We start from the raw sequence: 113,530 nt of genomic DNA on the forward strand, positions 1-113,530 counted from the left end.
GAGGATATTTTCGCGCTCGACATGGACGCGATCTTCCGCCAGCACTGGATTCAGGTCGCAGTGGAGCCGGATGTGCCGGAACCGGGCGACTACATCACGGTGGAAATCGGTCACGATTCGATCCTGATCGTGCGCGACGACGACATGCAGGTGAGGGCGTTTCACAACGTCTGCCGCCACCGCGGGTCGCGGCTGTGCAACAGCGAGAAAGGTTCGCTCGGCAATATCGTCTGCCCGTATCACAGCTGGACGTATAGCCTGACCGGCGACCTGATGTACGCCGAGCACATGGGCGATCAGTTCGACCGCTGCAAGCACAGCCTGAAGTCCGTGCACCTCGAAAACCTCGCGGGCCTGATTTTCATTTGCCTCGCGGAACATCCGCCGGCCGACTTCGCCGTGGTGCGCGCCGCGATGGAACCGTATCTGCTGCCGCACGATCTGCCGAGCTGCAAGATCGCGGCGTCGATCGACATCATCGAGGAAGGCAACTGGAAGCTCACGATGGAGAACAACCGCGAGTGCTATCACTGCGTCGCGAACCATCCCGAGTTGACGATTTCGCTCTATGAATACGGCTTCGGCTATCAGCGCACGCCGGCCAACGAGGAAGGCATGGCCGCGTTCGAGGAAACCGTGGCGCGCCGCACCGCGCAGTGGGAGGCGATGAATCTGCCTTCGGCGGAAATCGAACGGCTCGCCGATCTCGTCACGGGTTTCCGCACGCAACGCTTGCCGCTCGATCGCGACGGCGAATCGCAGACACTCGACGCGAAAGTCGCCTCGAAGAAACTGCTCGGCGGTTTCGAGCAAGCCGACCTCGGCGGCCTGTCGTTCTGGACGCAGCCGAATTCATGGCATCACTTCATGAGCGACCATATCGTGAGCTTCTCGGTGATTCCGCTGTCCGCCGGCAAGACGCTCGTGCGCACCAAGTGGCTCGTGCACAAGGACGCGCGCGAGGGCATCGACTACGACGTGAACAACCTCACGGCCGTGTGGCGCGCGACGAACGATCAGGACCGCGCGCTCGTCGAATACTCACAGCGCGGCGCGACGAGCAGCGCCTACGAGCCGGGTCCGTATTCGCCGTTCACCGAGGGCCTGGTCGAGAAGTTCTGCGAGTGGTACATCGGCCGCATTGCCGATTACGACAACGCACCCCAAACCAGCGACGCGGGCAGTACCGCGCCGCTACCGCACGGCGAAAAAGTCGTGTCGTTCAAGCGCTGAGCGCAATACCGCAACCAGGAGCGGGAGAAAACAATGATGCGCGATCAGGCGACGTTTCAGCTCAGGACCGAGCCGGCTCCCAACCGCGTGACGCAACCGCGGTTCTGGGAGACGCTGCCGGCGCGTTGGAACAGCGATACCGACGACACGCTGGTGTGCTGCCAGGTCCGCCAGGAAACGCACGACGTCAAAAGCTTTTTCTTTCGCGCGCCGTCGGAACGCGCGTTCGTGTTCGAGCCGGGGCAGTTCATCACGCTCGAACTGGAGATCGACGGCGAGGCGGTGAATCGCTGCTACACGATTTCGTCGCCGCCAACGCGACCGCATACGATTTCGATCACCGTGAAGCGGGTGCCGGGCGGCAAGGTGTCGAACTGGCTCCACGACAATCTGCATGCGGGTTCGCAGGTGCGCGTGCTTGGACCTTCGGGCGAGTTCACCTGCGCGCGGCATCCGGCGCGCAAGTTTCTGTTTTTGTCGGCGGGCTCGGGTATCACGCCGTTGATGTCGATGAGCCGCGCGCATCACGAACTGGGTCAGGACAGCGACATCGTATTCGTGCACAGCGCGCGCACGCCGGACGACATCATTTTCGCGCGCGAGCTCGATCTGATTGCCTCGAATCAGGCGCATTTCCGCACGGCGTTCGTGTGCGAACGGCTCGGCGCGCGCACGAATTGGCCTGGCGTGACCGGCTTTCTTACGCTGCCGCTGCTCAAGCTGATCGCGCCGGATTTCCTCGAACGCGAGATCTTCACTTGCGGGCCCGCGCCGTATATGCAGGCCGTGCGCAATTTGCTGGACGAGGGCGGATTCGATCGCAGCCATTATCACGAGGAAAGCTTTTCGTTCGAGACGGTGAGCGAGGTCGCCGCCGAATTGACGACCGCGCATGTCGCGGATGCGTTGCAGACAGCCAGTGCCACGGTTCCCGCTACCGCGGAGAGCTTTGCCGAAATGCGCGCAGAGGCGCCGGGTTTTGCGCCCGCGCCGGTCGAGTCGACGGACACGAAATTCAAGGTGAGCTTTGCCAAAAGCCATCGCGAGATCGAATGCGGCAGCGGTCAGCATGTACTGGATGCGGCGAAGAAAGCCGGCGTTCGGCTGCCCGCATCGTGCACGCAGGGCATGTGCGGCACGTGCAAGGTGAAGCTGGTGTCGGGTGAAGTCGCGATGAAACACGCGGGCGGGATTCGTCAGCGTGAGATCGACCAGGGCATGGTGCTGCTGTGCTGCAGCAAGCCGCTCAGTGATCTCGTCGTCGATAAGTAAGACAAGAATCGGACCCGGATTTCGGGCGAGGTCGCATGCGGACAACTGCATGTCGGAAAACAACGTTACCCGGCCTTTCTGGCTGGCGATTCTAAATGCTCAATGGGTTGTTTTTTGGACGGCGAACGGGAGATGGCGATGAGACTGATCAAAAAGATATTGGTGTTGAGTACCTTGAGCGCGGCGCTGGCGGCAAGCAGCGTTAGCGTGTCGGCCGATACGAAGCCGACCATCAAGATCGGTTACGTGGAAGGCTGGGACGACAGCGTGGCGACGTCCAACGTGGCCGCGCGCGTGATCGAAAAACGCCTCGGTTATCAGGTGCAACTCGTGCCGGTCGCGGCCGGCGTGATGTGGCAAGGCGTGGCGCGCGGCGATCTGGACGCGACGCTCTCCGCGTGGCTGCCGGTCACGCACGGTGCGTACTGGAATAACTTCAAGGAGAAGGTGGTCGACCTCGGCCCGAACTTCAACGACGCGAAGATCGGTCTGATCGTGCCGGAGAATGCCGACGTGAAGACCGTGGGCGATCTGGAAGCGAAGAAGGCGGAATTCGGCGCGCGCATTGTCGGTATCGACGCGGGCGCGGGCGTGATGCAGAAAACCAGCGAAGCGATCAAGGCGTATGGGCTGAACTATACGTTGATGCCGAGTTCGGGCAGCGCGATGACCGCCGAACTGGCGCGCTCGGAAGCGGCGAGCAAGCCGATCATCGTGACCGGCTGGAAACCGCACTGGATGTTCGCGAAGTACAAGCTCAAATTCCTCGAAGACCCGAAGAAGGTATTCGGTGAAGCGGAGCACGTGGATAGCGTCGTGAATCCGGAACTCGAAAAGAAAGCGCCGCCGGTCGTCGCGTTCCTGAAGAAGTTTCAATGGAAGCCGGGCGAGATCGACAGCGTGATGCTGGCGACGCAAAACGGCGAGAAGCCGACCGCCGCCGCCGATGCATGGATCAGCGCGCATGGCGATCGCGTGGATAGCTGGGTGAAGTGATCGCCTTGTTCTTGTGAAACGGTTGCCGCTTTAAAAGAGCGGCAACTTCTAAAGAAAACGCCGCTTTTTAGCGGCGTTTTTGCTTATTCTCTGCTTATTGCAGCACGACGGTTCGATCGCCGTTGATAAACACGCGCCGCTCGATAAACGCCTTCACCGCTCGCGCCAGCGTGATGCATTCGACGTCGCGTCCCGTGGCGAGCAGCCGCTCCGGGCCGTAAGCATGATCGACGCGCTCCACCACCTGCTCGATGATCGGGCCTTCGTCGAGATCGTCGGTCACGAAATGCGCGGTTGCGCCGATCAGCTTCACGCCGCGCGCATGCGCCTGGTGATAAGGCTTCGCACCCTTGAAGCCGGGCAGGAACGAATGATGGATATTGATCGCGCGCGCCGCGAGCGCGCGGCTCGTTTCGCCGGAAAGAATCTGCATGTAGCGCGCGAGAATCATCAATTCGGCGCCCGAGGTCTCGAACAGATCGAGCAGGCGCACCTCCTGTTGCGGCTTGGTGTCGGCGGTGATCGGCAGATGATGGAACGGCAGGCCGTGCTGCTGCGCAAGCGGTTCGAGGTCGCGATGATTCGAGCCGATGCCGACGATGTCCATCTTCAACTCGCCCATGCGCCAGCGGAATAGCAGGTCGGCGAGACAGTGTTCGAGTTTCGACACCATGATGAGCACCTTCGGCCGCGTGCCGACATCGTGCATGGCCCATGTCATCTGAAAGCGCTCGGCGATGACGGTGAATTCACGCTTGAGCGCCGCGATGTCCAGGCTCTCCTTGCTCTCGACGCCATGAAACACGCAACGCACGAAGAAGCGCTCGCTGAGGTCGTCGTCGAAAACGGTCAGTTCGTCGATATAGCAATGATGCCGGTCGAGAAAGCCGACAACGGCGGCAACCTGGCCCGCCGCACTCGGACACGCGACGGTGAGAACCAGTTGATCGGGACGGGAATCGGCGGACATGCGCTCTCCACATAGACGATAAGGCGACGCCGCGGGGCGCGGCATGCATCATCGCAGTAGAGCAAATCAACCGGACGCGCGGATAGAAGCTAACCGCCGTCGCGCTGGAACGGGAACGTCAGGCGCTCATTCGGCGTCGAGTCCGCATTCGCCCAGCAGCCATTGGCGAAACGCGCTGATGACCGGCGTGGCCGTGCGCTGCGTGACGAGCAGATAGCCGCGCCCGGTGACGAGCGGCGTATCGAACAGTTCGACCAGTTGCCCGGTAGCGAGGAGTTCATCGACGAGCGGCGCCCAGCCGAGCGCGACGCCCTGGCCCATGATCGCGGCGTGAGCCACCAGGGTATAGCTGTTGAACGTGATGCCGCGATGCGCGGCGGGCGCGTCGAGGCTGTGCGCGGCGAACCAGTCGGCCCATGAAAGCCAGCGCGCCGGCTGAGTGGGTTCGAGATGCAGCAGCGGCAGATTCGTCAAGTCCGCGGGCGTGCGCAACGACGGATGCGCCGCGACAAACGCGGGGCTGCACACGGGCGTCACGCGTTCGGGAAACAGCTTGACCACGCCGCGCGCGGTCCAATCCGCATTCTCGTCGCCGAATGCAATCGCAATGTCGGACTGCTCGTGCGATGGGTCGAACACGTTCTGCGAGGTGATGATCTTCACGTCGACGTCCGGCATCAACGCCTTGAATTGCGACAGGCGCGGCATCAGCCAATACGTGGCGAAGCCGAAATCGGTGGAGAGCGTGAGCGTTTGCGGCGTGCGCCGCGCGCGAATCTCGGCGGTGGCTGCGCGGATCGTGCCGAGCGCGTCGTGCACGGCTTCGAAGAGACGCACGCCGTCCTCCGTCAGTGTGACGCCGCGGTGGCCGCGCTCGAAGAGCGGCGCACCGAGCGCTTCTTCGAGCTGCACGACGCGCTGACTCACCGCCGGCTGCGTCGAACCCAACTCGCGAGCGGCCGCCGTGAAGCTGGCGAGCCGCGCGGCCGATTCGAACATCGTCAACGCCTGCATCGGCGGCAAGCGATCCTGCCTCGACATAACGCCCCCTTATAGGCACATAACGATTTGCCGTCTTCACAGCGGCGAATTGGACGGCAATAGTGGTGTTGCTGCCCGGCCTGATTCATCCGCTTGCAATGCCATTTGCTCCAACATTTGCGATTCTATTCGAGGCACGTTCCAATGCTTGACACCAAAAAGAATATTCTTATTCTCATGGCCGACCAGATGACGCCTTTCGCGCTTGCCGCTTATGGGCATCGTCTGACGAAAACTCCCAATCTCGATCGCCTCGCGAAGCAGGGCGTGGTGTTCGAGTCGGCGTATTGCGCGAGTCCGTTGTGCGCGCCGTCGCGCTTTTCCTTTTTGTCGGGCAAGCTGCCGTCCGCGATCGGCGCTTACGACAACGCAGCGGAATTTCCGTCGCAAACACTGACGTTCGCGCATTATCTTCGGGCGGAAGGATATCGCACGATCCTGTCCGGAAAAATGCATTTCTGCGGCGCCGATCAATTGCACGGTTTCGAGGAACGGCTCACCACCGACATCTATCCCGCCGATTTCGGCTGGACGCCCAACTGGGACGATTTCGAAACGCGCCCGACGTGGTATCACAACATGAGTTCAGTGATCGACGCGGGTCCGTGCGTGCGCACCAATCAACTCGACTTCGACGACGAAGTCACGTTCACGACCCGGCAAAAGCTCTTCGACATCGCGCGCGAGCGTCATGCCGGTAAAGACGCGAGGCCGTTCTGCCTGGTCGCCTCGCTCACGCACCCGCACGACCCATACGCGATTCCGCAAAAGTACTGGGACATGTATCCCGACGAATGCATCGACATGCCCGCGTATCGCGATTCGTTCGACGAAGCCGATCCGCATTCGAAGCGCTTGCGGCACGTCTCTCAAACCGACCGCACGCCGCCGACCGACCAGCAGATCCGCAATGCGCGCCGCGCTTATTACGGCGCGATTTCCTATGTCGACGATCAGTTCGGCGCGATCCTCGATGCACTCGAACAGGCGGGCCTCGCCCAGGACACGATGATCGTCGTGACATCGGACCACGGCGAGATGCTCGGCGAGCGCGGCCTCTGGTACAAGATGACGTTCTTCGAAGGCGGCTGCCGCGTGCCGCTGATCGTGCATGCGCCGCAGCAGTTCGACGCGCATCGCGTGCAGGCGTCGGTATCGCATCTCGATCTGTTGCCGACGCTCGTCGAATTGGCGCGTGGCGAGTTGCCCGCCGTGTGGCCGGATTCGCTCGACGGACAAAGCCTCATGCCGCATCTGCGCGGCGCCGGTGGCGGGCACGACGAGGCGATCGGCGAATATCTGGCCGAAGGCGCGATAGCGCCGATCGTGATGCTGCGGCGCGGGCAGTTCAAGTTCATCCACACGCCGGCCGATCCCGATCAGCTATACGACGTCGCGGCGGACCCGTTCGAGCGCGAGAACCTTGCCGCGCGCGCCGAATACGCGCTGCTAGTGGCGGCGCTGCGCGAGGAGATCGCGCGACGCTGGGATCTCGCCGCGTTGCACGAGGAGGTTCTGAAAAGCCAGCGCCGCCGTCATTTTCATTTCGCGGCCACGACGCAGGGCACGGTTGCGTCGTGGGACTGGCAGCCGCTGGTGGATGCGAGCCAGCGCTACATGCGCAACCACATCGATCTCGATACGCTGGAAGCGATGGCGCGCTTTCCCGCCGTCGCGCACTAGTTGCCGCCCGGTGTTCCGCTCGATATCCCGCTCATGATTCACCCACCTACAGGAAGCCGACATGATGAAAAAGCTCTTGAAACAGGCCGTATCCGGCGCCGCGCTCTTTTGCGCCGCGGCCACTCTTGCTTCGGCCGCGGAGCCGCAGTCGTGCACGCAGGTCAACATGGCGGGGCCGGGCTGGACCGACATCGACGCGACCAATGCGATGACCGGCGTTGTACTGAAGGCGCTCGGCTATACGCAGAAGGTGGCGAACCTGTCGGTGCCGATCACCTATCAGGGCTTGAAGAAAGGGCAGATCGACGTGTTCCTCGGCAACTGGATGCCGGCGCAAGCGCCGGTCGTCAAGCCGTTCGAGGAAGAGAAATCGATCGAGGTCGTGCATCCGAATCTCACCAACGCGAAGTTCACGCTCGCGGTGCCCGATTACGTGGCGGCCGCCGGTGTCCACTCATTCGCGGACCTCGCGAAGAACGCCGACAAGTTCGACAATAAGATCTATGGCATCGAACCGGGCGCGCCGGCCAACCAGAACATCAAGAAGATGGTCGACGACAAGGCGTTCGGCCTCGGCAACTGGAAAGTCGTCGAATCGAGCGAGACCGGCATGCTCACGCAGGTGGAGCGCGCGGTGCGCGAGAAGAAGTGGATCGTGTTCCTCGCCTGGGAGCCGCATCTGATGAACACGAAGTTCAAGCTGACCTATCTCGACGGCGGCGACAAGTACTTCGGGCCGAATTACGGCGGCGCCACGGTCAATACGGTGGTGCGCAGCGGTTATGCCGCGCAATGCCCGAATGTGGGGCGCCTTTTCAAACAGCTTACGTTCAATGTCGATCTGGAAAACGGCGTGATCACCGAAGTACTGGAAAAGAAAACAGGCGTCGACGTCGCGGCCACCGAAGCGCTCAAGCGTCACCCGGAACTGTTGAAGTCGTGGCTCGACGGAGTTAACACGGCTAGCGGCGCGAATGGCTTGCAAGCGGTGCAAACCGCCCTCGGCGTGAAATAAAGCGGCATTCGTGGCGGCAAGGTCGCCAGGCGACAGATTCATGTCGCATGCGGTTGATTCGCCATAAATCTGGACTCGTATTCTTGACCCGTCGAGGCAGGCAAGCCATGCGGATTGACTGCCTCGACGCCAGCTCCACTCCGTTTCAGTCAGTCCCAGCCGGTTTCGAACTGCCCTCATGCGAGAAACGCCGCGCGTCGAATACAACGCCCGGCAAGGATCGCTTCATCCAACGAAATACGCAGGCAAAGAGCAGGGGAGAATCTAGATGAAGAAGAGAAATGCCGCCAGTCTTTCGGGACTCGCTCTCGCGGCCAGCGCCGCATTCGCGCCCACGGCTGTTCATGCGCAAAGCAGCGTCACGCTGTACGGCATTCTGGACGCCGGCATCACTTACGTGAACAACGCAGGCGGCGCCCACCAGTTCAAATTCGATGACGGCATTTCGTACGGCAACCGGATCGGCTTCAAGGGCGTGGAAGATCTCGGCGGCGGCTTGCAAGCCGTGTTCGTGCTCGAATCGGGCTTTCACCTGGGCAACGGCCAGCTTGGATTCGGCGGCGCCGAATTCGGACGCCAGGCTTATGTCGGCCTGAAGAACTCGTGGGGCACGCTGTCGTTCGGCAATCAGCTCGACATGACCGAGGAGTTCGTCTATCTGTACAACATCTCCGCATGGGCGAGCGGCTACGCGATCCACCAGGGCGACTTCGACCGCATGAACGGCGACCGTCTGCCGAATTCGGTCAAGTTCCTGTCGAGCGATTTCTCGGGCTTCAGTTTCGGCGGCATGTATTCGTTCGGCAATACGGCGGGCGACTTCCATCAGAAAAGCGCGTGGAGCGTGGGCGCACGTTACGAGCACGGCGCGTTCAACATCGGCACCGCTTATACGCAGTTGAACAACCCGTACGGCATCTATGCGTTCGATCCGTATGCGATGATCGGCACGCGAAGTTTCCTCGGCCGGCCGACTGTTTCGGTCGATCCGGCAACCGGCGCGGTGACGGATCTGTATAGCTCGTCATCCTTTCCGGTCGATAAGCAAGGCGCGTTCGGCATTGGCGCCGCCTATACGATCGGCAAGCTGATGCTGACCGGCGACTTCACGTACACGACCATCAAGGGCCTGGGTCAGACCTCGCACATGCAGGTTTATGAGGGCGGCGCATCGTACAACTTCACGCCTGCGCTCGCGTTGTACGGCGGTTATCAGCACACGCGCTTTGAAGGCAATCACTGGAATCAGGGATCGCTGGGCCTGCATTACCTGTTGTCCAAACGCACGGACGTATATATTTCCGGCGACTATCTGCGCGCGTCCGATGGCGTGAATGCGGTGATCGGCTATAGCTTCGCGCCGTCCACGTCGAACACGCAGTCCGACGTGCGGATCGGCATGAAGCACGCGTTCTAGGCGATATTCATCGCTTTCGCGCGGGGGCGGCTTCCCTATCGAGGAGGCCGCCCCCGCGCTTTGTCGTCTTCCGATCCTTGCAATTCGCTTTCGCGACTCGCGCGTGGGCTTGCAAAAAATCATCGTCCATTCACCGCCTATTTCTCTGGAATACCCCTTGCTGTATCGCTGGCGAGACAGCAGCGTGCATGCGCCTGCCGCGTGGCTTTGCGGCTAGTCGCGTCATTCATGGCGAAACAGGGGGAGTGGTGGTAAGAAGAAAATTCAGCTTCCGCAAGAATGCCGGGGAGTCGTCGGTGGGAATCGACGTGCCCGTGCAAGCCAGCGATTACCAGATCTACGCGACCTACCGGCGCACGCCGAGTGGTGCGTTCATGGGCGACCTGAAAGTCGTGCGGATGATCGACGACCGCCTCATCTTTCCGTTCGACGGCGCGCCGCCGATCGGTCCATTCGACACCGCCAGCGAAGCGCGCGATAGCGCCAGGGCAAAAGGCGCGGAGATCGTCGCGGCGGATCTTGCGAATCCTGAAGCTTGAATCCCGAAACCTGAATCCCGCGCGCGGCGAGTTCGGGCGCTATGCGGGCCCCTGTTCGTCGTCCAGCATCACGGAGAGCGTGCCGGGTTTGCTTTGCACACCGGCCGCCAGATCGATCTCATCCGGCGTCATCGTCTGGATCGCACTTACAAGCCGAGGTAAAAACGTCGCGCCGAAATGGGCGATGCCGCGCTCGCGTGCCGCGTCGCCGCCATTGGCGAGCGCGCGCAGTTCGTTAAGCGGCAAACCCACAAACAGGTCCAGCGGATAGGGCGGGGCATCGCGGTCGCGAGCGGACCGTGGCGTTTGCGCGGTTTGCGGCGCGCGGATGCGCAAGCCGGGTTGCAGATGCGCTTCCAGTTCGAGCGTCACGTCGTGTCGTCCGCTGGATTTGAGTGCCTCGGCGGCCTCGCTGCGCAGAAACGGCGCGACGGCTTGAAGCCGGGCGATTTCCTCGTCGGTGAGCATCATCGTGGTTGCCTCCGAATTGCTTGATGATCCACAGCGCCGGCATGAGCGAGGATGCACCCATGCGGTGCGCGCCAGCGGACTCGTCCGGCGACGTTGCCCGCCTCGGCTGGCAGCGACGGCACGCCGTTCATGACGCGGCCGGCGTATCTCCTGGATCGAACACAAAGTTGCGGCGTCATTGCGTGGACGCAGCAAGGCGGATACCTGGCGGACGTGGCGATGCGGCTAGGCGCGGGCGTCTCGCGGCGAGGCCGACGCGCACGTTTGCGCAGCCCGAAAGCCGATCGCTCACCTTCCCACAATACGTAGACGCGTGGACGTGGACGATACTTCGGCATAATCACTCCTACGACGAATTAAGGCAGACTGTGCGCCTGGCCGGCGCGCCGTCTCGCGCGCGGCAGCAGCGTCGACACATCCACTAAGGATTCAACGGGGAGCCAATCGTGACAACAGTGCCACTAGATGCCGTAACACCTGGCGATACGGCTGTGTTCGTGGCGCGACAGCCGGTCATGGATCGCTCCGGGCGCGTGGTCGCCTACGAGCTTCTGTTCAGGGACGGACCCACCGCGTCCGTGCGGATCGAGGACGAACTGCGCAGCACGACCGCGGTGGTCGAGCACGCGGTGGGCGCGATCGGTCTCGAACGGCTGGTCGGCAACAAGGCCGCCTTTCTGAACTGTCCGCACGACTTTCTGTTCTCCGACTACCCCGATGTGCTGCCGGCGTCGCGTTTCGTTCTGGAAATCCTCGAGTCGGTCGAACTGACGCCGGCGCTCTCGCGACGCTGCAACGAGTTGCGAGGCGCGGGCTTCCAACTCGCTCTCGACGACGTCACGAGCATGACCGACGATATCCGGCGCTTTCTGCCCTCCGTCGACATCGTCAAGATCGACTGGCCGTTCGTGCAGCGCGACGCGTTGCCGGAACTGATCGGCCAGTTCAAACGTGCGGGCAAGGTCGTGCTGGCGGAGAAGGTGGAGCGCGCGGAGGACGCGGAGCTGGCCCTTCAACTCGGTTGTGATCTGCTGCAAGGCTATTATTTTGCGAAGCCGCAGCTAGTCAGCGGCAAGCGCTCGATGCCGCCGGTGAAGGCCATCCTTCATGTGTTCGAACTGGTCGGCAACGATGCGCCTCTGGGGAGTATCGCGCGCGCCCTGAAGGGCGCTCCGATGCTCATCACGCAGCTATTGCGGCTTGCCAACAGCAGCAAACAGCCGAACGGCAAGAGCGAGCGTATTTCATCGTTGAAGCAGGCATTGTCGATAGCCGGCAGCCGCAGGCTCATGCACTGGTGCGGATTGCTGCTCTATGCCAACGCGGCCGGGCTTCCGGTCGAGGAAGACCCGCTTGCGCTGCTCGCCCAGCGGCGCGCGCGTTTCATGGAAAAGGCGATCGACACGCTGGTGGAGGTTCCGGGTTCGCTGGCGGCCACCGCCTATCTCACCGGCGTGCTGTCGTTACTGCACGTTGCGTGTCGGATGGAATTGCCGGTTTTCGTGAATGAGTTGCCGGTTTCCGATGTCATCCGCAATGCGCTTCTGAACGGAGGCGGCGTGCTGGGCGAGTTGCTGTCGATTGCCGTGCTGCTCGAAGAGGGCGATGCTCAGGCGGCAATCGCCAGGCTCGAACGGCTTGGCGGCTCGGGTGATTCCACGCAATCGCCGGAGCGGATCAAGTCGTTCAGATCTTTGACCGGAAACGACATACGGGACATTCTTGAAATCTATCAGGGCAGATTGTGGTGAGGTGACGTGAGAACGCGATGACTGATTTTCTTCCCTTGTACGACAAGGCGCGTCCAGCGCGTGGCTGTTTAATCGTGGCGCGATCCTTCCTGCGGCGCCGGATGGCTTCGAGCCTGGGTACTCGAGGATGGTAGTGCCCGGCGCGCTCGCCGCGCCCGGTTAAGCCGATGCTCGGCACCGGCATGTGGGCGATATCCGCATACAGTGGCCTCTTTCTGGCTGCCTTCGGCGCGGCAACGTTATTGCCTCTGCAATCGGAGGCGGTGCTGGTTGCGCTGCTCCTGAGCGAGAAGTATCCGGTCTGGGCGCTGCTGCTGGTGGCCACCACTGGAAACGTACTCGGCTCGGTGGTCAACTGGCTGCTCGGTCGATACATCGAGCGGTGGCGTCACAAACGTTGGTTCCCTCTCTCCGACGACAAACTCAGGCGCGCGCAGCGTGCCTACCAGCGCTTTGGGCATTGGTCGTTGCTACTCAGTTGGGCACCGGTCATTGGCGATCCTCTGACGGTGCTTGCCGGCGTGATGCGTGAGCCGTTCCTACGTTTCCTTCTGCTGGTGCTGATCGCGAAAGCGGGCCGGTATATGCTGCTCGCCTCCGTGACGATCCAGTTCATCTAGCCCGCGAGCGGACGTACTTCCCGTTACTCTCGCATCACGTATTAGCTCCCGCTAGGACGATCCTTTCGTTTTCTCCGTCCGCTGTGCGGCAACGCCGGCAACCGCGACGCAGCACCCGCCAAGGTCTTTTTCATCTTCCACGCGCGCTCCATGCACAGGTGCCGAGCACTGCTGTTCCACATCAGGGAAAGACACGCGCAAAACGTGTGCAACAGCATATTGCGCTAATCAGGCGGCCCAAAACAACATATCCACGCATCGACGCGGGGTGTTTCGAAATCATCCGAAAAATGCAGGTGCTGTAATTCATCCGTCGCTTTCATGGAAGTGCATTGAAAGGAACGACGCACCTCATCAAACGGATAGCGCCATCGGTTGCATGGCGTGGATTGCAGACTGGCGTAACGAAGGTCGCCCGGATGGTTCGAGCGTCCTTCACGCCATCCAACAACGAAGAATCTTTAATGAAGCTGGCCGTCTCTACTCTTGCTTTCGTTACTGCATCGATGCTGTGTACCGCGAGTGCAAGCGCCCATCAGATCTGGTTCGAGCAGTCGCCTGACAGGACAATGACGTTCTACTACGGCGAGTTCGACAGGAACATGCTGGAAGTCACGCCCGGAGGCATGGACCGCTTCAAGGCGCTCGCCGGCCAGTCGCTCTCGGACTCCGGCGCGAAGCCGCTGGATATGAAACTGCAACGCGCGAGCTTTTCGGTCGCGCAGAAGCCGGGTAAAGGAGACTCCTTCGTCGCGGTGGACACCAGGTATCCGATCTTCAAGGTTCACGACGACGGCGCGGCGGTCGATAGCTACTGGACCCCGGCTACACGCTGGGTGGGCGATTTCAGCGCGCGCCAGCCGGAACTCGAACTCGATATCGTGCCGACGGGCGTGGTCAAGGGCAATGTCGCCCAGTTCCAGGTCTTCTATCAGAAGGAGCCGCTGACGAACAAGCCAGTCACGCTGTCGTCGTGGGGTGGCTGGGACTATCTCGGCACCACGGACGGGGAAGGCAAGGTGTCTTTCGCGTTGCCGTGGAAAGGCATGTATGTACTCGGCATCGAGTACCGCGACCGTACACCTGGCGAGCGAGTCAACACCGAGGGTGTCACCGAAAAATACGCGGTCCGCGGCTTCAGTTCGTCGTTGTCTTTCTATCAGCCGACCGGCGCCGAGCCGATGAAGCGCGCTCCGTCGACGCTTCCCGCGTCGGAGATCGCACGACTGAACGCGAAGAAATAGCGTTCGGCGCGCAGCCTCCGCATCGCTCGCGGCGCTTTCAGCCGCGCAAACACCGCAACGTCCAATCCAACCGATATCCGACAAGGAGCATCGATGAACTACCTCGCCCGCATCCTGGCCGTCACCACCGCTGCGTTCACGATCAATCAGGCCGTCGCGCACGGCGTTCCTTTGCCGCAGCACGGGGGAATCATGGACGACGCTGGCCTCGTCGCCGTCGAAATGGTCGCGAAAAACCGCACCGTCGAACTGTTCGTCACCGACGATGACGCCCCGGTCGACGCCCGCAACATCAAGGGCGTGCTGACCGTGACATCCGCCAGCGGCGCGAAGAAGGAAACACCGATCGCCGCTGTCTCCGGCAATCAGCTTCGCTCGCAGGATGTCGAGGTGCCGCCTGGGTCGCGCGTCACCGCGCTGCTGACGATGGCCGACGGTACGACCAAGGTAAGCGCGCGGTTCAAGGTGCAGTGAAGCCGGACGCGTTCCGCGGGCGATCGATCGGCGGTCGGCGATGCTCGTCTTTCTTCAACTCCGTTAACAAAGGAACAGCGGATGAATCGCATCTGCAAGCTCTGCCGCGCGTGGTTGGCGCGGCTCGCATACGGCAGCCCGCTCGTGTTGCTGCTGCTTGCCGGCACGACGGCGCTCGCCAACGCACACGGCGTCTCGGACGACGACAAGTCGTTCATCGAGGGAAGTACCGGTATCGATCTGATTCCGTATATCTACCTGGGCGCGAAACATATGGTCACGGGCTACGACCATCTGCTGTTTCTGTTCGGCGTGATTTTCTTTCTGTACCGGCTCAAGGACGTCGGACGCTATGTGACGCTGTTCGCTGTCGGACACAGTACGACCCTACTGTTCGGCGTCATCGCCAACGTGAATGCGAACCCGTATCTGATCGACGCGGTGATCGGGTTGTCGGTGGTCTACAAGGCGCTCGATAACCTCGGCGCATTCAGAAAGATGCTGGGTTTCGAGCCGAATCCGCGTCTCGCCGTGCTGATCTTCGGCTTCTTTCACGGCTTCGGGCTCGCGACGAAACTCCAGGAAATGACCATATCGCGCGACGGCATGGTGCCGAACATCATCGCGTTCAACGTCGGTGTCGAGATCGGTCAGTTGATCGCTCTCAGCATGATCCTGATCGCGATGACGTACTGGCGCCGTTCGCCGGGATTTCAGCGCCACGCGTTGCTCGCCAATGCGGTGCTGATGAGCGCGGGCTTCGTACTCGTCGGCTTTCGGCTCTCCGGCTATTTCTTTCCCACGGTGGCATGACATGAGCACATACGAAGTATCGAATCAGAGCCTGATGAAGGCGACATTCGGCGCCGGGGTCGCGGCGCTCGTGATCCTCGGGCTGTTTGTCCTGCCTGCTGAACGCGGTATCGACATTACCGGGATTGGCGGTGCGCTCGGCTTGACGAAGATGGGCGCGAAAAACCCGCCGGCCGATTCGATGCCGGCACTTGCACCGGCGCAAACAGCAGGCGATCTGCCGGTGCCGAACCGCCAGTCGATTTCGCAGGCGACGGCGTATCGCAGCGACGAAATGGAACTGATCCTGCCGCCAAACGCGGGCGCCGAGATCAAGGCGCAGATGAAGAAAGGCGATCACTACATCTTCCAGTGGGCCGCGATGGGCGGGCCGGTCAACGTCGAGATGCACGGTGAACGGCCGCATGCCGGCAAGGCCTTTACCAGCTACTGGAAAGATGTCGATCAAACTTCGGCGCAAGGCTCGTTCACCGCGCCGTTCGACGGCACGCATAGCTGGTACTGGCGCAATCGCGGAGACCGGACCGTAACGATCAAGGTGAAGACCAGCGGTTTCTACGAAAAGCTCTTTCGCCCCGACGGGCATTGAACGGGTGCCGGGCTGCAAGCGCCCGCCACTTTCCTGAACGCTATGCTCTCTCTGACAAGGGTGATCAAATGACTATCTCTTCGGGTTTATCCAGCCCCGCGGCTACCGCCGCGCGGTCCGTCGCGACGCCGGCAGTGCAGTCACGCACGCGGATGATCGCCATCGACGCACTGCGCGGTTTCGTGATGTTGTGCATGCTCGTCGATCACGTGCGGGAGACATTTTTTCTGCATCGTCAGGTAACTGATCCGATGAATGCATTCACGCTAGCGCCGGAGTTGTTTTTCACGCGGATGGTGAGCGAGATCTGCGCGCCGGTGTTTATCTTTCTGACTGGCCTGTCGGCGTACCTGTATGGGCAGTCGCATACGCCGAAGGAAACCTCCACGTTCCTGTTCAAGCGCGGCATATTCCTCGTGTTTCTCGAACTGACCTTCGTGTGCTTCGCGTGGACCGCGGAATTTCCGCCCAAGACGCTGTGGCTGCAGGTGATCTGGTGTATCGGTCTGTGCATGATCGCGCTGTCGGTTTTGCTGCACCTGCCGCGCAAGTGGCAGATTGCGCTCGGTGTGGTGATCGTCGCGGGGCACAACCTGCTCGACGGAATCACGCTCGGGCCCGATTCGCCGCTGTTCGTGCCGTGGTCGATCCTGCATCAGCGCGTGTTCATCGACCTGGGCGGCATCACGCGGGCACGCACCACGTATCCGATTTTGCCGTGGATCGGCGTAATCCTTCTCGGCTATGCGATCGGACCGTGGTTCGCCAAACAGGTCGACCCGGCCGAACGCATGTCGCGGCTGCTGAAGGTGGGCGCTGGCGTGCTGGTGGCTTTCGTCGTGATCCGCTATCTGAACTTCTACGGCGAAAAGCCGTGGGTGCATGCGGGCGACGGGCTGCGCACGTTCATGAGCTTCATGAGCGCGACGAAGTACCCGCCGTCGTTGATGTTTCTGCTCCCCACGCTGGGACTCGGCCTGATCTTGCTGGCCTGCTTCGAGAAGCTTCAGGACCAGCGTATTGCAAGCATGCTGGCTGTACTCGGTGGCGCACCGATGTTTTTCTATCTGCTTCACCTGTACGTATTGAAGGCGCTCTACCTGATTGCGGTGCATGTGTGGGGGGCGAACCAGGGGCAGTACTACGGCTTCGACAACCTCGCGGGGATCTGGCTATGGTGGGCGATCCTCGCGGTCGCGCTGTATCCGCCAGTGCGCTGGTTTGCGAAACTCAAGCAGCGTCGCAAGGACATCTGGTGGCTGAAATACCTTTGAGCGTCCGTCGGGAATGAAGCGCCGGCTGCGTGTTCAACGCGGCTAGCGTTGCCCCAAACCTCACAGACATCTTCCGCTCGACTCGCCACATCGCGTGGCAGGCCGGTCTGCGCGTCTCGTGCGCAGACCGCATCATCACTTTTCTTCACTGGACGTTCATGATGAACAGAACGCGCGCTGCAAGCACCGCTATCAACGGGGCGTTGATCGTCGCGACCCTCGGGTTTGCCATTCCGGCATCGGCACAAAGTTCGGTGACGTTGTATGGCATCGTCGATAACGGCTTCGTCTATACGCACAACAGCGGCGGCAAGTCGACACAGGTCGGTCTCATCAGCGGCAGTCTGTCGGGGTCCCGCTGGGGGCTCAAGGGCGTCGAGCCGCTCGGCGGCGGACTGTCCGCGATTTTCCAGCTTGAGAACGGGGTCAACCTCAATACCGGCAAGATGAACCAGGGCGGCCGGCTGTTCGGTCGCCAGAGTTATGTCGGCCTGAGGAGCGCGACGGCCGGCACGCTCACGATGGGCCGCATCTACGATCCGCTGACGGACCTCGTTCAGCCGGCGCAGGGCGACAACTATCTCGGACAGACCTTCACGTCGCCGGGCGACGTCGACAACGCCGACAGTAGCGCGCGCTTTAACAACGCGTTGAAGTGGGCAAGCCCCAGGTGGTTCGGTTTGAGCGGCGAAATGATGTACGGATTCGGCGGTGTCGCGGGCAGCGTCGTGTCCGGCCAGACATACAGCGCGGCGCTCAATTACGGGCAGGGCGGCTTTACGCTTGCGGGCGGCTATCTGCACATGGATCGGGGCAATGCGACGTTGTCGACGCGCGGGACCGCGTCATCGGATACGCTGTTCAACAGTTCGGTCAACGCGGCGTACGCCTCCGCGAAGGCAATCGACGTGTGGCGTGTCGCGACGCAATACGCGTTCTCTGCGTTCACGGTGGGCGCGTATTACAGCGACTCGCGTTATTTGGCTGACGGGGCGTCGAAGTTCTCGCGCACCGAGATTTACCGGAATACTTCGGCGTTTGCCGTGTGGAAGGTGACCCCCTCGTGGCTGGCAGAGGCGGCGTATAACTTCCTGAAGTCATCTGGCGATTCGGCGGCGCGCTATCACCAGGTGAGCGTCGGTGCCGATTATCTGCTCAGCAAACGGACCGATATCTATACGATCGTCAGCTACACGCACGCGTCGGGACAAAACGGCGCAGGGGACGCTCAGGCGGTGATCGGCGCAACCGACATCGATGCCGGCAAGGCGTCGCAAACGCGTGTCAACGTGGGCCTCAGACACCGATTCTGACGAGTGGTTGCCGGGGAGGCGTTACCTGGACTCGACACGGCACAAGCCGCCGCTGACTCACACAAGGCATGAGCTGTTCGAATCGATGCGGCGCTGGGCTGTTGCGAGGACGCGCCGGTCTACGCGACGGGAAGCTCGGGACGTCACGACAACCCGTGCACCTCGTGTTTCGGCGAGCCTGGATAGCAGCAGCCGCGTAAGTGCGAAGCAGGCCAACATGATCGGCGCCGTCCACGATTCGATTGTTGAGTGTCGTCGTTGTTTCGATCGCCAAAAAGCACGGCAATGCGGATCTCGCTTGCATCCGGCGCCCTCACTCCGGCGCCTGCTCGGGCATCCCTTCGCTTGCATCGCCGATCAGGCTCAGTACGGCGGCCGGGTCGTCGATCTTGTCGATTGCGAGCATCGCGAAACGCGCGAGGAACAGGGAGGTGTTCGGCTCGCCCAGTTGCGTGAGGGTTTTGCACAGCCTGGTATAAACAATGTCGAGGTCGCTGTCGGTCATGGCGTTCTCCTTTATCGGATTAATCGTTGATCACTTTTGAAGCGCATGGTGGACGGCGGCTGCAATATCCGCAGCCGCTGCCGCATGCCAGCGTCCCAGTACATGACCATCCGGGCGAATCAGATAAACGGTGCCGCGTCTCGCGCCGTACATGGCGAACAGTCGACCCGTATGATCCCAGTAGTGATCGCCTTTCGTCTCCGGGTGCAGATGCGAAGTCAGAGGTATCAGCTTGAAAGGCAGCTTCTCATCTCGAAGTGTTGCTTCGAGTTCGGTGAATTCCGCAGGTACCCGACCGTCTTCGCTGAAATGCAAAGCTGTAAAGCAGGGGGCGATCAGGTCTGTCAAATGAGCTTCCCTCGCGTTGCCGCCGTCGACGATCGTCAGCGGACACTCTCCAGGCACAGCCCCCGGCACCGGACCTGCCGCAAATGCGCCCGGCTCGGCTTCCGGCGTATTGAGCGGCGACGCGGTATAAGTGATGGCCGAAGTCTGCCGCGGGTTGATCAAGGAGCGCACGCGTTCATGCTTGATCGCGAGACTCAACACGGCTTTGCGCATCAACTCGAAGGCAAATGACGGCGGCGCCATGAACTCGGTACTCCTGGTGCCGTAACTGAGATTTTCGTGGGCGGCAAAGACGCGCTCGTCCGAATAGCTGTCGAGCAATGCTTCGGACGCAAGGCCACGAACCACGAAGGCGAGTTTCCACGCCAGATTATCCGCGTCGTCGATGCCTGAGTTTGCGCCGCGCACGCCGAAGATCGGCACCAGATGCGCTGCATCGCCGCCAAACAGCACACGGCCATGACGATAGCTCTCCAGGGTCAAGGCATTGGCCTTGTAAATCGTGATCCAGATGGGTGACCACGCGCCGCGCTCGCCCATCATGTCCAACAAGCTCTGCACCCGCGGCATGACGTTTTCCGGCTTCACTGCCCGTTCGGCGTCTTCGCCGTCACGCAGTTGATAGTCGATACGCCAGACATTGTCAGGCTGCTTGTGGACCAACACGGTGGAACCCGGGTTGGACGACGGGTCGAAGTAGGCAAGACGCTCGGTCGGCCGGTCGCTCTCGAGCTCGATATCGACAATCACATAACGGCCCTCGTAGCTCGTTCCCTTGAGCTGCAGACCTAACGCCTCGCGAATCGTGCTGCGCCCGCCATCGCAGGCGACGACCCAGTCGGTATTGAGCGAATAGTCGCCTTCGGCCGTTGCAAGCTTGAGCGTGGCGCCGTCCGCGCGCGCATCGATGGCGGTCACCCTTGTCTGCCAGCGTATATCGATCAGATCCGACTTCCGTTGCGCGGCGTCCAGAAGAAACTGCTCGATGTGATATTGCGCAAGGTTCACCATCGGCGGCAGTTTCTGGTTGTCGTCTTGCGGCATGTTGAAGTGCAGTACTTCGGCGTCGCGGTAGAAGCTGCGCCCACCCGTCCACGGCAGCCCGGTCTTCAGAAACGCGTCTACAGCGCCTAGGCGCTCGATGATTTCGAGGCTCCGACGCGAGATGCAGATGGCCCGGCTCCCATGGCAAACGGAGTCGTCGGCTTCGATCAATACGGAAGGAACGCCATGGTTGGCCAGGCCGAGGGCCACCGTCAGACCAACTGGACCCCCGCCAACGATCGTCACGGCATGTCGCTTTGTCTCGATGCCGTTGTCCAGTTTTGGCACCGTGGCGGCATATTTTTTTGCACTAAAGGGATAAGTTTTGAATTCCATCGCTTGCTCCTTAACGAATTTCTGGAATCAGTGGGCTGGAGACCATGCATGGGTCGCCCTTCGTGGCTGGCATCCCACCGTCGCCTGATCGCGCAATCAGGGCGACAAGCACTAGCTAGCGTTGCTTGATAATCTTGCGCGGCGCGGGCGCTCGGACTGAATCGGCAACACCGCGACGACAATGGCGCCAATCACGAGCAATGCCGCTGCATAGAGCAATCCGGCCGAGAAACCATGCGTCAGGTCTTTCAGCCAGCCCACCACCAGCGGATTCAAGGCCGAGCCGATGTTGCCGGTCGCGTTGATTACGGCAATGCCAACGGCACGGGCCCGGAAGCTCAGCGAGTGATCAGGGGTCGTCCAGAAGATCGACATGGCAGTGTACGATCCTGCCGACGCCAGACAGATGCCCATCATTTGCACAGCGGGATGTGTCGAGTAAGCCGTGCAGAGCCAGCCAGCGGCGGCGAAGAGCATCGGCAGCATCAGATGCCATCTGCGTTCCTGCTTGCGATCGGAGCGCCTTCCCCACCAGATCATTGCGGCGATCGTGCAGATTTGCGGGATCGCAGCCAGGAGACCAACGGTGCGATTGCTCGCGTCGGCGCTGAAGCTCTTCACGATCAGCGGCGTCCAGACCGCAACCATGGCGAGCGTGTTGACGAGACAGAAATAAGCGAGCGCGAACTTAAGGACGGTGGGGGAGACGAGTTCGCTGACAAGGCTTCTTTCTTCAGTTGCCGACGTGCGCGGCACGGGATCGGCTTTGTGCTCGGCCGCGAGCGTCTGCGAGAGCGTACGCTTCTCATCCGCGCTGAGCCAGGTTGCCTTTGCGGGAACGTCGCGCAGATAAGCGAATACGACCAGGCCCAGCATCGCCGAAGGCAAGCCTTCCAGAAAAAACAGCCATTGCCACCCTTTGAGCCCGAGGGTCCCATCCAATGCCAGGATATAACCCGAAAGCGCGGAGCCGACCGCGGCCGTCACCGGCATGGCGATCATGAACATGGCATTCGCTCTCGCGCGATATGCACCTGGAAACCAGTAGGTCATGTAAAGCAGGATGCCCGGCAAAAAACCGGCCTCCGTCACACCGACCAAAATGCGCAACAGGTAGAGCGTGCCCGGACTCGAAGCAAACAGGGTCGCCGTGGATGCCAGGCCCCAGGCGATCATGATGGTCCCGATCCATTTCCGCGCACCGATGCGCGGCAGAACGATGTTGCTCGGAATGCCAAACGCGATGTACGCGATATAGAACAACGTCGTGGCTAAGCCGAACTGGACGCCGGAAAGGCCGAGGTCCTTCATCATGGTAAGTCCGGCAAATCCGATATTGATCCGGTCCAGGAACGAGAAGAAGAACAGGGTGAAGAGAAACCAGAGCAGGTGTCGAGATACCTTGGCGATGACATGCTGCTCTTGCAGTGAGGCATCCGGTCCAGCACCGTTCGCCGGCCCGCCGGGAAGTGGGCCGCGGTCGGCCAACGGGGTCGTTTCCATGTAGGTCGTCTCCAGAATCAGGTCTATGTCGAGCGCCGAGGCACTCGGTGCAATCGCATCAGGCTAGTCAGGGCGACGAGGTAGGGCGATGAATGGAGTATGGAGCGCCGCCAGCGCGCGCTGTCCCCAAAATGGGTACGACTTGAAGGCCGAGATGGGCTAGGGGAAACCCTTGCGCAACATGACCGCACGAGCGGCCGACGTCGGATTGATGGGGCAGGGCGGGATCAGTTGCTACTGGGAGCCAGGCACAAGGCGAACAACTGACGCTGGCTCGAAATGCCGAGGCGGCGGTAAGCGCGTTTCTGATAGGTCACGACGCTGGAGGCCTTGACGCCCATCAGTTCGCCGATTTCCTGCGCGGTGCGACCCTCCAGAACACCACAGAGAACATCGAGTTCCCGTTTCGATAAGTCCGGGCAGATTCCACGGACGCGCGCCAGCATCAGTTGCGGAATGCCAGCCTGAATCTGGCCGCACAGTGCGTAATGATGCTTGGCGGATTGAGCGATGAGCGGGGCAAAGGCTTCGATCAGCGCGATTTCGCTCGGATGAAAATTTCCGCGCCTGCGGTCGCGGTAGAGATTGACTGCGAGCCAGATGTCGCGCGACGGCTGCAGTAAAACGGAGAGTCGGCCCGACACGTCAGGCTGGTGATAACACGCGGCCCGATAGCCCTCATGCGAGATGTCTTCGATGCCTTGCTGGTGGAGCAGGACAGCCGGGTCGAGTTTCCCGGGACGGGCCGCCGAGACAATCGTCTGGTTCCCGTCCAGCGTGTAGAAGGTCCTGGCATAGGCATCCGCCACATTGCGCAGGTATCGGCCGCCGCGATGGTCCGCCACGGAGACCGTTCGAGGGCGATTGTCGAACTCGTACGCAAACACGGTGCACTGCGAGATGCCCGCGGCGTCGCCTAACAACTTCAGGACTTCCGCGGCAAATGCATTGGCATCATCGGACCCAATGGCCGATACCAGGCTCGTCGCCCGGGAAAGATCCAGGTGTCCTGAGAGGTTGGGACGATCGAGCCGCCATGAGCGCATGATTGGCTTCGGAGAGTGTCGAATAAGGCAATTTTAAGCGACACCCGCCCGGACGATCGTTCGCTTTCGTTCCTATCGAATGTTGCGGGGAAACGAGTGGGCAACGCGGTCCAACGCCAGGCATCATCCTCGATGGCCGCGACCGTCATGCCGGGATCGGGGACGAGGCTGTGCCAGCCCCGGGGAACGGCTGGGAAGGCATTGAACGGGTGCGTCCGATCTGCCGTTCGCGTGGATTACGCCTTGCCCTGGGCGGTCGAGGCTTGCGTGAAAAGGTTGGCGAACATCGCACTGGCGTTGTCATTGAAGGCGACCGCCATGGCGCCCAGCGCCAGCACCACGATGCCGGCCAGAACGGCGTATTCCATGGCGCTCACGCCACGTTCGTCACGAACGAATGCTTTCACGAGGGTTTGCATTTTCCTGGTTCCCGTAACAAAGGGCGAAATTCCCGGGCAATGGATGCCCCGACCTGGATATTCGCCCGAGTGGAAAGACTGGAATGTCGGATGGCGAAATCTGGACCCCGCGACACCCGCTGGCCGCTTGTGGCAACAGGCGCGACACCTGTTGCACCAACGCTCGTTCGCAACTACGCAGTCGAACCCATGCTGGCACCTCATATAGTATGACAATTTGGGATAGGCCAGTGAGAAAGTACACCAAGCTTTCTCGCTCTTTGTCGGGGTCCATCAGTCAACTCGGCCCTTGTACACGACTCCAGCGACGTTCGGGGCAACTCACTGAGTGTGAGGCCGGATAACGGTCTCGTTCGGATGCGAGAGGCCCGTCGACGAATCCTCGATGGACGACAGGGCCTCGAGGCTCGTGTCAGAACGGTTGAGCATCGCACGGGCTTGATTCATGTCGAGCGCACCCTCCCAACGAGCAACCACAATGGTTGCCACCCCGTTGCCGATAAGATTGGTCACCGCACGCGCCTCATTGAGAAAACGGTCCACGCCCAGCAGCAGCACCAGCCCGGACACAGGAATTTTGTGCATCGTCGCGAGCGTGGCTGCCAGTGCCACGAATCCCGCTCCGGCCACGCCAGCCGATCCTTTCGAGGTCAGCAGCAACACGCCAAGCAATAGCAACTGATCCCAGATCGTTAGATGGATATTCATCGCTTGTGCGATGAACATCGAAGCCATCGTCAGATAGATTGCCGTGCCATCAGCGTTAAACGTGTAGCCCGTTGGCAACACCATGCCGACGACGGGGCGTGAGCAGCCAAGCTTCTCCATCTTGATGAGCATCTGCGGGAGAACCGCTTCAGTCGAAGCCGTACCGAGCGTAATGAAAATCTCATCCTTGATGTAGCGGAGATACTTCCACAACGACAGGCCACTCAGGCGCATGACGAGGCCGAGCACGACGACCACGAAGAAGATCGAGGTCAGGTAAAGACACAGCATCAACTGACCAAACGATGCCAGCGTGCCGATCCCGTACTTGGCAATGGTGAATGCCATGCCGCCAAACGCACCGATAGGCGCGACGTACATCACGATTCGCACGACCCCGAACATGCCCTGAAGAAACATGTCGAGCATGTCGACGAACGGCGCGGTGCGGGGACCGAGCTTCGCGAGGGATATCGCGAGCAGCAGCGAGAAGAAGATAATCGGCAGGATCTCTCCATTCGCGAACGCCCCAACGATACTGTTGGGAACGATGTTCATGAAGAATTCAAGCATGCTGTGTTGCTGTGCCGCGTGACTGTAGTTGGCGATGGCGGAACTGTCGATATGAGCCGGGTCGATGTTCATACCGCTGCCTGGCTTGATGACGTTCACGACGATGAGGCCGACAACAAGCGCAATCGTCGAGGCAATTTCGAAGTACACGACTGCCTTGACGCCAACCCGCCCGGCCTCGTGAAGATCGTTCATGCGGGCAATACCGACCACGACGGAGGCGAAAATAATCGGAGCGAGCAGCATCCGGATCAGTTTGATGAACAGATCGCCGAGTGGTTTAAGTTGAGAACCGATGTCAGGGTAGAAGTGGCCGACGAGCACGCCAGCGACAATGCCAATCAGAACCTGTACATAGAGCCTGGAAAGGGACTTTCCGATCTTTGAAACCCGCATGACTGTCTCCTATCTATGCGTGGCATCTTTTGATGAAGTCAGGTCGAGCAGCGCAACGAGATCTACCGCTGCGGCAGGCACGACCCTATTTCGCCTGCGTTCCGTTGATGTATTTTTTTGAACGCTCCGCCGACGCTTTTGCCGGCGTTCGCCGCTTGACGGCTTATGCGGACAGCTTTTGCATCTCAGCGTAAAGATCTGCCTTGCCTTCAAAACCGATGCCGGGCAGATCGGGCATCGTGATGTAGCCGCCGTCCACTTTCACGCCATCGGGGAAGCCGCCATACGGCTGGAACAGGTCGGGATACGATTCATTGCCGCCCAGACCAAGGCCCGCCGCGATGTTCAGCGACATCTGGTGACCACCGTGTGGAATGCATCGGCTCGGCGACCAGCCGTGCTGATGCAGCATGTCGAGCGTGCGCAGGTACTCGACGAGACCATAGCTCAGCGCGCAATCGAACTGCAGCCAGTCACGGTCGGGACGCATGCCGCCATAACGGATCAGATTGCGCGCGTCCTGCATCGAGAACAGATCCTCGCCGGTTGCCATCGGCTTGTCGTAGTAGTTACGCAGCGTCGCCTGCAGTTCGAAGTCGAGCGGATCGCCCGGTTCTTCGTACCAGAACAGGTCGTACTGCGATAACGCCTTCGCGTACTGAATCGCGGTGTCGAGGTCGAAGCGCCCGTTGGCGTCGACGGCGAGTTTCTGGCCGTCCTGCAGCACGCTCAGAATCGAATCGATGCGGCGCAGGTCTTCATCGAGCGAAGCGCCACCAATCTTCTTCTTCACGACCGTATAGCCCCGGTCGATGTAGCTGCGCATTTCGTCCTTGAGCTTTTCGTGGTCCTGGCCCGGATAGTAGTAACCGCCGGCCGCGTACACGAAGATCTTGCGATTGGGCCGACCATTGCCATAACGGTCGGCCAGCAGTTGGAACAGCGGTTTGCCTTCGATCTTCGCTACCGCGTCCCAGATCGCCATGTCGATCGTGCCGATCGCCACCGAGCGCTCGCCGTGGCCGCCGGGCTTTTCGTTGGTGAACATCGTTGCCCAGATCTTGTGGGGATCGAGGTTGTCACCTGCGTCATTGACGAGGCTGGCGGAATCGGCTTCCAGAATGCGCGGAATGAAGCGCTCGCGCATGAGCTTGCCCTGGCCATAGCGGCCGTTGGAATTGAAGCCGTAACCCACCACCGGCTTTCCGTCCCGGATGACATCCGTCACCACGGCGACGAGACTCAGCGTCATCTTGCTGAAGTCAATGTAGGCATTCCGGATCGGAGAGCTGATCGGAACGGTCTTTTCGCGGATTTCAACGATTCTCATGGCGGTGTCTCCTGAGTTCTGAATACGTATTGCGTTGCATGGGGCTGCAATGAAACGTAGCTTATCCGCGAAAGCCGGCGCTATACTTTGCCTAAATTCATTTCATTTTTTACCGTGGGTGAATAACGGAAATGGCAACCGACATCGCTTCCGACTTCGATTTTTTTATTCTCCTAGCGAGGCTCAAGAGCCTGTCCGGTGCGGCCCGCGCGCTCGATCTCACGCCGCCGGCGGCGACCAAGCGCCTGGGGTTGATCGAGCAGCGACTAGGGGTCAGGCTGGTCAACAGGACAACCCGGAATGTCAGCCTGACGCCCGAAGGCGAGACTTACCTGCGCTACGCAACGCACATCGTCGAACAGGTCCGGCAGATGGAGGAGGAGATATCAGGGACTCGTACCGATCCTCACGGTCTTCTGCGTATCAATGCGACGCTCGGATTCGGACGCACGACCATCGCGCCGCTGGTGTCTGATTTCGCGAAGCGATTTCCCAAGGTCGAGATCCAGTTTGAAGTGACCGACCGCCCCATCGATCTGGTTGCCGATGGGTTCGATATGGCGATCCGTTTTGGCGAACTCCCCGATAGCCGCCTAAGCGCGCGGCGCATCATGAGCAACCGGCGTTTTCTTTGCGCCTCTTCCAGGTACCTCGAGCGTTTTGGGACGCCGGAGCGCGTCGAAGATCTGGTTGACCACCGGTGCATCATTCATCGTCAGAATGACGATGCTTACGGCGTTTGGAGATACATAAAGGATGACCACCTCGAAGCGCTCAAAGTCAAAGGAGCGCTCTCGAGCAATGACGGCGACATCGTATTGCGTTGGGCACTCGACGGTCACGGAATCCTGATTCGATCCGAATGGGACCTGGCGAAGTACGTCCAGAGCGGCCGGTTGAGACTGGTGTTGCCGGATACCCCACTGCCTTCAGCCGATTTGTTCGTGTACTACCCGAGTCAGCGAAATCAGACCGCGCGCGCCAGAGCGTTCATTGATTTTCTGATCGATCATTTTCAGGCGCCCTTCGTGCCGGTTGAGACAGGAGCGCTGATTTACGCCCGGAAACAGCGGGCAGGGCGGAAGGGGTGAGGGGTTGCAAGGCACACGAGCCACGTGCCCGACGACCTACGAACGTCGTGGCTGTCGCGCTGGCTAACAAGGTTGCGCGAACGATCTGGGCGTTACTTGCGCACGGTCGAACGTATCAGCCTCCGAGGTCGACGCCTGCATGGTTCGCCCAAAAACGTCACAGCACACTTTTTTGATCTAGCGTATGATATGCATCATGCGAAATACGAAACCCACTGCCAGAACGGCAGCCAAGGAAGCCTCACACGAGCGCATCGTGTCCGTCGCTGCGCGGGCGATCCGTCGCAGCGGCTACGACGGAACCGGAGTCGCCGACATCATGAAGGAGGCCGGCTTGACCCATGGCGCCTTCTACGCCCACTTCGCGTCGCGCGAGGCCATGCTGGCGGAAGCAGCGGGGCGGGCCTGTGCGGAGTCGGCGGCCGCGGCGGCAGAAGGGGTTGCCAGCGTGCCCCCGGAACAGGCTTTGACCTACATGTTCCACGCCTATCTCTCGCGAGAAAACCTCGAGCAGGTGGAGCAGGGCTGCCCCCTTGCCGCGCTGGGCTCGGAAACCGTGCGCCAAGCGCCCGAAGTCCGGCGCGTGACCACCCGGTACATCAAGGAAATGGTCGATCTTGTTGCCCGCCAGTCGCCGGATTGGGGGCAGCCCGATGTCCACGAACGCGCCCTCGTGACCGTCGCCACCCTGGTTGGCACCTTGCTGTTGGCGCGCGTCGCCGACGAGCCTGCGCTGTCCGACAGCCTGCGTGCGGCTGCCTTGAAGCACCTGCCCATCGTCTGACGCCACTTGAACCCATCGATTTTTCGCTCGCACAATAATATGACGAACATCATGCGAATATCAAGCTCTGAAGGAGAAACAGCATGAACATGAAGAAATTGGCCCTCGTAACAGGGGCCTCGTCGGGCATAGGCGAAGCCACTGCGCAGCGGCTGTCAAAGGCCGGTTACAAGGTATACGGCACCAGCCGGCGCGGCGGCCAGGCGGGCCAGCGAGCGTTCGAGATGCTGCCACTCGATGTGACCCAAGACGCGTCGGTCGATGCTTTGGTCCAGCAACTTATCCAGCTGGAGGGCCGCATCGACCTGCTGGTCAACAACGCCGGCTTCGGAGTCGCACCAGCGGGCGCGGAAGAGAGTTCGATTGCGCAGGCGCAGGCTATCTTCGACACCAACTTCTTCGGCATGGTACGGATGGTCCGGTCCGTCGTACCGCATATGCGTCGCCAGGCGAGTGGTCGCATCATCAACATCGGCTCCGTGGTGGGGTTCCTGCCCGCACCTTATATGGCGCTGTACTCCGCCACGAAGCACGCGGTCGCCGGCTATTCGGAATCGCTAGACCATGAATTGCGCACGCAGGGCATTCGCGTCTCGGTGGTGGAGCCGCCCTATATCAACACGCCGTTCGAAGCGAATCTGATGCAGCCCGATACGCCGCTGGACATGTACCGCGAAATTCGCGCGGGCATGGAGCAGCGGCTCAAAGAAGGAATCGCCGGCGCAGACGGCCCCGAGGTGGTGGCCGACATCGTGTTGAAGGCGGCCGCCACCGCGCTGCCCAAAACCCACTACGCCCCCGGCATGGCCAGCCGCCTGCGCCTGCTGCGCAGGTTCGCGCCCGCCAGCGTACTGGACGCCGGCTTGCGCAAAGACCTTCGGCTCGACGCATAGGCGGCTAGCCGTTTCGCACCCCGTTCTAAATAACACTCCATTTGAGAGAAGACGATGACATTCCAAGCACTGCTCGCCAGCAAGACAGGTGACAAGATCACCACCAGCGTGGTTTCGCTGAGTGAACCGGACCTCATGCCCGGAGACGTCGTGGTCGACGTCGATTACTCCACCGTGAACTACAAGGACGCGATAGCCATCACCGGCCGCGCAGAGGTAATTCGTCAGTTCCCTTTGATTCCCGGCATCGACTTCGCCGGCACGGTCAAGACTTCCTCCTACCCCGGCATCGCTGCTGGCGACCGCGTCGTCGCCAATGGCTGGAGCTTGAGCCAAACCCACCACGGCGGCTATGCGCAGCAGGCGCGCGTGAAAGGTGAGTGGCTGGTCAAGCTCCCAGCAGCCCTGTCCACCAAAGACGCGATGGCCATCGGAACGGCGGGGTACACGGCGATGCTGTCTGTGCTCGCGCTTGAGCATGGCGGGCTCACGCCCTCGCATGGCGACGTTCTCGTGACGGGCGCCAATGGTGGCGTCGGTTCCATCGCCATCGCCCTCCTGTCGGGTCTCGGATACCGGGTCGTCGCATCCACAGGGCGGCTTGATGAAAGCGACTATCTGCGCAGCCTGGGGGCTGCCGACATCATCGATCGCCGTACGCTGTCGGAGCCGGGGGCGCCGATAGCCAAGGAAAGGTGGGCCGGCGCCGTCGACTCGGTCGGCAGCCACACGCTGGCCAACGTGCTGGCACAGACAAAGTATCGCGGCGTGGTCACCGCTTGCGGCCTGGCCCAGGGCATGGATCTTCCGGCCTCGGTGCTGCCTTTCATCTTGCGCAATGTGACGCTGGCCGGCATCGATTCGGTCAATGCACCCCAACAGGTGCGCATCGAGGCCTGGTCACGGCTGGCGCGGGACCTGGATCTGGACAAGCTCGCGCGAACGACACATGTGGTTGGCTTGGCCGAAGTGCCCGCGGTCATTGAGCGATTGTTCGACGGAAAAGTCCAGGGCCGTACCGTCGTTGACGTCAACGCATGAGTATGCCGAGGCCTCTTCCTGTGAACATGAGCTTTCGCAATGTGGCGATCTTGACCGCATTCATTTTCCTGGCCCTGGCGCTCACCTGGATGTTCGCGCCCGGTGCGCTGCTATCCCGTTGGGGCGTTGATCCTTCAGGCTCCACTGACTTGTTGGGCCGCCGGGCGGCGGCTCTGTATGCGGGCATCGGTGTCATGTTCCTCCAGGCCAGGAATGCAGCGCCATCGCCAGCCCGCTCGGCCTTACTCAGCGGGGCTATCGTCGCTTGCCTACTGCTCGCGGTTCTCGGCATCGTTGAGCTCATCCACGGCCATGCCGGACCCGGCATGCTGGTGCCTGTTGCAATCGAGGTCGTGCTGGTTATGGCTTTCCTGTATGCCGCGCGCTCCCGACAATCCAGCCGTTGAGAAAAGCCTGCACCTACCGGCGCGCCATGCCACGCCGTTCACAGACCTGGCTACGTCAGGAACAGGGAAAACCATGAAAGCACTCACCTTCAAACGCTATGGCAAGTCGCCTGACATCGGGTTTGCCGAAGTTCCCCGCCCGACGCTGAAGCCGGACGAACTGCTGGTTCAAGTCCACGCTGCGGGCGTGAACCCGATCGACAACGTAGTCCCCACCGGCATCTTCAAACCCGTCCTTCGGTTCCAGCTTCCGGCTACGCTGGGCAGCGATCTGGCCGGTGTGGTGACGGAGGTCGGCAGCCGCGTGACTCGCTTCAGACCCGGCGATGCCGTCTTCGCCAGCATCTTCGACCTGGGTACGGGCTCGATCGCCGAGTTCGCGGTGGTACCGGAGAGCGCTGCCGCGATGAAGCCGGCCAACCTGGACTTCGTGCAGGCGGCGTCGATCCCGATGGTCGGGCTCACCTCGTGGCAAGCGCTGAAGGAACGCGCCAATCTTCGGGCCGCTCAAAAAGTGTTCATCCCGGCAGGCTCCGGCGGTATTGGCACGTTTGCGATTCAGCTGGCAAAGCACCTTGGCGCCAAAGTGGGAACGACCACCAGCACGGGCAACGTCGAACTGGTGCGCAGCCTCGGCGCGGACGAGGTGGTCGACTACAGGAAGCAGGAGTTCGAGAACGTGCTACACGGCTACGACGCGGTGCTTGGCACGGTCAGGGGTGACGCGTTGGAGAAAGCCATCCCTATCCTCAAGCCGCGGGGCACGGTGGTCTCTCTGGTCGGGCCACTGGACGTGGCATTCGCTCGCGCTCGACGGGCGAACTTCTTCCTGACGTTCGTGTTCGGCTTGATGAGCCGCAAGATCATGCGCGTGGCGAAAAAGCGGGAAGTCACTTACTCGTTTTTGTTCGTGCGTCCCGATGGCGATCAACTCGCCCAGATCGGCAAACTCCTCGAGGCAGAGCGCATCCGGCCGGTTATCGACAAGGTGTTTCCATTCGAGCAGGCAAAGGAAGCCCTTGAATACCTTGCCCAGGGGCGTTCCAGGGGCAAGGTCGTCGTCGAGATGAGATAGAGCCGATCAGCAACCGCAAGGTCCCGGATAACTTGGCTAGCGTCATTTTTCACACGACAAGGAGAACGATTTGAGTACTACATATACAGCGGTCAACATCGGCAAGCGCGCGCTCGTGACCGGCGCATCTAGCGGCATTGGCGCGGCAATCGCGCGTGAGCTCGCGGCGCTCGGCATCGATCTCGTGCTGACGGCGCGGCGCCGCGACGCACTCGAGGCGGTCGCCGCGACCTGCAAGGGCGTGAAGGTCGAGATCGTTACCGCTGATCTCGGCAAGCCCGACGCCGCGCACGCGCTGTGGGCTTCTGCCACCGCGGCCGGCCCGATCGACATCCTGATCAACAACGCCGGGTTCGGCTACTTCCGCCGGTTCGACGAGGTCGACTGGGCGCGCGACGCCGAGCTCGTCCAACTGAACGTGACCTCGCTCGTCGCACTCGCGCGGTGCTTCGTTGACGCACACAAGGCAAACACCGGACCCGCGTACATGGTGAACATCGCGTCTACCGGCGCGTATCAGTCAGTGCCGAACATGGCGCTGTACGCCGCGTCGAAGGCGTTCGTCCGTAACTTCAGCGAGGGCCTCCACGACGAGCACCGCGGCACGCCGCTGTCGGTGACCTGCATCTGCCCTGGCGGCACCGAGACCGCGTTCCACGCTTCGTCCGGCGGAGGCGACTACTCGTGGATCGCGAATGCGTCGACGAAAAGCGCGGAGTTCGTCGCGCACGCCGCGATCCGCGCGATGCTGCGCGGCAAGCGGACGGTGGTGCCCGGCCTGTTCAACAAGCTGTCGTGCTTTGGCGTGCGCTTCCTGACGCGGCGGTCCGCGTCGCGGGTTGCGACCGTAGTGCTAGGCACGCCGCGGTTAGCGCTACCAGCGCGAAGAGCGACTTGAGAGCACTCCGCGGTCTTTGGCTAACACTTTGCTTTCGAGAAGATCTGCAACGGCTTGGTGACGTATTGGGAAGAGCGAACGCTGGCGGCACTCGCGCTGAAACCTTCCTCTGTTGCCCTGTAATTCGTCTGCTACACTGAATCGGGAGGCGATCTATTCAGTACCCGGTCGACCCGAAGGCGGCTGACTCGCGAATCAACGCCGCTCCACCCGATGCCTTTTACTCCCGCGCATTCATTACCGCATTCAGCTTAACAAAGAGGAGCTTCTCGACCACTGTGATGCTCGCATTGGCTATCGAATGCAACTTTCCCTCTTTGCCCAACGATCCGAAGTCGCGCCCTTCCGATGAAGCGGGTGCGTCACATTCCGTCAAGCAACGCGACTCAACGTACGCAGCTCACGTGTTTGATGTTTCTTCTGTTAATGAACCTGGCGCCGCAATCGCTTTGCCGAGCGTTGTTCCTTCGTCGCCGGGCACACGAAATAGTGCGGAGGTGTTGCCATGATTGAGTCATCCGATTTTCGAAGCAGCACGATAGCGCTTGGTCACGGGGGCGGCCGTATGCCCGCACTCGGATTCGGCACGCTGATTGCCGATCCCGCGACCACGATCAGTGCGACCAGAGACGCGCTGGAAGTCGGATATCGGCACTTCGACTGTGCCGAGCGCTATCGGAACGAACGTGAGGTGGGCGAGGCTCTGCAGGCAGGGCTCGCTGCGGGGGCCATTGCGCGCGAGGAGATTTTCGTGACCACGAAGTTGTGGAACACCAATCACCGGCCCGAGCGCGTTGAAGCGGCTTTCGATGCGAGTCTTGCCAGGCTTGGACTCGACTATCTGGATCTCTATCTGATTCACACTCCGTTCGCGTTTCGGCCGGGGGATGAGCAGGACCCCCGCGATGAAAACGGCGCTGTCATCTACGATCGAGGCGTGACCTTGCTCGATACGTGGCGGGCAATGGAAAATCTCGTCGACCGTGGTAACTGCCGCGCCATTGGACTGTCCGACATCGGCCTGGACGAATTGCGGCCGCTCTACGAATCGGCACGGATCAAGCCGGCGGTGGTACAGGTCGAGGCACACCCGTATCTTCCGGAAACAGAACTTCTGGAATTCTGCCAGGAGAAGGGCATGGTGTTCTTGGCTTTTGCGCCATTGGGTCACGGAATAAAGCCTGGGCCGCTCGACGACCTGGTCATCGCCGCGATTGCCGCGCGAACCGGAAAAACGCCGGCGCAGGTACTGCTTGCGTGGGCGCTGCAACGTGGCGGGGCTTTGCTTACCACGCCAAAGACCGGGGCCCGCGCAAGAGAGAACTTCGACATCTCCGCGCTTCCGGCCGACGCATTCGACGAAGTCAACAGCATTCAGACTAGGCAAAGATTCAACGAAGTCGTGAAGACCGGCAGCCCGGGCTTCATTCCGCAAAGCAAACGGCAGTGAAACCGGAGTCGACGGCGCGACAAGGGAGTTCATCGTGGATCTGACGGGGTATGAGTTGGAGCCGCTGCGCGCCGACGGCGACTTCGCGCTATATCGCGCCCGCGGAGCCAGCCATCCCGTCTCGGTGCTTGCGCTGTTCGCGACGCGCGCCGCATCCCAAAGCATCACACGTCTCGAACACGAATACGGATTAGCCCCGCTGCTCGACGCCAGTTGGGCGGCGCAGCCTCTCGCGCTCGATCAGCGCCGCGTACCGCCGATGCTCGTGCTGGCCGACAACGGCGGCGAGCCGCTGGATTGCATGCTCGGCGGGCCGTTGGAAATGGGGCGTTTTTTGAGTATCGCGGTCAATCTCGCGAGAGCGATCGGCCAGGTTCATCGTTGCGGCCTCGTTCACAAGGACATCAAGCCGGCGAACGTTCTCGTCGACACGGAGGGCAACGTGCGGCTCACCGGCTTCGGTATCGCGTCGCAGTTGCCGCAGGAACGTCAGCCGCCCGCGCCACCGGAGATCGTGGCGGGCACCTTCGCATACATGGCGCCCGAGCAGACAGGCCGTATGAACCGTTCGATCGACGCACGCAGCGATCTCTACTCGCTTGGCGTCACGCTGTACGAAATGCTCACCGGGTCGCTGCCGTTCGCGGCATCGGATGCGATGGAATGGATTCATTGTCACATCACACGCAGACCGACACCGCCCGGCGAGCGCGTCGACGGTATTCCGCAAGCGGTCGGAGGCATCGTTCTGAAACTGCTCGCCAAGGCCGCTGAGAACCGTTATCAGACCGCCATGGGTGTCGAAGCCGACCTTCGGGCGTGCCTTGCTGCATGGCAGGCGCACCGCGAGATCACTCCGTTTCCGCTCGGCGCGCACGACGTGTCGAGCCGGCTACTGATCCCGGAGAAACTGTACGGGCGTGAGGTTCAGATCGAAGCCCTTATCGCGGCATTCGATCGGATCGTGGCCGGCGCCGCGCCTGAACTGGTGCTGATCGCCGGCTACGCGGGCATCGGCAAGTCGTCGGTCGTCAACGAACTGCACACGGTGCTAGTGCCGCCGCGCGGCCTGTTCGCCGCCGGCAAGTTCGATCAGTACAAACGCGACATTCCCTATGTTCCGTTTGCGCAGGCGTTCCAGTCTCTGGTGCGCAACCTGCTGAGCAAAAGCGACGCCGACGTCGAGCCGTGGCGGCGCGCACTTGTGGAAGCGCTCGGCCCGAACGGCCAGGTGATCGTAAATCTGATTCCGGAGCTTGCGCTCATCGTCGGCGAGCAGCCGCCCGTGCCGAGCCTGCCGCCGCAGGACGCGCAGAACCGCTTCCAGATCGTATTCCGCCGTTTCCTCGGCGTGTTCGCGCGGCCGGAGCATCCGCTCGCACTGTTCATCGACGATCTGCAATGGCTCGACAGGGCGACACTCGATCTGCTCGAACATCTCGTCACGCATCCGGAGGTCAGGCACGTTCTGCTGGTCGGCGCGTATCGGGACAACGAAGTGGATAGCTCGCACCCGCTTACGCATATGCTCGGCGCTATCGGCACCGCCGGAGGGAAGGTGCGGCAGATAGTGCTCGCGCCTCTCAAACCCGACAGCGTCGCGCAGCTCGTCGCCGATTCGATTCACTGCGACAGCGCGATAGCCAGGCCGCTCGCGCAACTCGTACACGAGAAGACCGGCGGTAATCCGTTCTTCGCGATCCAGTTTCTGACGGCGCTGAACGACGAGAGACTGCTTACCTTCGAGCACCGCACGGCGACATGGACCTGGGATCTGCCGCGCATTCGTGCCAAGGGCTTCACCGAGAACGTAGCGGATCTGATGGCCGCGAAGCTGAGCCGCCTGCCTGTCACGACGCGCGACGCACTGGGTCAACTCGCGTGCCTCGGCAACGTCGCCGAGATCGCCTCGCTGACCCTCGTTCAGAACGAGCCGGCGCAGACGCTACACGCGAAGCTGTGGGAAGCCGTGCGCGCCGGTCTTGTCTTTCGTGCGGAGGGCGCTTATGCATTCGCGCATGATCGCGTGCAGGAGGCCGCCTATGCGCTCATCCCCGCGGAAGATCTTGCCGCGGCGCATCTGCGGATCGGCCGGGCACTCGCGTTACGGAGCGCGCCGGAAGCGCTCGAAGAGACGATCTTCGACATCGTCAACCACCTCAATCGCGGCGCGGCGCTGATCACCGACCATGCAGAGCGTGAGCGGACCGTCGCGCTGAATCTCATCGCGGGCAGGCGCGCGATGAATTCGACCGCGTATATTTCGGCCCGCACGTATCTGGCGCAAGCTGTCGCGCTGCTGCCGATCGACGCCTGGGCACGATGCTATGAAAACACCTTCGATCTCTATCTTGCGTTTTCGGAATGCCAATATCTGGCTGGCGATTTTGCCGAGGCCGACGCGCTGTTCGACATGATGCTGGGCAGCGCGCGCTCCAATCTTGACCGCGCAAAAGTTTTCAGCCTGCGCATGGAGTTGTACCAGGTCGCTGGCAAATATGACGAGAGCTTCGCCGTCGCGCGGAATGCGCTGCGCGATTTCGACATCGTTCTCCCGGAGTCCGCCGAAGACATCCCGGCGGCGGTCGATGCGGCGTTTCGGGAAATTCCGCTCAATCTGGCGGGGCGCCCAATCGGCGAACTGGTCGAGGCGCCGGTGGCGGCCGACCCTGCCACAGGGGCGATCATCGATCTTCTGGTCGGAGCAATGCCCTGTGCCTTCGCGGCGCGGCCCGAGTACTACCCGCTCATTACCCTGAAGGCGGTCAACCTCTCCTTGCGGCACGGCAATACCGACAACTCAAGCTTCGCTTACGGCAATTACGCGTTGATGCTGCTCTCCATCGTCGGCGACATATCCGGCGCGGTGCAATTTTCGGAGATGTCGCTGCGGTTGAATGAAAAGTTCGGCAACCGGCGCCTCCATGGAAAGCTGCTTCATCTGCATGGCAGCCACATCAATTTCTGGCGGCGCCATATTGCGAGCAATTTGCCGATTCTGGAACAGGCGATCGTTGCCTGCATGGAAGTAGGCGATTTCGTCTTTGCGGGCAACCTCGCATTCACGACGCTCTGGCAGGCGATCGAGAAAGGCGCGATCCTCGAAGAGGTGCAGTCGCAATCGGAAAGATTCGCCGCATTCGCTATTCAGAGCCATAACGGGCCCGTTCACGAGACCATCCGGATCGAGCAGCAATTCGTCGCCAGCCTGCGGGGCAAGTCGGCCGAAACGCTAAAGCTGAACGGCGGTGCATTCGACGAAGCCGCATGTTTCGGGGCGATCACCCAGGCGAACTTCGGCTGCGGTATCGCCTTCTATCACATCATCAAGACGATGCTCGCTTTTCTCGATGGCCGGTACACCGACGCACTGAACGCCGCGCACGAGGCGGAGGCGATGCTCCGCGCCGCGATGGCGCTGCCGATCGAAGCGACGTTTCACTTCTTCCATGCGCTAGCGTTGACGGCGCTCTTTCCGGAAGCATCGGCCCAACAGCAACTGGCCTACCGGCGCATTCTCGCCGCGAAACTCCAGAAATTTGCGCTGTGGGCCGAGCACTGTCCAGAGAACTATCAGAACCGCCACGCGCTTGTCTGCGCGGAGCTGGCGCGCCTCGAGCACCGCGATCTCGACGCCATGCGTCTCTACGAACAGGCGACCGATTCGGCTCGCGAAAACGGCTTTCTTCACCATGAAGGCATCGCCAGCGAGCTTGCCGGTCGCTTTTATCTGGGCTGTGGTCTCAGAACGAGCGCCGATGCGTATTTGCGCAATGCGCGTCACTGCTTTGCTCTTTGGGGCGCCGACGGCAAAGTCGCGCAACTCGACAGGCAATATTCCCACCTCGCCGATCAGAGAGGGCACAAGTTAGCGCCGACCCTGGGCGATGATTGGCGGCTTCTCGATGCAGCAACGCTGCTCAAGGCGTCTCAAGCCCTTTCCAGCGAGATCGAATTGACCGGCCTGATCGAGCGCTTGATGACGATAGCATTACAGACCGCCGGCGCCGATCGGGGCGTGTTGATCGTGCCGCAGCGGCAGGGCGGCTACCGCATTGAAGCGGAAGCGCGCATCAACGGCGAGCGGATCGAGTTGAACCGCGAGGCGGTTGCCGATTCCGCCGTTCCCGCGGCGCTCGTGCGCTATGTGATCCATACACAAAAGAGCGTCATCATCGACGATGCGCTGACACCCAATTCGTTCTCCGAAGACGACTACGTGTCGCACGGAGCGACACGGTCGATGTTTTGTTTGCCTCTTGTCAGGCAGGGCAAGCTGGGCGGCTTGCTCTATCTCGAGAATACGGCCACATCGCATGTATTCACGCCGCGCCGCTCCGCGCTACTCGATTTGCTGGCGTCACAGGCGGCCATTTCGCTCGAAAACACGCGTCTTTATGCCGATCTTCAGGAGCGCGAGTCGAAGGTCCGGCGGCTGGTCGAGTCCAACATCATCGGCATTTTCATCTGGGACTTCAAAGGCCAGGTCATCGACGCCAACGATGCTTTTCTGCGCATGGTGGACTACAGCCAGCACGATCTCCTCTCCGGTCTTATCAGGTGGCCCGATCTGACTCCGCCTGAGTGGCATGGCCGCGATGAACTGGCGATAGCCGAACTGAAAACCACCGGAAGCGCCAGACCCTTCGAGAAAGAATACTTCCGGAAAGACGGGCGACGAGTGCCGGTTCTGGTCGGCGCTGCGGCGTTTGGCGAGCGCGAGGACCAAGGCGGCGTGGCTTTCATCGTGGACTTGACCGAACAAAGGCGGGCGCAACAGGAAATACGCGACAGCGAGCGAAGATACCTTGAACTCCAGATGGTGCTGGCGCATTCAAACCGCGTGGCAACAATGGGCCAGCTATCGGCTTCCATCGCACACGAAGTAAAGCAGCCAATCACCGCGACAGCCGCCTATGCGAGCGCGGCCCTGCGCTGGCTCGCGGCGCGACCGCCCAACCTCGTCGAAGTTCGTCAGGCGCTCAATCGGATTGTCGCGGATAGCAGCCGCGCCAATGACATAGTCGACCGAACCCGCGCCTTCTTTAAAAAAGAGCCGCAGCGAAAAGATGGTCTCGACATCAATGAAACGATTCTCGAGCTGATCGCGTTCATGGGAGGTGAGGCTGACAAGTGCGGCGTCAAACTGGCTGTGCAACTGGTTGACGGACTGCCGCAAATACACGGCGATCGGGTGCAACTTCAGCAGGTGATGCTCAATCTGATGATCAACGCGATCGAAGCGATGAGCGCCGCGAACACGGCCACGCGAACGCTTTTGATCCGAACCAGCAGGCTCGAGGTCAACGAACTCTGCGTGAGCGTGCAAGACTCGGGGCCGGGCCTTGCCGCCGAACGTCTTGAATGCGTCTTCGACGCGTTCTTCACGACCAAACCGAACGGCCTGGGGCTGGGTTTGCCGATCTGCCGCTCGATCGTCGAAAGTCATGGAGGAAAATTGTGGGTGGCGTCGAACTCGCCGAGCGGCACCACCTTTCAGTTCACGGTGCCCATGCAAGCTGACGCAGTGCATCCGGGTAAGGCCAGGCGATCGCGACGTGCGCCAGCCAAACCGTCATGACGTCACCGCATAGTCTTCGCGACGATTCGTTGCCTGTGAAACCGTCTTCGCGTCGCGGACAGTGGGTGGGGCCGGCGCTCTGAAGAAGTCGGCACAGAAATCGACGAACGTCCTGAGCCGCGCCGGAAGCAACTCGCGGTGCGAGTAGAAGAGGCATAGTTCTATGTTGCCATCGGATGCCGTGCACTCCGGCAAGATGTGCACGAGATGTCCCATGTCGATATCTTCGCGAACCATGGTTTCAGGTAATGTGGCAATGCCGATTCCCGTTAGCGCCGCTGCCCGCAACAATACTTCGTTGCCGTTCATCGACGACATGGGAGACACGCTCACCCGTCGATCTCCCTCGAGCAGATCGATGGAATTCACGCTCGTCTTCCTCGACTCGCGGTCCACCAGCAAAAAATGACCGGCGAGATGCGCGGCCATTCCGGGCGTGCCGTGATGCTCCAGATAAGCGGGTGAAGCAACAAGAATGCGCGGCGTTCTGGACAGCGTTCGGCGAATCACGGCGGACTGCTCCACGAGATGCGGCGGCAGAATGGCGATATCGAAACGTCCGTCATACAGATTCACGGCGTCGTCCTGGACAGCAACGACGAGACTTACATTGGGAGCAATGACGCGATAGTCCCGCACCAGTCGGGAGAATGTCTCACTCACGAGCATCGGATGCACGACGAGCCGCAGCCTTCCGCCTTCGACCTCGCGCTCCCGCGAAATGCGGCGGTTTGCTTCGTCGAGTTCTTCGAGCAAACGGCAGCAAATCAGATAGTACGGCTGCGCCGCTTCGGTCAGGGAAACGGACCTCGTTGTTCTAAGCAAGACCCTCGTCTGAATACACGCTTCGAGCTTGGCGATCGCTTTCGATATCGATCCGGTGGTGACATCCAACGAATCGGCAGCCCTGCTGAAACTTTGATACCGCGCGGCTGCCACGAATGCCCGCAACATGTAAAGCTGATCCATTTCGCACCTCACTGGTAGGTTCACATCGAGCCGCGAAGAATTGTCGAAGATGCCGGAAACGCTGGCGATCGTCTGCGCGTGCACCGACTAAAGGCTAAGCGCGAATGCCGTGCGATTCCATCGTCCGATGTGCTGCTATGCGTTGTGCAGTCGCATGTTTGGGTAATACGTTCGGATACCTTCTGGCAGGTTTTTGCCTGATCGTGTCCTTCGTCCGCGGTAACGATCAAACTGAGGAGCGAGTCTTCGGCTGCTTCCCGATTATCCTGTCTATCAACGCGAGCAGTCGCGTGTCGTCCAGTGGCTTTGAAAAGAAGCCTGTCGCTCCCGCGGTGTTGGACCTGTCGCGAAGCTCTTGCGTGACGTATGCGGTAATGAAGATGACGGGAACTGGCTGCATCCACGAACCGATCGCTTCAAGCAATCCAAATCCGTCCATGCCTGGCATGTGAATATCCGTGACGACGAGGCCGAGTTCGGACCGACGCGTATCGCTCAGAAGATGATTGGCCGACGGATACGCGATAACCCGCCAGTTTGCCGAACGCAGCAGACTGGCCGTCGCTAACCGGACCGATTCGTCGTCTTCCACCACCCCGATGAGCGCGGAAGAGTGCTTTGATCTCATGTCGAGCCCCAAGGCGATCCAATGGATGCAAAAAAGGCTTAATCCTTTAGACAAATTACAAGCCCAAGGCCAAAGCGGCAATAAGACCTTCGAATGGTTTTAGCGACAGTTCGTATGAGCCGGTACAGCCGAATGACGGATTGGCGTGAATGCGCTATCTGGCGTCTTCACGAGCGGGGCGAACCTGCTGCAATTTTCTAACGACATCGGGCACCGAACGTGCATCGAGCTTGTGCATTGCTTGAGCCCGATGAATCTTGACCGTTACCTCGCTAAGACACAGGCGGTCGGCGATCTGCTTGTTCAACAGCCCCTCTGCCACCAGCCCGATGACTTCCCGCTCGCGAGCGGTCAGCGAGTCGTATGTCTGGAGGATGCCCGCAACGATCTTGTCCTGGCGCCTGGACTCGCGATTCATTTTCAGGGCCGCTGCAATGGTGTCGATCAGATCCTGATCCCTGAACGGCTTGGTCATGAAATCGAATGCGCCCGCTTTCATGGCCTTGACGGACATTTCAATGTCGCCGTATGCGGTCAGAAATATGACCGGCAATCGAACGCTTTCCTTGAATGGCTCCTGTTGCAGGATCAAGCCGCTCGCCCCTCGCAGGCGAACGTCGAGAACCAGGCAACTCGGCACGTCCGGCATCTGCGCGGCTAGAAAATCATCAGCCGATGCGAACGCCCGCACAGGAATTCCCACCGACGTGAGTAAGGATGTCAGCGCCCCGCGAATAGATTCATCGTCGTCAACCACATAAACGAGCGCGTCGGGCAACGTTTCACTTCCCGTTCCAGGGATCTCGCTTTTCATTGCTTTGCCTTCGAGAAGTTCCGTTGCGGGAATCCGCCGCCGGTACTTCTCCATACTAGGCAATGCGCGAATTCATGGCTACCAATGAGCACCGTTTTCCGCGTTGCCCGATGCGCTTTAAGGTACACCCTTACATGCCAACGGGATACTACATGCAGGAACGGGACCGCCGTCTCCATGAATCGCGAGATCACTGATGCGTCCCGGCCGGCTCGACAGCGTCTATCGTCGATGCAAGAATCATGGCCTCCGCGTTGACCGGTGCAGGTTTCGATCTTCGCGGATGAAAGATTCGATCGCCTCTTTTTATCCGTGCCCCGCTTATCGCGCAGACGCCGGAAAGCCTTGCCTTTGCCGCGCTCCAAACCTGGGCGCCGTAAAAGCAGCTCGTCGCGTCTCGCCAGGCAATCGTGACGCTGGTGGTGCTTGTCCGCTCGATCAGGCTGATCGTCAGATGCAATGAGGGGCCGTTACGCAGCGCCGCGTCCTGGTTAAAAAGTGGAAAGGGCCTTGCCACGAAAGGCATTCGATCGCTGAGCCCCGATGCTTGTGACCCGGATGACAGAAGTCGTATGGTCTGAACCCACGGATCGGTTTCGCTGGCAAGCATTGTCCTGCTCCTCACGAAAAGTGACGCCGCGCTTTCGCTGCGCCAACTCATGGCGGGCGCAAACATCCTGGGGCCCGCATCGGTGGATGCACCGTTGCTTGTGCGATCGCGGCTGGCTCTCGCGGTGCTATGCATAACATATACAAACCCGCGGTTCCTCACTAGTCGTTCGAGTGGATGGCCGATTCATTTCATGGTTCGCTTTGGTCATACCTTGGGATAGGCGCTGCGGGAAAGAAGCGCTGATCGACGGGATAGTGATGCAACGTGATTCATGGCTGATCGGGAAGGGCGGTTGGCTGATTCCGGCTAATTCGTTCAGGTTTCCGTGACCGGCGATGAAATGCATGCGTCGCCGCCGAGTTGGACAGAGAAACCATTTCCAGAGCTCGTCATTACGACACCCCGGCCAGCAATCGATGAATCTGCGCCACCACAGCCGCGCCTTCGCCGACCGCCGACGCGACACGCTTGGTCGATCCCGAACGCACGTCACCGATTGCGAAAATCCCCCGGACGCTTGTCTGCAACGGCAGCGAGCGCGCACTCGCGCCGGGAATGTCAGTGCCCGTCAACACAAACTCCTTGTTGTCGAGCGACACGTCGCATGTCTTGAGCCAGCCGGTATTCGGCTCGGCGCCGACGAATACGAACAGATGATGTGCGGTCATGCTTCCTTCAATGCCGCCCGCGCCGCGGTAGTGCACGCGTTCAAGTCGTGCACCTCCCTCGAGCGCGGTCAGTTCGATACGCGTGTGGAGGGTTACGTTCGGTAGCGATGCAACGCGTTCGATCAGGTAACGTGACATACCGAGCTCGAGATTCGCGCCTCGAATGAACATATGCACATGTTCGGCATGTGCTGCCAGAAACACCACCGCTTGCCCCGCCGAATTGCCGCCGCCCACCAGCAGAACCGGCTCCTTGCGGCACAGCCGGGCCTCGATTGGCGTTGCCCAGTAATAGACCCCGCAGCGCTCGAAGCGCGCGAGGTTCTGGACCTCTGGACGCCGATACTCCGCGCCGCTCGCGATAACGACGGCGCGCGCGGTAATGCGGCGGCCGTTGGCGAGTTCCACGACAGGTGGTTGTCTGTCGCAATACAACGCCTTGACCTCGCACGGAATGGCGATATGCGCGCCGAACTTCTGCGCCTGAACAAACGCGCGGCCCGCGAGAGCCTGGCCTGTGATGCCGGTAGGGAAACCCAGATAGTTTTCGATGCGCGCGCTCGTACCCGCCTGGCCGCCGGGTGCGCGGCAGTCGAGAACTGCAACCGACATTCCTTCCGACGCCGCGTAGACGGCCGCCGCAAGTCCCGCGGGCCCCGCGCCGATTATCACTACATCGTAGACGTGCGTCGGGTCGAATTCGGGAATCAGCCCGAGACAGGACGCCAGTTGCCCCTGATCGGGATTTCGCAGCACGGTGCCGTTTGGACAAACGACGAGCGGGAAGTCGTTGGGCTGCGGCGTCAGGCGTTCGAGTAGCGCGATGGCTTCGGCATCCTGTTCGGCGTCGAGCGTCATATTGGGAAAAGCGTTGCGGCGCAGGAAATCCTGCAACGCAACGAGTTGCCCGTCACTGGAGGAGCCCACCAGAACGACGCCCTGTCCGCGCTCGATCACGAGGACTCGCCTGAGAATCAGCGCACGCATGATCTTTTCGCCAAGATCCGCTTCGCTGATCATCACGGCGCTGAGTTCATCGGGCCGCACCAACAGTACTTCGACATCTTCGATGACATGCGCATCCACTACCGCGGGCTTGCTCGACAGTTGAGTGACGTCGGAGGTGAATTCGCCGCGCTGCGCATACGTATGAATGACCCGTTCATGGCCGAGGCCGTCGCGACCGACTATCCGCACTTTGCCCGAGAGAAGGACGAAGACGCCGGGGCAGAGACTTCCCGCGCGATAGAGCGATTCACCCTTGGCGTAGTGACACAGGCTGCCGAAGCGACGCACCCTGTCGATTTCCGCCGCCGTGAGAACCGGAAACATCTGCTGGTATCGGGGATGATCACGTACGCTCACGTCTTCGGTTACGTCGTGGTGATCGGCGGGCGATCCGTCTCGCGGCGTTGACTCGTTGCTCATCGCGGTTCTCCTGCGCGGCTACCCGGCGCAGCCAGCGATTCATAGCGTGAGCGAACCGCGCCGCTCTTCTTTCGTGGCTGCGAAGTCGGCTCGCGCGGCCGCGATAGCCCGGTAAATAATTGCCGGCATTCAGGCGAGAAGTCCCAACAGATGTTTGGCGCCGGCCGTTGAAGAAGCAGGGTTCTGACCTGTAACGAGAAGGCCGTCGGTGATCGCGAAGCTTTGCCAATCGGCCGCTTTCTCGAACTTGCCGCCCAATCGCTTCAGTTCGTCTTCTACGAGAAACGGAACCACTTCGGTCAGTTGGACAGCTTCTTCTTCTGTGTTCGTAAAGCCCGTGACGCGCCGGCCTTTCACGATCGGTTCACCGTCGATCACGACGTGGCGGAAAACGCATGGAGCGTGGCAGACCGCGGCCACGGGTTTGTCGGAACGATAGAAGGCTTCGATCAAGGCAATCGAGTCGTTGTCCTCGGCCAGATCCCACAGGGGGCCGTGACCGCCTGGGTAAAAGACCGCGTCATAGTCGCTAGCCGCCATGTCCGAGAGTTTGACTGTGTTGGCGAGGACTTTTTGAGCGAGGGGATCCGCCTTGAATCGTCTCGTCATGTCCGTCTCGCCTTCGGGGGTGTCGCTCTTGGGGTCGAGCGGGGGTTGTCCGCCCTTGGGGGAGGCGACCGTAACAGCGGCTCCCGCATCGAGAAACGTGTAATAGGGAGCGGCGAACTCCTCCAGCCAGAAGCCTGTTTTCTTGCCAGTGTTTCCCAACTGATCATGCGAGGTCATCACCATCAGGATTTTCATTGTCTGCTCCTCGAAAGTCGCCGAATTTTCGGCAAAGGCAAAGCTTGGGTAATCGGTCAACCTCTGCCAGGATTTTCAGCATAGGTCGATCTGGAGGCGAGGGACGGGGTTTTTGGGTGAGCCGCTGCGGATCTTCCCTGTGTTATTCCACGCCTTCGACGATTCTGAAATCTCGCTCCGCAGCCGTGCCGAGAATCTTCAAGGCGGCCTGATAGCCAACGCTCTCGAAGGTGGAAACGGCTTGCTGGAGACTGTCGAATTCCGTTAGCACGGTGCGTTCAATCAGGCCCGCTTCATGCGCGAACGCCGCCGCGCCGCGAGCCAGAATGCGTCCACCGCCATTGGCGATTGCCGGCGCGGCCAATTTCGAGTACTCGGCAACGCGCTGCGGGTCCGTCACCTTGCGATACGACACCATCCAATAAGCTTTTGCCATCATTGTTCTCGTGGGAAGAAATCGAAGCGCCCATATCGCACCCATATCGCAACTCGTCGAACAGGCGACGCTCATTGCCTGAATGCAGCACGGCAAGAAATAGTGGGCGCTGCCCCTGCGGCGGGTACGCGGGGGCGCATCGTCGCCATGCATACAACGTGCCGTCAATTTCCTTTGTAGATATCGCAGGACAACCCGACGATGCACAGGCTGCCATTCCTGCCGCGCCCGCTGTCGTGCGTCCCGTACATGGATGCGCCGCCTACCGACTGGTCAACCGTTTGCGGCGCAGTGTTCACGATGGGCTGCTGTGCAGAAGACGGGGTTGGCGGGGCGACGGCCTGAGTCGGCTGGGAATGCGCAATGCCGGTCATGCTACAGAGCAGCACGGCGCCGCTCGCTACAAGATGTTTGGCTTTCATGGGAATACCTTTATTTCGTGAACAGGTTCTGAACGGGCTTGGCAGAGAACGCGGGTTACGCGTTGTCTAACAGAAAATTATTTATAGGCTTGCCTCGAGCGGAATACCAGAGATATGTGAACGTCCAGGAGGCAACAGAGCTTGCCGATAGTTGAGTACTCGTTCACGGCTATCTGGCATACGTCGACTCCCATCCGCCGCCGAGTGCCTTGCATAGCGCGATGAGGTTAGCCGCGGCGTGAGCCTTGCTTTGCTCAAGATTGCTCTGTGCGTCGAGCAACTGTTTCTGCACGTTGAGCACGTCGAGAAAATCGACCGCGCCCGCCTTGTATCGCTGCCGCGCAATCGAGAGCGCGCGCTGGTTCAAGCCAACGACCGCTTTCAGCCGATCGCGCCGCCGCTGTTCAGCGTCATAGACGACGAGCGCATCGTCCACCTCTCGCCATGCCTGAAGTACGGTCCGCCTGTAGACGATCGCAGCTTCCTGCTGTTGCGCCTCGCGCAAATGGAGTGTTCCCTTGAGGCGTCCCCCTTCGAAGATCGGCAGCGTGATCGACGGTCCCACGACGAACTGACCGGACGCCCAACTGGCGAGATTCGAGAGCTGAAGGCTTTGGAACCCCGCGCTGCCATTCAGCGATATGCGTGGATAGAAGTCGGCCTTCGCCATTCCGATCGCCGCCGTGGCCGCGTGTAATTGCGCCTCTGCTCTCCTGATGTCGGGTCTGCGCTGCACCAGTTCCGAGCGGATACCGATGGGCACCTGTTCAGGGAGTGCGGGAACATCATGCGGTTCGCCGAGCGTCTCGCGCAGCGCGCCCGGCTCCTCGGCCAGCAACACGCCGATTGCATTGATCGTGGTCTCGGAACGCGATTCGAGCGTCGGAATGAGGCTTTCGATCAACTCTGCCTGCGCGGAAGCGTTGGCCACGTCCAGGTCGGTAGTGACGCCTTCGCGTACCCGCGTTTGCGTGAGCCTGGTGGCGTCGCGGGCGATGACGAGGTTCTGTCTCGCGATCTGAAGCAGCGCCTGTGCGTCGCGCAACTGAACGTAGTCTCGCGCGAGTTCCGCGCGCGCAGACAATAGGATCGCGTTGCGATCCTCGTATGAGGCATCCGTCAGCGCTGTCGCGGCCTCGACACCACGTCGCGCCCGGCCCCAGATGTCGAGCTCCCACGATGCATCGACGCCGGCCTGGTAAAGGTCGTAGGCCGGCGAGCCCGAGGGGCCCGGCAGTGCCGCGACGCCGGCCGGCGCGCTGCCCGACGCCGATTGCGGCTGACTTCCCGCTGGGCTAACGCCAAGCAATGACAGGATGCCGTTCGGACTTCCGCGCTCGCGGTTATACGAGGCGGCACTGCTCAACCGCGGGTATTCTTCGGCGCCGGCAATGCGTTGCCCGGCCCGGCTTTGCCGCAGGCGCGCCGAGGCCGCCGCCACGTCGAGGTTGGCATCGGAGAGCTGTTTTTCCAGCGAGTCCAGGATGGGATCGTTGAACAGCATCCACCACTGCGCGCTGAATTCGGACTCGATTGCCCTACTGGATGCCTGCGCGGACTGGGTGCGGTCGAACACGGCAGGCGTGGTTGTTTGCGGACGTTCGAAGTCAGGGCCAACGGCACAGCCCACGAGCGCGAAGCACAGCAACGCCGCCAGCGCCGGCGTGCGGATCGAAAATTCACTGGCAGTCATTGCTTGTCTGCCTCCGCACCCGGCGCATCCGCGCGCCTGCTCACGGCGACATCCGCTTCGACCGACAGCCCCACGCTCAATGCCGACGCGGCCTGCTGTCCGCGGTCGATCGTGATCTTGACCGGCACGCGCTGGACGACCTTGGTGAAGTTGCCCGTTGCGTTGTCGGGCGCGATCGGCGCGAAGCTCACGCCCGTGGCGGGAGCGAGGCTATCGACATGCCCTCGAATCACGACGTCCGGGAACGTATCCACCTTGATACGCACGGCATTGCCGGGTCGCATATGGGTTAGCTGGTTTTCCTGAAAGTTGGCGACGATATAGGCGTCCGACAGCGGAACGATCGCGAGCAATGGCGCGCCCGTTGTGACGAATGCGCCGACTCGCGCCGACCGTCGTCCAACCTTGCCGTCGACGGGCGCGTGAATCTGCGTATAGGAAAAGTTGAGTTTCGCCTGCTCGAGAGCCGCTTGGGCGTGAGCCAATGCGCCGGCCGCCTTATCGCGCTGGCTGCGCAGAACGTCGAGGTTCTGCTCGGTGGCGACGAGCGCGGCGCGGTTGCGCGCCTGCTGCGCGAGTTCCTCGGCCAGTGCGCTCGAGGCATGCTGCTGCTCCTGCGTCGTTCCCGCGCCGGCGTCCGAGAGATTCAGGTAGCGCGCGGCGTTTGCCCGCGCGAACTCGAGTGTCGCATCGTCTGCGCGGAGCGTGGCGCGTGCCTGGTCGACAAGCGCGGGATGCCGCGCGATCTCGGCGTCATAGTTCGCAACCGCTGCCTTTGCCGCGGCCACGTCAGCTTGCGCACTCATCAGAGCCGCGCGGAAATCGCGGTCGTCGATACGCGCCAGTAGCTGCCCGGCTTTCACCTGCTGGTTGTCCTCTACGAGCACCTCTGAAAGTTGGCCGGCGACGCGCGGCGCGACCAGTGTGAAGTCGGCGGTCACGTAGGCATCGTTGGTGGTCTCGCTATTCGAGTCGGCGAACAGCCTTATGCAAGCCCAGATTGCAACACCGAGTATGACCACATACGCGGGGAGATAAATTGCCTTAGGCGGAAATCGGGTGATGGATGACATAGGTATCGTCGCTTAGCGGGAAGAGGGCGGCGTCGTGCTCCATGGCGGATAAACACGCACGGGTAACACCGGAATAACGAAAAGAAATGCGAGGGCGACACCTGCCATCAGGCGATAGAGATCCGCTGACGTCAGCACGACGGCTTGCTCGTGGATCCGATGCGCAAGTTCGCCGAGCCCGTGAGCCGCGTCGATGCCTTGTCCCGTGACCAGGGTGTTGTTGCCCAGCCGATCGACGAGCATGCTCGAATGAAAATGCTCGCGCGCGGTTCCCACACCCTCGATGAGACCGGTTGCGGCGGCGCCGGTAAACGCTTTGAGCGTGTTGAACATGGCCGAAGCAAACGGGCCTTCCGTTGGGGGCAGGCCGGTCGTGACGCCCATCAGGATTCCCATGATCACCATGGGCTGTGCGGCAATTTCCAACGACTGAAGCCAATAGAAGTTCTCGCGAACCCACGCGGAGGTCATGAAACTCCCCAGGAAGCACGTGGTGGCTATCAGGCACAGTCCGATGGCCATGACCCAGCGATGGTCGACCTGGCGTAGATTCAGCACGGCGGCGGTGACGGGAAGCGCAATCAGCAGGGGAATTGCAAGCAGCAACGACAGTGGCGCGGTTTGCAGCGGCCGGTAACCGTGGACTTGCGCGAGATATTGGCCGGGTATGACCGCAACGCCAACCAGCAGCACAACGGCGCCAACCAGTGTGAGAAGTCCGTGCGCGAGGTTCCTGCGGGCAAGCAGTTGGAGTTTGAAGAATGGCAGCGGATGAAACCACTCGTTGACGAGGAACGCCGCGAACAACAGCGCGCCGCAATAGAACATCGTGCTGATGAACGTTGAATTCAGCCAGTCGAGACGATCGCCTTGCAGCAGACCAATGACGAGCATGGCTATCGCGGGGAATCCCAGTACGAATCCGCTCCAGTTAAATGAACGGAAGCGTTCGAGCCTGAGGGGATCCGACGGCAGCCCCTGGTGGATGGCCACGCAGCTCACGATGCCGAGCGGCACGATCTGCCAGAAGGCCATTCGCCAGCTGACATACTCCGTCCATAACGCGGCGAGAGGCGTGCCGAGCGCCGGTCCGAAGGTCGCGGTGAGTGCGTATCCAGCGAGTCCGTATAACTTGATTTTCGGCGGGAGATAACGCAGCGCCACGATGATCAGCATCGGGGGCAGACATCCGCTCGCCACGCCTTGCAGCGCACGCAATACATAGAGCGTAGGCAGATTCGGCGCGAAGGGACAAAGGAATCCGACGAACATCACGGCCAGCACGGCGCCGATCGTGAATCGCTTCAGCGTGAGCGTCACCCCGAACCAGGGAGCGAATATCATCGTGGCGACGTTCGTCGCTTCGAAGAGAGCGGTCAGCCATGTTCCATCGTCGCGTCCAATCGAGAACGCGCCGCGGATATCGGCCAGCGCCACCGCGGTGACCTGTTCGTTCAATATCGCCAGTAACGACGCCAGCAGCATTCCAATCAAACCGATGGCGAGGCGAAGCGGCAGCTCGGCTTCCTTGGGCGCCTGCTGTACGGGAGGAGCCGCGGCTTCCGACGCATGAACCGGCGCCGACGATTGTGCGAGCTCGGGTTCTGCCGTTCCAGATGTCCTTGGGTTGGCGGTGTTCATATGGGTCCGCTAGGCTGGTGCTGTTGGGGGCATTACATCGGGAGATTGCGCTCTCACGCCCGATGTTCGAAGGAACCCGGATGCTCGGCGAACAAGACATTAGGTCTTTGCTCGCGGTAACTTCAATCAGTTCGGCGGGTGCGTCGCAGCCGCGCAATGGGTCGAATCATTCTAGGAGACGGCTTGGCTTTCTTGAAGTCAACAGAGCTTGCCTATCAGGCCATTCCGTTCGCAAATCGGGCCAATGCCGTCGCGGCTATGGCGATAACGCGGCAGGCTGGAAAGGGTGTTTTTCCATTCGGTCAACGCCTGGCCCGAGAGAATGCAATGAAGAGCGTCGACGTCGACGCGATGGTCAACGTCGTCATCATTCATCGACGGGAAGACGGGGCAGCGGTGATTTTCGTGCCGCGTGCGTTTCAAGCCTTGCGCTGCACTTCTGCAAAGTACTGTGGCGCTTCGCGGCGATCGAACATTCCGTATTCCCGGACCACGCGGATGTGCCGCAGGCGAACGCCCTCCGGCAATGTCGCGGTGCGCTCGAACGTTTGGGCGGCGGCGAGATCGCTCCACGTCGCGACCGCTATAACGTCGCCGGGCGTCATCAGTGCGTCGAACGCGTCCCATGCGACGAGGCCGGACGCCTCCATGTCGAGGCCAAGCGACTTCGCGACTGCGTGCGCACTCGCCTGCTTGACCCAGTCCGGCGCGCACCTTGTGTCGAGCAGAGTGACGGCCTTGCCGACGCCTGTCTCCGTCGCATCGAGGCGTTGCTCCATCAGTTCTTGCCCGGCGGGTACGTGCGTATCGGCGACGGTCTGCCCGATGCGCAAGCGGTAATCGGCAAACACACGATCACGCGCCGCCTGCTGCACCTTGTGGTGATTCGTCGTGACACGCCAGCGCACCAGCGACTTCTCATCGCGCCAGCTCGATAGCGAGAGGAGCCACCCTTGGCGCGTGAGGCTCGCGTAGCGTGTGTTGTCGACGAAGCCTTCGATCTGTTCGAGCTCCGGGCGCAGCATCTTCGCCATGCCGAGGTAGGCATCGAACTGGTCGTGGATCGGGTTGACTTCGAGCATTGCAGAGAACATGGATTCCTTCGTCTGGTTGAGATTGCCGGTAACGCGGCAACGGCAGAGGATCGCGGCAAGCGTGATCGTCCGATCTGGATCAACCGGATCGTTGCGATGTCGCCGTCGCGCGATGCGTCAGCTTATTGTGGAAGAAGGACCGAGGTTCTTGAAGTACAGGTAGGCAGCCTATTAGGCCATTCCGTACCGGAATTTTGCCAGGCTCACCGCGATTGGTATGTTGCAGGCAAGCGGGATCGGAGCGGGCTAGTCTTCGGTCGTCGAAACCACATCAGTCGACGCCACCGCAAGACGAAGTTCGCGGTATGCAATCACTAATGCATCGAGGCTGAATGTCCGGTTCAGTCCGCTGGGATTGGGCAAGACCCATGCGCGGGCGCCGCCGAATGCGAGGGGTTGCGGACCCCACTCGATGTCGCGCACGCCGGACATTGCGGAGATGGCCATTTTCCCAAGGAACGCAACGCATTGCGGTGCGTACCGTTCAATCTTCCGCTCGAAACCGGATGCGGCGGCAATGAACTCCCATGACGTTAGTTCGTCCGCTCGTGCGGTCGGACGCGAAACGACAGTTGTCAGCCCGCAGCCATACCGCAGCAGAGTGCGGTCGTCTTCAGGACGGATCTGTTCAGGGGTAAAGCCGGCGAGATGAATGGCCCGCCAGAACCGGTTGCCTCTGCCCGAAAAGTGGCGGCCGCTCGATGCTGCCAGGGCTCCCGGATTTATTCCGCAAAATATGACTGACAGACCCATTTCGGCGATGTCCGGAAGAGATTCGAGCGAATCCGAGCGGATCGTGGATGGGGCAGGTCTTTCTATGGGGTTCATTCGAGCCGCTGTGTGCGATTGACGAGCCACCACTTTGGGCTGCCCCATGAACAGGGACAAGCGGAAAGAGCGCCGATTTCAGGTCAGATGTAGCGTGATTCCGGCCACCACTAAAAGACGCCATCCGTTTTCGATGCGAGGGCGGCGAGGGATGGCGAACCGTGCCGGTTCTGACGAGGCGCGACTACCTTACGCTTTCGATCCCTGCTGACGCGACTTGCCCGCTGCCACCGCTATACGACACCTGCTGTGTGCCTGTCACGCCGCGAAACCGTTGGCGATATTGTTTGGGCGTGACATTGAGCCGCCGCGAGAAAGTCGTTCGCATATGCGTGGCGCTGTGAAAGCCGCATTTGTACGCCACCGTCTTGAGAGGCGCATCGGTTTCTTCGAGCAGCCTCCTTGCCGTGTCGACGCGAACCTGTTCGACAAACGCGGACGGTGTCGCCTTCGCATACTTCGCGAACAGCCGGGAGAAGGTGCGCCGGCTGACCGAAACTGCGCTGGCAAGCTGCTCGATCGACAGCGTATCGGTGATGTGCTCGGTCACATACTGGAGCACCTTGCCGACGATCGGATCCTGGTCCTTGCGTATTCCGAGGTAAGGACTGTACTGAGATTGACCGCCTTCCCGCTGAATGTAGACCACCAGACGCTTCGCAACCCGCACGGCGAGTTCGTGTCCCCAGTCTTCTGCCACGAGCGATAGACACAGGTCGATACCCGCCGTCACGCCGGCGGAAGTAAACAGGCGCCCATCACGGATGAAAATGCTGTCGGGCTGCACGCACGCCTGCGGAAATTCGTCGGCCAGGCGCCCGGCATCTGCCCAGTGAGTCGTCACATCCTTGCCATCGAGGAGCCCAGCGTGCGCGAGCAGGAATGCTCCGTTGCAAACCGAGCCGAACCGTGCGGCGCCGCGCGACTGGTCTCGCAACCACTGCAGGAATTCGCTTCGCGGTTGCGTATTGGGCAACTGCGGTCCTCCCGCGATCAGCAGCAGATCGAACGGCGTGTCGAAGTCCGCGAAGCCAAAGGGAACCGAAAGCTGCATGCCGTTCGAGCAGGACACCGTGCCGGCGTCGCATGCCACGACAGAGACCTGATACCTCTGATGTTCAGACAGATACGTGTTTGCTTCTGCGAATACGTCCAGGGGACCTGCAACATCCAACGCCTGTACACCATCGAATACGACAATGGCGACTTTCATGCTGTGACCTTCTTTGATTGTGAGCGCTTGCGGGTGCCGCCAGGCGACCCTTCGCCAAGACGAGCGGAGTAAGCGCGATGACAGCAATTTGAAGGGCAGAATATCAGCTTACCGCGATGGCCGTATGCCGGCTATGCCGTATCGGGCAAATGTCCGCCGGATTGTTGCCCCGCAGACCGGCGCTTAGGCGGCCCGCGACCCGGAGATCGTCATGGCTCGAATGTGGTGCATCTTGGCCCATATACAGCCTTCGTGGACGCACATGCTGTTTCAATCGTTGTCAGAATGGCCAGAACCATTCCTCACGATTCTTCCAGAAGCACATCAAAAAAGTGCTGGATGGACGCTGCCTTGTACGGAGAACCCGTCTGAGCAATCGTCCGTAAGCTGGTAAAGAACATACGCTGTTCTCGAGTTGGAAGGGAAACCGCCTTTTGATTTTGGCCGCTGACATTCGTCGGCGCCCGTTTCCATGCGAGCCAGCCATGACCCGAAATCCGAACCCTGCCTTGGAAGTCTTGCCGCCACCACCCGTTGCCGGCGAATTGATGTCGGGAGCCGATATCATCCTGCGGGTACTCAGCGAACAGGGCGTCGATACCGTATTCGGCTATAGCGGCGGTGCGATTTTGCCGACTTACGACGCTGTCTTTCGATTCAACGAGATGCACCACGAGAGCCCTGAGCGCCAGATCAATCTCGTTGTGCCCGCCAATGAACAGGCGGCCGGCTTCATGGCCGCCGGGTATGCGCGCGCGAGCGGAAGAGTCGGCGTGTTCATGGTGACCTCAGGTCCGGGGGCGACCAACGCGGTGACCCCGATCGCCGACTGCAACGGCGATTCGGTCCCCGTGGTTCTCATATGCGGACAGGTACCGCGTGCGATGATCGGCACGGATGCTTTTCAGGAGGCGCCCGTCTTCAACATCATGTCGGCATGCGCAAAGCAGGTGTTTCTGGTGACCGACCCGGCAAAGCTGGAACGGACACTGCGGACCGCATTCGAAGTCGCTCGCAGCGGCCGTCCCGGCCCGGTTGTCGTGGACGTGCCGAAGGACATCCAGAACTGGACCGGAATCTATCACGGGCAAGGTACGTTGGAGTTTCGAGGCTACTCGGACCGCCTTCGAATGGTGGCGAAAGGCGCTCGTCTGGAAGAACACAAGCGCACTGAGTTCTTCGACTTGCTGGCGCAAAGCGAACGACCGTTGCTGTATGCCGGCGGCGGCGTCATCGCGGCTGGCGCGACGGCTGAGTTGCGGCAGTTTTCGGAGCGCTATGGGATTCCCGTGGTGACCACGCTGATGGGCCTCGGCGCAATGTCCGCGAAAGACGAACTGTATCTCGGCATGCTCGGCATGCACGGCATGGCCCACGCGAACTACGCGGTGGAAGACTGCGACTTCCTGATCGCCGTGGGTGCCCGGTTCGATGATCGTGTCGCCGGTGGCCGCCCCGATGCATTTGCGCCACGAGCGCGGTATGTCGCGCATATCGACATCGATGAGGCGGAAATCAACAAGGTCAAACGGGCGCATTGGACACACGTAGGCGACGCAAGGAACACATTGCTGTCGTTGATGAAACAGGAGCCGCCAGCGCAACCGCCCTCGGTTTGGCTCGACCATATCAAGGCACTGAAGAGAACCTACGGGATGAACTACGACCGGAACAATCCGGCGATTCAGCCGCAGTTCGTCGTTGAAAAACTCAGTGAAATTACAGGCGGGCGAGCGATCATCTGCACGGGCGTCGGCCAGCATCAGATGTGGGCCGCGCAGTTTTTCGACTTTGTCGAGCCTCGAAGCTTTCTGACTTCGGGCAGCATGGGAACGATGGGTTTCGGGCTGCCCGCCGCTATTGGTGCCCAACTGGCGCGACCGGATGCCCTTGTGATCGACATCGACGGTGACGGCAGCATCCGCATGAATGTCGGCGAACTGGAGACGGCGAGCACTTATGGAGTGCCCGTCAAAGTACTGCTGCTCAACAATCTCGGTGACGGAATGATCCGGCAGTGGCAGCGTCTCTTTTATGACGGCCGGTTGTGCGTGAGCGACAAGTCGCTCCATCGCAAGAATTTTGTCATGGCAGCTCGGGCCGATGGGTTCGAGTTTGCCCGTCGCGTTGATGCAATGAGCGAACTCGATAAGCAACTCAAGGCCTTCGTGGCATTCGACGGACCGGCTTTCCTCGAGATCATGGTCGACGAGAACGCGGATGTGTTTCCGATGGTGGGGCCTGGGCAAAGCTACTCGAATATGATTACCGGGCCGTTCATTCCGTCGCGCTCTGAGCGAGAAACCCAAGGGAAGGGCGCCGGGCGCCAAGCGGCTGCGGATATGTTTTAGTCATGGCAGTGACGATGTGCGTTGCGACGATTCTGCTCAACTGCTCGTACGCTTGCTTTTCGTAGTAGGAGAGGCCATGCGGCGGCGGCTCATCGGCCGTCCCGCTTGGAAGCGCGTTATTACTTGTCCGGCTCATTGAGCTTGCCGGTGTAGCGATCCAGATGAATTTCCACATCTGCCTTTCCCTGGGCGGGCGGTCTAGACAAGTAAGTGCAACCGGAAGGCTGCTCCGCATCGGACATCTGCCGCTGTACACTCGGCGGTATAACCGTCGGGTTCCGGTCGGCTGCTGCCGATGCCACTAATCGCGCGGTTCACATTGCGCATGCCGATTGCGTTCGATAGTGGGCGGCCAGAAGCAAACTTTCAAATGTCCGCCCAAACATGACCGGGACCCTTACTGCGGCTTCGTCAGATCCTGCCCAATTGCGACGACAACCGCCTGCTCGCAATCCTTGAGACCTGCGACCGACTGATCGAACTGGTCGATCAAGGTGCCGAAACTGCCATAGTGATATTTTGCGTCCGCTTCGACGTGGACAGAGTTGGCCTTGATATCCCAGCCACAGGCGAATGTCTTGAAGTACATGTCTTGCTTGGACTTCGAGTCGAGCAGACGAGCGCGGACGACGACCCACGGAATGAAATCGCTCGATTCCGGCGGGGATACGTAACCAAACGAGGTGATCCATACGCTCAGGATCGCGTCGGCGTTGGTCTTGACATCGGAAAAGTCGTCGGACTTGCCGTCGCTTGAGAGCTTGGCGTGCTGGTCGTGCAACGGAACAATTTCATAGCCATTACTGGACAGTCGCGTTGTCAGGCCATCGTTAACGACGGGAGCGAAGGCAATCTTTTCGCTTGCCACGCGCTGCGTGTATGTACTCGTATGATTGGCGTTGATCCCGCCTTGCACCAGTCCACCAATCAATCCAAATGCTCCGGCAGCACCACCGAAGTTGACAACGCTCTCTCCGCGCGGTTCCGTGACATCCAGCAGAGCGATCGAATGGAGCTTTTCACGATTGCTGGCGGCGAGATCGGTTTTCGGAAGTGAAGCACAGCCCGTGAGTAGTGTTGTTGCAACGATAAAACCCGCGACTGCAGAAGTTGAAAGCGTTTTGTTATCCATGACCTTTTATTTGTGGATTGAGAGTGCGACGCCATTGGCCAGTGTCTTCGAATGGAGGTCACCCTCACGGCAAATTCAGACACAGGCAAGCTATTTATCGGCGCTGTTTGCATGAACTTTAAATTTCTAACTGAGATGTATCACTCTCGATAAAAGACCATGGTCATCCATGTCTGGCCCCGTGCAGTGCAGGCGGCACTGTACCGCCGCCGGACGCAGCAGCGGGGCGCCAGGCGCCCGTTCGTTGCGCTGCGCCGGCCGCACTCAGGCGAACAAAGAATATTGCGGTCACGTATGCCGACTGCATCGGAGCACGCGGCCACAAGCAGTCATCTGGCCATCGGATACTGCTGCCATTCGAACGTCGGCAATAGCTCAGAAGCCGACGGACAAACTGCCTAGCCGAGCCTGGACTCCGCCATCGCTTGAATCAGCTCGTCGGGATGCGGCAAGAACTGGGACTTGGCCGAGACAACGAGTTTGAATCAGACGTAGAGAGCCAGCATTTTGCGTGGTTGTCAGTGTTCGCTTTGAAGATCGCGACCAGGCGCGTTGCGAGGCCTATGAAGAGCATTTCGTCGAGCAGTCGGCGGTGGAATTTAAAGTAGCAAGACGGCCGCTAACCTGTGGTTGCAGCCGTCGGGAGACTCTTCGCTATCCTGCCTGGTCTTCGAAGTGGCGGATCGTCGCGTCGTATGCGCGCATAGCCATTTCTTCCAACGGGAGCTTGCGCTCGACTTCCGAGAGAATCTCGACGCCCCACGGACCATCGAAGCCCGTTGCCTGAACTGCTTTGATAAACCCGTTTACGTCGAGGACACCTTCGCCCGGCAGGCGACGCTTATGACAGGTGTCCATCCACAGCGGCTCGATTGCGTAACGGTCTGCGTCGTCCAGTTCTATGCCCTTGATGAACTCGGGCTTGATCGTGGCGATTTCCTTGAAATCGACATTGCCGCGGCTCAGATGCCATATGTCGAGCAGCAGACCGGCGTTCGCCTTGTTCGCGCCTTCGACAATGGCCTTGCCGGTTTCAATCGTGCGGACGTTGCTGAAAGGCATGATTTCGAGCATGACTTGCGTTCCGCGCTTCTCAGCGTCCTCCGCCAGTTTGCCAAACTCTTCGACCATGAGCGGGACGTCTGCGGTGTCCTCGCCGATACCTGGGCCGACCTTCACGACGCGCGCGCGCAGCTCTTCGGCAGCCTTGAGGTAGTAGTACCGCATGCTGTCGGAGGTGCGGCGACGCTCGCCGGTTTGATACCAATCGACCAGAAATTCGAACTCAACGTGCTTGATGCCGTTGGCTTCGAGGATGCGGCGCATTTCCGGGAAGCCAATCTTGTCGGCGGTGGCGTAGATGTCCGAGTGAATCAGGCCGATGCCGTCCCAACCAGCCTTCGCTGCCGCTTCCACTCGGTCCTTGAAGCTGAAAGGGCTGATTTCGGTCGGACCGAAGGGATAGACATCGCCCGAGAGCGTGAAATAAGCGGCGACAAGTTCGACTTTGGACCTGGACATGTGAGACCTCTTGAAAGTGACGACGAGCGATGCGGCGCGTCGCGGGGGAATCGATGCCCTGGACTATCACGGAGAAGTCACAGCAGATAAAGAGCCCTCGGATCGTCTTTCCGTAGAATAAAAGTACACAATCGGGCGAAGTCGAGCGTTGCTTGCCGCTGCGGGGACCGCCGCATCTGGCTTATCGCCCGATTCTTGAACTGTTCGGTGACAATCTCTCCGAAGCTGTCGTCATTTTTCCAGTGAGAGGAAATAACTTTTCGTTCTGTCGCATTTTTCTTTCCGATACCAGGCCTTACTGTGCCTCCACCAGAACATCAAAACCCGGCTCTTCCACGACATGGGCCTATTGGAGACACAGCATGAACTTCCGCAAATCCATCGTTTCTTGTTTTGCTCTCGCGGCCGTCGCAAGCGCATTTGATACGAGCGCCCGCGCGGCCGACCAGCCTCGCGTTGCGCTGCTCATGCCGACGCAGAGTGTTGAATACTGGGCGCTCTATGTGAAGGGCTTCGTGAAGGAAGCCGCCGCCCAGGGCCTCAAGCTCGATGTGAAGGTAAGCAACTACGATCCGAACGAACAAGCCACTCTGGTCGACCAGACACTTGCCCAGAAGCCCGATGTCATCGTCCTTGTCCCGGTGGACTCGAGCGCGATGGTCCCGTCGATTCGCAAGATTGACCAGGCCAAAATTCCGCTAGTCATCTCGAATTCGATGCCCGACCAGAAGTATTCCCGTTACTGGAAGGTCTTTACGGGCCCGAACGACATCAGCAATGGCGAAGTAGCCGCGAAGACGATGATTCAGGGCTTCAAGGAAAAGGGCTATGGCGATAAAGGCAAGGTCATCGTCATTAACGGGCCGATGGGCACGCCGCCGCAGGTTCAGCGCTATCAAGGCTTTGTGGAGGGTCTCAAGAAGAACGCACCTGGAATCGAAGTCGTCGGTTCCCAACCGGCAGACTGGGACGCTGTGAAGGCAGAAGCGGCCGCGTCGGCGCTCTTCACTCAATTCAAGGACGTGAAAGGCGTCTACACGGAGAACGACTCGCAACTTCGCGGTGTCGTGACTGCTGCACAGCGCCTCGGACTCGACCCGTCGAAGCTCGTCATCATTGGCCACGGCTGCGACTCTGGTGCGGTCGAAGCCATTTCCGCCGGAAAGGCATACGCCACGGTCGAGCAGTCCCCGTTTGACGACGGTGCGTACGCTGCACGGGCCGCCAAAGATCTCGCGTCGGGCAAGGCGCCGCAAGCCATTCAGTATCTACCGAATCCTGCTGCAACGAAGACGACGCTGAACGTCTGCTACTCGCAGAAGAAGTAACGCCGTTCTGCACGGTTGACCGTCGCGCAGGCGGCGGAACGTTTTTCGCGACCCTTCGGGGTCGCTTTCGTTTTACGAACGGAGACAACCATGAGACGAGAGATTGGCGTAGCTGTGATTGGCACTGGCTTCATGGGAAAGACGCACGCACTGGCGTATCGTGCCCTCCCAAACGCCTTTCCGAATTTGCCGAGGCCGCGGATGGTGGCAGTGGCCGATGTGAGCGAGACGGATATTTCCTTCCACCGGAAATATCATTTCGCCGCAGCGCATTTTTCTTTTCCAGGCGAACTAATAACCTGTTACTCAACAATACCGAAGCCGCTGACGCGAGTTTCTGCTGGAGACGACATGCGTTCCTGCGCACGCAGCGATTCCCTGCGAATTTCTCTCCTCAAAGACCACCAACAGCAGCGTCGCTGATGCCGCAGCGCCTCCTGGCTCGTTCGGAGCCGTGGACAGCGAAATGCCAGCATCGACGCAGGACATCGGTAATCGAGATGTATGCCGTCACCCACACACGACCAGCTACGCGCAGGAGGTGGGCCACTGTGACAGGCATCAGCCCTTGACAGCGGATGACCGAAGAGTCTCCGCGTTTGGAGGAAGACAATGCTGCAAGACGCGAATCCCGGCGCCGAGCCGGTAGCTGCCCAGAGTCTGCTCTGTGCTCGCAATCTCACAAAACATTATGGTGGCGTCAAAGCGCTTACAGGCGTCAGCCTCGAACTGGCGCCGGGCGAGATTCATGCGCTGTGCGGAGAGAACGGCGCGGGCAAGAGCACGTTCATCAAAATTCTCGGTGGCCTCGTTCAGCCTGACGACGGAGAAATCACCGTCGACGGCCACCATCTGAAGCTTGGGAATCGCACTGACCCCCGACTGATCTCCATCGTTCACCAGGAGCTTGCAATCGTTCCGACGCTGTCGGTACTCGACAACATTCTTCTCGGTGGGGCCGACCAGAGCCAAATCTACCGACGCAGTCAGTATCGCGACTCTGTCCGCGAGCATCTCGATTCGGTGGGGTTGCCACACGTCAAGCTGGATGCGCCGGCGTCCCGGCTCAGCCTTGCCGAATGCCAACTCGTGGAAATCGCGCGGGGCATGTCGCGGCAGGCGAAGGTGCTGCTCCTCGACGAGCCGACTGCGACCTTGTCGGATGCGGAGATCGTGCGAGTCTTCGACGTCGCGCGCAGGCTGCGTGACCAGGGCACCGCAATGATTTTCGTGAGTCACCGGCTCGATGAGGTCTTTGCGCTGACGGACCGGGTAACGGTTTTCCGCAACGGCCAGCTCGTTCTGACGCAACGTACCTCCGACATGACGACTGCTGAAGTGGTCAAGGCAATGATCGGGCGTGAACTTGTGCATAGCAGGGCCAAGCCACCCGAGAGGCGCGCTGATCTCGCGCCTCGACTGTCGGTTTCCAACCTGACGGTTGCAGATAAGGTCGAAGACCTGTCGGTCGATGTGGCGGCAGGCGAGATTCTCGCGGTTGTCGGTCAGCTTGGTTCGGGAGCCGAAGTCCTTGTCGAGGCGCTCGCCGGACTTCGCGGCGACATCTCCAACTCAGTCAAGGTCGACGGACAGGCAATCAAGCTTGACAGCATCCGCAGCTCCCTGAAGGCCGGGATCGCATACGTCGCCGAGGACCGTGCGGATAAGGGCGTGTTTCTGGATGCGCCGATAGCAATCAATATCACGGCCTCTGTAATGGCGAAGTTCAGCAAGGCTGGCATTATGCGGCGCGCCGGCGAGCAGGAAGAGGCCCGACGCCTCGCATCGATGTTCGCTATCGACCCGAAGCGCCTTCCTCATGAAGTGTCGACGCTCAGCGGTGGCAATCAGCAAAAGGTGTCGCTCGCTAAAGCCGTCGCGCTCGCGCCTCGGCTGTTGCTGTTGAACGAGCCTACCCGAGGCGTTGACATTGGCGCTCGCGCGGAGATCTATTCGACCCTTCGCAAAATGGCGGATGACGGGGTGGCGATTGTCTTCTACTCGACAGACCTCGAAGAAATTCTCGAACTCGCGGACACCGTTCTCACTGTTTTCCGTGGGCGGATGGTCCGCCATAAACCTCGATTCGAAATCGATGGTGACACGCTGCTCCACGACATCGTCGCGGGCGACAGCGACGCATCTCACGGCCACGTCTCTTTCCGAAATCAACCTGCGGAGGTGGGTAATGCATAAGACCGCTCTGGAACCCATTGCACAGGTGTCGCCAACGGCGTTGCGACGGTGGGCATCTGCATTTTTTGGAACGACGAGCATTCATGCGGCGTCGATCCGAATCGCTACGCTTGTCCTCATCGTCGTCGCAGCAGCCATCGTGCCGCACTTCACGGAGTTCGGGAACGTTCAGTCGCTAATGTACTCGGTTGCAGCAGTCGGCATTGGCGCTATCGGTATGGCGCTCGTCACCCTCAGCGGGAATCTGTTCATGCTTTCGATGGGTGCGACGGCCGCGGTCTCCACCGTCATGTTTGCAGCGCTCATTCATTTGGGTTTGGGTACGACGCTGCTGCTCGTCGTATTGAGCGGCCTGCTGATGGGCATTGTGCAGGGCGGAATCATCGCTCTGGGGAAGGCGAACCCCATCATCACGACGATTGCCACCTCGTCAATCATCATCGGTGCAGGCGTCATCTACACCGGCGGACTGACGGTTATCGGCAAGGGCGATGCCACGTGGCTCGGTCAGGGCAAGCTGTTCGGCTGGCTGCCGACTCAAATCCTGGTGCTGGCCATTTTTGCTGCAATTGCGAATTTCATCCTCCAGAAGTCGCGCATTGGACGCGAAATCCGATTGCTCGGAATGCGGGCTGAGGTTGCGCGTATTGCCGGACTCCGGACGATGGCCGCGACACTCGTCTGCTACGCGTTCGCTGGCGCAGCAGCGGCACTGGCCGGCTCTCTGATCGCCTCATCGTCGGCCCAAGGCAATCTGACGTACGGCATCGACCTCGACTTCAACGCGATCGCAGCCGTGCTGGTCGGTGGCATTTCGATTCGCGGCGGGCGTGGCCATATTTCGGATGCGGTCACCGGTGCCATCTTCCTCGCGGTCATCGGCAACATCCTCCTGGTCAGCGGCGTGAGCTACGAGTACCAGCTGGTCGCGAAAGGCATCGTGGTTCTCGCAGCGGTGGTATTCGGCGCGTTGCTCGCCCGGCTCGGTCCGGGACGGAAATAACAGGAGACTCGGAAATGCATCAATCTCAACGACTTCTCAATCTGGCGATTCGGATCGTCCTGCTTGTTGGCATGCCGGTTATCTTCGGCCTCAGCGTCAATCACTACTTTTCGCAGGCCAACCTCTACGCGATTTTCCAGGCGTTTGCGTTCCTTGGAATCATCGCACTCGGGCTTTCGGTCACGATGGTTGCTGGCGAATTCGACCTGAGCGTAGCGGCAATCTCGACGGTGGCCGGGCTCATCACTGTGAAATTCGGCGGCGATAGTGCTTTGCTCGGCATTCTGTACGCGGTTGTCTTCGGGGTGGTGGTGGGCGTTGCAAACGCAGCCTTGTTGCCACGGCTCGGCGTTTCCTCGCTGGTGACCACCGTTGGGTCGATGATGTTTCTGACCGGCGTAGGGTACTGGCTCGCAGGGGGGCGCGTCCTGAGCTACGGCAATCTGGACGTCAGCGACTTTCTCGACCATAACGTGGCAGGCATTTTCTCGCCTCGAAGCTTCATTACAATCGCCTGTTTCGTCGTGATCTCGTTGTTCCTGCGCTTCACTACGCTCGGTCGCGACATCTACGCTTCAGGTGGCCATCGAAAGGCGGCGATTCAGAGTGGTGCACGGGTCGGCAAAGCACTGACGGTTGGTTTTGTCATCTCCGGTGGGTTGTCGGCGCTGGGTGGGGGTCTGCTCTCGCTGAGCCTCGCGACCGCCTCCGCGACGATGGGCAGCAACATCCTGCTCCAGGCGGCCTCAGCGGCCATCGTCGGCGGTATTGCGCTGGGCGGCGGTATCGGTTCACCACTCGGTGTCGCGATGGGCGTTCTCATTCTCACCATCCTGAATAACGGCCTGGGTTTGTTGAGTGCCACGTCCACACAGATTCTTCTCGTGAATGGGCTGTTGCTGCTCATCGTGGTTTTGCTTGACGGGCGTCTGGGTGCGGTATTGGCCTCGCCGCTAGAACGGTTCGCTCGCAGAAAGGCATCCGCGCCCGTCTGACTTTTGCTCGCATTGGCGCAATCCGACGTGCTCCTGAAGAGCGCGTCAGTATTTCGTCATCTTGAGCCCGGATAGACCATGGCCGCACTGACTGTTGCCTGAAGGAAGAACGTCCCACCTGCGAGTCCCGATGGCATACCGTAATCCACAGCGCGGATGAAGCTAGGTTGCAAAGGTCATCCAGCGCTCCTCAAGTTTGAGGCTCTTCACGCGCTCAATCAGGAACTCGGTGAACACTCGAATTTTCGCGGGCTGATATCGCCGGCTTTGGTAAGCCAGGTTGATGGTCAGCCGTGGCAACTGCCAGTCCCCAAGCACTGGGATAAGACGCCCGGACACGATGTCATCGTGAATGATGTAGAGAGGCTGAACGACGATGCCCAAACCTGCTCGCCCTGCGGCGACGATGACCTGACCTTCGTTTGAGTCCAGAGCGCTCTCAATCGGGATATTGCGTTCTTCCTTTCCTCGACGCAGGTGAAGCAGATAGGGGTCGACGGCGAGATTGTAGACAAGCATGTTGTGCTGCTGGAGCTCCTCTGGATTCTCAGGACGTCCGTGGGCCGCGAGATAGGCTGGCGATGCTGCCATCACTCGTCTCGTCTCGGCCAGACGTCGAATCGTGATGCCCGAATCTCCTTCATGCTCTTTCGTACGTATGGCGATATCTATCCCAGCCTCGATGAAGTTCTGGTATTGATTCGCCGCGACAATCTGAACCGAGAGATTGGGGTAGCACGTGACAAACTCGGGAAGCGCCGGCGCAATGTGCATCATCGCGAAAGAAACAGAACTGGTCACCCGGAGCACGCCTCTTGGACTGAGCGCCTCCTCAGAAGCAATCGAGTCAGCTTCGGCCAACTCGGAAATCACAGCCGTGCATCGGCGGTGGTACTCGCGGCCGGCGTCAGTAAGCCACATGCGCCGCGTAGTTCGTTCTATGAGCCTCGCACCGAGACGCTCTTCGAGAGAGCTGAGCGTTCGACTTGCTGCGGCATTTGACATGTCCAGTTGTTCGGCGGCCTTCGACAGGCTACCCAAGTCAGCGGTCAGCACAAATAGCTGCAGTTGCGTCCAGCGGTCCATCGTCACCCTCTTCGAGTTCTACTGGAAGAATCAGGTGCGATTCTTCCAATTCGGCGAGGCCAAATATGCCGGAGGCGAGGCGATTGATAAACCGACCGGAAGTCCTCGATTTGTAGAGGAAAATTCTACAATTCGACGCAAAACGGGAGGGCCTGGTGTTCGGTAGTTCGCGCTCTCCCACGCATGCGAACGTATTTTTCCTTCAGGAGGAAATGTCATTTCACTTCTGGGCATTTTATTTACCCAAGCGACCCTTTACCTTTCGTTCTGAGACGCCTGAGCGCACAACGGAGACACGCACGATGCGCAACATCAACGAAGACACCATCACACAAGCCGTCATTGCCTCATTCGCGAACTGCGGGAACCCGAGACTGAGGACGGTGATGACGAGCCTGGTTCAGCATCTCCACGCCTTTGCCCGCGATGTCCACCTTACCGAGGACGAGTGGTTCAAGGCAGTCAAGTTTCTGACGGAAGTCGGTCATATCACTGACGACAAGCGACAGGAGTTCATCCTTCTGTCCGATACGCTGGGGCTCTCGATGCTGGTCACGTCCCAGAACAATCGCAAACCCGCGAACTGCACGGAAGCGACGGTTTTCGGGCCTTTCTACGTCGAGGGCGCTCCGTTCTACAGTAACGGCGACGACATCTCGAACGGAGCCAAAGGCGCGCCTTGCTATGTAAGCGGCCAGGTGCGTGGTGCAGGCGGCGAAGCCGTCGGAAACGCGCAGCTCGATGTTTGGCAATCGGACGAAGACGGCTTCTATGACGTGCAGAACCAGGATGAAGCTGGCAACGTGGTCCATAGCGCGCGAGGCCGATTGAGAACGGACGCCGAAGGATTCTTCAACTTCCGCTCTATTCTGGCTGAGGCGTATCCCATTCCCCATGATGGGCCCGTGGGTCGCATGCTCTCGGCGGTCGGCCGTCATCCGTGGCGTCCCGCGCATCTGCATTTCATGATTGAAGCGCCCGGTTACCAGACACTCATCACTCACGTGTTCCGGGACGGCGACCAGTACCTCGATTCGGACGTTGTATTCGGTGTGCGCTCGTCGCTCATCTCGGAGTGGAAGCGACACGAACCAGGCGTCGCACCCGATGGCCGAGACATCTCTGTCCCGTGGTACTCGCTTGAATATGACTTCGTGCTCAACCCGTCGGAGGTACATGCATGATTCGGCATATCGTCATGTGGCGTGTTCGGGGCGACACGCCGGCCGAGCGTCTGGCCGCTTCCAACCGCGTGAAAACGGGCTTCGAAGGATTGCGGGGCCGGATTCCGGGAATGAGTCACCTTGAAGTCGGACTCGACCATAGCCGGGTCGACTACGCATGCGACGCGGTTCTTGTCACCGAATTCGACTCGCAGGAAGCCTTGGAGGCGTACGCGTCGCATCCGGAACACCTGCGCGTGCGCAACGAGCTCGGGGATCTGCGCACCGCGCGATTCCAGGTTGATTACCTGGCAGACGCTGGTGTGAGCGCCGAGCCTAAAGCGGAGTTTCTTCATGCAAAAGCGTGAGTTTGTATATCAGGCGCGGGCCGGGCGAGTCGTGTTTGGCCCCGGTAGCCTGCAGCACCTTGAGCGGGAAATGCTCGAGTTGAAGTCGGAGCGGGCTCTCATTCTGTGCAGCCCCGAACAGAAGGAAACGGGCGAAGCCGTGGCGACCCGCCTCGGTGCACGTGCCGCAGGAGTATTCGACCGGGCGGTCATGCATGTGCCGCTCGAGTTGGCGAAGGAAGCTCGTGCGCTGGCTCGCGAACTGGACGCAGACTGTGCGATTGCTGTTGGTGGCGGCTCGACGATTGGCCTGGGCAAGGCCATCGCGCTGGCGTCGGGCCTTCCGATTATTGCCGTGCCGACAACGTACGCCGGCAGTGAGATGACACCCATCTACGGCATCACCGACGCCGGCTTGAAGAAGACCGGTACAGACCCGCGGGTTCTACCGAAGATCGTGATTTACGATGCCGACCTGACCATGTCACTCCCGATCGCGCTATCGGTCACCAGTGGGATCAACGCGATCGCCCATGCGGCGGAAGCGTTGTATTCGCGCGATGCAAACCCCGTGACCAGTCTGATGGCGGAAGAAGGCATCGCCGCTTTCGCGCGTGCCTTGCCCGCGATCGTCGCCGACCCGCACGACGTTGAGGCTCGTGCCGACGCTCAATATGGCGCCTGGCTCTGCGGAACGGTGTTAGGCAGCGTTGGCATGGCCCTTCATCACAAGTTGTGTCACACGCTCGGCGGAAGCTTTAATCTTCCTCACGCGCAGACGCACACTATCGTCCTGCCACACGCGCTCGCCTACAACCGGCATGCTGCACCGGAAGCGATGGAACGGATTGCACGTGCGCTGGGTTCGGAGGACGCCGCCATCGGTGTCTATGAACTCGCGAAGCGCTGCGGTGCACCGCTGGCGCTCAAAGACATCGGCATGTCGCCTGAGGATGTATCGAAGGCCGCGGACATTGCCAGCTCAAACCCCTATTGGAATCCGCGTCCGATTCAGCACGACGCGCTTCTCAAGCTTTTGCAGAATGCTTTTGACGGCGTCGCACCCCGTGCGGCCTCGGCCTGACCCACGCACCGAAGCAGGGAGACAACAATGCATTTCACCGTCTATTGCCTCGACCATTCGAACATGGTCGAGCGTCGCCTTGAAATCTATGACGCCCACAAAGCGTACCTGCAGACCGCGCCGGTGAAGACACTGATTTCCGGTCCGCTGACGAAATCGGACGGGCAAACGATGATTGGAAGTTTCTTTCTCTACGAAGCCGATGGCATCGAAGAGATCCGGAAGTTTGTCGATACGGACCCGTTCAACAAGGCAGGAATCTGGGCGTCGGTCGATATCAGGCCATTCATCAAGCGGGTAGACAACCGCTAACACGATTGCTTTATTTTGGGTCAAGGCGCTCCTCGCGGTATGCCAGGAGCGGGAAGCGTTCGTCCTCGAAGAGGGCAAACCGGATGGCGAAGCTCTCAATTTCTGGAGTTCGCACCGAACATAACATCTGAGTGGAGACATCATGCGGACAGGACTGGACGGGAAGATCGTGCTCATCACGGGCGGTGCGCAAGGCATCGGACGGGCCACAGCACTGGGTTTTGCACGCGAAGGCGCGCGGCTTTGCCTCATCGACATCGACATTAACGCGTTGAACGAAGCCGAGTTGGAACTCAGAGCGCTCGGCGTGAAAGTGTCGATTGCACAGGCGGACCTGTCCACGGCCGAAGGGGTGAAAAGCGGTGTCGATGCAGCCCTGAAGTCATACAACGGCCAGGTCGACGTGCTGGTGAACAACGTCGGCGCCGGTAAGGTCCGCACGTTCGACGAGCTCTCGGACGAGGACTGGGATTTCACGATGAATCTCAACTTCATGAGTTACGTGCGGACATGTCGCTACCTGCTGCCCGTGCTCCGAAACCGTGAGAAGGCGGTCATCATCAACAACGCGTCGGACCTGGCGCGGCAGCCTGAGCCTGTCCCGATTGACTATTCCGCATCGAAGGCCGCGGTGCTTGCCTTAACGAAAGGCCTTGCCCGGGCCGAGGCGCCAAAGATCCGCGTGAACGCCGTTGCACCGGGACCGGTCTGGACGCCGTTCTGGACGAAAGAAGGCGGCTTCGCTGACACGATGGGAAAGTTCCATGGTATGGCGCCCAAGGACGCTGTCGAGCACGAACTGTCATTGCGCCACCTGCCGCTCAACCGACTGGGGCAGCCTGATGAAGTAGCCAATGTGATCGTATTCATGGCTTCAGACCTCGCGTCGTTCGTCACGTCGGCGGTGTGGGGTGTCGATGGTGGCAGTATCCGCAGCCTCATTTGAGCGGGCCGGGTCGCGAACGGATTTCACAGAGACATTGTCCAGAGGACCAGCGCATGTCGGCTTATGACCGCTTCCTCGCTTCTAACGTGTCGCCAAGAGAGCGAGCGTTTCTCGTCGAAGCACTGGAATTGTTGATGCGCGAGCGCTTGAATGGATTACGCATTGCGATAGCTGTGGCCGCAGCGCGCGGCGACCGGCTTCCCGACGTCCAGGACTTTGGCCTCGATGACATCCTGCGTCTTAGCCGACAGCTCTCCGACGGTGCTGGGGCTGGCCCGAACGATCGTTGGTTTGAGGCACAGGCGCCGGTGGAGACAAGAGTGAGTACAGGCCGACGACGGACGTCCTAGGCTTCTGTAAGCAACATTGAACAGTCGGCGCACCTCGATGCGTCGACGAATGACTGGAGACTCAAATGCTACGAATTGCCGTTCTCGGCGCTGGCCGCATCGGAAAAATCCACGCTGCTAATGTCGCAGCAGACCGCCGGGTGAAGCTCGTCGTCGTTGCAGACCCGTACAAAGAGGCCGTCGAGGCGCTCGCCGCTGACCTCGGCTGCGATGCGTCGCTCGATTGCAAGTCAGTGGTTGACCGCGAGGACGTCGATGCCATTATTGTCGGAACACCGACCGACACCCACATTGACCTGACATTGCAAGCGGTCCGGCTGGGTAAGCCCGTGCTCTGCGAGAAGCCCATCGACCTCGATATTGACCGCGCTCTGGCGGCTGTCGAGGAAATCGAGCGCCTCAATGGCCGCGTGATGCTGGCATTCAATCGTCGATTTGACCCCGACGCGATGCGCCTGAAGCAGGCTATCGATGAAGGTGAAGTCGGTGACGTCCGCCAGGTCATCATCACCAGCCGCGATCCAGGGCTTGCACCGCGCGAATATCTTCGGCACAGCGGCGGCATTTTCCGTGACATGACCATCCACGATTTCGACACGGCTCGCTGGCTGCTCGGCGAGGACCCGGTCGAGGTGATGGCGATGGGCAATCGACTGGTCGACCCCGGCCTGGAAGAGCTCCCGGACTATGACAGCGTGATGGTGTTACTTCGTACGGGGTCGGGCAAGCAGTGTCATATAAACGGTTCGCGTCAGGCTGTGTACGGCTTCGACCAACGTCTTGAAGTCTTCGGTTCAAAGGGAATGGTTTTGAATGAAAACCATCGCCCATCCAGCCTGCGCCGTTGGACGAGCGAAAGGACGGAGGCCCGCGAGCCGCTCCTCAATTTCTTCCTTGAGCGACATGCGGACTCTTACAGGGTCGAACTCGACCATTTCCTGATGGCTCTCGGACAGAACGGTCCGATGCCGGCAACGCCCAGGGACGGTATCCGCGCGCTGCGCATCGCGAACGCTGCCATCGAGGCAGCGAATTCGGGCTGCGCGGTGAGAATCTGAACAATCCCCGCCGCATTGCGCGGTCTATGGGTCATGCCGGGTTGACAATGGAAAGCTCACCGCCCTATATGAAGAGTCAAACTCTTCAATAGGGGTGGATATGGCGCAGGTCGACAGCTTTAGTGGCATTGTTATCTTCGTCACGGCGGCACGGTCACGCAGTTTCACGGACGCCGCCGAGCAGCTCGGTCTGACAAAGTCCGCTGTTGGAAAGGCGATTGCGAAGCTGGAGGAGCGCCTGGGCGCTCAACTCTTCCATCGCACTACCCGGAGCATTTCCCTCACAGCCGATGGCGAAGCCTACTTCGCCGCGTGCGCCTCCGCCCTCGACGAAATTTCCACGGCAGAAACCGCGCTCGGGCCGGAACTCCATCGTCCGGTCGGTCGGCTTCGCATCGACATGCCAGCAGCGTTTGGGCGCCGCATACTCGTTCCAATCTTGCTGGACATCGCGCGGAAGCATCCCGACCTGCAGCTCACGATGACGTTTTCGGACCATCTCATCGATCCAATTGAGGAAGGCGTCGACCTTGTAGTCCGCTTCGGAGAACTTCAAAGCTCAAGCGGCCTCGTCGCACGTCGCCTTACCAGGCAAAGGATGGCGATTGCGGCGTCGCCCGAATATCTCGAGCAGCGAGGCACACCTGGCCAGCTTGAAGACGTCGATAGACATTCGTGTATCGTCGGCTATAGACGTGGACAGCCTTTGTCGTGGCGAGTACGCATCGGCGGTGAAGCGAAGCGCTTCTCACCTCCAGGAACTCATCAGATAAGTGATGGCGACTCCATCGTCGAGGCGGCTCTTGCTGGCTTAGGGCTCTGCCAAATGCCGATGTCATTGTTGAGGCCGCACCTGGAGACAGGGGCGCTTCGCTCCGTGCTCGATGACATCTCAAACGAACTCATCGACGTGCATGCTGTCTGGCCGAAGGTGGCGCATTTGCGACCAAAAGTACGGCACGTCGTTGATACGCTCGTGGAGCTTGGTGAGCAAGGCCGATTAGCCTGAGCGTGCTTACCCGCTGCATACGCAAGTGATTTGCAGCGTCTTGGCGAAGCCGGTTGCCGTCTTTCCTGCGCGCAGCAGCTATTTCATTCTCGCCGCTCATTTGCCGCACTGCCCAAGCGGGCCGTCTGCGTGACGCGCGGAGGCGCGAGCCCGAACGCCGAAGGCTCGGCGACGACCGCATACGCAATGGCGACCGCAGCGAGACCGATCAGCCAGTGCATAGCAGCGACGAGTTCGCGCATCTTCGTCATCTCGACTTTCGCTGCAATGTACGAGCCGGCTGCCCATCATACGCATCCTTACCATACAAGCCTGACAATAATCGAAACTGGGATTCCTCTCTGTAAAAGCTGTTTGTGCAAGGGGTTTTGAGCTTGTCCGCCGTTGTCTCGACGTAAGGACTTTCCCGAATTCGAGAACAACCGCGAGAGGACTTTTCGTGAGATCAGCCGCAGTTTTTCGATCTGACGCCGGTCGGCAACCCTAAGCGCCATGCGGAGTGCGGGGCGGTAGGGCGGCTGCAACTTCTGTGACTGACAGAGGGACGCCGTCGAACGACCCCGTACGCAGGCCACACAAAACCCTTGCCGCGATTCACCATTCTGGTATGGTAGCTCGAACGGGTGACCGGACGCGGTGCGCCATTTGTGCGGAGATCCCGTTGGACCGCTCCCGCGGACGTCTAGCGTCGTTGCGCGCCTACCTACGTTCGAATGCAAGTTGCACCGAGCAACACTGGAGACAAGCAATATGAGCCGCATTCCTTTGGCGGAGATGCAGAAGGTGATCACGTCAGCGTTTCTGAACGCCGGTATGAATGAGCAGGACGCACAGACGTGTGCTCGCATCCATACCGAGTCGACCTGTGATGGAGTCAACTCTCATGGCGTCAATCGTGTCGCTCGATTTGTGGACTACGTGAACAAGGGGTGGATCAATCTCGAAGGGAAGCCCTCGCTGGTTAAAAGTCTGAGCGCGATTGAGGTCTACGATGGCAACCGTGGGCCTGGGGTTCTGAACGCACTTTTTGCCACCGACCGTGCGATGGAGATTGCGGAGCAGCAGGGGGTGGGAATCGTCGCGCTGCGGAACACGACGCATTGGATGCGGGGTGGCGCCTACGGTTGGCGAGCGGCGGATCGCGGCTACATCGCGATTAGCTGGACGAACACCGAGTCTTGCATGCCCGCCTGGGGAGGCAAGGATACGCGGGTTGGGAATAACCCCTTCGTGATGGCCGTGCCGCGAGCTAAGGGAAATATTGTCCTCGACATGGCAATGTCCCAGTACTCCTACGGCAAGCTCCAAGTCACCCGACTCAAGGGAAAAGACATGTCTTTCCCGGCGGGTTTCGACAGCCATGGCAACCTCACGGTCAAACCCGGTCCGATCGAGGCTTCGATGCGAATCCTGCCGATGGGGTATTGGAAGGGCTCCGGCTTCGCGATCATCCTCGATGTGCTTGCTGCGGTCCTCTCCGAGGGTTTGGCAACAAACGAAATCGACAAGATTCAAGAGGGTAGCTGCACAGGCTGCTCGCAGATTTTCATTCTGATCGATCCGCGAAAGCTTGGAGGCGAAGCTTTTACGAACCAGGTCGCAGATAGCGTTGCGGACTACGTCAATAGCTCGGAACTGGCTGAGGATAGCCGAGAGGTGCTCTACCCGGGACAAAGCGCCCTCAGGACGCGAAACGAGCAACGCGAAAACGGAATCGTCGTGGATGACACCGTTTGGTCTGAGGTGTTGGCTCTGGCGGCGGCAAAGGTAGGAACGTCCACGGACTCGTGAATACCGATGGCCCGTGGCCCGCACAAATATACTGCGGTGATTCTTTGGTCGTACGCCGCGGTCATTTCTCCTGACGCCCATACCAGTTGATTAATTCGACCACTGCCGCGCCGCTATATCCGTTGTTTTCATCGGAGGAGACAACCATGAAAGCAGATCTCACCCTCGACATGAGTTCGAGCATAAGTATTGAAGAGGAGGATGCCCTTTATAAGAAGGTCATCCTCCGGATTGTACCGTTGTTTTTTATCGGATTTATTCTGTCGTACCTCGATAGAGTAAATATCAGTTTTGCCAAACTTCAGATGGCGGCTGATTTTGGTTTGACCAATGCGTCTTTTGCTGTCGGCGCCAGCGTTTTCTTCTGGGGGTACATGCTGTTCGAAATCCCCAGCAACCTCGTTTTGCAAAAGGTCGGCGCGCGAGCGTGGATCGCACGGATCATGATCACGTGGGGAATCGTGTCCATGTTGATGATATTTTCCAGGAGTGAACCGGTCTTTTATTCGCTTCGCTTCTTGTTGGGCGTCTGCGAGGCTGGATTTGTTCCCGGTGTGATGTATTACACGAATACGTGGCTGCCTTCGAAGCGTCAAAGCGGGATGTATTCACTGTTCCTGATGGCGTTGCCGATCGCAGTTGTGCTTGGTGCACCGATCTCAGGGGCGATTCTTGAATCCATGAACGGCGTGGTGGGAATCAAGGGATGGCAGTGGCTGTTTATCCTTGAAGGTCTGCCTTCGGTTGTTCTCGGCGTGGTCATTCTACTGCTGCTCAGGAATAAACCGAGCGAAGTCAAGTGGCTCACCGACAGTGAAAAGAGAATCATCGAGACCAACGTTGCCCGCGAGGCCGCGCACAAGTCGCATCGCGTTGCGGATGCGTTTAAATCCGGCAAAGTCTATGCGCTGATTGTAGTCATGGTTTTATTCAACACCGGATTTTACGGCTTGACTTTCTGGATGCCGACACTTTTCAGGAACTCCGGCATCGATAACAGCTTTCACGTTGGGCTCTACACCGCCATTCCTTTCGGCGCCGCTGCATTCTGCATGTTTTTCAACGCCAAGAAAGCTGAAAGGTCTGGTCGGATGCGCGTGCATGGAATGGTTCCTGTTTTACTGGCTTCCACCGGTCTTTTTCTGGCAACCCTCTTTCATGATCAGTTCTGGTTCTCACTTGCGATGCTGACGATGGCCGCATCTGGGATTCTTTCCTTGATGCCGATCTACTGGACGTTGCCCGGTCGAGTCCTGTCTGGTTCGGCGGCCGCAGCGGGGCTTGCGCTGATCAATTCCTGTGGTAGTTTGTCCGGCGTATTGGGGTCATTGATCATCGGTTATTCTGGCATTCAGGTGGGTATGTATATCCTTTCAGCCTTCCTATTGCTGTGTGGGATGCTCTTTTATCTGGTTTGTCCGGCTAAGACAGCGTGACCACGCGGCGATAGAGAGTATCTGCCCGTCTCTATCGCCTACTTGAACAATGCGACGTTCGGCCGTTCATTCTCTTTGGTCTCGGATGGCCGGTGTGGGCTGATATCGTCCACCCTGGCCAATTCTTCCGAGCAGAAGTGCGTCGAATGGACTTGCCGCTAGAAAAGTGACGTCGTTGGCGCGCTCGTATACCACGCTCCCAATTTATGCGTCGATGTGCTCCGCTACGCGGATTGCACCGCGGTTGACGCTTTAGAGAGAAATAACGTTTGACGGCGGATTCGCACCGATCTACTTTCCTTTCTGGCAGAAACAACGGAATCATCCGCAGAGGGAAGAGGCCATGAAAACCACTTCGTTGACGTTGTATATCGACGGAAAGTGCCCGCTATGCGTTGTGCGTTTAGATCCCCTTCATGGCGCGGTCCCTGCCTGATGCACCAATTTAATGTCATGACCGACATGCGAAACGCGCCATACATCAAAAGCCGGTTGCTGATCGTCGCGGCGCTCGCGTTGCCCGCGTTCGTTTTCACCATCGGCTGTAAGTCGACGGCGACGCCGTCCGCGACCGCGCCGCGGGAGATCGCCACTGACGACGCTGCGCTTGCCATCAGGGTGCACCGGGCGCTCGTCGCGGAACCGGGGTTGAGAGCGTTGCCGATGAGCGTCGCGACGTATCGGGGCGTTGTGCAGTTGTCGGGATACGTGGATTCGGAGGTACAGATCCAGAAAGCGCTTGCCGTGACGCGCGGCGTGCCGGGGGTGCGATCCGTGAGCAACGATCTGCACCTCAGGCCGCAATGACGCGCCTTCGCCGAAAACAGATGACGAACCAAGTAACGCAGGAGAGGGCGCCAAAACGAGGGCTGTCTCACAAGCGACAGGATCCTGGCGCGAGACAGCAATGCGTGTGCTGCGCGAGGGCGGTTCCGCCAATGGCATAGTGCATCTGCGTTTTGATGACCATTCCCCTGCGCTCCATGACGGTCACCGGTTTCCGGGCCGACCGTGAACGACCCGTAACGGTCCCTCGATATTCCCGAAAGCGGCCATTCCGCTCGGGCGCCCAAGTACCTTGCGTTATCGTTACGATGAGATCCCGTCGTTCGTCGCGTGACGCCGATTCATGCAAACCAAAGCACTTATCCATCTGGCTACAAGTAAGCGTCAATCTGAGGCCGTCTTGACGATCAGAACTTGACCTCTGAGAGCCGCTGATTCGCGAGCACGAGATCGAAGGCGGCGGGATCGAAGCTGCCGCCACACCACTCGAGGAAGTGGTCGTGCTCCTCGTGCGTCGGATCGGTGATCGCTTCGAGGAAGTCGGCATATCCTGGCACTCCACCGACGTCTTCCGGCGGACACGCATTCTGCCCGTCTAGGCATAGCGGCCGGCTCATGTCTGGATCAGGCACCAGCGCCTTCTCGACCTTGATCCGATGCTGCCAGTTGTCACCGTAGTCGTAGATATAGGTGAATGATTTCAGCCCGCCCAGCGCCTTCGCCAGCGTGACCCGTGCTTCATTGAGCATCGGTGGATTGCTCTGGAATCCGAAGTCATCAGGTTCACCATAGTTGGTTTCGCCGAAGACGAACTCGTGCAGGTGCCCGCCTTCCCAGCCCATGGCCAGTTGCAGCACGACATGCAGCTTGTCCAGCCGGATCGAGCCGGGAACGATGATTCGTCGCCAGATCGCCGGCTTAATGTACTTCAGCTCAGCGCGCAGTACGTAATCGGGCACTGGCGCCTTGACCAGGCGCACGGCAGGTTTGCGGGGTTGGACCATCGGCTTGATTGTCAGGCGGCTTGCTGCTCGATGTGTGCAGCCGGCATCAGGCGCCACGGCAGCAACTCGTCGATGCGGTTGATGGGATGATCGGCGATGCGCTCAAACACCGTGCGCAGGTAGGCAAACGGCTCGATGCTGTTCAGGCGCGCCGTACCGATCAGGCTATAGATCACCGCCGCGCTTTGGCCACCGCCGTCGGAGCCTGCGAACAGATAATTGCGCCTGCCGAGAACCAGCGGCCTGATCGCGCGCTCCGCCGTATTGTTGTCCACCTCGACGCGCCCGTCTTCACAATAGCGTATGAGTGCATGCCAGTGTCCCAGCGAGTATCTGATCGCCTTCGCCAGCCCCGATTTCGTCGATACCTGTGACAGCGTGTGTTCGAACCAGGCCTTCAGTTCAGCGAGCAATGGGGCCGAGCGCAGCTGACGCGCAGACAGGCGCACGTCCGGCGTCTGGCCGCGAACCTCGCGTTCAACGGCATACAGCGCCCCAATGCGGCGCAGTGCTTCCTCGGCAATTGGTGAGCTGTCCAGCTTGTACAGGTCGTAGAACTTGCGCCGCGCATGCGCCCAGCACCCGGCCTCGATGACCGTGCCGTCACGATATAGCGCGTCATACCCGCTGAAGGCATCTGCCTGCAGGATTCCCGTGTAGCCCGCCAGATGTTCCCGAGGTCGTTCACCTTTGCGGTCGGGTGAGTACCTGTACCAGACCGCTGGCGGCGCGCGGCTCCCTGCCGGGCGGTCATCGCGCACATAGGTCCACAGGCGCGCCGTGCGTGTCTTGCCACGCCCCGGCTCCAGCACCGGCACGGGCGTGTCGTCGGTATGGATCTTGTCTGCGGCGCGCACGTAACCACCGAGCGCATCGGACAGCGGTTGCAGCAGCGCAGCCGCTTCACGAATCCACGATGCCAGTGTTGCCCGGTCCAGTTCGATGCCCGCGCGGCGATAGATGCCGGCCTGCCGGTACAGCGGCATATGGTCAGCGTACTTCGCGACGACGACCTGCGCGAGCAGCCCGGCACCCGCCATCGAGCGCGCTATCGGTCGCGAAGGTGCAGGCTCCTGCACCACTGCAGCACAGCGCGGGCAGCTCAGCTTCGGACGTACGTGACGCAGTACCTTGAAGTAGCCGGGCACATAGTCGAGCACCTCCGAGACGTCTTCGCCGAGCGCACGCATCTGTTTGCCGCATTCCGGGCATCCGCAGTTTGACGGCGCATGAACAACCGTATCGCGAGGTAAATGGGCAGGGAAGTGCCGCGGTTTGCGGCGCAGTGGAATAAGGTTCGTGGTGGCCGACGTATCCGCAGTCGCGTCGGCATCAGGCGCCTTCGCCGGTGCTGCCATATCTGGTTCAGGAACAGGCAGCTCACCGAGCGCGAGCTGCAACTGGTCCATCAGTTCTGTCATGCGCTCCGATGAGCGGCCATACTGCCATCGCTTCAGTCGCGAGATCTCGGCCAGCAACTGCGCGATGGTCTCGTCGCGCGAGGCGACGATGCGCTTGAGAGCGGCGATGTCATCGGGCAGATGATTGGCTGGCATGCATGCCAGTGTAAATGAAGCCCACGCGCTTGTGCGTTCCCGCACCCGGCGTTACGCGGCGTGCGTCGGCTGCCACGTCCGCTCTGGATGCCGCCAGTCAATCCCCTCGAGCAGCATCGACAGTTGGGCGGCTGACAGATGGACTGTTCCCGAGTCCGCCTGCGGCCACACGAAACGTCCACGCTCGAGTCGCTTCGCGTACAGGTTCATGCCGTCACCGCTCCACCATAAAATCTTGATGAGGTCACCGAGCCACACGACATTCAACATACCGTTCGCAGGTTGCGGTCATCGCATATCCATGGCACCCCGCGCACGGTCAGCAATTCCGGGTGACGCGACGCAGCGGGCGCCGGGGCAACCAGCTCGTTCATCTTGACGTGCCGGGCGGGCTCTCTCGCGAACTGCCGGCGTGGATGCTGGATGCGTCGATATGCTCGACGATGTCCCTTGGTTCACCGCAGCTGAGCCTGTCGGCACTCAACGAACTTCGCGCCAATCTGTCCGCTCGCCAACATCGATTGGCAATCGGCGGATCATCGAGTTTCCTCATGAAGGAGGGCAATTGCGATGAAACGTGCGAACAGAAGACCGGGCGTTCAGCTGCCATTGATACTCGAGAGCGATCCGGTGTGGTGCGAGAGCCTCCTCGGCGCTCGCCGCGACGAGTTGATAGCGGCTCTGGCGGACCTCCTGCTGGAGGCGCTGGGCAAGGAGAGAAACGAACAGGCGCAACACGATCAGGGAGGCCCAAATGAGCCAGAAGATCACGTCTGACCACCTTGGTCGCGGCGCCATCGTGTATGTCCGTCAGTCGACGATGACTCAGGTCGTGGAGCATACCGAAAGCCAGCGCCGCCAATATGCGCTCGCTGATTCTGCCCGTGCGTTGGGATTTGCATCGGTTGTAACCATCGATGATGATCTCGGCCGTTCCGGTTCCGGCGCTGTCGAACGCCCCGGCTTCCAGAAACTCGTCGCGGCCGTCTGTGGCGGATCCGTCGGCGCGGTGTTCTGTCTTGAAGCATCCAGGCTTGCTCGAAACGGCAGAGACTGGCACCACCTTGTGGATCTATGTGCACTGGTCGGCACGCTCGTTATCGATCACGATGGCACCTATGATCCACGACTTGTCAACGACCGGCTTCTGCTTGGCCTGAAAGGCACAATGTCGGAATACGAGCTGAGCCTGCTGCGGCAGCGCGGACTGGCCGCACGGGATTCGAAGGCCAGTCGCGGCGAATTGCGTTTCGCGTTACCGCCGGGTTATTGCTGGAACGAACTCGGGCAGATCGAGATGGATCCCGACGAGCGGGTCACCGAAGCGATCAGGCTCGTGTTCGCCAAATTCATGGAATTCGGCAGTGCTCGCCAGGTCCTGTTATGGGCCATACAATCGCAGACGTGTCTGCCTGTCATGCGCAGTGGCGTTGCTGGTACACGGGTTGAGTGGAAGCTGCCGGCGTACCATACTGTGATCCAGCTACTGCAGCACCCGATGTACGCAGGCGCCTATGTGTTTGGCCGCAGGGCGCAGCGTACCTCGGTCGTAGACGGACGTGCCCGAAAGACCTTCGGCCATTCGAAGGCGATGAAGGACTGGAATGTTCTTCTGCGGGACCACCATCCCGGCTATATCACCTGGGACCAGTTCGAAGAACATCAACGCATGATCTCCGAGAACGCACACATGAAGAAACGGGCATCACGCAAATCCGCGAGAGGTGGGCGAGCGTTGCTGACTGGCCTCGTGCGGTGTGGCCGATGCGGTCGCATGATGCGGGTGACGTACGGCATGCGAGCCGGGCATGCTCACCGCTACCATTGCCGAGGCGACCAGGAGCGCGCAGCGAGTTGGATTTGCATCGGCATTGGCGGCGTCCGCATTGATCAGGCTGTCGCTGCCTTGATTGTGGAAGCCGTTTCGCCTCATGCGGTGGAGGCTGCAATGCTAGCCGCACGTCGTGCTAACGCGGCGGGAGATGACGTAAAACGGGCGTTGCAGCTCGAACTCGATGACGCACGCTACGAGGCCTCACTGGCCGCGCGCCGCTACGAGGCTGTAGACCCCGCAAAAAGGCTCGTTGCGCGTGAACTCGAGGCGCGCTGGAACGCCGCATTGGAGCGGGTCGCACAGGTTGAAGAGCGCCTGGCACAGCTTGACGCCGAAGCTGCATCGCGCCCGAAGATTGATGAAGCGGGTCTCATGGCGCTCGCAACCGACTTGCAGGCGGCATGGAATGCGCCTGGAACGGACGCTCGTACGAAGCAACGTTTGACGCGCATCATCATTCAGGAGGTGGTAATCGATCTCGACGACAGCACGAACGAAGCAATCGTTACGGTCCACTGGACGGGAGGCCGACACACTGAGGTTCGCGTCGCCCGCACGAGCGTCGGTCGATATCCCGAAGACCGGCGCCCGGGCCCTGTAGAAGTCCTACGCAAACTCGGCGGTCATTGGCCGGATGTCGATCTGGCTGTCACCATGAATCGGATGCGATGCAAGGCTGCTGATGGGCAATCATGGACGAGCGTCAGAGTCGCCGAGTTGCGCAAGCGCCTGGGGATCAAACCGTTCGATCCAACTGTACCGCGGGTCGAAACCATCAGCGTGGAAGAAACCTCTCGGCGCCTGAACATCTACACGAGTTCGGTTCACCGGCTAATTCGCGAAGGAATTCTTCCTGCAACCCAACTCATGCCTTCCGCCCCATGGCAGATTCCGGTCGCAGCCCTCGACTCTGAGGCCGTCAGGCAAGGCGTGCGCGATATCATGGAACGACGGCCAGCTCACTTCAAGGCCCGGCAGGACGCCGAGAAGTCGCTCAAGTTACCTGGATTCTAACCGGAGGATGCACTATGTCACACGACTCCCGCGACGCCCACGAAACAGGAAGATGTGCCCCGAGAAGGGATCACGTCCGAGTGCTGACTGCACCAGCGCGGCAAGTCCATCCATGCCACGGCGCATATCGGTAACGCCCGCTGCCAGCCATACGCGGGTACCGCCTGGCGGCGTAATCATGCTGGCATCAGGCAGCGCAGCACGAGGCGCAGCTGCACGGGGTCGACCATGCCCGTGACGCGTACACGGGCACCGTTCAGTTCGATCTCGATGCCCGACGCTGCCGGTACGCTCTCGCGATGTGGCTCGACAGGCTGTAGAGCGAGCGACGCCGGGTCTGCGGCATCGCCGGTCGGTGCATCAGGTAGCGCTACGGGCAGCAACACCGCTGCGCTGTGCGCCACCCCTTCAAACAGGCCCGCCCGCAGTTGCCGGCGCCACTTGAACACCATATTCGGATTCAGTCCGTGCGCCTGCGCGAGCTTGGCCACCGAAATACCCGGCTCGCACGCCGCGACGGCAACTTGCCGCCGGTACTCTGGTGTGTAGTTCGGTCGGCCCTTGCGGTTCGATGATCGCGCATTCCGTGTGTCCAAAGTAGTCCCCATCACTTGAAGTAACGGACATCACTTTGGACACCGGCTTCAGCTCTGTCCATGCGGCCACGAAATGACGCTTACGGCTACAATGCTGCACCTATCGATCGTCTTGATCGCGCCATGCTCGATTTCAGGGATGCGTGGGCGTTCAGCAGCGAACACATAAGCCGTCTACGGGCTGCAAACGTGGCCATTCGCGACATGCACGCCGGCGATCTTTTTGCTCGCCGTGTTTCCGCGGCCCTTCGCCAATATTGTGCTCTATGACAACTAGCCCGCTCAGGACGCCTGTTTGCCTACAACGATGTTGGTTGCACGGTTTGCAGCGACAATATCGGCGTGGGTGGGACTGGGGCCGAGGCTGGCGAAAACCTCCGGCAACCGGTCGCGTATCCTGGGCGCAATCCCAGGAGCCGCCGCAGCCAGCGCCTTGCGCGTGGCATCCGCATCGTAGTCGCAGCAATACGCGGGGGTTGATGGCTGCTGGCGCCAGGATTCCGCGAGCAAGCCGGCATCGACCGGATCGAAGCCCATCTGATTCACAAGCTCCATCACGATTACCTTGGAGCGCAGGTCATCCCCCGCCACAGCGACGGCGAGGCGGCCAGGCGTCTCCTCCGGCTGGCCCAACTCTGCGAGCGTGTAGGCCAGCACGTTGTTGAATGCCTTGATGACAGGGCGCCCGATCTGTCTGGATACCCAGACGCTTTCGGGCATTCCTTCGTCGATTTCTGGAATGTGCGGGTCGCGCATGTCCGGATAGTAGTTGCCAGTGTCGACGACGATCGCGTCAGCCGCTACAGAACCAAACAAATCTGCAGGAAGCGCCTGTATGGCGGGCAGCGGAATCGAAAGGATGATGACTTCCGCGCCATCGACCGCGCCGCGAACATCCACGGCTTGCGCGCCGATCTCGTCGGCGAACTCTCGAACACCATCCACGCCACGAGAGTTCGCGACGCGGACTTCATGGCCTGCCGCGCTTAACTTCCGGGCCAGGGAAGCGCCAATGTTTCCTGTTCCGACGATCCCGATTTTCATAGCTGTATCCTCAATGTCGCATCCAGCACCCACTTTAGCTGGCTTATGTGGTAATGGTAAGTACCGACTAAAAAGTAAGTAGCATACCGAGGTGTTTGTGTCTCAAGAGCGTGAATGGAACTGCGAAGATCCCAAAAAGCGGCTTGAATGGGCCGAGGCGACGACAGAGGCCCTCCGGGTTCTGGAGGGCAAGTGGAAGATCGTCATCATTTGCCAGCTGTTTGCCGCAAAAGGCCCGCTGCGATTCTCCGATCTGGAGAAGCTGATTGACGGCATCAACCAGAAAATGCTGATTCAGCAGCTCAAGCAGCTGGAGAAAGACGGCATCCTGCGGCGAACGGTGTATCCACAAGTGCCGCCGAAGGTAGAGTATGAACTTTGCGATATGGGATATGCGCTCGGGCCGTCGATGCAAGCGTTAATCGAGTGGGCCGAGATGAGGCGCAAACGTTCCGCAGGTAACGGCTACTGAGAAACAGGCCGTGTCGGCGCGCCCGCGCGTAGTCCCGCCATCACGAAGTCTATGAGCCAGGCAAGTCGCGGCTGCCACTCGTCATTGAAATCGATCTGCCAGATGCCAGCACTTGCCAGGAAGAAGTCGTCAGTGGTGACGCCAGCCCGGATGGTTCCAGCTTTCTCATTTGCATCTAGCAGCAATTGGGCGGCAGCGACTACAGGGGCATAGCCCGCCTTTCCCGAACAGTCCCGCATGAACGACACCTCTCGCATTGCGTTGGCCAGGCCAGCCTTGGTCATCGCATATTCGGCAAGGCGCTTCATCCACTCCCGCAATGCCTGGTCAGGCGGGCGCGTCTGGAGCAGGTGCTCTGCGAAGTTTGCGACCTGCCACATCTCGTAGCGATAAACCTCCATCACCAATGTCTCCCGCGTCGGGAAATGACGATAAAAAGTCCCTTGCCCGACGCCCGCCTTCCTGGCGATCGTGCTCAGTGGCACATGTGCGGAAACGGTCAATTCCGCCAGTGCAACCGCCAGGATGCGCTCGCGATTTTGTAGCGCGTCAGCGCGTGCAGGGCGATCCGTCTTTTGTGGCTGTGCCATTTGTCCCCCCGAAGTATTTTGCCAAACGGACAATTGTCCGGTACCCTACGCCTTAGCGGACACCTGTCCGTTTGACATTGTATCGATTTATCACTCTGGAGAAACACATGAAGGCTTCGGGCAATACAATCCTCATCACAGGATCGACTTCGGGCATAGGGCTCGGTCTGGCGGTGCGTTTTCATGAGGCGGGCAACAAGGTTATCGTCGCAGGCCGACGCAAGGCGCTGCTTGAGCAGATCACCACCGATCACCCGGGTATCGAGGCCATCGAACTCGACGTGGCCGACGCCAAGTCCATCGTCCAGGCGAGCGAACTGGCAGCCGCGCGTTACCCCGACTTGAATGTCGTCATCAACAATGCCGGCATCATGTTGAGCGAAAATGTTCTGGAGCCGGACTCGCTGAGGCGTGCGGAAGAGTCGATCGCGATCAATCTTCTGGGCACCATTCGCATGACCTATGCGTTCTTGCCGCAACTTGTCCGGAAAAACGATGGCGTCATCATTAATGTCAGTTCGTCATTGGCGTTTGTTCCGTTCCCTATCGCCATGACCTACAGCGCCACCAAGGCGGCCGTTCATGCGTTTACCGAAGGCTTGCGCGTCCAACTCGCCAGCACTCCCGTGCGCGTGATCGAGTTGGCGCCTCCTGGCGTGCGCACCACGTTGTTCGGTCAGGAAAGTGACGAACAGGCCATGCCCCTGGAAGACTTCCTTGACGAGACGCTCGCCCTTTTGCATGCAGAGCCCACGCCGAAGGAAATCATCGTAGAACGCGCCAAATTTTTCCGCACTGCCCAGGCTACCGGCAACTACGACAACTCCCTTGAGATGCTTTCCGCATGGAAGGCCTCGGATTGAGAGCGTCGTCAATGTCGATCGAATGCATTGTCGGCGTTTCTCTCACATGATGCTCTTCGCGTCGACTACCCAATGCGCCGACAAAGACGAGAAGAAGGCCCCTGATCGCGGGCCTTCCATGTTTGCGCAACTGTTCTTGCTAGTTATCCTTATTGAAGCGTTAAGTCATGTGCAAGTGTAGTTAGTCGTGGAAGTTATATCGCCGCTGCCATTGTAATGCGGTGCCTTGGGATAAAGGCAGACAGGCAGACTGCGTGAAGCAGTTGCGCTCGTTCGGAAAGTGTAAGTCAGTTGCGTGGGCGCCTCGCCCTGTTCTACCCACTTGATAATTGCACCCGGCCAATCGATCTGCGTGACGTCTTGCCCTGCGCCATGCGTGTTCGAAGGTACCAGGAAAAGCCTGGTATTAGTCGTCGGATCGGACAATCCCATCGTTCGAGCGATTGCAGTCGTCCTCGCGTCATTTCTCGCGTGCTCGTTTGGCGACAGCAGGTTATCGCCAATGTCGTGCCATGAGATCAGCTTCTTCCCGGAAGCAACGAACTGTGCGATCGATTGCACGTCGTTGTCGATGCCGATTTGCTTCAGGCCCAGGCCGATAATGCCGTAATCGGTGTCGGGGTTAAAGGTTGCCTGCCTCGCGGGTGTGAGCCACGACTGATCGCCTGTCGCCAGGAACGCATAGACACCACCAAGCGACCCGAAGGCCCCTCCAAACGCTGAGTAGTCTGACCAGTTGAATCCGCTATAGATGACGGTACCGTCGGAGAGCGCCATTGGCGACGAATACTTCTGCAACGTGGTCACCTGTGTCGAAGACAGGCAGAGGGCGGGATTCGGGTTGGCAGTAGACAACCCACATTGCAGTAGCGCCGGACTGAAGTGGCAAGCTGCTGCATTCGTCAGATAGCCGTCGGCAAGCCCGTCTGAAGAGTCGCATGCTGCTACCGCAGCCTGATAGGAAGCTGTGTATTGGGCGTTTGTCAGCGCCGCAGCGGTACCAGCCGTCCCACCGATCTGAAGCCATTTCGCTGTTTGTCCGGCCATGTCTTCGGTTTCGCATCCCGCCACGATACCGTCAAATTGATCCGGCCACCGTTGCGCCGCAATATAGCCTTCGCGGCCACCGTTTGAGCACCCGTTAAAGTACGACTTCGTTGGCGCTTTTCCGTAGAACGCGTTAATCACGGCTTTCGCGAACGATGTTGTTGTCCCGATCGACAGATATGCGTAGTCGGTGATCGAGGCCTGAGCCTGTGTTGTTCCAGTCAGCCAAACGGCCGGTGCGGCCTCGGCCGCCACTGCAGCCCGATTTCCACCATTCGAAGCAGCGTAGACGGCACCGTACTTTGTGATGGTTGGATTAATCGCGGTAATGGTATTGGACGTGTCAAACGTGTACGCGGTGTAGATCGTTCCGTCGAAACCGCCACCGCCATTCTGAAAATACCTCCCCGACCAGTTGTCGGGCACGTCAACCTCAATGTCGAGGAATGGCGCTCTCGTACCAGAAACCTTGCAAATCCCTGCAGTGCTAACGCCTGAGATCGGCCCCACCCGACTGGTTGCAGTCACCGTTACGCCGGCAATCATTTGTCCTCTCAGAGACTCGCACTTAGTGGTCAATTCGGCAACGGTGGCTCCGCCCGATCCAGCAGGTGGCGGCGTTGTCGCTTGTATGGAGCTGCCGCTACCGCCGCAGCCGCTCAAGTGAAATAGAACGATGGTGGTTCCGATCGCAAGGGCAATGCCCTTCAGCTGGTTACCTATCGTTTGCGGTCGCATATCTGTCTCCGTCTAGTTGTGATTCGAAGCATGGCTGCGCTGTCGTTCGCTATTACCATAGCCACCTAGTTAGGCGTCCTATCTATAAACCAGCTGTTTATTCCTTCTTTAGGTGAACATTATTCAGATCCGCAGTTCGACGACTCACGCCAACACCGATGAACAATAGAAGGGGGTGGTGCGACCTTTCGAGAAAGGCGGCCAGACGACGGTGCTGGACCGGCGAGCCTCCACGCAATTCGCGTTGGGAAGTCCATGGTCGCTGCGCTGCGAGAAATTGTCAATAGCAAATGAGTTCGCTATTGACTAACTCAGGGTTAACTCCGTCGATTGAGGAAGATGGGTCGACGGGATGCCGTCGGAGTTGGAGCGTTAGGAAGGGATGGTTAAGTAGGCGGTGACCGGCACTCAAGATTGGATTGGGCCAGCCGCACGATCAGGAAAAAGTAGCGGGCTCTGATTGTCGAGGTGGGTAGCAGACCAGGTCGCTGGCCTCAGGGCGACCTTTCCCCTGAAAAGGGAACACGAACCATTGGCATTCGGTAATTCGACCAACGAGCGCGGGTAAAACTTTGCGAAGCGCTGGTTGAGGGGCGGGACGCGTCATGGCCGACCTGTGCTCGACGGGCGGCACCGTTCACTCGTCCGACGCTGACGCTCGGGCGGGTGGCGCGCAACGTCCCCCGAACTGACACAATTGTTCACGTCCTTATAACCCTTGCCTCACAAGCAGCGGTGACGTTGGATCCCGGCGGGACTGCTAGTTGACGATGTTATTGTCGACACGCAACAGTTTCATGCTCTATGTCGCTGCCCGCACCGGGACAGCGGATTGTCGCCGATTCAGCACGAACGTCGACCGTCCGGAATTGGCCGGTTGTTGCCTGACGCGGAACAGGCCGCAAGCGGACATTCATCCGCAATCCAGGTAACAACGAACGTCGGCAAATGCCGAACTTCAGCCGTCTGGCCTACTAGTTAATGCGGTGCTTTTCATCGGTTTCACGATGACGACAATCGCCGTCCACGTGAAGATACTGACCGGTGGTCGTGAGCGACGCATGGCCGAGATTGTCACGCACGAGCCGCAAGTCGATCTGTTGGCCCGCGATATGCGACCCTACGCTGGCCTCAGCTAATGCGCTGACGCCTGCTCCAGTTGATCGGCTCGTGGCGCATGCGTTTCGCCACGGGCACGCAGTGCGTCGGCTGTGCCGCCGAAAACCTGCTTGACGATGCGGTGCAGTGCGGCGCGCGTCAACGGTTTGAGCGACTGCCCGATCGGCAGTAACAGGGGCGTGTCTTCGTCCTGAGATGGAAGTGCCGGTAGTCTCCGTTCGCGACGGTATGTCGAGAGGTCCGCCATCATCTCCAAGGTGGCTGGCACCAGCGGCTCCCTTGCCGCCTTTGCCCAGCACCTCCAGCCAACCAGAGATCTTCGCGGTTTACGACTCGGCGGCGGAAGAATCGGCCCATCGTGTTTTCACCCACTTCAGTGATCCGTAAGCCACCCAGATAGAGCAGGGCGAATAGCCAACACGTGCGCGAGTAATGCTCGCGCTCGCGGTCCGTTTCTTTCGGCACCGCCTGAATCCAGGTTTTGACCTCAAGCCACCGCTCGGGCGACAGATAGCGTGTGATACGCGGCTTTTCCTGCCTCGAAGCTCTCCCGCACCATGCCAGTTTCTCGTCCATCGACCAGCGCCGCTGACGCTGCGGCCCCCTCAATACTTCCATCACTTCTTGCTTGTTGTTAGTCATGTACACAGTCTTATGCCTACGGCCGTAGATCGATGTCCGCCACGGGAGGCAGCACCCGAGCCCAAGCAAGGATGGCGTCTGACGACTTCCATTCCGCGAGTAACGCGCTTTCTGATTTGGCCGGCACCACGCCACTATTGGCCTCAGTCGCATCCGCCTATTTGGTCTTTGCGGGTGATTTGGAGCTCTCGGGCGTGTCGACCTTTTCCAACATCGCCAGATCCGCGCAGTGCTCCTTCGAATCTGTCACCGCAACAGTAGCAATCTGATCGAACAGACTAGATAGAAACCGCTCAGCGAACATCAACTTCGCCAGCACCGGCAGCTTGATTCCTTCGCCAAAACCTGGTCCGATGCCGCTGACGCCCTTCGGCTTCCTCGGATGCCAGTTGACGGGCGACAACAGTCCGGACGCTGTCACGTCGTCACCGGTGAGGTCTGCCCGGCATGGCGCCGGGCGAGATGGGCAGAAAGGACGAACCGGCTATACCTGTCAGCTTGTTGACGCGAGGCAAAGCATCGCGGCGCACGAACAGATCGACTTGCGCCGCGCCGGCTTCGAGCGCGGTCGCGGCATTGTCGAACGCCGATGCGCTTGCGCTCACCACGCCGACTCGCTTGCCAGCTGGAACACATTGTCGCGCCGCGTCCAGATCATGATCGATGCATACATGATGTCGCCGACGGAGCCTATATTCTCCTGCGATTGCAATTCCTTATCGAAGAGCATGGCCCGTTCGCTGGAAACGCCTTTTCGGACCGAAGCCCCGCGGCTGTTCTTCCGTCAGAGACATATCTCGGCGCCACCTCCTCCGACAATAGCGTTTCATAAGCGTTTCCTATTGCGCAAGAACGAACCCGTCTTGGCGCGATTTGCAGGAACGATATACCGTTATAGCCGTGTTGCAGCGGTGTCGTGCCTACTCGTTCCTGATCTGCATGAGCCGCTCCCCTTACATCCGGAAGCGAAGATCGACCATGTACAAAGCCATCAGGAAGAACCCGTCGGCGGCTCAGGCTGCCGAAGCGATCCTTAGCGCATTGCGAGACATCCCCGTGTCTGCGCTCAGCGACAACATGCATCGCAACGTCGGCAGCGTGGGCCTGCACCCGTACCAACGGCCTGGCAAGAAGACGATGGCCGGCACCGCGGTCACGGTGCGCTCGCGTGGCGGGGATAACCTCACTTACCTGCGCGCGCTGGAGTTTTGCCGTGCAGGTGATGTCCTGGTCGTGGACGCGGGCGGCGATCTCAACAACGCCGTGGTTGGCGGCATCCTGTCGTTCTACGCAGCAAACATCGGCGTTGTCGGTTTGGTCATCGATGGCGCGATCCGTGATGTCGCGGAAATCCGCGACCGGGATTTCCCGGTTTACGCCCGTGCGGTCACACACCGGGGGCCGTATAAAGACGGTCCGGGTGAAATCAATGTGCCGGTATCGGTCGGCGGAATGGTGGTCAATCCGGGCGATATCGTCGTCGGCGATCAGGATGGCTTGCTAGCCATTCCACAGGACGCCGCCGAGCTTGTCATCGAAAAAGCGCTGGCCGTTCTGGAAGCCGAGGCTGAGACGATGCGGGCGATGAAGGAAGGCCGCTGGAACCGCGCGTTTATCGATGCGCTTGAAGCGCGATGTAATAACTGAGCCCCGCGTGGGGAAAAGGAAAGAGCCGACGTCTGCATCGCAACGTCGGCTTTTTTATGGGCGCTTTCTTTTATGTATGGCGACGAACGCGGCTTGCCGCGCCATCGTCGCTACACGTGTGCGATCAATCGAAGCTCACCAGCACCTTCATCGATTTTGAGCGATCGGCCGCTGTCTGGAACGCCTTGACCGAATCCTGATACGGGAAAATGCCCGAGATCAAGGGCTTCACGTCGATCAATCCCTTGTTCAGCAGTTCGACGGCAATGGCGAATTCTTCGTGGAAGCGGAATGCGCCGCGCAGATCGAATTCCTTGGCAACAATCACGTTGATCGGCAACGAGATGTCGCCACCCAGGCCGACCTGGACGATCACGCCGCGCGGTTTGAGCACGTCGAACGCACCGCGCAATGCTGCTGCGTTGCCGCTCGCTTCGCACAGAACGTCGAAGCTGCCCTTGTCGATGGCGAATTGCTGAAGCGCGTCCGGCGTCTCCGCGATGTTAAACGCGAGGTCGGCGCCCACCTTTTTCGCGCTGTCGAGCGGCAGCGCATTCACATCAGTTGCCACGATCATCGCCGCACCGGCTCTGCGCGCGGCCGCCACGATCAACGCGCCGATCGGCCCACATCCTGTGACGAGCACCCGCTTGCCGAGCAGCGGACCCGCGCGCCGAACGGCGTGAAGCGCGACCGAGAGCGGCTCGGCCATTGCAGCTTCGGCATCGCTCAACGAGTCCGCCACGACATGCGCCTGTGAACGGTCGATTACGATCTCCTGCCGGAATGCGCCCTGCACGTGCGGCGTACGCATTGCGCTGCCGTAGTAGCGCATATCCAGGCAGTGGTTCTGCAGCCCTTGCTGACAGTATTGACACAGGCCACACGGCCGGCTCGGGCTGATGGAAATCCGTGTACCGACCGGCATATCCGTCACGTCGGATCCAACGCGCGCAACGGCGCCCGAGACTTCATGGCCCAGCACCATGGGCTCCTTGATGCGAATCGTGCCGAAACCGCCATGGTTGAAGTAGTGAAGATCCGAACCGCAGATACCGCCGGCCCGAACCCGTACGAGCAACTGGTTGGCTTTCGGTTCAGGCGTGGGAACGTCCTCGATGCGCAGATCGAGTGGGGCGTGAATGACAAGTGCATGCATGGTGAGGGCCTATAACGGTGAATGCGGGATCAGCACGCTATACGGTAGCGTCTCAGGGCCTAGCCGACAAAGATCAAAGTTGTCTGGGCCGATAGTCGACGCTTATGGATGCTCATTCGAGCGCCTTGGTCATATTCTCGATGACCTTCTTCGCATCCGAGAACACCATCATCGTTTTGTCAATATAGAACAGATCATTGTCGAGACCGGCGTAACCGGACGCCATCGACCGTTCGTTGACGATCACGGTGCGCGCCTTATAGGCTTCCAGAATCGGCATGCCGGCCATCTGGCCGAATTCCGCGTTGATGTCGTCCATTTCGTAAACCTGGTCGTACGGCACTTCCGCTTCGGCGAGCAGCACGTTCATATGTCCCGGCATCCGGCCGGCCACTGGATGAATCGCATAACGCACCTCGATGCCCTTGTTTGTAAGCTTATCGGTCAATTCCTTCGGCGCATGCTGTGCGCGCGACCGCGAGGCCGTAGCCAGGAACGATCACCACGCGCGGGATAGACGACGGGTGCGCCCTGAAACAGGTGGAACTTATACTTGCCGGACAGCTTGCCGAACGCGATCACGGATCCAGAGAACGTAATCGCGCCGATGAAGGTGCCGATGAACAACTCGACGCGATTGCCATAAGGCAGTTCGCTGCCGGTTGTCGCCAGTCCGAAAGCGGACGGCTCGGAGACTACCGCATAGGCAATACAACTGGCGGCAAGACCGGTCAACGAGTGCATGGCTGCAATGAGGTCGGGCATCTTGGTCATCTCGACGCGGACTTCGGCTAATTCGACCAATGTCCCGCCGGCCTGTGCGTAGCCGCTATCGGGGAAATGGGCACGCTCGCCTGCAGTGCTTTGCACCTGAACGGTATGCTCCTGCGCGGTGAGTTTTTTGACTGTTTTCCGGTGTGCCGGCGACACGCGTCTCGCCGGCGCGGCTTTCGGCAGGGATGCCGATTCTCATGAGTGTTCCTCCAGGAATCGATAGACGGAATTGGCGGATCGAGGCCCGCCTTTTGATGCCGGGACCGTGCATGGACGATCGGGACAGGATTGGGCGTTTCGATGCTGTTTGGCTTTCGGCGCGTTCTGTTGGGCGTCGGGCGACGCCCAACAGACCGTCAATACCGCAAATTAGAACTTGTGACGCAGACCGATCGTGGCTTCGAACAGCGAGTTGAAGCCATAGAACGGCTGGTTCGAGCCGGAGGCGGCGGCGAGGGTCGTCCATGCGCCGGTGAGGTGGTTGTAGTCCACGCCGACATAGACGTCGGTGCGCTTGCTGAGGAAATAGTCGAACGTCGGACCGGTCGTGATACGCGTGCCGCTCCGGCCGGCGTGATGGACGAAGTCGATGTAGAACGGCAGGTCGAGCACGAGTGACGGCGTGATGAAGTACTGGACCGCCGTGGAGAAGGAGTCGTTGCGATAGTCGGCCGGGTAGACGTGGCTGTAGATATACGAGCCGAACACCTTCGCCGCGCCGAACTTATACGTTGCGCCCGCGGTGAAGATCTTTTGCGAGCTGTCCGGGATCGTCACGCCGAAGTACGTGCTGCCATAGGTGCTGGTCGCAGGCGTCAGGCCGCCGATGTCGTTGACGATCTGATAGGCCGCGCCAACGCTCAAGGGGCCGTGGTCGTAAGAAAGGCTGACGGCCGGCGACGAGTTCTGGTGAGTATTCCCCGCTGCCCCGCCAAAGGTATACGAGCCCTTGAGGGTGAAACCGGCAAGCGCCGGCGAGGTATATCGCACGGAATTGTCCAGACGGCCGCCGCCAGTCAGACCGGCGCCCTGAAAGCCGACCGTGCCGGTGTAATTGGCGAACGCATAGATATCGTGCGTCCAGCCCATTTCATGCACCAGCGTGTATTGCCGGCCCATCGTCAACGTGCCGTAGTCGGTACTGCGTAGCCCCACCATCGCGGTGCGGCCGAACAGGCGGGCGGTGCCGGACGGCGTAGATTGCTGTGTCACGCCGGTATTCGGTGTAAAGCCGCCTTCGAGCTGGAAGATGGCGGCCAACCCGCCACCGAGATCCTCGGTTCCCTGCAGACCCCAGCGGCTACCCTGAATCTCGCCGCCGCTACCCATCGTGAAAAGCTTCCCGCCGGATTTGTTCTGGTGGGTGTCGTAGCGCACCGCTTCGTCGATGATGCCGTACAGGGTGACGCTCGACTGCGCGTGTGCGATCCCAGAAATTGCCAGTCCAAGTCCAGTTAGTGTGCCTAATGCATGTTTTTTCACGAGTAGATCCCCTTGCAGATTGACGAAAAATGGAAAACTCCAAACCGACTGCCACGTCCTCTCAGCGCGGCATGTCTTTTTTATAAAGCGACGACGCGACATATTCGCTTCATCGCCGTACTCTCAGTTCAGTGCGGCGACCGCGGCGGCAATCTTCCTGCAGCCCTCATCGATATTGTCGATGCTTGTCGCGATCGACATCCGGAAGAAAGGTGAGACGCCATAGGCCGATCCGGCAACCAGTGCGACGCCGGCGTGTTCGAGCAGGTACAGAACGACATCTACGTCGCCCTCGATGCGCTTGCCTTGCGGCGTGGTGCGGCCGATCATGCCGCCGCAATTGACGTACAGATAGAAAGCGCCGCCCGGTGTTTTGCAACTGATGCCGGGAATCGCGTTAAGCGCTTCGAGTGCGTGGTCGCGGCGCTCCTTATAGGTCCGCACCGATTGCCGCACGAATGTCTGGTCGCCGTTCAGCGCCGCGAGCGCTGCGGCCTGGCTGATCGAACTGGCGTTGCTGGTGGATTGGGACTGGAGCGTGTCCATGGCCGCGATCAGGTCGGCGGGGCCGGCGGCGTAGCCGATGCGCCAGCCGGTCATCGCGTAGGTCTTGGACACGCCGTTGACGACCAGGGTACGTGAGCTGAGTTCGGGTTCAATCGACAAGAGGTGCTGTGATGCCTCGCCGTCGAACCGGATGTGTTCGTAGATGTCGTCCATCATCACCAGCATCTGCGGGTGACGCAACAGCACATCCGCCAATGCGCGCAGTTCGGCGGCGCTATAGGTTGCGCCGGTGGGATTGGTCGGCGAATTGATGATCAGCCAGCGCGTGCGGGGCGTGATCGCCGCTTCGAGGGTGGCGGGCGTGAGCTTGAAACTGTCTTCCTCGGTGCAGGGCACGACGACCGGCACGCCGTCACAGGCGAGCACCATGTCCGGGTAGGACACCCAGTAGGGCGCGGGAATCAGGACTTCATCGCGTGCTTCAACGGTGATGGCGAGCGCGTTGAAAATCGCGTGTTTGGCGCCGCACGTCACGATGATGTGTTTGGGATCGTACGAAAGACCGTTCTCGCGTTGCAGTTTTGCCGCGATGGCGGCGCGCAGCGCCGGCGTGCCCGCGGTTTGCGTATAGCGTGTTTCGCCGCGCTCCATCGCGTCGAAAGCGGCCTGGCGAATATGCGCGGGCGTGTCGAAGTCGGGTTCGCCGACCACGAGGTTGACGATGGTTTTCCCCTGCCGCCGCAGTTCCGCGGCCCGGTCCGCGGCGGCACTGCTCGGCGAAGGCTTGATTCGCTGGACGCGGGCGGCAATTCGCGATGCACTCACACTTGACTCCTCAACGGCATTTGATGACGCTTCACCTTAAGCGCGCGAAAAACTTCAAGCCAAGACGTCTTTCCGCTGGCGCAATAACATCCACTTATGACAGGGCGGTACGCGTGCGCGTCCGGCATTTGCCGATCGGGGGCCATGCGGGAATACGCTGACAGGCCACGCTTTTAGCGTTGCAGGAGCGGGAGCGAAGTTTTTTTAGGCACTGTGCGCGGCGCGGCGCTTGCCCTATCATTGTCGCCATCACTGAACGTTGAGACGCGACTACCGTGAACCTGCGGCGTTTGAAGTATTTCGTGAAGATCGTCGATATCGGCAGCCTGACGCAGGCCGCCGAAGTGCTTCATATCGCCCAGCCGGCGCTGAGCCAGCAGTTGATCACGCTCGAAGACGAGTTCCAGCAACAGCTGCTCGTGCGCACCAAGCGGGGCGTCACGGCCACTGAGGCGGGCGCCACGCTGTATCGCCACGCCCAGTTGATCCTGCGCCAGTACGAACAGGCTCAGGCCGACGTGAAGAGCGCCGGCCAGACGCTGTCAGGCCAGGTTTCTGTGGGGCTCGCGCCCGGCACGGGCGCGTCGGCGCTCTCGCTGCCGCTGTTGCGGACCGTGCGCGCCAGGCATCCGGACATTCTTCTCTACATCAACGAGAACTTCGGCACGACGTTGAGCGAGCTGATCATGAACGGGCGTATGGACATGGCCGTGCTGTATGGCGACAAGCCCGTCCACGGCCTGTCGTTCCAGCTTCTGATGAACGAGGAACTGTTCCTCGTGGCGCCGCGCAGCATGGGGATCACGCTGGAGCAGATCGCCGTGACGGAGTTGCGCGACGTGCCTTTGCTCCTGCCGCGTCCGTACAACTATCTGCGCAAGTACGTCGACGAGGGTTTCACACGCGTGCAGATGATCCCCAAGGTCGTGGCCGAAATCGAATCGGCGTCGACCTTGTCAGCCGCGGTGAGCGCCGGGATCGGTGCGACCATCCTGCCAGATTCCACCGCACGGGTCGTGGCCGCGGCGGGCGACGTCGTGCAATGCCGGATCGTTTCACCCGTCATCAAGATCCCGCTTTCGGTGTGTCTGTCCGACCACTTGCCGCTTTCCGAGCCCGCCGCGGCCGTCAAGGACATCCTGTTGGAACTGGCCGGCGACCTTGCGCTCGACGTGCGCTTCGAGTCCGGTGCCGATAGCGCCGATACATAAGCGCGCCTTATCGCTACAAAGCCAAACCGTCTTGGCGCATTTTTTATGCGCCGGATACATTGAGTCCATCGTCGATCGCCCCGGTTCGCAGTGAGCCGGCGCGACGAGGCTAGCCGTCACGCGGGCGAGGCAACGGGAGATTGAATCTGGTTGCCGTACAGCCCCAGCGGTGCTTCGCGCACGCCAATCGACCGGCGCGCGTCCAACCGGCTACGGACTCAAAGATGGATCTCCAGAAGATTAAGGCGCTTATCGACCTGTTGGCGGATTCTCCGCTGGCCAAGCTCGAAGTCATAGAGGGCGAGGAACGGGTCAAACTTGTGAAGGCGAAACGGCGCGGCAAGCGGGCTGACGCGCCTTCGGGCGATGAACGTGTACCCGTGAGATCCCCCCCGGGCACCCAGGGAAGCCAAGGGGCTCAATCACCGCACGCCGGGCCTTCGCAATCCATCGACACTCCCAAGGCAGCCCCCACAACCGCCAGTGTGGCGCAACTCGTTCGTGCGCCCATGTTCGGCGTCGTTCATCTGACGCCGGCGCCGGGCGAGGCGCCCTTCGTGAATCCCGGCGACAAGATCAAGGAAGGGCAGGTGCTCTGCACGATCGAGGCAATGAAGATGTTCAACGCGATCGAGTCCGAACTCAGCGGCGCCGTTCTGGAGATTCTTGTGGCTCCCGGCAGCGAAGTGGAGTCCGGGCAGCCGCTGTTCCGAATCGGTTGATCGACCATGTTCAACAAAGTACTGATTGCCAACCGCGGCGAGATCGCGCTTCGAGTCCAGCGCGCCTGCCGTGAACTCGGTCTGAAAACCGTCGCCGTCCATTCCGAGGCCGACGCCGATGCACGGTATGTGAGGCTCGCCGACGAGGCGCTGTGCATCGGTCCTGCCGCGCCGGGGCAGAGTTATCTGAACCGGGCCGCGATCCTGTTCGCGGCGCATGTGAGCGGCGCGCAGGCGATTCATCCCGGCTATGGCTTCCTGTCGGAAAACGCGGATTTTGCGGCGCAGGTCGAAGCCGCCGGCATGGCCTTCATCGGCCCCGAGCCCGACTCCATCCGCACGATGGGCGACAAGGTCGCCGCCAAACGGGCCATGCGTGCGGCCGGCGTGCCCTGCGTGCCGGGCCCGGACGGCGGTCTGCCGGACGACCCCACGGAAATTCTGCGAGTCGCGCAGGAGATCGGCTATCCGGTGATCGTCAAGGCGGCGGGTGGTGGTGGCGGACGAGGCATGCGCGTCGCGCCGGGCCCGGAGCAGTTGCTCGAAGCCGTGTCGGTGACGCGTGAGGAAGCACGCCGCGCCTTCGGCAAGCCCGAGCTCTATGTCGAGAAGTTTCTCGAGCATCCGCGTCACGTCGAAATTCAGGTCTTGTGCGATACGTACGGCAATGCCGTGTGGCTCGGTTCGCGCGACTGTTCGCTGCAACGGCGTCATCAGAAGGTCCTGGAAGAGGCGCCCGCACCCGGCATCGACCCGGAACTGATCCGGCAAGTTGGCGAGCGCTGCGCCGAAGCCTGCCGGCAGACGAATTACCGTGGCGCGGGTACCTTCGAATTTCTGTTCGAGAACGGCCAGTTCTACTTCATCGAAATGAATACGCGGCTGCAGGTCGAGCATCCGGTGACGGAAATGACCTCGGGCATCGACATCGTGCGGGAACAGATCCGGATCGCCCAAGGACACGCGTTGACGATCCGTCAGTCGGACATTTGCACGCTTGGTCATTCGCTGGAATGCCGGATCAACGCCGAGGACCCGTTCACCTTCGCTCCGTGTCCGGGGAAGATTTCCGTTTGGGAACTGCCGGGCGGCAACGGCGTGCGGGTGGACTCGCATATGAGCAGCGGTGCGGTCGTGCCGCCGTATTACGACTCGCTGATCGCCAAGGTGATCACCCATGGTGCAACCCGTCAAGAGGCGCTGGTGCGTATGCGCATCGCGCTCTCGGAGATGCGCATCGAAGGCCTTCGCACCAACGTGCCATTGCATCAGGCCATGCTCGAGGACGAAGGGTTCGGTGAGGGCGGCGTCGATATTCATCATCTGGAGCGTTGGCTCGCAAAGAGGAAACAGACATGACGCCGACTGTTGAGCATGCGTCGATTGCGCACGGGGATGTAGTCGAACGGCTGCGTCCGGATTCACAGAGGACTGTCCTTGCAATGAAACAGGATGAATCGGAGCAGGCGCTTTGCATCAGCATGCTGGGTACCACGGCCATGCTGTTCGAAGCGCCGGGCGCGCTCGATCTGCATGCCCAGCGCCGCATCTGGACGCTCGCCCGCGAGGTCGAATCATGGCCGGGCGTGCGTGAGGCGGTGCCGGGCGTGACCAATCTGATGGTGACATTTTCTACGCCGCCCGCGGATCCGGACTCGCTCGGCGCCGCGTTGCGCGACGCTTGGGCGGCGGCGGGCGAGTTGCAGATCGAAGGGAGGGTGGTGGACTTGCCGGTGGAATATGGCGGCGAGTTCGGGCCACATCTGCAGGACGTGGTGAATCACACTGGCTTGTCCATCGACGAAGTCGTTCAATTGCACTGCGCGCCGCTCTACACGGTCTATGCGCTCGGCAGCCATCCAGGGTACTGCTATCTGGGCGGTATGGACCCGCGTATCGCCACGCCGCGGCGCAAGGTGCCGGTTCTGGGCTTGCCTGGCGGCGCGGTGTCGATCGGCGGGGTGCAGACCGGCGTGTCGGCATCGACGGGACCGAGCGGCTGGAACACGATCGGTCATACATCGATGTCGTTCTTCGACCCCACGCGCGATAACCCGGCCACGCTCGCACCTGGCGACATGATCCGTTTTCGGGTCGAGAGGATTGTTCCATGATCGAGATCTTGTCGTCGTCCGCGCTCGCGACGGTGCAGGACCAGGGGCGTGAAGGCTATCTGCGTTACGGCGTCGGAACGGCCGGCGCGATGGACCGCTTGGCGCTTGCGGTCGGCAATCTGTTGCTCGGCAATCCGGACGACGCGGCCGGCATCGAAATTCCGATGTTTCCGTTCCGCATCCGCTTCCTTGAAGATCTTTCGTTCGCCATCACCGGTGCCGATTGTTCGGCGCGCTTAGGCGACCGGCCGGTGCTGCCGTGGTGGACCGTGCAGGCGAAACAGGGCGACGTGCTGACGATCGGCGTGCCGACCCGCGGCACGCGCTGCTACCTGTCGCTCGCGGGCGGCGTGGACGTACCGGTTGTGCTCGGTTCGCGCAGTACGCAATTGCGCGGCCAGTTCGGCGGCTACAACGGTCGTCAGTTGCAGAAGGGGGATGTGGTAAAGGCAGTGGGTCTCGCCGGGCGCATCGTGCAGCAAGATGCGGTGCTCGCCGCGGGTTTCGGCACGGTGCCGCCTGAGTATTCGTTGCCGGCACCGTTATCCCTGCCCGCAGCCGACGCGGGCGAAACCGTGGTGCGCGTGCTGCCCGCCGCGGAATACGATTGCTATAAGCCGGAGTCGCTCGAAGCGTTCTGGCGCGACGGGTGGAAAGTGACGCCGCAGAGCGATCGCTACGGATATCGTCTCGCCGGTCCGACCCTGGTCGCGACGCATTCGATTGAAAAACGCTCGCATGGCATCGTGCCGGGCGTGATCCAGGTGCCGCATAGCGGACAGCCGATCATTCAGCTTCGGGATGCGCAGCCGTCGGGTGGCTATCCGAAGATCGGCACCGTGATCGAAGCCGATTTATGGCGGCTCGCGCAGGCGCGCATTGGTACGAAGATTCGCTTTGTTCATACCACGTACGCGGAAGCCGTTACGGCGCTGGAAGAACTGGACAGTTATCTCGTCAGGGTGCGCAATCTCGTTGCACTGTTTTGCCCTTCCCGACACTGACACATGACACAAAAAATCGAAGTGGATATCGGCGAGCTTCGGCAGATCACGTCGTGGCTTGCAGAAGTCGATATCGAGTTCATCGAAATCAGCAAGCCCGGGGCGACGGTTCGGTTGACGATGGAGCAGGCGCCTGGCTCTGCCGGTGCGGATGCGCCGGCGCAGGCGGTTTCGGCTGTGGTTCCCGGCGGACTCGCGCGCGCAGCGGAAACTACGCAGACGCACGCCGCCAGCATCACCGCGAAGTCGGCCGGCATCTTTCTGTCGACGCATCCGGCGCGTTCCACGCCATTGGTCAGCGCGGGCGATCACGTCAAACCGGGCGACATCGTCGGCTTGCTGCAGATCGCGCAATTGTGCGTGCCCGTGGTCGCGTCGGCGGATGGCGTGGTCATGCGGTTGTGCGTCACGCATGGCACAACGGTCGGTTACGGAACGCCCTTGCTCGAACTCTCGCCGTCGGCGTAGACGCATATCGATAGATAGACACTGAGCCGGTGTGGTCCGCTGCGGATAGCCCGGCACAGACCGCTTAAAGAATGGAGAGTGGAGAGTGGAAATCGACCTGAACGCTGACCTGGGCGAAGGCTTTGGACCCTATCAAATGGGCGAAGACGAAGCGATGCTCGATATTGTCTCGTCCGCCAACGTCGCATGCGGCTATCACGCGGGCGACCCCGTCATCATGGACAAGACGGTGCGGATGGCGCTGGCGCGCCAGATCGACGTTGGCGCGCATGTGGGCTTTCCCGACCTGATGGGCTTCGGCCGGCGGCAGATTCAGGCGGACCCGCTTGAACTGGCGAATTACGTGGTGTATCAGATGGGCGCGCTTGCGGGCATCGCGAAGCGGGCCGGACATCGCGTCACGCACATGAGCTTTCACGGCGCGTTGGGCAACATGGCCGCGGCATCGTATGAGCTGGCCGAGCCGCTGGTGCGGGCGCTCGCCGAATTCGATCGCGACCTGATCATCAGCGTTTCGACGAACACGGAAATCGAGCGCGCTGCGGATCACATCGGGATGCGCACGGCCAACACGTTTCTCGCCGATCGTGCCTACGACGATCAGGGCGCGCTCGTGTCGCGCAAGCTGGAAGATGCGGTCATCAAGGATCGCGCGGCCGTCCTGGCACGCGTCAAGGAGTTGCTCGAAGACGGCACGATCACGACGATCACGGGCAACAAGCTCAAAGTCGCGGTCCAATCGATTCTGCTGCACGGCGATACGCCTGGCGCCGTCGAACTCGCGCGCACGGTGCGCGGCGTGATCGAATCCGCGGGCGGGCGCGTCGTGCCGGTGTCGAAGCTCGTACGCTAGGCGCGCGTCGGTCAACCTGCATCGACCAAGCTGCATCGGCCAACCATAAGCCGGCCTTATAGCCACAAAGCCAATCCGTCTTTGCCCCACGTTTTCACGACGTATACATTGCTAAACAGGCTTATCGCACGCCTCAAAGAGCGACAGTCCAGAACTACAAATGGAGGTCATTCATGCCGTTTTCAGACTACAAGATCGCGCTGGTGACGGGCGCTTCGACCGGAATGGGCGCTGCGATTGTCGAGCGCTTCTGCCGTGAAGGACTCGAAGTGCATGCGCTAGCTCGCAACGCGGAACGTCTGAACGAGCTGGCGGAGCGAACTGGTTGCATCCCGCACGCGATCGACGTGTGCGATTTGCCGGCCGTCACGAAGCTGACGCAGGACGTGCAGTTCGATATCGTCGTGAACAACGCCGGCGTATCGACCAAAGGCTCGATTCTGGACGCCGCTGCCGCGGACATCGACCTTCAGGTGGAAGTCAACCTGCAGGCCGTTCTGCATATCGTGCGGCTCACCATGCCGGGTATGGTTGCCCGCGATCGCGGTCACATCGTCAACATCAGCTCGATCGCGGGGATCTACAACTTCAACGGCAACTCCATATACTCCGCGACGAAGGCCGGCATCCATGCGTTGTCGCGTCAGTTGCGAGTGGATGCGACCGGCAGGCGCGTACGTGTGACGGAGATCTGTCCGGGCCGCGTCGCCACCGATATTTTTGGCCACGTGCATGGCGACATCGAGGCGGCGCGCAAGCAGTTCATCGACGGTTTCGAGCTGCCGTTGCCGTCCGATATTGCCGACGCCATCGCCTTTGCGATCGCCGCGCCGCTCGCGGTCAACATCAGCAGCATGGAAATTCTGCCTACGCTGCAGGTGCCGGGCGGGTTGACGACGATCAAACGCGATTCCGCCGACCAGAACGAGTAAGTGCAATTCAGAGTTCAACAAGGAGGTTTTCCATGCGTGCATCGGTACTGGTTACCCGTGCGTCATTTCCGGATATCGTCGACCGCCTGCGCGCGAACTTCGACGTGACCGACAACCCGGACGACACGATCTGGACGCAACCAGAGCTGATTGCCAGGCTGCAGGGCAAGGTGGGGGCCATGACGGCCGGCAGCGACCGGATCGACGCAACCTTGCTCGACGCTTGCCCGCAGTTGAAGGCGATATGCAACATCGGCGTGGGCTACAACAACGTCGACGTGGAAGCCTGTACCGCGCGTGGCGTGCTGGTGACGAATACGCCGGACGTCCTGACGGATACCACCGCCGACTTCGGCTTCGCGCTGATGATGGCAACGGCGCGGCGCATCACCGAGTCGGAACACTTCCTGCGCGCCGGCGAATGGACCAAAACCGGACGCTACGACATGTTCGTCGGCAACGATGTGCATGGGGCGACGCTCGGCATTCTCGGTATGGGACGTATCGGGCAGGCCATTGCGCGACGTGGTGCATTCGGTTTCGGCATGCGCGTGATCTATCACAATCGCTCGCAACTGGCGCCGGATGTCGAGGAGAACTGCCGGGCGCGCTATGTCGACAAGGAAACGCTGTTGCGCGAGTCGGATCACCTGATCGTCGTGGTGCCTTACTCGGCTAGCTCGCACCACGCGATCGGTGCGGCGGAGTTCAAGCAGATGAAATCGTCGGCCACGCTGACCAACATCGCACGCGGCGGCGTGGTGGACGATACCGCTTTGGCGGTAGCGCTGAACGAAGGCAGCATCGCGGCGGCCGGTCTGGATGTGTTCGAAGGCGAACCGGTTATCTGCCCGGCGCTTCTTGCGCAAAAGAATGTGGTGCTCACCCCGCATATCGGCAGCGCGTCTGTCAGCACGCGGCGCGCGATGGCCGCGCTTTGCGCAGACAATTTGATTGCCGCTCTAGGGCACGGCGCAGCGGCCGGCAAGCCGCCGACACCGGTGAACCCACAGGTACTGACACGCCCGACAGCCGCAGTCTGAACGATGACCAGCGCAGCATGCTGCGCCGGCGTAATTCCGCCGCCGTCGTTTCTCAAGCGCGAGCGCTCCGATAAAGGAGCGCGCCGACCGATGAGGCACCCGCAGAGGCGCCACATGCTGGAGACAAACACCATGCAGAACCACGCCTGTCGCACTGCCGGACGCCGTTCCGATTCATCATTCCCGAAACTTATTGCACCAGAAGAAAGGCCTCTGAAACGGTCTTTTTTCGCGGGCTAGTATCAATTCAACACGGGAGTCAATGACGGCTTCCGGGGGGATGACGATGGTGCCGTGGGTCGAGTCAGACCGGCATCGTCGCTTCGATCCGAATCATGGGACGTGTGCAACATGAAACTTCACTTTGACCTGGCGACGGTGCTGCGAGGCGACTATGGGGCGCTGTTTCTCCATGGGATCGAGCTCACCCTCGCGATGGCCGCGCTGGCGTGGCTACTCTCGCTGGTGGTGGGCATTCTTCTCACGCTGATCCGCCTGACCAACAATCGCCTCGCGAAGGCGTTTGTCGCGTCATTCGTGGCCTACCATCGCAATGTGCCGATGCTGGTCCAGATCCTGTTCTGGTACTTCGGCATTTCGAACATTCTGCCGGAATCGTTGCAGACTGTGCTGAACCACTACAACGGCCAGTTCATTTTTGCGGTCGTGGCGATTGGCTTGTGCAGCGCGGCCTATCTCTCCGAAGATATCCGCAGCGGATTGCGCGCAATTCCTTATGGTCAGTACGAAGCCTCGCGTGCACTGGGTCTGAACTTCCTGAACGGCATGCGTTTCGTCGTGCTTCCGCAAGCGCTGCGCAATGCAATTCCGCCGATGGTCAATCACGCAGTCCTGCTGTTCAAGAACACCAGTCTCGCGATGGCGGTCGGTGCGGCGGAGCTGACCTATGTCACCCGGCAGATCGAGAACGAAACCTTCCTCTCGTTCGAGTCGTATTTCATCGCCACGGCGGTGTATCTCGGGCTCTCGCTCGTCATCATGCTGTGCGGCGCCAGGATCGCGATGCACTACCGCATTCCGGGAGTGAAGTGACATGCTCGATATCCTGCGCGACAACTGGACACTGCTGCTCATCGGGCAGTATCCGCATGGCCCGCTCGGCGGCATCGTACTGACGATCCTGCTGTCGCTTTCAGCACTCGTCATCGCATTTCCCCTGGGTATCCTGGTCGCCTTGGCACGCATCAGTCCTTTCCGGGTTCTGCGGGCGCCGGCCACAGGTCTCGTCTACATGGTGCGGGGCATCCCACTCCTGATGGTGATTTTCTGGGTGTACTTTCTCGTGCCTGTGCTGACCGGCTATCCGGTTACAGGGTTTGTCACGATGCTGTGCGCACTCGTCATCTATGACTCGGCCTATCTCGGGGAAATCATCCGTGCGGGCATCGAGGGGCTGCCGAAAGGACAGACGGAAGCTTCGAGAGCGCTCGGCATGAGTTACATGAAGACCATGCGCGCAGTCATCCTGCCGCAGGCGCTTTACAACGTCGTGCCGAGCATGGTCACGCAGTTCGTATCGACGATCAAGGAAACCTCGCTGGGCTACATCATCAACGTCCAGGAAATCTCCTTCGCAGCGGACCAGATCAACAACCGGCTGCTGACGAAGCCCTTTTCCGTGTACCTGATTCTCGCCTTGAGTTACTTCGCGCTGTGCTATGCGCTCACACAGCTTGCGCAGTATCTGGAGCGGCGCGTAACGCGCAAGCGGGCCGGTGTCGCATCGAGGACCCGGAAGGCGGCCAACGTTGCGCTGACCGATCCGCTACCCACCGAGAACTAGGCGCTCAATCACTTCGAGGTATTTCGCATGATCAAGTTTTCCGGCGTCAACAAATGGTACGGCGAATATCACGCTCTCGTGGACGTGAACGCCGAAGTTCGCAAAGGCGAAGTCGTGGTGGTCTGCGGACCGTCCGGATCGGGTAAGTCGACACTGATTCGCACCGTCAACCGGCTCGAGGAGATCAACCGTGGGCAGATCTTCTTCGACAGTCAAAATATTTACGACAAGAAGCTGGGTCTGAATGCTTACCGCAGCCGTGTCGGCTTCGTGTTTCAGCAATTCAACCTGTTTCCGCACTTGTCGGTGCTGGACAACATCACGCTTTCGCCAATGCGAGTGCACGGCCTCAAGCGCGCGGATGCGGAACGTAAAGCGGCGGATTTACTCGCGCGCGTCGGTCTGTCGAACAAGGCCAGTGCGTTTCCGCCGCAATTGTCCGGTGGTCAGCAGCAGCGCGTCGCTATTGCGAGAGCACTGGCGATGGATCCGCCGGCAATGTTGTTCGACGAGCCCACCAGTGCGCTCGACCCGGAGATGGTCGGCGAAGTGTTGAACGTGATGAAGCGCCTCGCGCAGGAAGGCATGACGATGATGTGCGTCACGCATGAGATGGGGTTTGCACGCGAGGTTGCCGATCGCGTCTGGTTTATGGATGCAGGGAAGATTCTCGAAACGGCGGAGCCGGCAGAATTCTTCTTGCGCCCGAAACACGAGCGGGCACAGCGATTCCTGTCCGATCTTCGCTCACATTGAGGCAAGCAGGGCGGTATGGCTTTCTCGGCGCAGATACAGATTCAGATTCGGTTTGACCACCGTTGATCAGCAGTCGATTGCTTTACACATAAACTTCAGGAGCGTCACGATGCAGGTAAAGAAGATTTTCGCGGGGATGCTGGTCGTTGGCGGTGCGGTTGCGTCGATTGCCCCGGCACATGCTGATCAATTGGCCGATATCAAGGGCCGCGGCGAGTTGCGCTGCGGTGTGTATTCGAACGTTGAGCCGTTCTCGTATCCGAACGCGCAGACGCGTCAGCTCGAAGGCATGGACGTGGACCTGTGCAACGCGGTGGCGAAACAGTTGGGCGTGAAGGCGAAGCTCGAACCGTTGGCTGTCGAGGCGCGGATTCCGCAACTGAAGCTGGGGCGTGTCGACATTGTAGTCGCCAACCTGGCCTACACCAAAACCCGCGCTACGCAGATCGCCTTTAGCGACTCGTACTACTCCACCAAGGAAGTCCTTGTTGTGAAGAAGGCCGATGCCGCCAAGAAACTGATCGATTTCGCGGGCCAGAAAATCAGCGCTGCCGACGGCTCGACATCCGCTCAGTCGATTCCAATTTCGATCAAGGATGGCCAGGCGGTGACGTTTCACGATACTAGCTCGGCGTTTCTCGCACTCGAGCAGAACAAGGTCAAAGGCTTCGTGACCAATCAGATGACGGCCACGAAGATCGCGAAGCAGGTGGACGGCACGGACGACGCGGTGGCGATTGCGTCGGAGCCGATGCTGATCGAGCCGATCGCGGTGGGCTTGCGCCAGAACGAGCCGGCCATGCTGAGCGCGGTCAACAAGGCCCTGGCTTTGATGGAGCAGAGCGGCGAGATGAGCGGTATTTTCGACAAGTGGCTAGGACCGAAGACGCCTTATGGCCTGACCCGGACCGACAAGGTCACGCCGATCGATCAGCTCAAGTTCACGCCGGTATCCTGAGGCAGAAAGTGTGTGATGCAGCGGTGCGCAAAGCCGCGACAAGATGTGTCGCGGGGTCGCGTTGTGCGATAGTGACCGCGAGCCGTGGCTGAACCGCCTCGCCGATCGGGTGGATGATATGCATGGGACGGCCGCGCTGTCCTGTTCCGCGTTGAGACGTTGCTATCGGGAGCGCATGCGGCGGATCAATTCGCAACGCTGGAGTCACCGGTTGGTGAAGATGGTGTGCTCCACCTTTCCGCTTCGCTGCACAGCGCGCGCAGTCGGGCAGAGGTCATGCAATGGCTGGACGCGCCAAACGGTACTGGATGGAAGTCGGACGAATCATAGAGTCGAAGAGGAGTCGAGTTGAACAACAATCTGAAGATGTTCGATCTGTCGGGGCGTCGTGCTCTGGTTACCGGGTCGAGTACGGGTATCGGTTATGCGCTGGCCAAAGGATTGGCAGGTGCCGGCGCCGAAGTGATTCTGAATGGTCGCAATGCGGCCAGGCTGGCTGAGGCTGTCAGCCGGTTGCGCGATGAGGGGGCGACCGTTCACGCCGCGAGTTTCGATGTGACGTCGGCCACTGACGTCGACGCGGCGATCGCCGATATCGAGCGCGAAATCGGTGCGATCGACATTCTCTTCAACAACGCCGGCATGCAACGCCGTGCGCCGCTCGAACAGTTTTCCCATGCCCAATGGGAAGAGCTGATGAAGACCAATGTCGACAGCGTGTTCCTGGTTGGCCAGGCGGTCGCGCGGCACATGATTGCTCGCAAGCGCGGGAAAATCGTCAACATCTGTTCGGTACAAAGCGAACTGGGCCGTCCCAACATCGCGGCCTACACCGCGAGTAAAGGCGCGGTGAAGATGCTGACGAAAGGCATGGCCATCGACTGGGGGCAACATGGCATCCAGGTCAATGGCCTTGGGCCAGGCTACTTCAAGACGGAGCTAACGGAAGCGCTCGTCAAGGATGAAACGTTCAGCAACTGGCTGATTGGACGCACGCCATCGCGACGCTGGGGCGATGTGGAAGATCTCGTCGGCGCTGCTGTGTTTCTGGCGAGCGACGCTTCGAACTTTGTGAACGGCCACATTCTTTACGTAGATGGCGGAGTAACTGCCACGTTGTAACCCCTTGATCGCGCCTCCATTGGAATCCACGGCAGCGAGCCGCTGCTGCAGCGTTGCATTCGACAGGAAACCGCCTGAGTCGAGGCGCACCACATTCGCATTCGCTCGCCTTGGCTGGGTGCGCAGTTCACCGACATACTGTACAAGCGGCGCGCCGTATACATCGAGTACGCGATCTTACGCTGCGACCCACGCAATCGTTCGCGTTTGCGATACGAAAATTCGTTTCCGGCCCCGAACCGTCTGTCATTGGCATGCTAACGTGCCCGAGTCCATCGACATCGTCCGATCAAAGACCAAAGAAACGCCCATGACATTTTCCTTTGAAGACGCACTTTCCAGTGCACAACAAACAAAACTGAATCGGCGCGCACTGGTCGCGCTAATCGACCGGGCAGATACCCGCTGGTGGGGCGGGCATGTCGACAACTGGAAGCCGGACGAAGCGCTGTTTTCCTCCAGTGCGGCATTGAAAGGTTATCGGAAACTGGTGCACCGATTCAAGGAGGGCGAGACCGCCAAGGCGCACGTGCTGATGATGCACAACGACGGCACGTTTGGAGCCGTGATGCTTGGCATAGAGTCAGCCGAGGAGGCACGACAGCTTCTAGATGAAACGTTGGAAGAAATCCGGATCAGGACGCTGCATTGACCAGGTTTTTTGTCGCGGAAGCTCGCGACAGTGCTGGAGATTTTTAACGTGTGGCATCGCCGTCCTCGCCTGCCCGTCGAAGTTTCGTCGCAATCGCCGTCGATTCGCTTTCCTGCGCAGCGCGGCCGGTGCGTTGGCCCCTAAGCTGATCGGCAACGCAATACTCGCCGGAAATCCACCGTCCGGCGTTTTGGAGAAAGTAGATGTCGAACAAGGGAGTCGGAAGAATCTCGTCCGGCGGAAATGTTCCGCCCACACCCGCAACCCCCTCATCGAGCGACTCGCGGGAGCCGTCCGCCGGCGCCGCACGTAGCGGCACACGCAGATCGCCGGGAATTTCCGGCATGCCGCAGCGCGCAGTCAGTCGGACCGCGGCGAGTGCCGCCGCCCGTCCGCAGCCCCGCGCAGGCGTGCTGCCCCGCGCATCGCAAATCGGTGCCACGGCTTCGCCCTCCATGACCCGGCAACAGCTCGAGCAACTGCAGGCACTATCGAAGCGGCTCGCAATTTCCTTTGATCTCGCCGAAGCAAGCGTGGACGATGAACAGAAATGCCGCCTCTACAGGGTCGCATTCAACGATGCCAAAAAAGCGCAGGCGCTTTGCACCGACCCCATGCTGGGCAGCCAAAGAACGACGCTGGAAGGAATCGGCGTACGCGCCGCTTCAGGGCTTCACGCGGTGGTGGCCAGGCTTATGCAGGGGACATCGTTCGAAGGGGGACCGATCTTGCCCCGAACCGGCGGCACCGCCGGCGACCAGGCGGCACGGCTAGCCCTTCGGCATCGCATGGACTTGCAACTCAAGCAGTATGCCGACTCGATCGCGGAGTTCGCCGATCACGAGCAGTTTGCCAAAGCCACGCTGCATGACCTTGACTGCGGGCTCGCCCACAACCCGGAACACGACGAGGTGACGCGAGACAATTGCGGGCGCATCGAGATCGCCTTGCGGTACATGCGCGGCGCCTTTGCCGCGTTTGCCGCCGCGGCCCACGGCGCGCGGCTGCGAACCTACGAGTGGCCGGATGAAGTCGTGCAATCGCTTGATGCAATGGATCCGATCTTCAGCAACATCCATTTGCTGTCGGCTGCGGTAACGAGCATGAGCAAGGATCCCAGCACAGCCGAGGCCAGAACGAAGCTGTTACAGGATATGCGGTTTGGGCTCGGCAGACTCGAGCGCGCCGCGGATCAATTCGCGCAGCAAGCCGCCGAGCATTGGTCGCCGGACGGCGAAGGGCCACAGCGATGGCAGGGCGCACTCAACTACATGGACGCGCTCGCCGCTTTCGCGTCGCCGTTCCTTGCGGCGATACGCGACGAGGCTGGCACGGTGGCATCGTCGTCCTCCGCCGAGCCCGCGGTTCCGGACAAGTCTGAGCCGACGCGCGCCAAAGCGGCATCGTCAGGCATGGAAAAAAGCTCGAAGCGATCGCAGCGCCGTGCGCGCGCGAAAGGCCTCTCAGCGACGCCTGACGTCACCACCTCTTTCGAGGCTGCGGTGCGGGCCGAGGTGCTCAAGCTCGCGGATGCGCAATTCAACAAGGAAAAACGGTTGACTCTGGATGCGGTGGACGAGGTGCATGCCGACCCGCTCGCGCTCGCGCGCAAATTTGGAAAAGACACGAGCGTCATTGATGCGATGACCGGGAACGGTGAGGATCCGGGAAGCATCGCGCACATCATTCGCAATTCGGCGCAGTCGTGGTTCGGCAGCGTCGATGCATTGCATAATATGTGCCGCAAAATCGAATCCTTGCCGCAGGATGGAGAAACGGGCGAGCGCCTCGCTCGCCTGAACGAACGGATAGTCGTGCTCCAACCGATAGAGGCCCGCATGAACGCGGACGAATCGGATTCGCTCAAGCGCAACGCCTATCCGAAAGCGAAGCACATCGATCGTCTGATCGACATGCACGAGATCGCTGCCGTGAGGGCGCCGGTCATGCTGCCGTCCGAAGGCGATGACGGCACGCAGGGCAGGCTGTTCGAGTTGCGTGTCGAGCCGCGACCGCTCTCGGACGGTAGCATGGCCGAACCCTTGTTTGTCCATGTTCATACCAGGCAGCCCGTGAGCGAGAGAGCGAGCCTGTCGCTGCCCTTTGAAGCATATGGCGCGATCCACGTGAAGACCGACCGGCAAAGGACGATGGGCCCGCGCTGGGAGGAAATTCAGCGGAAACTCGGCAATCTGGACGCCAGTGTCCATCGTGGAAAGCTTAACGAGTCGTTGTGGGCCCGATTGAAGAGCATGGCCGGAAGGCACCTGCAACGACCGGGGTCGGGGTCGTGAGTATGGCAGCGTTGAATCGTCGCCTCGTTGAAGGGCCAGCACGCGAGCGGCTGAGTGCCGGGGCACCGCGCTCGTATCACGCACCGGCACCCGTGGATATCGCCGCACTGATCGCGACGATCAGGATGACGTCGGAACTAGTACTGACAGCTCTCGCACTCCCGACACCGACTGCGTATTCTGTGCGTTGAGCATGAACGACAGGGCGGCCGTGCGCTGGGCGGCGAGCGCCTCCAGTACATACAGCGTCGATCGCCGCCAAATGCTGTCGTCGCCGAACGTCTGGGTGATCTCGGCGTCGATCTTTGCCAACTCGGCCGTGCGTGCCGGCGACGCGGGCTGCGTCTCATGGTGGCCGCGCAACGTGCAGAGGAAGTCGAGCCGAGTGCCCGCGTTGTCGCCCATATAGCGGCGCTCACCGGTTATCACGTTGCCGGCGTGGCCGCGTCCGACGAGAGATAACGTCAAGGCCGGTGTAGGGCGGTTGATGGCCGGTGACATCAGGCGGCGAGTTTCTGCTGAACCGGTTGATCGCCTTGCAGCGGTTCGCCGTCCCCTGAAGGCAATGCCCTCCAGTAACACCTTGATCTGTTCGGGGGCCGTTGATGCAGGCCCAGGTTTTCTCGGTTTCCTCGATCAGTTTGAATGCCAGACCCAGGAAGGTTGGTCGCGACACGCAGTTGTGCGTGCGCGTAGTGCGGTGGCGCACGGTCGCGAACGTCGACTCAATCGCATTCGTCGTCCGCAAATGCTGCCAGTGCTCGGCCGGAAGTCGTAGAAGGCCAGCAGGCTCTCCCGGTCCTTTTTCAACGCGAACTTCTCGCAACGATGAGCCGGATCGAGAGGTGTCCGAGATCAAGCCATGTTAAGGATTCGGTCAGGAATCGCGGACGATTCCCGACCGGCGCACCATGCGCGGCCGGATGGCGCGCCGATGCACTTAGCCGACGATGTCCTTCGCGGCCTTCAGGCCCATCGTCGCAATCTTCGCGAGCGTGTTGGCCTTATTGATTTCGTTCTCTTCAGCCATCGCCTGGTAGATTTCGGCGGTTGAACTGTTAGTGGCTGCTGCGCTGGAAACAGGTGCACTCATGGTTAATTTCCTTGAAAAAGACAATTGGTACAACATTTAAACGTTCCGCCCCATGCGGAACGTCGGGGAAAAAGTGCGTGCCCGTCGGGTTGAACACGACTGCTCGCGTGCAGCGCACCACTCGTAAAAGGGCGCGCCGCGCTACATGCGCACTGCTACATCAAGGTGCCGCGTAATTGCGCCACGGCGCGAAGTCCCTCCACGCCGGCCCGGAGCTTCAGTGCTGCCGGTAACGGTCGAGCGCGACGCCGCGGCGTTGGCCGCCGTATCAAGTGCGTCCGCCAGTTCGCGAATGCCGCCCGGACTGGGGAGGCTGCGCCACGGCTTGCGGCACATCGGCAGGCACGTCGCTCAGTTTGTTGGTCACGCTTCGTACGTTTTGGTCATCCTCACTCGGAGGTAGTGTTGCCGAGCAGGTCGGCGAGTTTTTTGCCGCCGTCGCTTGTTCGCTCGTTCGACGTCGTCTCCTCTCCCTTCGTGATGAGCCGTCAGCATCGACTCGATCAGTTGCAGATCGGACGGACAGCGTGCTCCGCTCGTTGCCAACTGAATATTTAGTCGCTCCATCGCTGATCAACAGGCCCAGTGCCAATAAAATTGTTGCTGTACGCAACTCTATCTGAGAGCCGGCACGGAATCGGTCAGTACGCGAATTGCTTTGGACATAAACGAACCTTTTCTGGTCGTGATACAGAACGGTTCTGTCGCGCTAAGGCGTTGCGATAAAGTTCGATGGACAAAATTTCTGAAGCCTGGGATGAAGAAGATGCTGCGAAAGTCCATGCCGGCGGAATTGATGAAGGTTCTGATACGACTGCACTATCCGCCGGAGGTGATTCTATTGTGCGTGCGCTGGTATGTGGCGTACTCGCTGAGCCTGCGCAATCTCGAAGAGATGATGGCTAAGCGCGGCTTCGAGGTTGATCATTCAACCGTGCATCGCTGGGTGATCAAGCTTGTGCCGCTGTTCGAAAAAGCATTCCGCAAGCACAAGCGTCCGGTCGGTAAGCGCTGGCGGATGGCCGAGACGTATATGAAGATCAGTGGCGACTGGAAATACCTCTATCGTGCAGTGGACAAGGCCGGCCGGACGGTTGATTTTCTGTTGCGAGCGCATCGAGACAAGGCTGCGGCGCGTCGCTACTTCGAGAAAGCCATTGACCAGAATGGCGCGCCGGAGACGGTCAAACCGATGAAGGGCTTCAAGGATTTTCGTTGTGCCCGCCTCAT

The 113,530-nt window shown here is 60.3% G+C and carries 106 protein-coding genes and 7 pseudogenes (2 of these 113 running past the window's edge); 64 read left to right on the forward strand and 49 right to left on the reverse strand.

Translation table 11 applies throughout. From position 1 onward, the window contains the following. From ACOCG7_RS06485 to ACOCG7_RS06495, 3 genes are all read left to right on the forward strand, one after another. A protein-coding gene (locus tag ACOCG7_RS06485) for an aromatic ring-hydroxylating oxygenase subunit alpha (RefSeq protein ID WP_073431108.1) crosses the window boundary here: on the forward strand, positions 1-1,233 show its 3' portion. Its footprint begins 81 nt before the window's first position; 1,233 of the gene's 1,314 nt are visible here — the last part of the coding sequence; the start codon falls outside the window, past its left edge; the stop codon is at positions 1,231-1,233. A gap of 33 nt (positions 1,234-1,266) precedes the next feature. After that, positions 1,267-2,505 (forward strand): hybrid-cluster NAD(P)-dependent oxidoreductase, encoded by a 1,239-nt coding sequence (locus ACOCG7_RS06490; protein ID WP_073431107.1) that lies wholly within the window; start codon positions 1,267-1,269, stop codon positions 2,503-2,505. A 138-nt stretch (positions 2,506-2,643) separates the two neighbouring features. Next, positions 2,644-3,501 (forward strand): glycine betaine ABC transporter substrate-binding protein, encoded by an 858-nt coding sequence (locus ACOCG7_RS06495; RefSeq protein WP_073431160.1) that lies wholly within the window; start codon positions 2,644-2,646, stop codon positions 3,499-3,501. Positions 3,502-3,595: 94 nt separating this feature from the next. Here ACOCG7_RS06495 and purU read toward each other — a convergent pair whose 3' ends face one another. Both purU and ACOCG7_RS06505 read right to left on the reverse strand, forming a co-directional pair. Then, the gene (gene purU / locus ACOCG7_RS06500; RefSeq protein WP_421377291.1) at positions 3,596-4,471 is read right to left on the reverse strand and encodes a formyltetrahydrofolate deformylase; all 876 of its coding nucleotides are present in this window, start codon (positions 4,469-4,471) and stop codon (positions 3,596-3,598) included. A gap of 126 nt (positions 4,472-4,597) precedes the next feature. Beyond that, positions 4,598-5,512 carry a choline sulfate utilization transcriptional regulator gene (locus ACOCG7_RS06505; RefSeq protein WP_421377293.1) on the reverse strand — a complete coding sequence of 305 codons (915 nt, stop codon included), beginning with the start codon at positions 5,510-5,512 and terminating at the stop codon, positions 4,598-4,600. 144 nt (positions 5,513-5,656) lie between these two features. Here ACOCG7_RS06505 and betC point away from each other — a divergent pair, with 144 nt between their 5' ends. The 4 genes from betC (at position 5,657) to ACOCG7_RS06525 (ending at position 10,166) form a co-directional block, all read left to right on the forward strand. Beyond that, positions 5,657-7,195 (forward strand): choline-sulfatase, encoded by a 1,539-nt coding sequence (betC, locus tag ACOCG7_RS06510; RefSeq protein WP_421377295.1) that lies wholly within the window; start codon positions 5,657-5,659, stop codon positions 7,193-7,195. 61 nt (positions 7,196-7,256) lie between these two features. Further along, positions 7,257-8,210, forward strand: coding sequence for a choline ABC transporter substrate-binding protein (locus ACOCG7_RS06515; RefSeq protein ID WP_090518820.1), 954 nt, complete (start codon positions 7,257-7,259; stop codon positions 8,208-8,210). Between the two features lie 268 nt (positions 8,211-8,478). Further along, positions 8,479-9,627 (forward strand): porin, encoded by a 1,149-nt coding sequence (locus ACOCG7_RS06520; protein ID WP_073431103.1) that lies wholly within the window; start codon positions 8,479-8,481, stop codon positions 9,625-9,627. 248 nt (positions 9,628-9,875) lie between these two features. Then, positions 9,876-10,166, forward strand: coding sequence for a DUF6723 family protein (locus tag ACOCG7_RS06525; RefSeq protein WP_421377298.1), 291 nt, complete (start codon positions 9,876-9,878; stop codon positions 10,164-10,166). 39 nt (positions 10,167-10,205) lie between these two features. Here the strand turns inward: ACOCG7_RS06525 and ACOCG7_RS06530 are convergent, their stop codons facing one another. Continuing rightward, entirely contained in the window at positions 10,206-10,637 is a 432-nt protein-coding gene (locus tag ACOCG7_RS06530; RefSeq protein ID WP_421377300.1) for a hypothetical protein, read from the reverse strand. A gap of 515 nt (positions 10,638-11,152) precedes the next feature. Between ACOCG7_RS06530 and ACOCG7_RS06535 the strand changes: the two genes are divergently transcribed. From ACOCG7_RS06535 to ACOCG7_RS06570, 8 genes are all read left to right on the forward strand, one after another. Beyond that, positions 11,153-12,388 (forward strand): EAL and HDOD domain-containing protein, encoded by a 1,236-nt coding sequence (locus ACOCG7_RS06535; RefSeq protein ID WP_421377302.1) that lies wholly within the window; start codon positions 11,153-11,155, stop codon positions 12,386-12,388. Between the two features lie 182 nt (positions 12,389-12,570). Beyond that, on the forward strand, positions 12,571-13,008 hold the full coding sequence (locus ACOCG7_RS06540) for a YqaA family protein (RefSeq protein ID WP_421377575.1): 438 nt from the start codon (positions 12,571-12,573) through the stop codon (positions 13,006-13,008). Between the two features lie 464 nt (positions 13,009-13,472). Continuing rightward, entirely contained in the window at positions 13,473-14,252 is a 780-nt protein-coding gene (locus ACOCG7_RS06545) for a DUF4198 domain-containing protein (protein WP_421377304.1), read from the forward strand. A gap of 93 nt (positions 14,253-14,345) precedes the next feature. Then, a complete protein-coding gene (locus tag ACOCG7_RS06550) occupies positions 14,346-14,726 on the forward strand; it encodes a hypothetical protein (protein WP_073430230.1) in 381 nt (126 codons plus the stop codon). A gap of 81 nt (positions 14,727-14,807) precedes the next feature. Further along, complete coding sequence (locus ACOCG7_RS06555; protein WP_421377306.1) at positions 14,808-15,539, forward strand: HupE/UreJ family protein; 732 nt, start codon at positions 14,808-14,810, stop codon at positions 15,537-15,539. A gap of 1 nt (position 15,540) precedes the next feature. Further along, positions 15,541-16,128 carry a transmembrane anchor protein gene (locus ACOCG7_RS06560; protein ID WP_421377308.1) on the forward strand — a complete coding sequence of 196 codons (588 nt, stop codon included), beginning with the start codon at positions 15,541-15,543 and terminating at the stop codon, positions 16,126-16,128. 68 nt (positions 16,129-16,196) lie between these two features. Further along, positions 16,197-17,402, forward strand: coding sequence for a DUF1624 domain-containing protein (locus ACOCG7_RS06565; protein ID WP_421377310.1), 1,206 nt, complete (start codon positions 16,197-16,199; stop codon positions 17,400-17,402). 161 nt (positions 17,403-17,563) lie between these two features. Beyond that, on the forward strand, positions 17,564-18,715 hold the full coding sequence (locus ACOCG7_RS06570) for a porin (protein ID WP_421377312.1): 1,152 nt from the start codon (positions 17,564-17,566) through the stop codon (positions 18,713-18,715). Positions 18,716-19,028: 313 nt separating this feature from the next. Here the strand turns inward: ACOCG7_RS06570 and ACOCG7_RS06575 are convergent, their stop codons facing one another. The 7 genes from ACOCG7_RS06575 to ACOCG7_RS06605 form a co-directional block, all read right to left on the reverse strand. Further along, on the reverse strand, positions 19,029-19,220 hold the full coding sequence (locus tag ACOCG7_RS06575) for a hypothetical protein (protein ID WP_421377314.1): 192 nt from the start codon (positions 19,218-19,220) through the stop codon (positions 19,029-19,031). Between the two features lie 30 nt (positions 19,221-19,250). After that, positions 19,251-20,948 carry an FAD-dependent oxidoreductase gene (locus ACOCG7_RS06580; protein WP_421377316.1) on the reverse strand — a complete coding sequence of 566 codons (1,698 nt, stop codon included), beginning with the start codon at positions 20,946-20,948 and terminating at the stop codon, positions 19,251-19,253. Between the two features lie 111 nt (positions 20,949-21,059). Continuing rightward, on the reverse strand, positions 21,060-22,451 hold the full coding sequence (locus ACOCG7_RS06585; protein WP_421377318.1) for an MFS transporter: 1,392 nt from the start codon (positions 22,449-22,451) through the stop codon (positions 21,060-21,062). Positions 22,452-22,678: 227 nt separating this feature from the next. Continuing rightward, complete coding sequence (locus tag ACOCG7_RS06590; RefSeq protein WP_421377319.1) at positions 22,679-23,497, reverse strand: helix-turn-helix transcriptional regulator; 819 nt, start codon at positions 23,495-23,497, stop codon at positions 22,679-22,681. A gap of 236 nt (positions 23,498-23,733) precedes the next feature. Beyond that, positions 23,734-23,916 (reverse strand): Flp family type IVb pilin, encoded by a 183-nt coding sequence (locus tag ACOCG7_RS06595; RefSeq protein ID WP_421377321.1) that lies wholly within the window; start codon positions 23,914-23,916, stop codon positions 23,734-23,736. Between the two features lie 321 nt (positions 23,917-24,237). Beyond that, on the reverse strand, positions 24,238-25,593 hold the full coding sequence (gene dctA, locus ACOCG7_RS06600) for a C4-dicarboxylate transporter DctA (protein ID WP_421377323.1): 1,356 nt from the start codon (positions 25,591-25,593) through the stop codon (positions 24,238-24,240). 163 nt (positions 25,594-25,756) lie between these two features. Then, complete coding sequence (locus ACOCG7_RS06605; protein ID WP_421377325.1) at positions 25,757-26,923, reverse strand: mandelate racemase/muconate lactonizing enzyme family protein; 1,167 nt, start codon at positions 26,921-26,923, stop codon at positions 25,757-25,759. Between the two features lie 131 nt (positions 26,924-27,054). Between ACOCG7_RS06605 and ACOCG7_RS06610 the strand changes: the two genes are divergently transcribed. The 10 genes and pseudogenes from ACOCG7_RS06610 (at position 27,055) to ACOCG7_RS06655 (ending at position 40,143) form a co-directional block, all read left to right on the forward strand. Beyond that, entirely contained in the window at positions 27,055-28,014 is a 960-nt protein-coding gene (locus tag ACOCG7_RS06610; RefSeq protein ID WP_421377327.1) for a LysR family transcriptional regulator, read from the forward strand. 184 nt (positions 28,015-28,198) lie between these two features. Then, a complete protein-coding gene (locus tag ACOCG7_RS06615; protein ID WP_421377329.1) occupies positions 28,199-28,798 on the forward strand; it encodes a TetR/AcrR family transcriptional regulator in 600 nt (199 codons plus the stop codon). A gap of 83 nt (positions 28,799-28,881) precedes the next feature. Continuing rightward, positions 28,882-29,691 (forward strand): oxidoreductase, encoded by an 810-nt coding sequence (locus tag ACOCG7_RS06620; protein ID WP_421377331.1) that lies wholly within the window; start codon positions 28,882-28,884, stop codon positions 29,689-29,691. Positions 29,692-29,745: 54 nt separating this feature from the next. After that, the gene (locus ACOCG7_RS06625; RefSeq protein WP_421377333.1) at positions 29,746-30,732 is read left to right on the forward strand and encodes an MDR family oxidoreductase; all 987 of its coding nucleotides are present in this window, start codon (positions 29,746-29,748) and stop codon (positions 30,730-30,732) included. Between the two features lie 26 nt (positions 30,733-30,758). Then, positions 30,759-31,139 carry a hypothetical protein gene (locus tag ACOCG7_RS06630; protein ID WP_421377577.1) on the forward strand — a complete coding sequence of 127 codons (381 nt, stop codon included), beginning with the start codon at positions 30,759-30,761 and terminating at the stop codon, positions 31,137-31,139. Between the two features lie 73 nt (positions 31,140-31,212). Further along, positions 31,213-32,214, forward strand: coding sequence for an NADP-dependent oxidoreductase (locus ACOCG7_RS06635; protein WP_421377335.1), 1,002 nt, complete (start codon positions 31,213-31,215; stop codon positions 32,212-32,214). A gap of 70 nt (positions 32,215-32,284) precedes the next feature. Beyond that, positions 32,285-33,112, forward strand: coding sequence for an SDR family NAD(P)-dependent oxidoreductase (locus tag ACOCG7_RS06640; protein ID WP_421377337.1), 828 nt, complete (start codon positions 32,285-32,287; stop codon positions 33,110-33,112). A gap of 505 nt (positions 33,113-33,617) precedes the next feature. Continuing rightward, entirely contained in the window at positions 33,618-34,562 is a 945-nt protein-coding gene (locus ACOCG7_RS06645) for an aldo/keto reductase (RefSeq protein WP_421377339.1), read from the forward strand. A 322-nt stretch (positions 34,563-34,884) separates the two neighbouring features. Continuing rightward, a pseudogene (locus ACOCG7_RS06650) lies at positions 34,885-35,979 on the forward strand (serine/threonine protein kinase); the annotation flags it as partial. 552 nt (positions 35,980-36,531) lie between these two features. Beyond that, positions 36,532-40,143, forward strand: coding sequence for an ATP-binding protein (locus ACOCG7_RS06655; protein WP_421377579.1), 3,612 nt, complete (start codon positions 36,532-36,534; stop codon positions 40,141-40,143). On the opposite strand, the gene ACOCG7_RS06660 is transcribed toward ACOCG7_RS06655, so the two are convergent. From ACOCG7_RS06660 to ACOCG7_RS06730, 15 genes are all read right to left on the reverse strand, one after another. Then, positions 40,138-41,112: a LysR family transcriptional regulator gene (locus ACOCG7_RS06660; RefSeq protein ID WP_421377341.1), complete on the reverse strand. Its 975-nt coding sequence runs from the start codon at positions 41,110-41,112 to the stop codon at positions 40,138-40,140. The two genes, ACOCG7_RS06655 and ACOCG7_RS06660, sit on opposite strands and share 6 nt — an antisense overlap. Positions 41,113-41,338: 226 nt before the next feature. Next, positions 41,339-41,740, reverse strand: coding sequence for a response regulator (locus ACOCG7_RS06665; RefSeq protein WP_073430305.1), 402 nt, complete (start codon positions 41,738-41,740; stop codon positions 41,339-41,341). Positions 41,741-41,894: 154 nt separating this feature from the next. Next, a complete protein-coding gene (locus ACOCG7_RS06670) occupies positions 41,895-42,554 on the reverse strand; it encodes a response regulator transcription factor (RefSeq protein WP_421377343.1) in 660 nt (219 codons plus the stop codon). Positions 42,555-42,744: 190 nt separating this feature from the next. After that, positions 42,745-43,164, reverse strand: coding sequence for a DUF3331 domain-containing protein (locus tag ACOCG7_RS06675; RefSeq protein WP_421377345.1), 420 nt, complete (start codon positions 43,162-43,164; stop codon positions 42,745-42,747). Between the two features lie 395 nt (positions 43,165-43,559). Then, positions 43,560-45,263 carry an FAD-dependent oxidoreductase gene (locus ACOCG7_RS06680; RefSeq protein WP_421377347.1) on the reverse strand — a complete coding sequence of 568 codons (1,704 nt, stop codon included), beginning with the start codon at positions 45,261-45,263 and terminating at the stop codon, positions 43,560-43,562. 129 nt (positions 45,264-45,392) lie between these two features. Further along, positions 45,393-46,067 carry a type 1 glutamine amidotransferase domain-containing protein gene (locus ACOCG7_RS06685; protein ID WP_421377349.1) on the reverse strand — a complete coding sequence of 225 codons (675 nt, stop codon included), beginning with the start codon at positions 46,065-46,067 and terminating at the stop codon, positions 45,393-45,395. Positions 46,068-46,209: 142 nt separating this feature from the next. Beyond that, a complete protein-coding gene (locus ACOCG7_RS06690) occupies positions 46,210-46,503 on the reverse strand; it encodes a DUF1330 domain-containing protein (RefSeq protein ID WP_114164596.1) in 294 nt (97 codons plus the stop codon). 164 nt (positions 46,504-46,667) lie between these two features. Beyond that, positions 46,668-46,925, reverse strand: a complete 258-nt coding sequence (locus ACOCG7_RS06695; protein ID WP_114164595.1) for a hypothetical protein — start codon at positions 46,923-46,925, stop codon at positions 46,668-46,670. 169 nt (positions 46,926-47,094) lie between these two features. Beyond that, positions 47,095-48,618: an efflux transporter outer membrane subunit gene (locus tag ACOCG7_RS06700; protein WP_421377352.1), complete on the reverse strand. Its 1,524-nt coding sequence runs from the start codon at positions 48,616-48,618 to the stop codon at positions 47,095-47,097. Beyond that, entirely contained in the window at positions 48,615-49,691 is a 1,077-nt protein-coding gene (locus ACOCG7_RS06705) for an HlyD family secretion protein (protein WP_421377353.1), read from the reverse strand. Before ACOCG7_RS06705 ends, ACOCG7_RS06700 begins: the two co-directional genes overlap by 4 nt. A gap of 12 nt (positions 49,692-49,703) precedes the next feature. Beyond that, entirely contained in the window at positions 49,704-51,332 is a 1,629-nt protein-coding gene (locus ACOCG7_RS06710; RefSeq protein ID WP_421377354.1) for an MFS transporter, read from the reverse strand. Positions 51,333-51,530: 198 nt separating this feature from the next. Next, positions 51,531-51,755 (reverse strand): hypothetical protein, encoded by a 225-nt coding sequence (locus tag ACOCG7_RS06715; RefSeq protein ID WP_421377355.1) that lies wholly within the window; start codon positions 51,753-51,755, stop codon positions 51,531-51,533. After that, a complete protein-coding gene (locus tag ACOCG7_RS06720; protein WP_073430247.1) occupies positions 51,752-52,426 on the reverse strand; it encodes an antibiotic biosynthesis monooxygenase family protein in 675 nt (224 codons plus the stop codon). Before ACOCG7_RS06720 ends, ACOCG7_RS06715 begins: the two co-directional genes overlap by 4 nt. A gap of 246 nt (positions 52,427-52,672) precedes the next feature. Then, complete coding sequence (gene mug / locus ACOCG7_RS06725; protein ID WP_114164590.1) at positions 52,673-53,254, reverse strand: G/U mismatch-specific DNA glycosylase; 582 nt, start codon at positions 53,252-53,254, stop codon at positions 52,673-52,675. A gap of 184 nt (positions 53,255-53,438) precedes the next feature. Then, entirely contained in the window at positions 53,439-54,467 is a 1,029-nt protein-coding gene (locus ACOCG7_RS06730; RefSeq protein ID WP_421377356.1) for a GlxA family transcriptional regulator, read from the reverse strand. Positions 54,468-54,952: 485 nt separating this feature from the next. Here ACOCG7_RS06730 and ilvB point away from each other — a divergent pair, with 485 nt between their 5' ends. After that, on the forward strand, positions 54,953-56,818 hold the full coding sequence (ilvB, locus tag ACOCG7_RS06735) for a biosynthetic-type acetolactate synthase large subunit (protein ID WP_114164588.1): 1,866 nt from the start codon (positions 54,953-54,955) through the stop codon (positions 56,816-56,818). 397 nt (positions 56,819-57,215) lie between these two features. Here the strand turns inward: ilvB and ACOCG7_RS06740 are convergent, their stop codons facing one another. Then, the gene (locus ACOCG7_RS06740; protein ID WP_227470895.1) at positions 57,216-57,950 is read right to left on the reverse strand and encodes a hypothetical protein; all 735 of its coding nucleotides are present in this window, start codon (positions 57,948-57,950) and stop codon (positions 57,216-57,218) included. Positions 57,951-58,604: 654 nt separating this feature from the next. After that, positions 58,605-59,366: a sugar phosphate isomerase/epimerase family protein gene (locus tag ACOCG7_RS06745; RefSeq protein WP_421377357.1), complete on the reverse strand. Its 762-nt coding sequence runs from the start codon at positions 59,364-59,366 to the stop codon at positions 58,605-58,607. 467 nt (positions 59,367-59,833) lie between these two features. Here ACOCG7_RS06745 and ACOCG7_RS06750 point away from each other — a divergent pair, with 467 nt between their 5' ends. The 5 genes from ACOCG7_RS06750 to ACOCG7_RS06770 all read left to right on the forward strand — a co-directional run bounded on the left by ACOCG7_RS06750 (position 59,834) and on the right by ACOCG7_RS06770 (position 64,993). Next, entirely contained in the window at positions 59,834-60,799 is a 966-nt protein-coding gene (locus ACOCG7_RS06750) for a sugar ABC transporter substrate-binding protein (protein ID WP_421377358.1), read from the forward strand. A 90-nt stretch (positions 60,800-60,889) separates the two neighbouring features. Continuing rightward, positions 60,890-61,222: a hypothetical protein gene (locus ACOCG7_RS06755; RefSeq protein ID WP_421377359.1), complete on the forward strand. Its 333-nt coding sequence runs from the start codon at positions 60,890-60,892 to the stop codon at positions 61,220-61,222. A 189-nt stretch (positions 61,223-61,411) separates the two neighbouring features. Further along, positions 61,412-62,995 (forward strand): sugar ABC transporter ATP-binding protein, encoded by a 1,584-nt coding sequence (locus ACOCG7_RS06760; RefSeq protein ID WP_421377360.1) that lies wholly within the window; start codon positions 61,412-61,414, stop codon positions 62,993-62,995. After that, positions 62,988-63,998: an ABC transporter permease gene (locus tag ACOCG7_RS06765; RefSeq protein WP_421377361.1), complete on the forward strand. Its 1,011-nt coding sequence runs from the start codon at positions 62,988-62,990 to the stop codon at positions 63,996-63,998. The genes ACOCG7_RS06760 and ACOCG7_RS06765 overlap by 8 nt, the downstream gene beginning before the upstream one ends. A gap of 14 nt (positions 63,999-64,012) precedes the next feature. Then, positions 64,013-64,993, forward strand: coding sequence for an ABC transporter permease (locus tag ACOCG7_RS06770; protein ID WP_310317722.1), 981 nt, complete (start codon positions 64,013-64,015; stop codon positions 64,991-64,993). A 162-nt stretch (positions 64,994-65,155) separates the two neighbouring features. Here ACOCG7_RS06770 and ACOCG7_RS06775 read toward each other — a convergent pair whose 3' ends face one another. Beyond that, the gene (locus ACOCG7_RS06775; protein WP_421377362.1) at positions 65,156-66,079 is read right to left on the reverse strand and encodes a LysR family transcriptional regulator; all 924 of its coding nucleotides are present in this window, start codon (positions 66,077-66,079) and stop codon (positions 65,156-65,158) included. A 302-nt stretch (positions 66,080-66,381) separates the two neighbouring features. Here ACOCG7_RS06775 and ACOCG7_RS06780 point away from each other — a divergent pair, with 302 nt between their 5' ends. From ACOCG7_RS06780 to ACOCG7_RS06815, 8 genes are all read left to right on the forward strand, one after another. Continuing rightward, positions 66,382-67,263 carry an intradiol ring-cleavage dioxygenase gene (locus ACOCG7_RS06780; RefSeq protein ID WP_114164581.1) on the forward strand — a complete coding sequence of 294 codons (882 nt, stop codon included), beginning with the start codon at positions 66,382-66,384 and terminating at the stop codon, positions 67,261-67,263. Continuing rightward, on the forward strand, positions 67,260-67,610 hold the full coding sequence (locus ACOCG7_RS06785) for a Dabb family protein (protein ID WP_073430258.1): 351 nt from the start codon (positions 67,260-67,262) through the stop codon (positions 67,608-67,610). Before ACOCG7_RS06780 ends, ACOCG7_RS06785 begins: the two co-directional genes overlap by 4 nt. Further along, positions 67,597-68,673, forward strand: a complete 1,077-nt coding sequence (locus ACOCG7_RS06790; protein ID WP_114164580.1) for a maleylacetate reductase — start codon at positions 67,597-67,599, stop codon at positions 68,671-68,673. The genes ACOCG7_RS06785 and ACOCG7_RS06790 overlap by 14 nt, the downstream gene beginning before the upstream one ends. Before the next feature lie 27 nt (positions 68,674-68,700). Next, positions 68,701-68,985 (forward strand): YciI family protein, encoded by a 285-nt coding sequence (locus ACOCG7_RS06795; protein WP_114164579.1) that lies wholly within the window; start codon positions 68,701-68,703, stop codon positions 68,983-68,985. Positions 68,986-69,127: 142 nt separating this feature from the next. Next, the gene (locus ACOCG7_RS06800; RefSeq protein ID WP_421377363.1) at positions 69,128-69,931 is read left to right on the forward strand and encodes an SDR family NAD(P)-dependent oxidoreductase; all 804 of its coding nucleotides are present in this window, start codon (positions 69,128-69,130) and stop codon (positions 69,929-69,931) included. Positions 69,932-69,984: 53 nt separating this feature from the next. After that, positions 69,985-70,281, forward strand: coding sequence for a hypothetical protein (locus ACOCG7_RS06805; protein WP_421377364.1), 297 nt, complete (start codon positions 69,985-69,987; stop codon positions 70,279-70,281). Positions 70,282-70,346: 65 nt separating this feature from the next. Next, positions 70,347-71,339, forward strand: a complete 993-nt coding sequence (gene iolG / locus ACOCG7_RS06810; protein WP_114164577.1) for an inositol 2-dehydrogenase — start codon at positions 70,347-70,349, stop codon at positions 71,337-71,339. 100 nt (positions 71,340-71,439) lie between these two features. After that, a complete protein-coding gene (locus ACOCG7_RS06815; RefSeq protein ID WP_421377365.1) occupies positions 71,440-72,348 on the forward strand; it encodes a LysR substrate-binding domain-containing protein in 909 nt (302 codons plus the stop codon). 137 nt (positions 72,349-72,485) lie between these two features. Here the strand turns inward: ACOCG7_RS06815 and ACOCG7_RS06820 are convergent. Next, positions 72,486-72,632, reverse strand: a pseudogene (locus tag ACOCG7_RS06820) (NAD(P)(+) transhydrogenase (Re/Si-specific) subunit beta); the annotation flags it as partial. Positions 72,633-73,098: 466 nt separating this feature from the next. On the opposite strand from ACOCG7_RS06820, the gene yiaK reads away from it, so the two are divergent. The 3 genes from yiaK (at position 73,099) to ACOCG7_RS06835 (ending at position 76,382) form a co-directional block, all read left to right on the forward strand. Beyond that, entirely contained in the window at positions 73,099-74,139 is a 1,041-nt protein-coding gene (gene yiaK / locus ACOCG7_RS06825) for a 3-dehydro-L-gulonate 2-dehydrogenase (protein ID WP_114164575.1), read from the forward strand. Positions 74,140-74,285: 146 nt separating this feature from the next. After that, positions 74,286-75,575 (forward strand): MFS transporter, encoded by a 1,290-nt coding sequence (locus ACOCG7_RS06830; protein ID WP_114164574.1) that lies wholly within the window; start codon positions 74,286-74,288, stop codon positions 75,573-75,575. 462 nt (positions 75,576-76,037) lie between these two features. Then, on the forward strand, positions 76,038-76,382 hold the full coding sequence (locus ACOCG7_RS06835) for a BON domain-containing protein (RefSeq protein ID WP_073430308.1): 345 nt from the start codon (positions 76,038-76,040) through the stop codon (positions 76,380-76,382). A 386-nt stretch (positions 76,383-76,768) separates the two neighbouring features. Here the strand turns inward: ACOCG7_RS06835 and ACOCG7_RS06840 are convergent, their stop codons facing one another. Genes ACOCG7_RS06840 through tnpB (ACOCG7_RS06850) form a run of 3 tightly spaced genes read right to left on the reverse strand, consistent with a single transcriptional unit; the run spans position 76,769 to position 79,191 of the window. Next, a complete protein-coding gene (locus ACOCG7_RS06840; protein WP_073430804.1) occupies positions 76,769-77,365 on the reverse strand; it encodes a plasmid pRiA4b ORF-3 family protein in 597 nt (198 codons plus the stop codon). An 11-nt stretch (positions 77,366-77,376) separates the two neighbouring features. Further along, positions 77,377-78,921: an IS66 family transposase gene (gene tnpC, locus ACOCG7_RS06845; protein ID WP_114163687.1), complete on the reverse strand. Its 1,545-nt coding sequence runs from the start codon at positions 78,919-78,921 to the stop codon at positions 77,377-77,379. A 51-nt stretch (positions 78,922-78,972) separates the two neighbouring features. Continuing rightward, on the reverse strand, positions 78,973-79,191 hold the full coding sequence (gene tnpB / locus ACOCG7_RS06850) for an IS66 family insertion sequence element accessory protein TnpB (protein ID WP_073430808.1): 219 nt from the start codon (positions 79,189-79,191) through the stop codon (positions 78,973-78,975). A gap of 300 nt (positions 79,192-79,491) precedes the next feature. On the opposite strand from tnpB (ACOCG7_RS06850), the gene ACOCG7_RS06855 reads away from it, so the two are divergent. Then, entirely contained in the window at positions 79,492-79,698 is a 207-nt protein-coding gene (locus ACOCG7_RS06855; RefSeq protein ID WP_073430809.1) for a hypothetical protein, read from the forward strand. Continuing rightward, on the forward strand, positions 79,676-81,769 hold the full coding sequence (locus ACOCG7_RS06860) for a recombinase family protein (protein ID WP_421377366.1): 2,094 nt from the start codon (positions 79,676-79,678) through the stop codon (positions 81,767-81,769). Before ACOCG7_RS06855 ends, ACOCG7_RS06860 begins: the two co-directional genes overlap by 23 nt. A gap of 12 nt (positions 81,770-81,781) precedes the next feature. Here the strand turns inward: ACOCG7_RS06860 and tnpB (ACOCG7_RS06865) are convergent, their stop codons facing one another. From tnpB (ACOCG7_RS06865) to ACOCG7_RS06875, 3 genes are all read right to left on the reverse strand, one after another. Further along, a complete protein-coding gene (gene tnpB, locus ACOCG7_RS06865; RefSeq protein ID WP_421377367.1) occupies positions 81,782-81,949 on the reverse strand; it encodes an IS66 family insertion sequence element accessory protein TnpB in 168 nt (55 codons plus the stop codon). Beyond that, complete coding sequence (gene tnpA, locus ACOCG7_RS06870) at positions 81,946-82,365, reverse strand: IS66-like element accessory protein TnpA (RefSeq protein WP_235004923.1); 420 nt, start codon at positions 82,363-82,365, stop codon at positions 81,946-81,948. Before tnpA ends, tnpB (ACOCG7_RS06865) begins: the two co-directional genes overlap by 4 nt. A gap of 282 nt (positions 82,366-82,647) precedes the next feature. Beyond that, entirely contained in the window at positions 82,648-83,424 is a 777-nt protein-coding gene (locus ACOCG7_RS06875) for an NADPH-dependent F420 reductase (RefSeq protein WP_421377581.1), read from the reverse strand. Positions 83,425-83,506: 82 nt separating this feature from the next. On the opposite strand from ACOCG7_RS06875, the gene ACOCG7_RS06880 reads away from it, so the two are divergent. Further along, positions 83,507-83,881: a winged helix-turn-helix transcriptional regulator gene (locus ACOCG7_RS06880; RefSeq protein ID WP_073430268.1), complete on the forward strand. Its 375-nt coding sequence runs from the start codon at positions 83,507-83,509 to the stop codon at positions 83,879-83,881. Here the strand turns inward: ACOCG7_RS06880 and ACOCG7_RS06885 are convergent. After that, a complete protein-coding gene (locus ACOCG7_RS06885) occupies positions 83,875-84,471 on the reverse strand; it encodes a TetR/AcrR family transcriptional regulator (RefSeq protein ID WP_073430269.1) in 597 nt (198 codons plus the stop codon). The two genes, ACOCG7_RS06880 and ACOCG7_RS06885, sit on opposite strands and share 7 nt — an antisense overlap. A gap of 107 nt (positions 84,472-84,578) precedes the next feature. Between ACOCG7_RS06885 and ACOCG7_RS06890 the strand changes: the two genes are divergently transcribed. Continuing rightward, complete coding sequence (locus ACOCG7_RS06890) at positions 84,579-85,334, forward strand: SDR family oxidoreductase (protein WP_073430270.1); 756 nt, start codon at positions 84,579-84,581, stop codon at positions 85,332-85,334. A 165-nt stretch (positions 85,335-85,499) separates the two neighbouring features. On the opposite strand, the gene ACOCG7_RS06895 is transcribed toward ACOCG7_RS06890, so the two are convergent. The 5 genes and pseudogenes from ACOCG7_RS06895 to ACOCG7_RS06915 form a co-directional block, all read right to left on the reverse strand. After that, the gene (locus ACOCG7_RS06895; RefSeq protein ID WP_083085662.1) at positions 85,500-87,119 is read right to left on the reverse strand and encodes a tannase/feruloyl esterase family alpha/beta hydrolase; all 1,620 of its coding nucleotides are present in this window, start codon (positions 87,117-87,119) and stop codon (positions 85,500-85,502) included. A 974-nt stretch (positions 87,120-88,093) separates the two neighbouring features. Further along, positions 88,094-88,802: pseudogene (locus ACOCG7_RS06900) on the reverse strand (tyrosine-type recombinase/integrase); the annotation flags it as partial. A 235-nt stretch (positions 88,803-89,037) separates the two neighbouring features. Then, positions 89,038-89,301 (reverse strand): hypothetical protein, encoded by a 264-nt coding sequence (locus ACOCG7_RS06905; protein ID WP_083085665.1) that lies wholly within the window; start codon positions 89,299-89,301, stop codon positions 89,038-89,040. A 19-nt stretch (positions 89,302-89,320) separates the two neighbouring features. After that, positions 89,321-89,506: pseudogene (locus ACOCG7_RS06910) on the reverse strand (hypothetical protein); the annotation flags it as partial. Continuing rightward, positions 89,482-89,610: a hypothetical protein gene (locus tag ACOCG7_RS06915; RefSeq protein WP_268802000.1), complete on the reverse strand. Its 129-nt coding sequence runs from the start codon at positions 89,608-89,610 to the stop codon at positions 89,482-89,484. The gene ACOCG7_RS06915 and the pseudogene ACOCG7_RS06910, both read right to left, overlap by 25 nt. 248 nt (positions 89,611-89,858) lie before the next feature. On the opposite strand from ACOCG7_RS06915, the gene ACOCG7_RS06920 reads away from it, so the two are divergent. Then, positions 89,859-90,527, forward strand: a complete 669-nt coding sequence (locus ACOCG7_RS06920) for an RraA family protein (protein WP_073430273.1) — start codon at positions 89,859-89,861, stop codon at positions 90,525-90,527. A 124-nt stretch (positions 90,528-90,651) separates the two neighbouring features. On the opposite strand, the gene ACOCG7_RS06925 is transcribed toward ACOCG7_RS06920, so the two are convergent. The 4 genes and pseudogenes from ACOCG7_RS06925 to ACOCG7_RS06940 all read right to left on the reverse strand — a co-directional run bounded on the left by ACOCG7_RS06925 (position 90,652) and on the right by ACOCG7_RS06940 (position 95,274). After that, entirely contained in the window at positions 90,652-91,686 is a 1,035-nt protein-coding gene (locus tag ACOCG7_RS06925) for an L-idonate 5-dehydrogenase (protein ID WP_073430274.1), read from the reverse strand. A 112-nt stretch (positions 91,687-91,798) separates the two neighbouring features. After that, positions 91,799-92,550: pseudogene (locus ACOCG7_RS06930) on the reverse strand (NAD(P)(+) transhydrogenase (Re/Si-specific) subunit beta); the annotation flags it as partial. 279 nt (positions 92,551-92,829) lie between these two features. Next, positions 92,830-93,903 carry a porin gene (locus tag ACOCG7_RS06935; RefSeq protein WP_318268261.1) on the reverse strand — a complete coding sequence of 358 codons (1,074 nt, stop codon included), beginning with the start codon at positions 93,901-93,903 and terminating at the stop codon, positions 92,830-92,832. 162 nt (positions 93,904-94,065) lie between these two features. Continuing rightward, positions 94,066-95,274, reverse strand: coding sequence for an aspartate transaminase (locus ACOCG7_RS06940; RefSeq protein ID WP_421377368.1), 1,209 nt, complete (start codon positions 95,272-95,274; stop codon positions 94,066-94,068). Positions 95,275-95,549: 275 nt separating this feature from the next. Here ACOCG7_RS06940 and nac point away from each other — a divergent pair, with 275 nt between their 5' ends. From nac to ACOCG7_RS07015, 15 genes are all read left to right on the forward strand, one after another. Then, the gene (gene nac / locus ACOCG7_RS06945) at positions 95,550-96,485 is read left to right on the forward strand and encodes a nitrogen assimilation transcriptional regulator NAC (protein ID WP_421377370.1); all 936 of its coding nucleotides are present in this window, start codon (positions 95,550-95,552) and stop codon (positions 96,483-96,485) included. 224 nt (positions 96,486-96,709) lie between these two features. Then, a complete protein-coding gene (locus ACOCG7_RS06950) occupies positions 96,710-97,207 on the forward strand; it encodes an acetyl-CoA carboxylase biotin carboxyl carrier protein (protein ID WP_073430280.1) in 498 nt (165 codons plus the stop codon). A gap of 6 nt (positions 97,208-97,213) precedes the next feature. Beyond that, the gene (gene accC / locus ACOCG7_RS06955; RefSeq protein ID WP_421377372.1) at positions 97,214-98,566 is read left to right on the forward strand and encodes an acetyl-CoA carboxylase biotin carboxylase subunit; all 1,353 of its coding nucleotides are present in this window, start codon (positions 97,214-97,216) and stop codon (positions 98,564-98,566) included. 83 nt (positions 98,567-98,649) lie between these two features. Then, the gene (gene pxpB / locus ACOCG7_RS06960) at positions 98,650-99,321 is read left to right on the forward strand and encodes a 5-oxoprolinase subunit PxpB (RefSeq protein WP_073430282.1); all 672 of its coding nucleotides are present in this window, start codon (positions 98,650-98,652) and stop codon (positions 99,319-99,321) included. Next, positions 99,318-100,325 carry a biotin-dependent carboxyltransferase family protein gene (locus ACOCG7_RS06965; RefSeq protein ID WP_421377374.1) on the forward strand — a complete coding sequence of 336 codons (1,008 nt, stop codon included), beginning with the start codon at positions 99,318-99,320 and terminating at the stop codon, positions 100,323-100,325. Before pxpB ends, ACOCG7_RS06965 begins: the two co-directional genes overlap by 4 nt. 3 nt (positions 100,326-100,328) lie before the next feature. After that, positions 100,329-100,793, forward strand: a complete 465-nt coding sequence (locus ACOCG7_RS06970) for an acetyl-CoA carboxylase biotin carboxyl carrier protein (RefSeq protein ID WP_083085669.1) — start codon at positions 100,329-100,331, stop codon at positions 100,791-100,793. An 85-nt stretch (positions 100,794-100,878) separates the two neighbouring features. Continuing rightward, positions 100,879-101,646 (forward strand): LamB/YcsF family protein, encoded by a 768-nt coding sequence (locus tag ACOCG7_RS06975; protein ID WP_073430284.1) that lies wholly within the window; start codon positions 100,879-100,881, stop codon positions 101,644-101,646. 173 nt (positions 101,647-101,819) lie between these two features. Next, positions 101,820-102,578: an SDR family oxidoreductase gene (locus tag ACOCG7_RS06980; RefSeq protein ID WP_073430285.1), complete on the forward strand. Its 759-nt coding sequence runs from the start codon at positions 101,820-101,822 to the stop codon at positions 102,576-102,578. A gap of 32 nt (positions 102,579-102,610) precedes the next feature. After that, the gene (locus ACOCG7_RS06985; protein WP_073430286.1) at positions 102,611-103,621 is read left to right on the forward strand and encodes a 2-hydroxyacid dehydrogenase; all 1,011 of its coding nucleotides are present in this window, start codon (positions 102,611-102,613) and stop codon (positions 103,619-103,621) included. 351 nt (positions 103,622-103,972) lie between these two features. After that, a complete protein-coding gene (locus ACOCG7_RS06990) occupies positions 103,973-104,674 on the forward strand; it encodes an amino acid ABC transporter permease (protein WP_073430287.1) in 702 nt (233 codons plus the stop codon). Between the two features lies 1 nt (position 104,675). Beyond that, the gene (locus tag ACOCG7_RS06995; protein ID WP_073430288.1) at positions 104,676-105,425 is read left to right on the forward strand and encodes an amino acid ABC transporter permease; all 750 of its coding nucleotides are present in this window, start codon (positions 104,676-104,678) and stop codon (positions 105,423-105,425) included. Between the two features lie 27 nt (positions 105,426-105,452). Further along, on the forward strand, positions 105,453-106,181 hold the full coding sequence (locus ACOCG7_RS07000; RefSeq protein WP_073430289.1) for an amino acid ABC transporter ATP-binding protein: 729 nt from the start codon (positions 105,453-105,455) through the stop codon (positions 106,179-106,181). 109 nt (positions 106,182-106,290) lie between these two features. Further along, positions 106,291-107,139 carry a transporter substrate-binding domain-containing protein gene (locus tag ACOCG7_RS07005; RefSeq protein ID WP_421377379.1) on the forward strand — a complete coding sequence of 283 codons (849 nt, stop codon included), beginning with the start codon at positions 106,291-106,293 and terminating at the stop codon, positions 107,137-107,139. Between the two features lie 366 nt (positions 107,140-107,505). Next, positions 107,506-108,261, forward strand: coding sequence for a glucose 1-dehydrogenase (locus ACOCG7_RS07010; protein WP_073430310.1), 756 nt, complete (start codon positions 107,506-107,508; stop codon positions 108,259-108,261). A gap of 310 nt (positions 108,262-108,571) precedes the next feature. Then, entirely contained in the window at positions 108,572-108,913 is a 342-nt protein-coding gene (locus tag ACOCG7_RS07015; RefSeq protein ID WP_090518799.1) for a hypothetical protein, read from the forward strand. Positions 108,914-108,956: 43 nt separating this feature from the next. Here ACOCG7_RS07015 and ACOCG7_RS07020 read toward each other — a convergent pair whose 3' ends face one another. After that, the gene (locus ACOCG7_RS07020; protein WP_073430292.1) at positions 108,957-109,259 is read right to left on the reverse strand and encodes a hypothetical protein; all 303 of its coding nucleotides are present in this window, start codon (positions 109,257-109,259) and stop codon (positions 108,957-108,959) included. Positions 109,260-109,368: 109 nt separating this feature from the next. On the opposite strand from ACOCG7_RS07020, the gene ACOCG7_RS07025 reads away from it, so the two are divergent. Further along, a complete protein-coding gene (locus tag ACOCG7_RS07025; RefSeq protein WP_083085673.1) occupies positions 109,369-111,207 on the forward strand; it encodes a hypothetical protein in 1,839 nt (612 codons plus the stop codon). A 120-nt stretch (positions 111,208-111,327) separates the two neighbouring features. Here the strand turns inward: ACOCG7_RS07025 and ACOCG7_RS07030 are convergent, their stop codons facing one another. The 3 genes and pseudogenes from ACOCG7_RS07030 to ACOCG7_RS07040 form a co-directional block, all read right to left on the reverse strand. Further along, a complete protein-coding gene (locus ACOCG7_RS07030; protein WP_073430294.1) occupies positions 111,328-111,708 on the reverse strand; it encodes a hypothetical protein in 381 nt (126 codons plus the stop codon). Beyond that, a pseudogene (locus ACOCG7_RS07035) lies at positions 111,708-112,017 on the reverse strand (transposase); the annotation flags it as partial. The pseudogene ACOCG7_RS07035 and the gene ACOCG7_RS07030, both read right to left, overlap by 1 nt. 130 nt (positions 112,018-112,147) lie before the next feature. Further along, positions 112,148-112,300 (reverse strand): hypothetical protein, encoded by a 153-nt coding sequence (locus ACOCG7_RS07040; RefSeq protein ID WP_167363291.1) that lies wholly within the window; start codon positions 112,298-112,300, stop codon positions 112,148-112,150. 757 nt (positions 112,301-113,057) lie between these two features. On the opposite strand from ACOCG7_RS07040, the pseudogene ACOCG7_RS07045 reads away from it, so the two are divergent. Further along, positions 113,058-113,530: pseudogene (locus tag ACOCG7_RS07045) on the forward strand (IS6 family transposase); it runs 106 nt beyond the window's last position.

This window comes from Paraburkholderia sp. DD10 (assembly GCF_049177125.1).
GTDB classification, from domain to species: Bacteria; Pseudomonadota; Gammaproteobacteria; order Burkholderiales; family Burkholderiaceae; genus Paraburkholderia; species Paraburkholderia terricola.

What these genes read in the sequence shown, in the direction of transcription:
- ACOCG7_RS06490 (WP_073431107.1), top strand. Translation starts at nt 1,267, where the DNA reads ATGATGCGCGATCAGGCGACGTTTCAGCTCAGGACCGAGCCGGCTCCC.
- ACOCG7_RS06495 (WP_073431160.1), top strand. Translation starts at nt 2,644, where the DNA reads ATGAGACTGATCAAAAAGATATTGGTGTTGAGTACCTTGAGCGCGGCG.
- purU (WP_421377291.1), bottom strand. Translation starts at nt 4,471, where the DNA reads ATGTCCGCCGATTCCCGTCCCGATCAACTGGTTCTCACCGTCGCGTGT.
- ACOCG7_RS06505 (WP_421377293.1), bottom strand. Translation starts at nt 5,512, where the DNA reads ATGTCGAGGCAGGATCGCTTGCCGCCGATGCAGGCGTTGACGATGTTC.
- betC (WP_421377295.1), top strand. Translation starts at nt 5,657, where the DNA reads ATGCTTGACACCAAAAAGAATATTCTTATTCTCATGGCCGACCAGATG.
- ACOCG7_RS06515 (WP_090518820.1), top strand. Translation starts at nt 7,257, where the DNA reads ATGATGAAAAAGCTCTTGAAACAGGCCGTATCCGGCGCCGCGCTCTTT.
- ACOCG7_RS06520 (WP_073431103.1), top strand. Translation starts at nt 8,479, where the DNA reads ATGAAGAAGAGAAATGCCGCCAGTCTTTCGGGACTCGCTCTCGCGGCC.
- ACOCG7_RS06530 (WP_421377300.1), bottom strand. Translation starts at nt 10,637, where the DNA reads ATGATGCTCACCGACGAGGAAATCGCCCGGCTTCAAGCCGTCGCGCCG.
- ACOCG7_RS06535 (WP_421377302.1), top strand. Translation starts at nt 11,153, where the DNA reads ATGGATCGCTCCGGGCGCGTGGTCGCCTACGAGCTTCTGTTCAGGGAC.
- ACOCG7_RS06540 (WP_421377575.1), top strand. Translation starts at nt 12,571, where the DNA reads ATGTGGGCGATATCCGCATACAGTGGCCTCTTTCTGGCTGCCTTCGGC.
- ACOCG7_RS06545 (WP_421377304.1), top strand. Translation starts at nt 13,473, where the DNA reads ATGAAGCTGGCCGTCTCTACTCTTGCTTTCGTTACTGCATCGATGCTG.
- ACOCG7_RS06550 (WP_073430230.1), top strand. Translation starts at nt 14,346, where the DNA reads ATGAACTACCTCGCCCGCATCCTGGCCGTCACCACCGCTGCGTTCACG.
- ACOCG7_RS06555 (WP_421377306.1), top strand. Translation starts at nt 14,808, where the DNA reads ATGAATCGCATCTGCAAGCTCTGCCGCGCGTGGTTGGCGCGGCTCGCA.
- ACOCG7_RS06560 (WP_421377308.1), top strand. Translation starts at nt 15,541, where the DNA reads ATGAGCACATACGAAGTATCGAATCAGAGCCTGATGAAGGCGACATTC.
- ACOCG7_RS06565 (WP_421377310.1), top strand. Translation starts at nt 16,197, where the DNA reads ATGACTATCTCTTCGGGTTTATCCAGCCCCGCGGCTACCGCCGCGCGG.
- ACOCG7_RS06570 (WP_421377312.1), top strand. Translation starts at nt 17,564, where the DNA reads ATGAACAGAACGCGCGCTGCAAGCACCGCTATCAACGGGGCGTTGATC.
- ACOCG7_RS06575 (WP_421377314.1), bottom strand. Translation starts at nt 19,220, where the DNA reads ATGACCGACAGCGACCTCGACATTGTTTATACCAGGCTGTGCAAAACC.
- ACOCG7_RS06580 (WP_421377316.1), bottom strand. Translation starts at nt 20,948, where the DNA reads ATGGAATTCAAAACTTATCCCTTTAGTGCAAAAAAATATGCCGCCACG.
- ACOCG7_RS06585 (WP_421377318.1), bottom strand. Translation starts at nt 22,451, where the DNA reads ATGGAAACGACCCCGTTGGCCGACCGCGGCCCACTTCCCGGCGGGCCG.
- ACOCG7_RS06590 (WP_421377319.1), bottom strand. Translation starts at nt 23,497, where the DNA reads ATGCGCTCATGGCGGCTCGATCGTCCCAACCTCTCAGGACACCTGGAT.
- ACOCG7_RS06595 (WP_421377321.1), bottom strand. Translation starts at nt 23,916, where the DNA reads ATGCAAACCCTCGTGAAAGCATTCGTTCGTGACGAACGTGGCGTGAGC.
- dctA (WP_421377323.1), bottom strand. Translation starts at nt 25,593, where the DNA reads ATGCGGGTTTCAAAGATCGGAAAGTCCCTTTCCAGGCTCTATGTACAG.
- ACOCG7_RS06605 (WP_421377325.1), bottom strand. Translation starts at nt 26,923, where the DNA reads ATGAGAATCGTTGAAATCCGCGAAAAGACCGTTCCGATCAGCTCTCCG.
- ACOCG7_RS06610 (WP_421377327.1), top strand. Translation starts at nt 27,055, where the DNA reads ATGGCAACCGACATCGCTTCCGACTTCGATTTTTTTATTCTCCTAGCG.
- ACOCG7_RS06615 (WP_421377329.1), top strand. Translation starts at nt 28,199, where the DNA reads ATGATATGCATCATGCGAAATACGAAACCCACTGCCAGAACGGCAGCC.
- ACOCG7_RS06620 (WP_421377331.1), top strand. Translation starts at nt 28,882, where the DNA reads ATGAACATGAAGAAATTGGCCCTCGTAACAGGGGCCTCGTCGGGCATA.
- ACOCG7_RS06625 (WP_421377333.1), top strand. Translation starts at nt 29,746, where the DNA reads ATGACATTCCAAGCACTGCTCGCCAGCAAGACAGGTGACAAGATCACC.
- ACOCG7_RS06630 (WP_421377577.1), top strand. Translation starts at nt 30,759, where the DNA reads ATGAGCTTTCGCAATGTGGCGATCTTGACCGCATTCATTTTCCTGGCC.
- ACOCG7_RS06635 (WP_421377335.1), top strand. Translation starts at nt 31,213, where the DNA reads ATGAAAGCACTCACCTTCAAACGCTATGGCAAGTCGCCTGACATCGGG.
- ACOCG7_RS06645 (WP_421377339.1), top strand. Translation starts at nt 33,618, where the DNA reads ATGATTGAGTCATCCGATTTTCGAAGCAGCACGATAGCGCTTGGTCAC.
- ACOCG7_RS06660 (WP_421377341.1), bottom strand. Translation starts at nt 41,112, where the DNA reads ATGGATCAGCTTTACATGTTGCGGGCATTCGTGGCAGCCGCGCGGTAT.
- ACOCG7_RS06665 (WP_073430305.1), bottom strand. Translation starts at nt 41,740, where the DNA reads ATGAGATCAAAGCACTCTTCCGCGCTCATCGGGGTGGTGGAAGACGAC.
- ACOCG7_RS06670 (WP_421377343.1), bottom strand. Translation starts at nt 42,554, where the DNA reads ATGAAAAGCGAGATCCCTGGAACGGGAAGTGAAACGTTGCCCGACGCG.
- ACOCG7_RS06675 (WP_421377345.1), bottom strand. Translation starts at nt 43,164, where the DNA reads ATGCTTGCCAGCGAAACCGATCCGTGGGTTCAGACCATACGACTTCTG.
- ACOCG7_RS06680 (WP_421377347.1), bottom strand. Translation starts at nt 45,263, where the DNA reads ATGAGCAACGAGTCAACGCCGCGAGACGGATCGCCCGCCGATCACCAC.
- ACOCG7_RS06685 (WP_421377349.1), bottom strand. Translation starts at nt 46,067, where the DNA reads ATGAAAATCCTGATGGTGATGACCTCGCATGATCAGTTGGGAAACACT.
- ACOCG7_RS06690 (WP_114164596.1), bottom strand. Translation starts at nt 46,503, where the DNA reads ATGGCAAAAGCTTATTGGATGGTGTCGTATCGCAAGGTGACGGACCCG.
- ACOCG7_RS06695 (WP_114164595.1), bottom strand. Translation starts at nt 46,925, where the DNA reads ATGAAAGCCAAACATCTTGTAGCGAGCGGCGCCGTGCTGCTCTGTAGC.
- ACOCG7_RS06700 (WP_421377352.1), bottom strand. Translation starts at nt 48,618, where the DNA reads ATGACTGCCAGTGAATTTTCGATCCGCACGCCGGCGCTGGCGGCGTTG.
- ACOCG7_RS06705 (WP_421377353.1), bottom strand. Translation starts at nt 49,691, where the DNA reads ATGTCATCCATCACCCGATTTCCGCCTAAGGCAATTTATCTCCCCGCG.
- ACOCG7_RS06710 (WP_421377354.1), bottom strand. Translation starts at nt 51,332, where the DNA reads ATGAACACCGCCAACCCAAGGACATCTGGAACGGCAGAACCCGAGCTC.
- ACOCG7_RS06720 (WP_073430247.1), bottom strand. Translation starts at nt 52,426, where the DNA reads ATGTTCTCTGCAATGCTCGAAGTCAACCCGATCCACGACCAGTTCGAT.
- mug (WP_114164590.1), bottom strand. Translation starts at nt 53,254, where the DNA reads ATGAACCCCATAGAAAGACCTGCCCCATCCACGATCCGCTCGGATTCG.
- ACOCG7_RS06730 (WP_421377356.1), bottom strand. Translation starts at nt 54,467, where the DNA reads ATGAAAGTCGCCATTGTCGTATTCGATGGTGTACAGGCGTTGGATGTT.
- ilvB (WP_114164588.1), top strand. Translation starts at nt 54,953, where the DNA reads ATGACCCGAAATCCGAACCCTGCCTTGGAAGTCTTGCCGCCACCACCC.
- ACOCG7_RS06740 (WP_227470895.1), bottom strand. Translation starts at nt 57,950, where the DNA reads ATGGATAACAAAACGCTTTCAACTTCTGCAGTCGCGGGTTTTATCGTT.
- ACOCG7_RS06750 (WP_421377358.1), top strand. Translation starts at nt 59,834, where the DNA reads ATGAACTTCCGCAAATCCATCGTTTCTTGTTTTGCTCTCGCGGCCGTC.
- ACOCG7_RS06755 (WP_421377359.1), top strand. Translation starts at nt 60,890, where the DNA reads ATGAGACGAGAGATTGGCGTAGCTGTGATTGGCACTGGCTTCATGGGA.
- ACOCG7_RS06760 (WP_421377360.1), top strand. Translation starts at nt 61,412, where the DNA reads ATGCTGCAAGACGCGAATCCCGGCGCCGAGCCGGTAGCTGCCCAGAGT.
- ACOCG7_RS06765 (WP_421377361.1), top strand. Translation starts at nt 62,988, where the DNA reads ATGCATAAGACCGCTCTGGAACCCATTGCACAGGTGTCGCCAACGGCG.
- ACOCG7_RS06770 (WP_310317722.1), top strand. Translation starts at nt 64,013, where the DNA reads ATGCATCAATCTCAACGACTTCTCAATCTGGCGATTCGGATCGTCCTG.
- ACOCG7_RS06775 (WP_421377362.1), bottom strand. Translation starts at nt 66,079, where the DNA reads ATGGACCGCTGGACGCAACTGCAGCTATTTGTGCTGACCGCTGACTTG.
- ACOCG7_RS06780 (WP_114164581.1), top strand. Translation starts at nt 66,382, where the DNA reads ATGCGCAACATCAACGAAGACACCATCACACAAGCCGTCATTGCCTCA.
- ACOCG7_RS06785 (WP_073430258.1), top strand. Translation starts at nt 67,260, where the DNA reads ATGATTCGGCATATCGTCATGTGGCGTGTTCGGGGCGACACGCCGGCC.
- ACOCG7_RS06790 (WP_114164580.1), top strand. Translation starts at nt 67,597, where the DNA reads ATGCAAAAGCGTGAGTTTGTATATCAGGCGCGGGCCGGGCGAGTCGTG.
- ACOCG7_RS06795 (WP_114164579.1), top strand. Translation starts at nt 68,701, where the DNA reads ATGCATTTCACCGTCTATTGCCTCGACCATTCGAACATGGTCGAGCGT.
- ACOCG7_RS06800 (WP_421377363.1), top strand. Translation starts at nt 69,128, where the DNA reads ATGCGGACAGGACTGGACGGGAAGATCGTGCTCATCACGGGCGGTGCG.
- ACOCG7_RS06805 (WP_421377364.1), top strand. Translation starts at nt 69,985, where the DNA reads ATGTCGGCTTATGACCGCTTCCTCGCTTCTAACGTGTCGCCAAGAGAG.
- iolG (WP_114164577.1), top strand. Translation starts at nt 70,347, where the DNA reads ATGCTACGAATTGCCGTTCTCGGCGCTGGCCGCATCGGAAAAATCCAC.
- ACOCG7_RS06815 (WP_421377365.1), top strand. Translation starts at nt 71,440, where the DNA reads ATGGCGCAGGTCGACAGCTTTAGTGGCATTGTTATCTTCGTCACGGCG.
- yiaK (WP_114164575.1), top strand. Translation starts at nt 73,099, where the DNA reads ATGAGCCGCATTCCTTTGGCGGAGATGCAGAAGGTGATCACGTCAGCG.
- ACOCG7_RS06830 (WP_114164574.1), top strand. Translation starts at nt 74,286, where the DNA reads ATGAAAGCAGATCTCACCCTCGACATGAGTTCGAGCATAAGTATTGAA.
- ACOCG7_RS06835 (WP_073430308.1), top strand. Translation starts at nt 76,038, where the DNA reads ATGCGAAACGCGCCATACATCAAAAGCCGGTTGCTGATCGTCGCGGCG.
- ACOCG7_RS06840 (WP_073430804.1), bottom strand. Translation starts at nt 77,365, where the DNA reads ATGGTCCAACCCCGCAAACCTGCCGTGCGCCTGGTCAAGGCGCCAGTG.
- tnpC (WP_114163687.1), bottom strand. Translation starts at nt 78,921, where the DNA reads ATGCCAGCCAATCATCTGCCCGATGACATCGCCGCTCTCAAGCGCATC.
- tnpB (WP_073430808.1), bottom strand. Translation starts at nt 79,191, where the DNA reads ATGTTGAATGTCGTGTGGCTCGGTGACCTCATCAAGATTTTATGGTGG.
- ACOCG7_RS06855 (WP_073430809.1), top strand. Translation starts at nt 79,492, where the DNA reads ATGAAACGTGCGAACAGAAGACCGGGCGTTCAGCTGCCATTGATACTC.
- ACOCG7_RS06860 (WP_421377366.1), top strand. Translation starts at nt 79,676, where the DNA reads ATGAGCCAGAAGATCACGTCTGACCACCTTGGTCGCGGCGCCATCGTG.
- tnpB (WP_421377367.1), bottom strand. Translation starts at nt 81,949, where the DNA reads ATGATTACGCCGCCAGGCGGTACCCGCGTATGGCTGGCAGCGGGCGTT.
- ACOCG7_RS06885 (WP_073430269.1), bottom strand. Translation starts at nt 84,471, where the DNA reads ATGGCACAGCCACAAAAGACGGATCGCCCTGCACGCGCTGACGCGCTA.
- ACOCG7_RS06890 (WP_073430270.1), top strand. Translation starts at nt 84,579, where the DNA reads ATGAAGGCTTCGGGCAATACAATCCTCATCACAGGATCGACTTCGGGC.
- ACOCG7_RS06895 (WP_083085662.1), bottom strand. Translation starts at nt 87,119, where the DNA reads ATGCGACCGCAAACGATAGGTAACCAGCTGAAGGGCATTGCCCTTGCG.
- ACOCG7_RS06915 (WP_268802000.1), bottom strand. Translation starts at nt 89,610, where the DNA reads ATGCTCTTCGATAAGGAATTGCAATCGCAGGAGAATATAGGCTCCGTC.
- ACOCG7_RS06920 (WP_073430273.1), top strand. Translation starts at nt 89,859, where the DNA reads ATGTACAAAGCCATCAGGAAGAACCCGTCGGCGGCTCAGGCTGCCGAA.
- ACOCG7_RS06925 (WP_073430274.1), bottom strand. Translation starts at nt 91,686, where the DNA reads ATGCATGCACTTGTCATTCACGCCCCACTCGATCTGCGCATCGAGGAC.
- ACOCG7_RS06950 (WP_073430280.1), top strand. Translation starts at nt 96,710, where the DNA reads ATGGATCTCCAGAAGATTAAGGCGCTTATCGACCTGTTGGCGGATTCT.
- accC (WP_421377372.1), top strand. Translation starts at nt 97,214, where the DNA reads ATGTTCAACAAAGTACTGATTGCCAACCGCGGCGAGATCGCGCTTCGA.
- pxpB (WP_073430282.1), top strand. Translation starts at nt 98,650, where the DNA reads ATGAAACAGGATGAATCGGAGCAGGCGCTTTGCATCAGCATGCTGGGT.
- ACOCG7_RS06965 (WP_421377374.1), top strand. Translation starts at nt 99,318, where the DNA reads ATGATCGAGATCTTGTCGTCGTCCGCGCTCGCGACGGTGCAGGACCAG.
- ACOCG7_RS06970 (WP_083085669.1), top strand. Translation starts at nt 100,329, where the DNA reads ATGACACAAAAAATCGAAGTGGATATCGGCGAGCTTCGGCAGATCACG.
- ACOCG7_RS06980 (WP_073430285.1), top strand. Translation starts at nt 101,820, where the DNA reads ATGCCGTTTTCAGACTACAAGATCGCGCTGGTGACGGGCGCTTCGACC.
- ACOCG7_RS06985 (WP_073430286.1), top strand. Translation starts at nt 102,611, where the DNA reads ATGCGTGCATCGGTACTGGTTACCCGTGCGTCATTTCCGGATATCGTC.
- ACOCG7_RS06990 (WP_073430287.1), top strand. Translation starts at nt 103,973, where the DNA reads ATGAAACTTCACTTTGACCTGGCGACGGTGCTGCGAGGCGACTATGGG.
- ACOCG7_RS06995 (WP_073430288.1), top strand. Translation starts at nt 104,676, where the DNA reads ATGCTCGATATCCTGCGCGACAACTGGACACTGCTGCTCATCGGGCAG.
- ACOCG7_RS07000 (WP_073430289.1), top strand. Translation starts at nt 105,453, where the DNA reads ATGATCAAGTTTTCCGGCGTCAACAAATGGTACGGCGAATATCACGCT.
- ACOCG7_RS07005 (WP_421377379.1), top strand. Translation starts at nt 106,291, where the DNA reads ATGCAGGTAAAGAAGATTTTCGCGGGGATGCTGGTCGTTGGCGGTGCG.
- ACOCG7_RS07010 (WP_073430310.1), top strand. Translation starts at nt 107,506, where the DNA reads ATGTTCGATCTGTCGGGGCGTCGTGCTCTGGTTACCGGGTCGAGTACG.
- ACOCG7_RS07015 (WP_090518799.1), top strand. Translation starts at nt 108,572, where the DNA reads ATGACATTTTCCTTTGAAGACGCACTTTCCAGTGCACAACAAACAAAA.
- ACOCG7_RS07020 (WP_073430292.1), bottom strand. Translation starts at nt 109,259, where the DNA reads ATGCCGGAAATTCCCGGCGATCTGCGTGTGCCGCTACGTGCGGCGCCG.
- ACOCG7_RS07025 (WP_083085673.1), top strand. Translation starts at nt 109,369, where the DNA reads ATGACCCGGCAACAGCTCGAGCAACTGCAGGCACTATCGAAGCGGCTC.
- ACOCG7_RS07030 (WP_073430294.1), bottom strand. Translation starts at nt 111,708, where the DNA reads ATGTCACCGGCCATCAACCGCCCTACACCGGCCTTGACGTTATCTCTC.
- ACOCG7_RS07040 (WP_167363291.1), bottom strand. Translation starts at nt 112,300, where the DNA reads ATGAGTGCACCTGTTTCCAGCGCAGCAGCCACTAACAGTTCAACCGCC.